Origin of the sequence: Stutzerimonas chloritidismutans, from assembly GCF_020783375.1 — a bacterium.
GTDB lineage: Bacteria > Pseudomonadota > Gammaproteobacteria > Pseudomonadales > Pseudomonadaceae > Stutzerimonas > Stutzerimonas kunmingensis.
This window is the reverse complement of sequence record NZ_CP086067.1, coordinates 1,474,210-1,586,624: the sequence shown is the minus strand read 5'-3', so window position 1 is coordinate 1,586,624 and position 112,415 is coordinate 1,474,210. Positions and strand designations below refer to the sequence as shown.

The following is a 112,415-nucleotide window of genomic DNA, read 5'->3' as shown; positions in this document are numbered from 1 at the left end:
AGCACAGTTCGACCAGCGCGACTGGCTTGAGGCTGAACGCATAGCCGTCGGCGGTATCCGAATCGGTGCCGTTGACCAGCACAGCATCCACGCTATTCAGGCGTTCGGCCGGTTCGCGCAAGGGGCCAGCCGGCAGGCAGCGCCTGTTGCCCAGACCGCGTGCCGCATCGATCAGTACGAGTTCGAGGTCCCTGGCCAGCCGATAGTGCTGCAGGCCATCGTCGGAAAGGATCAGGTCAAGCGATTCGGTCTCCAGCAGGCACCGTACCGCGCGTGATCGGTCGGGATCTATCATCAGCGGTACGCCGGTACGCTGCACGATCAACAGCGGCTCGTCGCCTGATTGCTCCGCCGAGTGTTCGGGTTGAACGCGCCAGGGCAGCGCCGACGGCTTGGCACCGTAGCCGCGGCTGACGACGCCGACGCGCAGCCCGCGGCTACGGCAATGCTCGATCAGCCAGAGAATCAGTGGAGTCTTGCCTGTTCCACCTACGGTGATGTTACCCACCACGATGACCGGCACTGGTGCGCGATAGGCAGCGCTTTCACCTTTGAGAAAGCGCCGTCGCTTTGCCTCGACCACGCGCCGATAGAGTAGCTCCAGCGGAGCCAGCACACATAGGGCCGGATGCCCCTGATACCAGGCGCGTTGCAGGCGATCGGCGAATGACATCAGGGAGAGGCCTGCGCCTCGACCGTGGTGATGCGCAGTTGGCCGAAGCCCAGCTTGCCGGCGGCATCCATCGCGGTGATCACCGCCTGATGCGGGGTCTTGCCATCGGCGCTGATGACCATCGGCAGCCGATTGTCGCCGCCTGATTCCTTGCTCAACGCCGCCATCAGCGAATTGAGGTCGCTCTTCAGTAGCGCTTTGCCGTTGAGCGAATAATTGCCGGCCACGTCGATCAGCACTTCCAGCTGGCGGACCTCGGCATCCTGCGGCGGTGTACCGCTGGCGGCTTCCGGAAGATCGACCTTGAGCTGCGTTTCACGGGTGAAGGTCGTGGTGACCACGAAGAACAACAGCAGAATGAACACCACGTCGATCAGCGGTGCCAGCCCAATCTCCACGTTCTCCCGGGGTTTGCGACGGAATTTCACGCCTTGTCCTCACCGAGATCGACATCGCGGTCGCCCTGCACCACTTCCACCAGCTTGATCGCTTCCTGCTCCATGCCAACGACCAGCTCGTCGACGCGGCGTTGCAGGAAACGATGGAAGAACAGCGCTGGGATACCGACCATCAGACCCGCCGCGGTGGTGATCAGCGCTTTGGCGATGCCGCCGGCGAGCAGGGGCGCATTGGCCATGCCCGAGTCCATGAAGGCACTGAAGATTTCGATCATGCCCAGCACCGTACCCAGCAGCCCGAGCAAGGGCGCGATGCCGGCAATGGTGCCCAGCGCGTTGAGGTAACGCTCGAGGTCGTGAACGACCCTGGCCGCGGCTTCCTCGATGCATTCCTTCATGATCTCGCGACCACGCTTGGAGTTGCTGAGGCCGGCGGCAAGAATCTCACCCAAAGGCGAATCCGCGCGCAGTTCCTTGAGCTTCTGGTTGCTGAGTTTCTTGTCCTTGATCCACTTCCACACCTGGCCAAGCAGATGCGGCGGCGTGACACGACTCGGGCGCAGCGTCCACAGGCGCTCAGCAACGATGCCGGCGGCGGCGATGGAACACAGGATGATTGGCAGCATTATCCAGCCGCCTGCTTTGACCAGCTCCCACACGAGATGAATCCCCCTCGAAAAAGTGGCGCCACTCTAGCATAGGGTCGAGGGGTCGCCGACGGCCGCCGTTCTCATTTTTCCCGCCAGAACCGACGTTCCGCACGCTGTATCTCCGCCACCGAGAAATCGCCGAGATCGATGCGGATCGCGCCGTGCAAGGCGGTGTCGTAAACGTCGACTGCGGACGCTTCGAGGCGAGCGGTCACAGTCGGATGAGGATGACCGAAAGCGTTGTGCAGGCTGCGCGAGATCAGCGCGGCGCTCGGTTCCACCGCTCGCAGGAATGGCTCCGACGATGAGCTGCGGCTGCCGTGATGAGGCAATAGCAACCACTGCGCCTTTAGGTCCTGTCCGCTGAGCAGCAACGCCTGCTCCGCGGCCTGATCGATATCGCCGGTAAGCAGCACCCGTTCGCCATTGGCCTCGACCAGCAGAACGCATGACGTCTGATTGCTTTCCCGGGCCGCCTGCCATTGCCAGAGACTGAAACGCACGCCGTTCCACCGCCACTCTGCACCGTTTTCACAGGGCTTGGCATTCAGATCGGTCGCATGTCGTTGCGGCTCCCCACTGACGGTCCGCACGACCGGAAGCAGTCGACGGATCGCCTGAGCGCCACCGGAATGATCGTTATCCGCATGGCTCAGCAGCAGTATGTCCAGCCTCTTCACGCCCAGGCTTCGCAGCGACGGGAACACGACACGCTCGCCGGTATCGAAATCACCCTGCCTCGGTCCCGCATCGTAGAGCAACGTGTGCTCCCGGGTCCGCACCAGTACCGAAAGCCCCTGCCCCACATCCAGCACCGAGACCTGCGCCCGTCCTTCGGCTACTTCGGAATACGGGGGATACACCAACGGCGCCAGGAGCACCAGTCCGAGCGCACGCACCGGCACACCTGACGGCAATAACATCAACAGCACACCCAGCCCAATCATCAGCAAGGCCCAGATGGGTATACCGACCGCCAGCCAGGCGGGTTGCCAGGTAGCCATGGCGGACAGCAGCTCGAACAGCAGGGCCAGCGAGGTGCCGACCAACCAGAGTAGCGTCTCGCCGATAGCGCCCAACGGCAGAAGCAACGTACCGAGCAGCGCGAAGGGAACGGTGAGGCTTACCCAGGGTACGGCAATCAGATTGGCCAAAGGCCCGCTGGCGCTGACCGGCAGTCCCAGCGTCAGTAACAGAGGCAGCAGGCCGAGGGAAGCTGCCCATTGGGCGCGCGTCAGCGTCGCCCACCACTTCCATCGGCCGAGCCGACCGGAGAACGCCAGCGCGAGCACCGCAACGGCCCCGAATGAGAGCCAAAACCCCGGCTGCAACGAGACCAGGGGATCGACCAGCAGGACACCATTCAGCGCCAGCAACAGCGGCTGCCAGACACCCAGATGACGAAAGCGCAAGCGCCAGAGCAGGACCACGGCGACCATGAGACACGCACGACGCACCGGCACATCGAACCCCGCAAGCCATCCATAGGAAAGCGCACCAGCGAGAGCCAACGCGCATGCGCATGGAAGCCAGGGCCAACGGCTGGGCCAGAAGCCCCATCGAGCTGCTAGCGCAACCAGTCCGTATAGCAAGCCAGCCAGCATGCCGATGTGCTGTCCGGATATGACCATCAGGTGCACCGTGCCGGTGTCCTGCAACACCTGCCAATCCTCACGACTCAGGCCGGAGTCATCACCGACCACCAGTGCCGCGATCGCGCCTTGTCGACCGGACGCGGAGACCTCCATCAGACGGAGCCTCAAGCGGTCGCGCCAACTATTCACGGAGTGCGGCGCGAAGAGGCGCTCTCCCGCCTTGACCGAACCGGTCGCGCCAATGCGACGCGCCAGCAACCAGGCTTCGTAGTCGAACGCATGCGGATTGACCAGGCCACGCGGACGTTTCAGTCGAGCCGCAAGCCGCCAGCGCTCGCCGGCCCGCACTTGCGGGCCGCCGTACCAGGACAGACGCACCTTTGACGGCAGCCCGGCATGCCTCGACTCGATATCCTCCAACTCGAAGCGCACGACATCGCCCGTGCTGGAGGGCAATCCACTGACCGTCCCCTGGATCCAGTATGTCCGGCCATCTTGCGAAACGGGCAGGCGATCATCAATAGCACTCTGGCACTGCCAGCATGCCCAGGCGAACCCGAGGAGAAGCAACCCAGACGACGCCCAGCGCCGACGCGAAAGCAGCAAGCCCCCCAGCACGCCAAGCACGCACAAGATCCAGACAGAGGGCAACGCCGGTAAGAAACGGGGCAAGACGAGGCCTGCCGCGAGCGCCAACATCCATGTGCGCATGCTTTTTCGACTCCTGGAATCCATTCCGGGACCGCTGTGGGCGGATGGTCAATTTGTCGCGGGCGTAGACCTAATGTCACAAAACTCCTGTCAGCGCCGCATCGCGATTCGAGGCATAATCGCCGGGCTGCAGCCTGCCAGAGAACCTTCATGCCGCGTCGCTTTTTCAAACGCTACATGCCGCACCCCGATCGCATCAAGACTAACAAGTCCCTGCGTTTTCTCGGCGCGCTGATTCACGATCCCAATCTCTGGCATCTCAATAGGCACTCGGTGGCGCGAGCCATGGCTATCGGCCTGTTTTGGGCGATGATTCCGATGCCCATGCAGATGCTCGCGGCGGCCGTCTGTGCACTTCCCGCGAGAGCCAATCTGCCCATCGCGGTAGGTTTGGTCTGGCTGACCAACCCGCTGACCATGCCTCCGGTGTTCTATTGCAATTACAAGGTCGGAACCTGGCTGCTGGATACACCGGCCTCTGACATGCCGGCAGAATTGAGCCTGGCCTGGGTAAGTCACATGCTGCAGCACAACTGGCAGCCGCTGTATCTGGGCTCGCTGGTTTCGGGCGTCGTTTTCGCCATTCTCGGCTACGTTCTAACTCAGGCTTACTGGCGCTGGTGGGTCGGGCGCAGCTGGCGCCGGCGGCAGAACGGCCGGCGCTAACGGCCATCACTCGTAGCGCAGTGCCTCGGCCGGCTGGGTCTGCGCGGCTCGCCATGCCGGATAGAGCGTAGCCAAGAAGCTCAAGGTCAGCGCCGCGACCGATACCAGCACGACGTCCTCCAGACGCAGCTCCGATGGCAGGGTGCTGATGAAGTAAACGTCGGAACTAAAGATATGCTGGCCTGACACTTTTTCCAGCCAGGCCACCAGAGCACTTACGTTCAGCGCACCGAGTACGCCCAGAATCACGCCTATCACGGTGCCACTGAAGCCAATGATGCTGCCCTGAACCATGAAGATCGACATGATCTGCCGTGGAGTCGCGCCAAGCGTGCGCAGAATCGCGATATCGGCTCGCTTGTCGGCAACGACCATGATCAGCGTCGCAATGATATTGAAGGCAGCCACCGCAACGATCAGCATCAACAACAGGCCAATCATGGTCTTTTCCATCTTCATCGCGCTGAATAGGCTGCCCTGCGTATAAGACCAGTCCTCCACGCGGTAGCCATCACCGAGCATTTCAGCCACCTGCGCTGCCACTTCCGGCGCCCGATACAGGTCGCTCAGCTTGAGCCGCACGCCCTGCACCTGCTGCGGCGCCCAACGATGGATCTGCGCAGCATCGGCGCGGTGGATCATCCCCAGGCTGCCGTCCAGATCGGCGCCCACCTTGAATACGCCAACCACATTCAGCCGCTGCATGCGAGGCGTGACTCCACCGGGCGAGGAGCTCACTTCCGGCACGATCAGTGTCAACTTGTCGCCCAGCTTCAGACCGAAGCGCCGGGCGGTCATCAAGCCGACGATGACGCCGAACTCACCTGGTTTCAGCGCATCCAGACTGCCTCCGACCAGGCGATCACCGACGATGGATACATCCGCCTCAGCCTGCGGATCGATACCGCTGATCTGTATCGGCTGCATGCTGCCCTTGAATGACAGCATGCCTTCGAGCTGGGTGACGGGTGCGCTGCCGACAATCTGAGGATGCGCCGACAGGCGCGACGCGACGGCCTGCCAGTCGTCCAATGGCTGATCACCAATGACGGTGGCGTGGGACACCATCCCGAGAATGCGCGAACTCATCTCGCGCTGAAATCCGTTCATCACGGACAGGACCATGATCATCGCCAACACGCCAAGTGCCAGGCCGATCAGCGAGGTCAGGGAGATGAACGAGATGAAATGGTTGCGCCGCTTGGCACGGGTGTAGCGGCTGCCGATAAAGACACTCAGAGGCCTGAACATCATTCGACCACCAGACGTCCGTCTTCCAACCGCAGAATCTGATCCATTTGCGCGGCAAGCTGACGGTCATGGGTAACCACCAGGAAGGCGGTCTGCAACGACTTGCTGAGCTCCAGCATGAGGTCCTGGATGCCTTGCGCCGTGTGATGGTCAAGATTTCCGGTAGGTTCGTCGAGCAGTACCAGCGCCGGCTCGTTCACCAGCGCCCGTGCAATCGCCACACGCTGGCGTTCACCGCCAGAGAGCTCCGCCGGCTTGTGCTCGAGGCGATGCCCGAGTCCGACACGCGTCAACAGCGCAGCGGCCTTCTGCCGCGCTTCCGGGATCGGCGTCCGCCCGATCAGCAACGGCATGCAGACGTTCTCCAGTGCAGTGAATTCGGCGAGCAGGTGATGGAACTGGTAAACGAAGCCCAGCGCGCGGTTACGCAATAACCCGCGATCCTTTTCGTTGAGCGCCGAAAGCTCCTCACCGGCCAGCCACACACTGCCCTCACTGGGCGTATCCAGCCCGCCAAGCAGGTTCAACAGGGTGCTCTTGCCCGAGCCGGAACTGCCGACGATGGCGACGCGCTGCCCCGGGAACAACTCGAGTTGCAGGCCGGACAGCACTTCCACCGACTCCGGACCCTGCTCGTAGCGTTTGCCAAGATTGCGGCAGCTCAGCACCGCGTGCTTTTGCGAAGAAAGCTCGTTCATAACCTGTTCACTCATAACGTAGCGCCTCTGCCGGCTGGGTGCGCGCAGCGCGCCAGGCCGGATACAGGGTCGCGAGGAAACTCAGGACCAGCGCGGCAACACAGACCTGGATGACGTCGGCCGTCATCAGCCGTGACGGCAGATAGTCGATGAAATAGACGTCGGCGCTGAGAAACTTGTGTCCGATCAGGCGTTCCAGCGCAGCGATCCAGCTGCTGACATTGACTGCCGCGAACATGCCCAGCAGCGCCCCGACCAAGGTGCCGACGACGCCGATCACCGTACCCTGGACCATGAATATCGCCATGATCTGTTTCGGCGTCGCGCCCAGCGTGCGAAGGATGGCGATGTCGCCGCGCTTGTCGGTTACTACCATCACCAGCGTCGAAATGATGTTGAACGCCGCCACCGCCACGATCAGCAGCAGCAACAGTCCGATCATGGCCTTCTCCATGCGAATCGCCTGGTACAGGTTGCCATGGGTGCGGGTCCAGTCACGGGAATAAAAATCGTCGCCGAGCTGGCCGGCCAGCTCCCAGGCAATGCGCGGCGCCTGGAACAGGTCGTCGAAACGCAGACGAACCCCCTGGACCTGGTCCGGCTTCCAGCGCTGCAGCCGTGCTATGTCAGCGATGTTCGCCAGCGCAACGTAGCCATCGATCTCGCCGGCTCCGACATGAAAGATTCCGGTCACGGTAAAACGCTTCATGCGCGGGAACATCCCAGCTGGAGTCACGATGACTTCGGGCGCCACGAAGGTGATCTTGTCCCCCACGCCGATACCGAGCTTGGTCGCAGCCTTGTCACCGATGACGATGCCGAACTCGCCTGCGGCAAGATCGTCCAGCGAACCTTCACGGAAAAACTGATCGATGATCGAAACCCGCCGTTCGGCCTCGGGGTCCACTGCGTTGATCAGGATTTTGGTCACCTGCCCCTGATGGGTCAGCAACCCCTGGCTTTGAATGAAAGGTGCCGTCGCCGCGACCTGGGGGTGCCCTTCGAGCCGCTTCCCAAGTGTCTGCCAGTCGCCGATTGGCGTCGGGCTTTCGATCGTCGCATGGGGCACCATGCCCAACACGCGGGTACGCATCTCGTGATCAAAGCCGTTCATCACGGAAAGCACGACGATCATCACCAGCACACCCAGAGCGAGCCCGATCATGGATGTCAGGGAGATGAAGGAGACGAAGAGGCTACGACGTCTGGCGCGGGTGTAACGCGCGCCGATAAAGACGGACAGCGGTCTGAACATAAGATCGACGGGTTCGCTGGCGGGGGAAAAAACAACATGCAGCTGACGTCACCGCGGGGCCTGATACACTCTGGCCATTACTGCATCCCGGGTATCGCCATGCCGACACAAGACACTGAAGAACGCCGTGAATACTACCGTATCGAGGATCGTGTGGCACTGGAAATCATCCCGGCCGGCCAAGGCCAGGAGGCCGACGCAGCGCCCCTACCGCCGCTTTTCAGCCTGCTCGGCGAGCTGCACCAACTTGATTTCGAAGCGCAGCATTTGTTGCGGCAGATTGCCGAGAGCAATCGCACGCTGGCCAATTACCTGAAGGTGCAGAACAAACGAATCGAACTCCTGGGCCAGGCACTGGCGCAGGATCTGCTGAAGGATCAGGGCGCACCGCAGCCGGTGATATTGTCCGAAGGCGGTATCAGCTTCGCCAGCGAGCAGCCCAAGGCTGAAGGAGAGGGGCTCACACTGAAGCTGATTCTGCTGCCCCAGGGGCTTGGCCTTGTGCTGGCCGCGCGGGTCATCTACTGCACGCCGATGGATGACGGGCGTTACGATATCGGCACAGAGTTCGAAGCGTTGACTGATGCACAGCGACAGTTGCTCGCACGACATATCCTGCAGAAACAGGCGCTGGAGCGGCGCCTGGCCCTGGAAAGCCTGCAAGGAGATTGACCGATGCGCCGCCTGGCGACTCTGCTGCTCGTACTGACATTCAGTCCACCCCTGTTCGCCGAAGACATTCGGATACCTGTTGGCCAACAAGGCCTGCCGGAAATGACCATGCCTAGTCGTGGCGACTCGAAGAACCAGGTTCTGGACCGCTTCGGCCTGGCCGATGAAGAGCGACCCGCCGTCGGCCAGCCGCCGATCACCCGCTGGGATTACCGGGAGTTTTCCGTGTACTTCGAAGGCGACCGGGTGATCAACAGCGTGCGCCATCATCAACGCCCATCACCCCCTAAGGAAGACTTGCAACCGTGACACTCATCTACGGCCATCGCGGCGCCAAGGGCGAAGCGCCAGAAAACACCCTGGTGAGCTTCGAGCAATGCCTCCAGCACGGCGTGCGCCGCTGCGAGCTGGATCTGCATCTTTCCCGCGACGGCGAATTGATGGTCATCCACGACCCGACACTCAAGCGCACCACCGGTCGCCGGGGAAAAGTCGTGCAACATGATGCCGACGAGCTTGCGAACTACGACGCCCGGGAAGGCGGGCCTGGCTGGAAGACACCCTGCCCTATTCCGAGGCTGAGCGAGCTGTTCGAAAAATGCGATTTCGAGCACTGGCAGCTTGAGGTCAAGAGTGCTTCACGGGTGCGCGCCGCGCGTACGGTCATGGCGATCAAGGAGCTGGCCGAACAGCATCGGTTGCTCGATCGCATCACCGTCACGTCGAGCTCTCGTGAAGTCCTGCGTGCGCTGAACCGGCTAGCGCCGGAGATATCACGCGGGCTGGTAGCCGAGTACAACTGGCTAGACCCACTGAAGGTCGCCCGTCAATATGGCTGCAGCCTGCTGGCATTGAAGTGGACGCTGTGCACCCCGGAGCGTCTGGAAAAAGCGCGTAAACAGGGCCTGCATGTATCGGTGTGGACAGTCAATGAACCAGCCCTGATGCGCCGCCTGGCCGACTTCGGCGTCGACAGCCTGATCACCGACTACCCCGGCCTGGCTGTCAGTACGCTATCGCGATCCTGACAGCCAACACACCGCGGCACGATCCGGCAGCGCAGGCCGCTGCCGGATTCACCCTCACCTGATCAGAAGCTCTCCCGGTTAGGCCAATGCCAATCACGGGAGTCGCCGCCCTCTCCAGCCGCCTCAGGCCAGCGGCCGGAGCTGCTCAAAAAAGCCGGTTGAGCCCGTCGAACGCAGCGACGCGGTAGGCTTCGGCCATTGTCGGGTAGTTGAAGGTGGTGTTGACGAAGTACTTGATGCTGTTCGCCGGCCCCTTCTGGTTCATGATCGCCTGGCCAATGTGCACGATCTCCGAAGCCTGATAACCGAAGCAGTGCACACCGAGCACTTCCAGCGTTTCGCGGTGGAAGAGAATCTTCAGCATGCCCACTGGCTCGAACGAAATCTGCGCCCGCGCCATGCTTTTGAAGAACGCCTTGCCGACTTCATAGGGAATCTTCGCCTGGGTCAGTTCGCGCTCATTCTTGCCGATCGAGCTGATCTCGGGAATGGTGTAGATACCGGTCGGTACGTCATCGACGAAACGCCAGGAGTCATTCTCGACGATGCTGCCCGCTGCCGAACGGCCTTGGTCATAAGCGGCACTGGCCAGCGACGGCCAACCGATCACATCGCCGGCAGCGTAGATATTGCCGATCTCGGTGCGGTAGTGCTCATCAACCTGGACCTGACCACGACTGTTGGCCTTGAGCCCGATGTTCTCCAGCCCGAGCTTGTCGGTATTGCCGGTACGTCCGTTGCTCCAGAGGAATGCGTCTGCCTTGATCTTCTTGCCCGACTTGAGATGCAGGATGACGCCGTTCTCCAGCCCCTCGACCCGCTCGTATTCTTCGTTGTGGCGAATCAGCACGTTGTTGTTGCGCAGGTGATAGCTGAGCGCATCGGAAATCTCGTCATCGAGGAAGCTGAGCAGCTGCTCGCGGTTGTCGATCAGGTCGACCAGCACGCCCAGACCGCTGAAGATTGATGCATATTCGCAACCGATGACGCCGGCCCCGTAGATGATCATCCGGCGCGGCGTGTGACTGAGAGTAAGAATGGTGTCGCTGTCGTAGATGCGCGGGTGATTGAAGTCGATATCAGCCGGTCGATACGGGCGCGAGCCGGTGGCGATGACGAACTGGCTGGCAACCAGCTTTTCCACCATGCCATTGAGGCAGACCACTTCGACGCTCTGCTCATCGGAGAAGCTGGCAGTCCCGAAGAAGGTATCGATGCGGTTACGTGCGTAGTAACTCGTGCGGGAAGTGACCTGCTTACTGATGACCTTCTCGGCACTCTTCAGCACGTCCGGAAAGGAGAACCAGCGTGGTTCGCCGATCTGGCGGAACAGCGGGTTGGTGTTGTACTGCATGATCTGCCGTACCGAATGGCGCAAGGCCTTGGACGGAATGGTGCCCAGGTGTGTGCAGTTGCCTCCAACCAGCGGACGGTTATCTACCACGGCGACCTTGCGTCCCGCCTTGACGGCATTTATTGCCGCGCCCTCCCCGGCCGGACCGGAACCCAATACCACCAAATCGTAGTTATAGACCGCCATATACACTCCTGAAAACGCAGCGGGAGACGCCGCTGCTGTCAACGAATTCGCCGATGTCCAAGGACGCAAACCAGCCACTTCTTTCAAGCTCTGCGCGCGCCGCGCCCATCAGGAGCCCGGTCAGGCAAGCCCGCTCAGGGCTGCCTGGACGCGCAAAGGTTCACATCAACGCTTGGTGGCGTCGTAGGCGAGATCGGCGTTACCCGCGTTCTTCGCCTCGTTCACTTCTTCGCACTTCTCGCGGCTACCGCCACAGATGGAGCACTCCTTCTCGATGCCCAGATTGGCGATACCCCCGCAGGAACCCGCGATGGGCTTGCGGCCCATGATCACGCCGATGGCCATGCCGAATACCACAAGCAGCATCACCAGAAAAACCAGTAACCAAGTCATTGCTCTACTCCCGCACCGAACAGCTCGTCAAAAGCCTTGGTGCTCGTTGTTACGAAGCCTTGCCCCTCGCGCACGACGAAGAACGCGGCGATCGCATTACGCTCTGCCAGTGCCAGCCCCCGCTCGGGGCCGAGCACCATCAACGCGGTAGACAACCCGTCAGCACGCAAAGTCGATTTATCGATGACCGTCACCGCAGCGAGGTGATGCTCGATCGGTCTGCCGCTTTGCGGGTCCAGGGTATGTGAATAACGCCGGCCGTCCTGCTCGAAATAGTTTCGATAGTCGCCGGAGGTGGATACGCCCAGACCATCGAGTTCGACGATCTTCTGCGCAACCCGCTGGTCATCCCTGGGCGCTTCAATGGCTATGCGCCACGGTGAATCATCGGGCTTGCGGCCCTCAGCCTTGAGCTCGCCAGTGATCTCAACGAGGTAACTCTCTACGCCGAGCGCCTTCAGACGATCGACAACGCGATCAACCGCATAGCCGGCAGCGATGCTGTTGAAGTCCAGCTGCAGCGCCACCGTCTTGCACAACTGATCGCCATCGATACGTAGATGCCGATGGCCGGTCAACGCCCGCGCCGCCTCGATATCCGCCGCGGATGGAACCTGTTCGGCACGACCTTGCGGACCGAAGCCCCAAAGGTTCAGCAATGGCTCGAGTGTAAGATCGAACGCGCCATCGCTGTCGGCCGATAGCTGATCGCCCGCTGCGACCAATTCGCGCACCGTATCCGGCATCGGCTCGCAGCTACCAGCCGGCAGCGCATTGAAGCGCTCGACGTCGGAATCGCTACGGTAGGTCGACAGCTGTTTATCAATGTCGCCGAGAATGGCCTCGACTTCACCGTGCAGCTCCTCCCTGGAGGGGACGTCGCCGCTGCTTACGTACTTGACGGTATAGGTGCTGCCCATCGTTGGGCCGCTGATGACCTCGACCCTGTCCTGAAACAGACAGCCCGTCAGGGCTGCCGCGAGAGCGACAGCGATGACGGGCCGGAGGTACACGACAGCATGGAGAGCCTGCAGTGACGCTCGGGTCATGCTAGCCGCCGAAGTCGTCGAGCAGAATATTCTCCGGCTCGACGCCGAGGTCGGTGAGCATCTTGATCACCGATGCGTTCATCATGGGCGGGCCGCACATGTAGAACTCGCAATCTTCCGGAGCCGGATGATCCTTCAGATAGTTCTCGTACAGCACGTTGTGGATAAAGCCGGTCGGGCCATCCCAGTTATCTTCCGGCAGCGGATCGGACAGGGCCAGATGCCATTGGAAGTTCGGATTCTCCGCCTGCAACTGGTCGTACTCTTCCACGTAGAAGGCCTCGCGCATGGAGCGCGCGCCATACCAGAAGCTCATCTTGCGCTTGGACTTGAGACGCTTGAGCTGGTCGAAGATGTGCGAGCGCATCGGTGCCATCCCCGCACCACCGCCGATGAAGACCATCTCGGCGTCGGTGTCCTTGGCGAAGAACTCGCCGAACGGTCCGTAAACGGTGATCTTGTCGCCCGGCTTCAGGCTGAAGACATAGGATGACATCTTGCCCGGCGGAATGTCGTCACGGCCTGGCGGCGGTGAGGCGATACGGATGTTGAACTTCACCAGGCCACGCTCTTCCGGATAGTTCGCCATGGAGTAGGCGCGAATGACGGTCTCGTCGCACTTCGACACGTACTTCCACTGGTCGAACTTGTCCCAGTCGCCGCGATACTCTTCCTGAATGTCGAAGTCCCGGTAACGCACTTCATGCGGCGGGCACTCGAGCTGCACATAACCACCAGCGCGGAAGTCGACGTTCTCGCCCTCCGGCAGCTTGAGTGTCAGTTCCTTGATGAAGGTCGCGACGTTGGGGTTGGACTCGACGGTGCATTCCCACTTCTTCACGCCGAAGACTTCTTCCGGAACTTCGATCTTCATGTCCGCCTTAACCGGAGTCTGGCAGGACAGGCGCCAGCCCTCGCCCGCCTCGCGACGGGTGAAGTGCGACTCCTCGGTGGGCAGCATCTCGCCACCACCACTCTCGACGATGCACTTGCACTGCGCGCAGGTACCACCGCCGCCACAGGCCGACGAGAGGAAGATGTTGTTGGCAGCCAGGGTCTGCAGCAGCTTGCCGCCGGCGGGGACGGTAATGGTCCGTTCGCCATTGATTTCGATGGACACATCGCCGCTGGATACCAGCTTGGCGCGCGCAGCCAGGATGATCACCACCAGCGCAAGCACGATGGCGGTGAACATACCGATGGCGAGGAAAATTTCGTAACTCATCAGTTCGTTCCGTCCTTACAGCTGTACGCCAGAGAAAGACATGAAGCCCAGCGACATCAGTCCGATGGTGATGAAGGTAATACCCAGACCCTGCAACCCATCCGGAACATCGCTGTACTTCAGCTTCTCGCGAATACCGGCCAGCAAAGCGATGGCCAGCGCCCAGGACAGGCCGGAGCCCATGCCATACACCACGCTCTCGCCCAGGTTGTAGTCGCGCTCGACCATGAACAGCGTGCCACCCATGATGGCGCAGTTCACGGTGATCAGCGGCAGGAATACACCCAACGCGTTGTAGAGGCTCGGTACGTACTTATCGAGGGTCATCTCGAGGATCTGCACGATCGCCGCGATCACGCCGATGTAGCTCAGCAGACCGAGGAAGCTGAGGTCCACTTCAGGCAGTCCGGCCCAAGACAACGCACCGGCCTTCAGCAGGTAGGTGTAGATCAGGTTGTTGGCAGGCACGGTGATGGCCTGCACCACGATGACCGCGATGCCCAGGCCGATGGCGGTTTCCACCTTCTTGGAAATCGCGATGAAGGTACACATGCCAAGGAAGAACGCCAGGGCCATGTTCTCGATGAACACGGCACGGACGAACAGGCTGATGTAATGCTCCATTAGTAAGCCTCCTTGTTCGAGACTTGCGGCGCCATCTTGAAGGCAGGCTTTTCGACCTGCTCCTTCTTCCAGGCACGAATGCCCCAGATGAACAGACCGATCAGGAAGAATGCCGAAGGCGGCAGCAGCATCATGCCGTTGGGCTGATACCAACCGCCGTCGTTGACGACGGGCAGAATGGTGTAACCCATCAGTTTGCCAGCACCAGTCAGCTCGCGAATGAAGCCGAGTGCAATCAGCATGGCGCTATAGCCCAAACCGTTGCCGATACCGTCGAAGAACGACAGCATTGGCGGGTTCTGCATGGCAAACGCTTCCGCACGCCCCATCACGATGCAGTTGGTGATGATCAGACCGACGAACACCGAGAGCTGCTTGGACAGCGAGAACGCGTAGGCCTTGAGCACCTGATCCACCAGGATCACCAGCGAGGCGATGATCACCATCTGCACGATCATGCGGATCGAGTTGGGGATCTGGCTGCGGATCATCGAGATGAACAGGTTGGAAAACGCCACCACCAGGGTCAGCGCGACAGACATCACCAGCGCTGTGTTCAGGTTGGAGGTGACGGCCAGCGCCGAGCAGATTCCGAGAATCTGCAGGCCGATGGGGTTGTTATTGAAGATCGGATTGAGCAGAACTTCTTTGACAGTGGGTTGCGACATGATCAAGCCTCCCCAGCGCGCAGATTAGCGATAAATGGACCGAAGCCGTTCTCGCCCAACCAGAAGTGCAACAGCGAGTTGACGCCGTTGCTGGTCAGGGTGGCACCGGCCAGGGCATCGACCTGGTGGTCGGCTTTCGGGCTCTGAGGGTCGACACCGCCCTTGACGATCTGCACCGCCAGTTTGCCGTTGTCGTCGTACAGTTCCTTGCCGGGCCACATGCCGCGCCACTTCGGATTGTCGACCTCACCGCCAAGGCCCGGGGTTTCACCGTGCTGGTAGAAGCCGAAGCCGGCAACGGTATTCAGGTCACCCTCGACTGCCATGAAGCCATAGAGCGTCGACCAGAGACCGTAGCCACGAACCGGCAGGATCAGCGTATCGATCTCGCCCTCGCCCTGCCCTTCGACGATATAAACGGTGCTGTAACGCTCGCGACGCTTGATCGAGGCAATATCCTGCTCCCCAGGCAGCGCCTGGGACAGCGCAGGGTCCTTGGCAGCGGCGAGCGGATCGAAGGTCTTGGCTTCGAATTCATCGCTGAACTTGCCGGTTTCCAGATCGACCAGACGGGCGACGATGCGCTCGTTGAACAACTGCTTGACCTGATTACCGGACATGCCCGCCTCGCCCAGACCGGCGATCGCCAGGATGCTGCGCTGCTTGTCCAGCAGACGGTTTTCCTGCTGAGTCGGGCGAAGCGCCACGGCGGCGCCAGCCACGAAGATGGAGCACACCAGGCAGACCAACAGGGCTACCGTCAGCGTGCGAACGGTGGATTCTTTCTGACTAGACATTACGTGCCAGCCTCCGCTTGATATTGGCCTGAATGACGAAATGGTCAATCAGCGGCGCACACAGGTTGGCGAACAGGATCGCCAGCATCATGCCTTCCGGGAAGGCGGGGTTGACCACGCGGATCAGCACGACCATCACACCGATCAGGATGCCGAACACCCACTTGCCGGTATTGGTCATGGAGGCCGACACCGGGTCGGTCGCCATGAAGATCATGCCGAAGGCGAAGCCACCGACGACCATGTGCCAGTACCAGGGCATGCCGAACAGCGGGTTGGTGTCGGAACCGATCAGGTTGAACAGGAAGCTCAGACCGATCATGCCGAGCATCACACCGGAAACGATGCGCCAGGAGGCAATCTTGCTACCGATCAGGATCACGCCGCCGATGAAGATCGCCAGCGTGCTGGTTTCACCGATCGAGCCATGAATGGTACCGACGAAGGCGTCCATCCAGGTGATGCCGTTGTCGATCACGTTTTCGATACCGCCGACGAAGCCGAGGCTCAGCGCAGTTGCGCCCGCATAGCCATCGACCGCAGTCCAGACGCCGTCACCGGACATCTGGGCCGGGTAGGCGAAGAACAGGAACGCCCGCGCAGTAAGCGCCGGGTTCAGGAAGTTCTTGCCGGTCCCACCGAAGATTTCCTTGCCGATTACCACGCCGAAGCTGATACCCAGCGCGACCTGCCACAGCGGAATGCTCGGCGGCAGGATCAGGGCAAACAGCACGGACGTAACGAAGAAGCCCTCGTTGACCTCGTGCTTGCGGATCGAAGCGAACAGCACTTCCCAGAACCCACCGACGATGAAGGTCACCGCGTAGATCGGAAGGAAGTAGGCTGCGCCCTGGATGAAGTTATCCCAGAGACTGTTCGGATCGAAGCCCGCCAGTGCGCCGATCAGACCGAAGCGCCAGCCTTCCTGAGCTGCGAGCAGATCAGGGCTCTGCGCGAAGATCAGGTTGGCCTGGTAGCCGGTGTTCCACATGCCGAAGAACATCGCCGGGAAGGTACACATCCAGACGGTGATCATCATGCGCTTGAGGTCGATGCCGTCGCGCACGTGGGCCGTGGTCTTGGTGACGCTGCCGGGACGATAGAGGAAGGTGTCGGCCGCTTCGTAAAGCGCGTACCACTTCTCGTACTTGCCGCCTTTTTCGAAATGATGCTCGATCTTGTCGAGGAATGCGCGAATGCCCATGCCTTAACCCTCCTTCTCGATGCGGGTCAGATTGTCCCGCAGGATCGGGCCGTATTCGTATTTCCCGGCACAGACATAGCTGCACAGCGCCAGATCTTCTTCATCCAGCTCCAGGCAACCGAGTTTCTGCGCCACTTCGGTGTCACCCACGATCAGTGCACGCAGCAACTGGGTCGGCAGGACGTCCAGCGGCATGACCTCTTCGTAGTTACCTACCGGCACCATCGCCCGTGGGCTGCCGTTGGTGGAGGTAGAGAAGGCAAACTTCTTGCCGGCCATCAGCTTGGAGATATAGATATTGAGGATCGAATGCTTTTCGACGCCCGGGCGCATGTAATGGAGCATCTCGCGCTCCTTGCCCTCACGCAGGCAGGAAACCTGCTGGTGGTAGCGACCAAGGTAGGCGAACGCACCATGGGCGGTACGACCACCCAGCAGCGAGCCGGAAACGACGCGATTGGCTCCGGGTTGCAGCTCACCGGCGGTCAGTTCGTCGAGGTTGGCACCTAGACGGGCACGTACCAGACGTGGCTGCTCGACCACCGGGCCAGCCAGGGCGACAACGCGCTCCACCGACAAACGCCCACTGGTGAACAGCTTGCCCACGGCAATCACGTCCTGATAACCGATGGTCCAGACGCTTTTGCTGGCACTTACCGGGTCGAGGAAATGGATGTGGGTACCAGCCAGCCCGGCAGGATGCGGACCGTTGAAGCTTTCGACCTGAACCTTGGCCAGGGACTCGCCTGGCAACGAGGCATTTGGCGCCTTGCACAGGAACACCTTGGCCAGATTAGTCAGGACCTTGAGTCCGGCTTCAAAGGCTTCAGGCTGTTCAGCGATGATGATCGCCGGATCGGCTGCCAGCGGATGCGTGTCGATCGCGGTCACGAAAATCGAGGCAGGCGTGGCATCGACGGCCGGCACCTTGCTGAACGGGCGCGTGCGCAGCGCGGTCCACAGGCCTGACTGCTGCAGGTTTTCACGCACCTGCTCGCAGCTCAGACCATCCAGCTGGGCTGGCGAATAGCTCGTGAAGGTGACCTCTTCATCGCCCTCGAGGTCGATGACCACCGATTGCAGCACGCGCTTTTCGCCGCGGTGAACTGCACTGACGACACCGGCGCCGGGCGCGGTGTAATGCACGCCTTCGGACTTCTTGTCGGAAAAAAGGATCTGCCCCAGCTTAACCCGATCACCGACCTGAACAGCCATGGTTGGCTTCATGGTCGGATAGTCGAAGCCGACGACGGCGACGCTGCGCACGGGCCTGCCGGCCTCGATACGCTGCGCCGGCGCGCCGGCTATGGGCAAATCAAGCCCTCGTTTTATATTGATCATCGGTTTGCCTAACCACTGATTTTAGAAAGCTTTTTTTGCAGGCCCAGCGGCATGGCGCAAAGTAGGATTGCGCCGCGCGCGCCAATACGTTATTGACGCGACACCATGTCGCGGACCCAGGTAAAAAATCCGCCCGATTATAGAGGTCGCAGACCTTGACTGACCACCCAAGCATTGCGGATTTTTGACTCGAAACAAGAGAAGCAAAATTAGCGGCGCACGAAATCGAGCCGACCGCTCGGCCGCTCAACCCCGGCAGCTCGCGCTATTACTACCGCCCAGAAAAGCGAAACGGGAGCCTAGGCTCCCGTTTCGATTTCACCGTCCGCAGCGTTTAGCGCGGGAAGGCTGGCGGGTTAACCCCTGCCATGTCTTCCATCACCCGCACGACCTGACAGCTGTAGCCGAACTCGTTGTCGTACCAGACGTAAAGCACGACACGGTTGTCGTTGCAAATGGTCGCTTCGGCATCCACCACGCCAGCATGGCGCGATCCGACGAAATCAGTGGATACAACTTCCTGAGAATTGACGAAGTCGATCTGTTTCTGCAGATCCGAGTGCATGGCCATCTGGCGCAGGTACTCGTTGATCTCTTCGCGACTGGTGGCCTTCTCCAGGTTCAGGTTGAGAATTGCCATGGACACGTTCGGCGTCGGGACGCGGATCGCGTTGCCAGTCAGCTTGCCTTTGAGCACCGGCAGCGCCTTGGCTGCAGCGGTGGCGGCACCCGTTTCGGTGATCACCATGTTCAGCGCAGCGCTGCGACCACGACGACTGCCCTTGTGGAAGTTGTCGATCAGGTTCTGGTCGTTGGTGTACGAATGCACCGTTTCCACGTGACCGTTGACGATGCCGTACTGATCGTTCACCGCCTTGAGCACCGGCACGATGGCGTTGGTGGTGCAGGATGCGGCGGAGATGATCTTGTCATCGGTGGTGATATCGCCATGGTTGATGCCATGCACGATGTTCTTCAGCTCACCCTTGCCCGGCGCGGTCAATACGACGCGAGCAACACCCGGGCACTTGAGGTGCTGACCCAGGCCTTCGGCGTCACGCCACTTGCCAGTGTTGTCGACAAGCAGCGCGTTCTCGATGCCGTACTGGGTGTAATCCACCGAGGACGGATCGTTGGAGTAGATCACCTGAATCAGGTTGCCGTTGGCGGTGATGGTGCTGTTCTCTTCGTCGATGGTGATGGTGCCATCGAAAGGACCATGCACCGAGTCGCGACGCAGCAGGCTGGCACGCTTGACCAGATCGTTGTCCGCGCCCTTGCGCACGACGATGGCGCGCAGGCGCAGGCCGTCGCCACCACCGGTTTTCTCGATCAGGATACGCGCCAGCAGACGGCCGATACGGCCGAAACCGTAGAGAACCACGTCAGTGCCTTTGTGACCAGCTGCGGCGTGACGCTTGTCGGCCACCTCAGCCAGCTCTTCACGGACGAACTGCTCGAGATTGCGACCGTTGCCCGCTTCCTTGTACTTGGCGACCAGCTTGCCCAAGTCCACCGAAGCGGCGCCCAGGTTCATTTCGCTCATCGTCTTGAGGATCTGGAAGGTGTCGTGCACCGACAGCTCGGTTTCGTCGGCGATGCGGTGACGGGCGAAACGGTGTGCCTTGAGGATGGCGATCACCGAACGATTGATCAGGCCACGGCCGTAGATCGAAGTCACCACGTTGTTGTTGCGATACAGCTGACCAATCAGCGGAATCATCGCTTCGGCGAGCGCTTCGCGGTCAATCCATTCACCAAGACACTGGTCGGGCTTCTGAGTCACGGGCAGTTCCTTCCAACATGTAGGGGCTGAGAAAAGGGGCTACATTATGACGGCGCACCCTAGCGCCGGCAATCTGCAGCGGACGAAACACTGACAGCCAAGCGCCTCGATAGTTACAATCCCGGCGGCCTATTTTTTGATCGGAGCCACGCCCACTCGTGTCCGTCTTGCGCCTTCCCCCCCTGCCTGCCGCCAGCGGCAAGCAACATTGGGGCAATCTTCCAGGAGCTGCGCTAAGCCTGGCGATTGCCGAAGCAGCCAGCAACGCCAAGCGCTTCACGCTCCTGCTCACTGCCGACAGCCAAAGCGCCGAGCGCCTGCAGGAAGAACTCGCCTTCTTCGCGCCACAACTGGCGGTATTGCATTTTCCTGACTGGGAAACGCTGCCCTACGACATCTTCTCGCCGCACCAGGACATCGTCTCCCAGCGCATTGCCGCCCTCTACCAGCTACCGGAGCTGAGCCACGGCGTGCTGGTAGTGCCGATCACTACCGCCCTACACAGGCTGGCGCCAAAGCGCTTCCTGCTGGGTTCGAGCCTGGTGCTGGACGTCGGGCAGAAGCTGGATGTGGAGCAGATGCGCCTGCGCCTGGAAGCAGCCGGCTATCGCTGCGTGGACACCGTGTACGAGCACGGCGAGTTCGCCGTGCGCGGCGCGTTGATCGACCTGTTCCCCATGGGCAGCCCCCTGCCCTACCGCATCGACCTGTTCGATGACGAGATCGAGACACTGCGCACCTTCGATCCGGAGAACCAGCGCTCGATCGACAAGGTCGAGTCGATCCGCCTGTTGCCAGCACGCGAGTTCCCCCTGAAGAAGGAGGCAGTCACCGGCTTCCGCGCGCGTTTCCGCGAGCGTTTCGACGTCGACTTCCGCCGCTGCCCGATCTACCAGGATCTCTCTACCGGCATCACCCCAGCGGGCATCGAGTATTACCTACCGCTGTTCTACGAAGAAACCGCGACGCTTTTCGACTACCTGCCTGAAGACAGCCAGGTGTTCTCCCTGCCCGGCATCGAGCAGGCCGCCGAGCAGTTCTGGAGCGACGTTCGCAATCGCTACGAAGAACGCCGCGTCGACCCCGAGCGACCGCTGCTGCCGCCGGCCGAACTGTTCATGCCGGTGGAAGACTGCTTCGCTCGGCTCAAGCTCTGGCCACGTGTGGTCGCCAGCCAACAGGATGTCGAGCCTGGCATCGGCCGAGAACGCTTCACCGCGCAGGCCCTGCCGGAACTGGCAATCGAGGCCAAGGCGAGCGAACCGCTGGGCAAGCTGCGACGCTTCCTCGACGAATATGCCGGGCGTGTGCTGTTTACTGCCGAATCAGCCGGCCGCCGCGAAGTATTGCTGGAGCTGCTCGCCCGTCTGAAGCTGCGCCCGCAAGAAGTCGAAGGCTGGGAGGAATTCCTCGCCAGCCAGGAGCGCCTGGCGATCACCATCGCCCCGCTCGACGAAGGCCTGCAACTGGACGACGTCGCACTGGTCGCGGAAAGCCCGCTGTTCGGTCAGCGCGTCATGCAGCGCCGGCGACGCGAGAAGAGTCGCGACGGTGGCGAGAACGTCATCAAGAACCTCACCGAGCTGCGCGAAGGCTCGCCGGTGGTGCACATCGATCACGGTGTCGGTCGCTACCAGGGCCTGGTCACCCTGGAGATCGAAGGCCAGGCGCAGGAATTCCTGCTGCTGCAGTACGCCGAGGACGCCAAGCTCTACGTACCGGTCGCCAGCCTGCACCTGATCGCCCGCTATACAGGCAGCGACGACGCGCTCGCGCCACTGCACCGGCTCGGCTCGGAAACCTGGCAGAAAGCCAAGCGTAAGGCGGCCGAGCAGGTCCGCGATGTCGCGGCCGAGCTGCTGGATATTTACGCCCGCCGCGCCGCACGCGAGGGTTATGCCTTCAAGGACCCGCAGGTCGACTACGAAACGTTCGCCGCAGGCTTTCCGTTCGAAGAGACGCCCGATCAGCAGGCCGCCATCGACGCGGTACGCGAGGACCTGCTGTCGGCCAAGCCGATGGATCGCCTGGTCTGTGGTGACGTCGGCTTTGGCAAGACCGAGGTCGCCATGCGTGCCGCCTTCATCGCCGTCCATGGCGGCCGGCAGGTTGGCGTACTGGTGCCGACCACCCTGCTCGCTCAGCAGCACTACAACAGCTTCCGCGACCGCTTCGCCGACTGGCCGGTGCGGGTCGAGGTGATGAGCCGCTTCAAATCCGCCAAGGAAGTGCAGAGCGCCATCGCCGAACTGGCCGAGGGCAAGATCGACATTCTCATCGGCACCCACAAGCTGCTGCAGGATGACGTCAAGTTCAGCAACCTGGGCCTGGTCATCATCGACGAGGAACACCGTTTCGGCGTGCGCCAGAAGGAACAGCTCAAGGCATTGCGCAGCGAAGTGGACATTCTCACGCTGACCGCCACGCCGATTCCACGCACGCTGAACATGTCCATCGCCGGCATGCGCGACCTGTCGATCATCGCCACGCCGCCGGCGCGCCGGCTGTCGGTTCGCACCTTCGTCATGGAACAGCAGAACACCGTGATCAAGGAGGCGCTGCTGCGCGAGCTGTTGCGCGGCGGCCAGGTCTATTACCTGCACAACGATGTGAAGACCATCGAGAAATGCGCCGCCGACCTTCAGGCACTGGTGCCGGAGGCACGCGTCGCGATCGGCCACGGGCAAATGCGCGAGCGTGACCTCGAACAGGTCATGAGCGACTTCTACCACAAGCGTTTCAACGTGCTGGTGGCCTCGACCATTATCGAAACCGGCATCGACGTGCCGAGCGCCAACACCATCATCATCGAGCGCGCCGACAAGTTCGGCCTGGCGCAGCTGCACCAGCTGCGTGGCCGGGTAGGCCGCAGCCATCACCAGGCCTATGCCTATCTGCTGACCCCGACCCGCAAGGCAATGACCGATGACGCGCAGAAGCGCCTGGAGGCCATCGCCAATGCCCAGGACCTCGGTGCAGGCTTTGTCCTCGCCACCCACGACCTGGAAATCCGCGGCGCCGGCGAGCTGCTCGGCGAGGGTCAGAGCGGGCAGATCCAAGCGGTTGGCTTCACCCTTTATATGGAAATGCTCGAGCGCGCGGTCAAGGCGATCCGCAAAGGCGAGCAGCCGAATCTGGAGCAGCCGCTCGGCGGCGGGCCGGAAATCAACCTGCGCCTGGCAGCCCTGATCCCGGAAGACTACCTGCCGGATGTGCATGCCCGCCTGATCCTCTACAAGCGCATTGCCAATGCGGCCGACGAAGACGGGCTGAAAGAACTGCAGGTGGAGATGATCGACCGCTTCGGCCTGCTACCGGAACCGACGAAGAACCTGGTGCGCCTGACACTGCTCAAGCTGCAGGCGGAAAAGCTTGGCATTACCAAGATCGACGCAGGCCCGCAGGGTGGGCGCATCGAGTTCTCGGCCGACACCTCGGTCGACCCGATGGTGCTGATCAAGCTGATCCAGAGTCAGCCGAATCGCTACAAGTTCGAAGGCGCCACGCTGTTCAAATTCCAGGTGCCGATGGAACGCCCGGAGGAACGCTTCAATACGCTGGAAGCGCTGCTCGAGCGGCTGGCGCCCAATGAGCAAGGATCGTAGATGCCACTTCGCTATCTGGTCTTGCTGCTGACGCTACTGGCGCCTCAGGCTCACGCCGAGGCGCTATATCGCGTCGAGCTGATCCTGTTTCGCCACGCCCCGCCACTGGAAGCCAGCCAGCACGCGCCCTACGACTGGGCCGATAGTGCGCAGGTGCTGGACAGGCGCGCCGAACGCCAGCCAGCCCTCGAGCACGTTGCCGCCAGGCTTACGCCGGACCAGGGCTACCAGGTACTGTTGCAACGCGCCTGGCAGCAAGCAGTCAGCGAAGATGCGCCGACCATTGCACTGCACCAGGGGCAACGCCATTTCGAGCACTACCCGATTCAGGGTCTGCTGAGGGTCAGACCCGGGCGCTATATGCAGACCGACATGACCTTCTGGGTGAACCGCTTCGGCGAGTACGGCCAACTGCTCGCCAGCGAGCGCCTGACGCAGCGGGTTCGCCTGATCCCTGGCCGGCTGACCTACATCGACCATGACAGCCTCGGGCTGCTGATCGAAATGAAGCCACTATGAGCACTTCGCACCGATATCCGGCCCACAGTCGGCTGACCTGCCTTGCCGCATCCCGACACAGAGGGCCTGGCAGATGAGCCCTCCGCTGGCGCCTCGCGACGAACGGCTGATCGACGATCTGCCGCCCGTACCGCTGCTCAGTCTCGGCAGTCATCTGGCAATCAACTACCAGCCGGGCAACCAGCGCATGGTCAGCGACCATCAGCATCGCGCCGGCCTGTCGTTTCTCTACGGGGAGGCGTGTATCCATGGCAAACGCGACGGCGAACGTGTCCGTCATCTGGTCGGCAACGAGCTGCAGCTGATCGCACGCCACCCCCAGGCCGAACAGGCACTGCGCAGACAACTTGAACAGCTGGGCTTCCGACCGGCGCTGCGCCAGAGCCTGGCTCTGCCGAAGGAGTCGGCGGAGATGTTCCAGCTGCCCGGCGAAGATGCCTGGCTCAGGTTCGTTCAGGAGCAACTGCCCGAACTGCGCCGACAAGGCTGGCAGATCGATATCCATCCCGGCTTCGCCTACGACCTGACCGCCATCGACAGCTGGTACGCGCAGATCGACGAGTCAGCTGATGACGACTGGTTCGATCTCGATCTAGGCATCATCGTCAACGGGCAGCGCATCGGCATGCTGCCGGTCCTGTTGCGGCTGATCCGCCAGAACCCTCAATTGCTCAGCCCTCGCGCCATCGCGCTGCGTAGCGATGAGGAGCAGCTGCGCGTGCAACTGGACCGGCCGGGACAACACGACAAGCAGGCGCTGCACGTGACGCTGCCGCTGGGGCGCATCAAGCCGATTCTGGCGACCCTCGGTGAGCTCTACATGCGCGAACAGATGGATGGGCCATCGCTGCGTATGAGCAAGGCCGACGGCGCGCGCCTGGCCGGGCTCGACAGCCTGGCACCGCAATGGAAAGGCGGTGAACGACTGCGTGAGTTCGCCGGGCGCCTGAGCAAACCTGATATCAAGGCCTGCCCGACCCCAACCGGGCTCGCGGGCAAACTGCGGCCCTACCAGCAGCAGGGCCTGGTCTGGATGCAGACGCTGCGCGAGCTGGGCGCGGGCGGCATCCTCGGCGACGACATGGGCCTGGGCAAGACGCTGCAGAGCCTTGCCCACATCCTCGCCGAAAAGCAGGCAGGACGGCTCGATCGTCCGGCGCTGGTGGTGATGCCGACCAGCCTGATTCCCAACTGGCAGGACGAGGCCAGCCGTTTCGCCCCGCAGCTACGGGTATTGACGCTCAAGGGCAGCACCCGGCAGAAACACTTCGGCGAACTTGGCGAGCACGATCTACTGCTGACCAGCTATGCGCTGCTGACGCGCGACATAGCCGCACTGCGTGAGCAGCCGCTGCACCTACTCATTCTCGACGAGGCGCAGCACATCAAGAACCCGACCGGCAAAGCGGCCCAGGCCGTACGCGAAATGCAGACCCGGCAGCGCCTGTGCCTGACCGGCACACCGCTGGAGAATCACCTCGGCGAGCTCTGGTCGCTATTCCACTTCCTCATGCCCGGGTGGCTTGGAGACGCCAAAAGCTTCACCCAGGAGTACCGCAATCCGATCGAAAAACACGGCGACGATGCACGACTGGCGCACCTGCGCGCCCGCATTCGGCCGTTCCTGTTGCGGCGCACCAAGGAACAGGTAGCCACTGAGCTGCCGGCCAAGAACGAGTTCGTCCACTGGGTCGAACTGAATGACGTCCAGCGCGAGGTCTACGAGACCTTGCGGCTGGCAATGGATCGCAAGGTGCGCGACGAGATCGAGCGCAAGGGACTCGCGCGCAGCCAGATGGTCATCCTCGAGGCGCTGCTCAAGCTGCGTCAGGTCTGCTGCGACCTGCGCCTGCTGAAGGGTGAGTCGGCACGAGCCGCACGCGGCAGCAGCTCCGGCAAGCTCGACAGCCTGCTGGAGATGCTCGACGAGCTGATGAGCGAAGGCCGGCGGGTGCTGCTGTTTTCCCAGTTCACCTCGATGCTGGCGTTGATCGAGCAGGCGCTACACAAGCGCGGCATCGAGTACGTCAAGCTGACGGGTGAGACCGATGATCGACGCACGCCGGTCGAGCGCTTCCAGGCCGGCGAAGTGCCGCTGTTCCTGATCAGCCTGAAGGCCGGTGGCACCGGGCTCAACCTGACGGCGGCGGATACGGTGATCCACTACGATCCCTGGTGGAATCCCGCTGCGGAGAACCAGGCGACCGACCGCGCCTATCGCATCGGCCAGGACAAGCCGGTCTTCGTCTATCGTCTTATTAGCCGCGGCACCGTCGAGGAGCGCATCCGCGAGTTGCAGGCGCGCAAGGCCGAACTGGCGGCCGGTGTACTCGAAGGTGCAGTCGACGGCAGCTTGCAGCTTGGCGAACGCGACATCGACGCCCTGTTCGCACCGCTACCCTGACGCTATGGCGGCATGCAAACTTGTGACACCGGCGAGTGCAGCAGTTTGCGCTTTGCCAGATCATCGCCACCTCGCTTACGTTTCCGTCCCGAGGCGCCCCGCCGCCTCCACGATCACTGGCATCGGTTACAAAAGGAACCGCACCATGAGTCTCTACGAGATCGCCTTTTCCGGCCAACTGCTCCCGGGCGCCAAGCTCGAGCAGGTCGAGGCCAACCTGACCAAGCTGTTCCAGGCCGACGCCCAGCGTATCGCGCTGCTGTTCTCCGGCCGGCGCATCGTGATCAAGCAGAATCTGGACTTCGCCGCGGCCGAAAAATATCGCCAGGCGATGGAGCGTGCCGGCGCGCAGGTAGAACTCAAACCGCTGCCCGTCGATGTGGAGGAAATCGAACTGGCGCCGCCTCCGGCATCGACGGCGACCAGCGCGGCCAGCACCGAGAGCAGCGCAGGAAAAACGAGCGACGCCCCGGCCACACTCAAGGTGACGCCGCGTGACGAATACATGGCAGCCTTCGCCGACGTCGAGGCACCGGACTTCGGTATTGCGCCGATCGGCGTCGACCTGCAGGACGCCCGGCCCGAGCCAGAGGCGCCGCGCGTGGACCTTTCTCAGTTCAGCCTTGCCCCGGTGGGCAGCGACATGGGCGAAAAGCCTCGCGACACCACCGCCGTGGTGCCGGATATCTCGCATCTGAAGCTGCAGGACTGACGGGCACACGTTCGGCAGTGAGCGCCGCAGAGACTCCTCAGGCGCTCAGCTTCAGACCAACCAGCCCAGCCAGCAACAGCAGCACGCTCACCAGCCGCGCGGGCGAGGCGCTTTCGCCGAAGATGAGAATGCCCAGCAGCACGGTACCCAATGCGCCGATACCGACCCAGATGCCGTAGGCGGTACCCACCGGCAGAACCTGCATGGCACGCGCGAGCAGGAAAAAGCTGCCAGCCATGGCCGCTATGGTGAGCACGCTGGGTAGCGGGCGGGTGAAGCCTTCGGAAGCCTTGAGGCCAATGGCCCAACCCACTTCCAGAAGGCCGGCTACGATCAGCATGATCCAGGCCGAATGCATGACGATGACTCCATCAACTGCAGGGCCGTCCCCGCACGATTCGACATGCCAGCGGGTCGTCCCGCGGCGGACGCGACCCTAGCACAGCGGCGCACTGTTTTGGACCACTCGCAGCGCCCCTTGATCGCTGGCGTGTAGCGGCCTGCCCACGAAAGCGCGCGCACGATCAATCATTGATGTGGTGTTTTGAATCGAGGGATCTGTCGAATGTGATCTCTTCGCGAATGCCAAGCGGTGGATGGGTGAAGCGTCATCCACCCTACAAACCTCGCGTAGGGTTGGAAAACTGCGAAGCATTTTCCACCTTGGATGGCGGACAGATGAGCCCCTGCCTACGCCACCTCATGCCCGCGGGCCGCTTCGCTCAGGTAGAACCAGGCGGGACGGCCCAGCTCCAATTCGACGCCCTGCAGCGCCTCCTCGATCCGTTCCCAGCGCAGGCTGCCGAGGATCGGCAACGGGCGGCCGGGCAATTCCCGAAGCCAGGCCAGCGCCACCTGATTGGCCGTTGCGCCCCGATCCGCGGCGACTTCTTCGAGCGCACTGCGCAGGCGCTCGCCGAAACGCCCACCGGCCATCGGCGACCAGGCCAGCACTTGCAGACCCGCGGCCTGCAAGGCATGCAAACCGCCGTCCCATACCCCTTGCTGGGCCTGCAGCGAGAGTTCGATCTGGTTGCAGCGCAGCGGCACGCGTTGCGCCAATGCCTGGCAATGCAACACCCCGGAGTTTGACAGCCCTACCCAGCCGACCTTGCCGCTGGCGATCAGGTCGTTCAGCGTGTCCGCCACCTCGTCGACCTGCAACAGCGGGTCCGGCCGGTGCAACAGAAAACCGTCTAGCCGCTCGACACCCAGCCGCGTCAGGCTGCCGTCCACCGCCTGGCGCAGATAGCGGGCGCTGGAGTCGTAGTGCTTGACCCGCCAGCGCGAACAATCCTGCCCGGCCGGTACGATGTCGGCCTTGCCGATGATCTGCAGGCGCTGACGCAGCCCCGGCGCCTGACGCAGGGCCGCGCCGAAGTGCGCCTCGCAGCGCCCGCCAGCATAGATATCGGCATGGTCGAAACCGTTCAGCCCGCGCTCGACGCAGCGTTCGATGAACGCCAGCAGTGCCTGGGGTTCACCCAGCTCGGGGTATTCCAGCAGGCGCATCATGCCCAGCAACAGCGGCTGGGCGAGCACGGGCGAGGCCATGGCAAGGCTCCGTCAGAAGATGTAATCGGTGGTCAGGAAGCCCGAGCGACGCTCCCGGATGATGCTGTCGACCAGCTGCTTGTTGGCCTCGTTGAAACGGGTCGCCACAAGGGTGCGGATGGAGAACACCCGCAGCGCATCGTGTACCGACAGCGTTCCCTCGGCCGAATTCTTGCGGCCGTTGAACGGATAGCTATCCGGCCCGCGCTGGCACTGGGCATTGATGTTGATGCGACCGACCTGGTTGACGAAGGCATCGACCAGCTCGCCGACCTGCGCCGGATCGTTGCCGAAGATCGACAGCTGCTGGCCGTAGTCGGAGGCAGTCACATAGTCGATTACTTCCTGCAGGTCGCGGTACGGCACTACGGGCACCAGCGGGCCGAACTGCTCTTCGTGATAGACACGCATGGACGAATCAACCGGGCTCAGCACCGCCGGATGAAAGAAGGTCTGGTGCGACTCGCCGCCGCCGGCATTGACCACTCGCGCGCCCTTGGCCACGGCGTCTTCGAGCACCGCATGCAGATAATCGGTCTTGCCCGGCTCGGGCAGCGGCGTCAGCGCGACGCCGGGCTCCCAGGGCATGCCCGGCTTGAGCGCGTTGACGCGAGCGGCGAAGCGTTCGAGGAAACCATCGAGCACCGCCTCGTGCACGAAGAGAATCTTCAATGCCGTGCAGCGCTGGCCGTTGAACGACAGCGCGCCGGTCACGGCCTCTTCCACCGCGTTGTCCAGATCGACCTGCGGCAGGACGATGCCCGGGTTCTTCGCATCCAGCCCCAGCGCAGCACGCAGGCGGTGCGGACGCGGGTGCAGTTTCTTCAAGTCGGCGGCGCCCTTGTGCGTGCCGATAAAGGCGAACACGTCGATCTTGCCGCTGGCCATCAGTGCGCTGACCGTCTCGCGGCCGCGACCGTAGATGACGTTGATGACCCCGGCCGGGAAGCTGTCGCGGAAGGCTTCGAGCAGCGGATGTACCAGCAGCACGCCGAACTTGGCCGGCTTGAACACCACCGTGTTGCCCATGATCAGCGCCGGGATCAGCGTGGTGAAGGTTTCGTTCAGCGGGTAGTTGTACGGTCCCATGCACAGCGCCACGCCCATCGGCACCCGACGGATCTGCCCCAAAGTACCCTGCTCCAGTTCGAAGCGGCTGGAGCTACGGTCCAGCTCCTTCAGTGCGTGGATGGTGTCGACGATGTAATCGCAGGTGCGATCGAACTCCTTTTCGGAATCCTTGAGGTTCTTGCCGATCTCCCACATCAGCAGCTTGACCACCGCGTCGCGCTGTTCGCGCATGCGCGCCAGAAAGCTCTCGACATGGGCAATGCGCTCGGCCACGCGCATGGTCGGCCAGGCACCGCGACCGTAGTCATAGGCGGCGACAGCGGCGTCCAACGCGCGCAGCGCGGCGTCGGCATCCAGCAGCGGCGTACTGCCAAGAACTACCTGGCGCTCGCTGCCGTCCGCCTCACGCAGGAACACCGGGCTGCGTACCTCGGCCAAAGGACCGTCCCAGTTCATCAGCTCGCCATCGACCAGATAATCGCGCTGCGTAACCGGTGCATCCGGACGATAGGCCTCGGGAATCTCATCCAGACGGGGGAAAAGCTCGGAAAGCGGGCGCGCGTTGCTCATGCAACCTCCAGGTAGCGAGAAGATGGGGAAGATGCGGCGGACCTTCGCTCGCCGCGAGGGGATGGGACGATTACAGCTCGCGCTGTTCGGCACGCTCGGCGCGCAGGTCGAAGTCGCGCGGCAGTTCGGCCGCCGGCGCGCTGTCCAGCGCCTGCAGGGTCTGGCGCGTGGCGCTTTCGATGGCGGCCCAATCGCCGGCACGCACGGCCTTGGCATCGACCATCCAGGTACCGCCGACACACATCACATTGGCCAGACTCAGGTAATCCCGCGCATTGCGCGCATTGACGCCACCGGTCGGGCAGAAGCGGATGTCACCGAACGGCCCGCCCAGCGCCTTGAGTGCTGCCACGCCGCCGCAGATCTCGGCGGGGAACAGCTTGAAGCGGCGATAGCCCATGGCGTAGCCGAGCATGATTTCCGAGGCGCTGGCGACGCCCGGCAGCAGCGGCAGCGGCCCTTGCAACGCGGCCTCGAGCAGCGCCGGCGTGCTGCCGGGAGAGACGATGAACTGTGCACCGGCGGCCTCGGCCTGCTCCAGCATGTTGGCGTCGAGCACGGTGCCGGCGCCGACGATCAGCTCCGGGCGCTGCTCGCGCAGCAGGCGAATGGCGCCCAGGCCCAGCGCCGAACGCAGGGTGATCTCGAGCACGCGCAGGCCACCGGCGGCCAGAGCATCGGCCAGCGGCAGGATGTCCGCCTCACGCTCGATGGTGATCACCGGCAGGATGCGCGCAGCGCTGCACCACTTGTCGATCAGGGCGATCTTGTCGTTCATGGCGTCAACGCTGGTTTGGATAGATGTCATGGAAGATTCCTTGCGGCCTCAGGGGCACCAGTAGATTTCGAGGGGACGGGCGAGGAAGGCGCGAATCGGCATCGCTTCATAGGGCTCGCCAGCCAGGGCCTGATTGAGCGTGGCCAGTTTGCCGCGACCATGCAGTGCGAGCAGCGTCAGCCGCGCGCTGGCCAGCAACGCCAGGGTCATGCTCAGGCGCTGGCGCGGCACAGTCGGCGCCTGCATCGGCAGGCAACGCCGCGTGCCACGCGGGTCGAGCGCCTGCTGCAGATTCGGGCTGTCCGGGAACAGCGAGGCGGTGTGGCCGTCTTCGCCCATGCCCAGCACCAGCACGTCGATGGGCGGCAGTTCAGCCAATGCGCTATCGGCACGTTCAGCGGCCTGCTCGAGGCTTGCCGCGCTCTGGTACAGGCCGACCAGGCGCGCAGCGGCGGCCGGCCCCTGCAGCAGGTGGCGACGCAGCAGGCCTTCATTGCTGTCGGGATGACTGACCGGCACCCAGCGCTCGTCGGCGAGGCTGACGGTGACCTTGGCCCAATCCAGTTCCTGCTGCGCGAGGCGCTCGAAGAAGGCGATCGGGCTGCGGCCGCCGGAAAGCACCAGCGTCACCGCGCCACGTTCGGCAATCGCGCTGCGCAGCGCGTTGCTCACGGTCAGCGCCAGTTCGCCGGCCAGCTGCTCGGCGTCACCAAGGCTGAAACCCAGGGTCTGCACCGGCAGATCGAGATTAGAGATCGTCATACCAACTCCTGCCATCACGGCTGATCAGGGCAATCGAAGCAGCCGGTCCCCAGCTGCCTGCTGCGTAAGGTTTGGGTGGGGCGCCGACGCGCTGCCAGCCGTCGATCAGCTGGTCGCACCACTTCCAGGCGTATTCGATTTCGTCCTTGCGCACGAAGAGGTTCTGGTTGCCCTTCATCACTTCCAGCAACAGCCGCTCGTAGGCGTCGGGGATGCGGGGGCTCTTGTAGGTTTCCGAGAAATTCAGCTGCAGCGGGCCGCTGCGCAGCTGCATGCCCTTGTCCAGGCCCTGGTCCTTGGTCATCACCAGCAGCGAGATGCCCTCCTGCGGCTGCAGGCGGATGATCAGCTTGTTGCCGATCAGCTGGCGCTGCTCCGGGGCAAAGATGTAGTGCGGCGGAGCCTTGAAGTGGATAACGATCTGCGACAGCTTCTGCGGCATGCGCTTGCCTGTACGCAGGTAGAACGGCACGCCGGCCCAGCGCCAGTTACAGATTTCCGCCCGCAGCGCGACGAAGGTTTCGGTGTCGCTCTGGGTGTTGGAGTTTTCTTCCTCCAGATAGCCCGGTACGTGGCGGCCGAGGATGCTGCCGGCGACGTACTGGCCGCGCACCAGCTGCTGACCGAGCTGCTCCGGCGCAATCGGCGCCAGCGCCTTGAGCACCTTGACCTTCTCGTCGCGGATGCTGTCGGCCGAGAGGTCGCTGGGCGGGTCCATGGCGATCAGGCAGAGCAGCTGCAACAGGTGGTTCTGGATCATGTCGCGCAGCTGGCCGGCCTGGTCGAAGTAGCCCCAGCGGCCTTCGATGCCGACGGTTTCGGCAACGGTGATCTCCACGTGGGAGATGTGATTCTGGTTCCACTGGGTTTCGAACAGGCTGTTGGCGAAACGCAGGGCGATCAGGTTCTGCACCGTGTCCTTGCCCAGGTAATGGTCGATGCGATAGGTGCGGTCTTCCGGGAAGAAGCGCGCCACCGCGTCGTTCACTTCGCGGGACGACTCCAGGTCGTGGCCGATGGGCTTTTCCAGCACTACGCGGGTGCGCTCGGCCAGGCCCGCCTCGGCCAGCCCGGCGCAGATCGCACCGTAGACAGATGCCGGCGTGGCAAAGAAGGCGACGATGCTATCCGCGTTGCCGGCCTTGTCCGCCAGCGCAGCAAAATCCTCGGCGCGGCGGAAATCCATGCTCAGGTAGTCCAGGCGCGCCATGAAGCGCTGAAGCACGGCTTCATCGAGGTCGCGTTCGCCGACGTGGCGGCGCAGATGTTCTTCGATCAACGCCAGATGGCTTGCCGCCTCGCCGCTCTCGCGAGCCAGCGCGAGCAGGCGCGTTTCGGTTGGCAGCAGACCGGCGCGATCGAGCTGATAGAGCGCGGGAAACAGCTTGCGCAGGGCCAGATCACCGAGGGCGCCGAACAGCGCCAGGGTGCAGGGTTCGACAGATAGTGGCGTCATGATGTTTGTTCTTCTACTAAAACTGCACTATGAATACACGGCGATGCCCTGTTATTCAAGTTCAATGTAGTAATAAAAACAACATTTGCCGCAAATTTAGATACCTGTGGCCGCTCCGCACCGCCCTCAGTAGGATAGGCCACCCCATTGGCAAGCCGCATCAGGACCGACATGGACCGCGTACACAACCTGCTCGAGCAGATTCAGCGCCGCATCGAAGACCTCAACAAGGCCGAGCGCAAGGTCGCCGAGGTGATCCTGCGCAACCCGCAGCAGGCCACCCGCTTCAGCATCGCCACCCTGGCGCAGACCGCGCAGGTCAGCGAGCCGACAGTGAATCGCTTCTGTCGCTCGTTCGGCGTCAGCGGCTACCCGGAACTGAAGATGCAACTGGCGCAGAGCCTGGCCAGCGGCGCCGCCTATGTCAGCCAGGCGGTGGAGCCCGACGACGGCCCGGCGGAATACACGCGCAAGATTTTCGGCTCGGCCATCGCCTCGCTGGATAGCGCCTGCCAGAGCCTCGATCCGCAGCTGGTCAGCCGAGCCGTCGACCTAATGATCCAGGCCCGGCAGATCCACTTTTTCGGCCTCGGCGCCTCGGCCTCGGTGGCGCTGGATGCGCAGCACAAGTTCTTCCGCTTCAACCTGGCAGTAACCGCGCATTCGGACGTGCTGATGCAGCGCATGCTGGCCTCGGTGGCGCATACCGGCGAGCTGTTCGTGATCATTTCCTACACCGGGCGCACCCGCGAACTGGTGGAGGTGGCACGTATCGCGCGACAGAACGGCGCCTCGGTACTCGGCCTGACCGCCGCCGGCTCGCCACTGGCGCAGGCCAGCACGCTGAGCCTGAACATTCCGCTGCCCGAGGACACCGACATCTACATGCCGATGACCTCACGCATCATCCAGCTCACCGTACTCGACGTGCTCGCCACCGGCATGACCCTGCGCCGCGGCGTGGATTTCCAGCCGCACCTGCGCAAGGTAAAGGAAAGCCTCAATGCCAGCCGCTACCCGGCGGATGAAGAGCCGAGCTAAGGCAACCGCGCCGGCGCGAGACGCCGGATGTTGCTATAACAACATCCGGCCGCCACATATCCGAAAAATCGCCCGATCAGCATGCCAGCGCCTGCTCCAACGCTACCCCAGCGCCCTCCAGCCCCGGATAGTCAGCGGTGACCAGCCACACCGGCACATCGCCGAGATAGCCGCTCATGGAACCCTTGCTGGCGAAGCCGCGGGCGAAACCACTAGCCGCGAAGAAATCGGCGAAACGCGGCACCACACCACCGACGATATACACCCCACCGCGCGCACCGAGCGTGAGCACGTTGTTGCCGGCGACCCGCCCGAGCCACACGCAGAACTGCTCCAGGGTCGCCACCGCGACATGATCACCAGCGAGCGCAGCCGCCGTGACCTCAGCCGGCGACGCCAGTCGCGGCATCAAACCGGCCAGGGCACAGACCGCACGATAGAGCAGCAACAGGCCACCGCCACTGAGCACGTCTTCCGCGCGCACATGGCCAAGCTGGGCGAACAGCATCTGCCACAGCGCCGCCTCGTGCGCATCCGCCACGGGCAGATCGACGTGTCCGCCCTCCCCCGGCAGCGCGCGCCAGCTGCCACCACCCAAGGGCAGCAACGCGGCGACGCCAAGCCCGGTGCCCGGCCCGATAACCAACGCCGGCGCATCCAGCTCGGCCTCGCCAGCACAGATCATGCGCCGCCCCGTCTCGCTTACCCGCGTCATGCCCAGCGCCATCGCGGCGAAGTCATTGATCAGCAGCAGCTCGTCCAGCTGCAGGGCACCGCAGAAGTCGCGCCGCGTCAGCCGCCAGTGATTGTTGGTGAACGTGAACTGCTCACCCTTGACCGGCCCGGCACAGGCCAGGCACATGGCGCGAATGCTGCCCGGCGCCAGGCCGAGCGTTGACAGGTAATGTTCGACTGCCTGCTCCGGGGTTTCGAAGTCCGCCGCAGCCAGCACTTGCACCGCCTCCAACTGCGAGCCGCGCCACAGCGCGAAACGCGCATTGGTGCCGCCTATATCTCCGACCAGCGCCAGCCTCATCGCAGCGTCTCCAGCCCCGCAGTGAACACGCTGGCGCCCTGCTCGGCGGAGCTGAACGCCGAGCGCATAAAGCCGAACAGCTCGCGCCCGCAGCCCTGCACCTGCGCTGCAGGGGCAGCTGCTGGGGAACGATCGGCCAGCTCGGCAGCATCTACCAGCACCTCGAGCACGCCGGCCTGCCCATCCACGCGCAGCAGATCGCCGTCACGCACACGCGCCAGCGGGCCGCCATCGATTGCCTCGGGACATACATGGATCGCGGCCGGCACCTTGCCCGACGCACCGGACATGCGCCCGTCGGTGACCAGCGCGACCTTGAAACCGCGGTCCTGCAGCAGACCGAGATAGGGCGTCAGCTTGTGCAACTCGGGCATGCCGTTGGCACGCGGCCCCTGGAAGCGCACCACTGCAACGACGTCGCGCTCCAGCTCGCCCGCCTTGAACGCCTCGACCAGCTCCAGCTGATCGGCAAAGACCCGCGCCGGCGCTTCCACGACGCGATGCTCGGGCGCCACGGCGGACACCTTCATCACGCCACGACCGAGATTGCCGCTCATCACCCGCAGCCCGCCTTCGGCCGAGAACGGCCGCGCGACCGGCCGCAGGATGCTTTCATCCAGGCTCGCCGCAGCGCCTTCACGCCAAGTCAGCCGACCGTCCTCGAGGAAGGGCTCCTGGGTGTAGCGATTGAGGCCGCGACCCATCACGGTATGCACATCCTCGTGCAGCAGGCCGGCCGCGAGCAGCTCGCGCACCAGCAGCGCGACGCCGCCCGCGGCATGGAAGTGATTGATGTCGGCTGAACCATTGGGATAGACCCGCGCCAGCGTCGGCACCACTGCGGAAAGGTCGGCCATGTCCTGCCAGGTCAGCTGGATGCCCGCCGCCTGGGCGATGGCCGGCATGTGCAGGGTGTGATTGGTCGAGCCGCCGGTGGCATGCAGCGCAACGATGGCGTTGACCAATACGCGCTCGTCGACGAGCTCACCGAGCGGCGTGAAGCTGCCGCCCTGTGGCGTCAGTCGAGTGACCTGCCGCGCGGCCTCGGCGGTCAGCGCATCGCGCAATGGCGTGCCCGGGTTGACGAAGGAAGAGCCCGGCAAGTGCAGGCCCATGACCTCCATCAGCATCTGGTTGGTGTTGGCGGTGCCGTAGAAGGTACAGGTACCGGGACTGTGATAGGCCTGCATTTCCGCCGCCAGCAGCTCATCGCGACCTGCCTTGCCTTCGGCATAGCGCTGGCGCACCGCGGCCTTGTCCTTGTTGGCCAGGCCGGACGGCATCGGCCCGGCCGGCACGAACACAGCGGGCAGATGCCCGAAGCGCAGCGCACCGATCAGCAACCCGGGAACGATCTTGTCGCAGATGCCGAGCAGCAGCGCCCCATCGAACAGGTTGTGCGACAGCGCCACCGCGGTGCTCATGGCGATCACCTCGCGACTGGCGATGGCCAGCTCCATGCCCGGCTCGCCCTGGGTGACGCCGTCACACATCGCCGGCACACCGCCCGCCACCTGCCCCACCGAGCCGATATCGCGCAGCGCGTGGCGCAGGCGCTCGGGGTAGTCCTCATAGGGCTGATGCGCCGAGAGCATGTCGTTGTAGGCCGTGACGATGGCGATGTTGGCTGCATCCGGCAGCCGCAGGCGCTGCTTGTCCTGCGCGCCGCAACCGGCAACGCCATGGGCGAAGTTCGCGCATTGCGCGCCGTTGCGGGCAGGCCCAGCACTGGCAGCGCCGCGAACCATGGCGAGATAGGCTTCGCGCGTAGGCCGGCTACGCTCGATCAGGCGCTGGGTGACTTCGACCACTACGGGATGCATGAAAAACCTCCTGATTTGTAGTTTTTATAAACAATCAGGCGGCATCATAACGACGAGCGGGACGATTTCGAAGAAATATGTTTATTAAAACAACAAACTTACACCCTCAACGACGTAGGAGTTCTAGCTGACGACGTAGCTGGGCGGCTTGCGCCTTTTCCGCCCGCAGCCCGGAAGTCAACTCAGCCTTGTCCTGCTCCAGGCGCACGATCACCTGACCAAGGCCATCCAGCAGTTCGCGCAGCACTTCCAGTTCTCGGCATTGGCTCTGCCGGCCCATCCATAGCAGCCAGAGCAGTACCAGTAGCACCATCACGCCGCACAGCGAGGTGCCGATCAGCAGCCAGGCGAGGCTCATTGCACTCATCGTTTCGCTCCTTTGCTTGCGGCGCAATGCCGCTTCCAGAGGCTCAACGATATGTAGCTTATGACGACAGGTCGATAATGTTTACTTGCACAGGTAAACATTTGCAGCAGGTCATTGCCGCCATCTGCTAGTGAAGGACGGCTATGGACCACGCAGGCCGCCCGGCGATGTGCCAGCATGACGCAGCGCCACTGCGACCACCTGTCGTGATTCCTTACGGGTCGACAGAGGATTACTCGCCGACGTCCACCGGTCGCCGCACATCGTCGTCATGGCCAGGGTCGCGATGTTCCAGCTGCAGGAACAATGCGGCAGCGAGCATCGCCATACCGCCGACGCAGAGAAACGTCAGCTGAAATGCCCGCAGCACCTCGCTGCCCTGCGCGTCGTCCACGGTGAAGCCTCCCAGCAGCGCACCGGCGGTGGCGACGCCAAGGCTCATTGATAGCTGCACCACCACCGACAGCAGGCTATTGCCGCTACTGGCGTCGGCATGGCTAAGGCCGACCAGGGTGACGGTGTTCATCGCGGTGAACTGCATCGAGTTGACCATGCCGATCAGGCCCAGATGCACCAGCAGCAGCCACGTCGGCGTTTGTCCATCGATGGTCGCCAGGCTGGCGATCAGGCAGCCGAGCAGCAGCGTGTTGCCGATCAGCAGACGGCGATAACCGAGACGATCGATGATCGGCTTGGCCAGGGATTTGACCGCCATCGCACCCAAGGCCAGCGGAATCATGCTCATCCCGGCCTGCGCCGGCGAATAGCCAAGCGCCACCTGCAGCAGCAATGGCAGCAGGAACGGCAGCGCGCCACCACCCAGCCGGGCAAACAGGTTGCCGAAGATGCCCACCGCAAAGCTGCGCGTATGGAACAGCTTGGGGCTGAACAGCGGCGCATCGATGCGCCCGGCGCGCAGCCAGTAGGCCGCCATGCACGCTGCGCCGCCGAACAGCAGCAGCATCACGCGGGCATGCGACATGTGCATCTGGCCGAGCCCCTCCAGCGCGATGGTGACCAGCACCATCGCTGCGCCGAACAGCAGGAAGCCGAGCGTATCGAAGCGCACCCGCTCGGGCCCTTTGAGATCGGGCATGAAGCGCAGCGCGGCGATGCAGCCAATCACGCCCACCGGCAGATTGATCAGGAAGATCCAGTGCCAGGAGGCGTACTCCACCAGCCAGCCACCCAGGGTTGGCCCGAGCAACGGGCCGACCAGTCCTGGCAGCGCGATAAAGGCCATGATCCGCACGAAGTCGCTGCGCGGAAATGCCCGCAGCACCACCAGCCGCCCCACCGGCAGCATCAGCGCTCCGCCCAGCGCCTGCAGCACGCGGGAAGCCACCAGCTGGTTGAAGCTGGTCGACAACGCGCACAACAGCGAGCCCACGGAAAACAGCACGATGGCGGTCACGAAGATGCGCCGGCTACCGAAGCGGTCAGCAATCCAGCCGGATGCCGGAATCAGCAACGCCACCGTGAGCATGTAGGCGATCACAACGCCCTGCATACGCAGCGGGTTTTCCGCCAGATCGCGCGCCATGGCCGGCAGCGCGGTATTGAGAATGGTGCCGTCCAGCGTCTGCATGAAGAAGGCGATGGCCACCAGCCACGGAAGAATCCGCGCGGTACGGGCGTCGAGTGAGACGGGCGGTTGCATGAAGTCCCCGGATACGAAAGGTGCACCATCTTAGAGGATTCGTTCGGCGCCGGTTCGGGTCGCTGCACCCTGCACACCCACACCAAGTGCCACTGTGACGACCTGTCGCAGTTAGCCTGCAGCGCCCGCAAACAGCCGTCTGCAGCGGCATACAGCTTTGCATTCAGACACCGGTAACAAAATATTTCTTGGGAAATTGACGCGAATCATTATCATTCGGAAGCGCAAGTGCAATCTTCGCTCCGTCCTTTTCTGTTTCCGGAGAATTCCCAATGCGCATCCCCGCCACACTGGCCATCACCACCCTGCTGCTCACCCCGCTCGCCCAGGCGAAGGAATACCCCATCGGCGAACCGCAGCAGTGCGGCGGCATGGAGGTCGGCGCGGTGTACCTGCAGCCGGTCGAAATGGACCCACCGGGCATGATGCGTGCCGCGGCCGAGTCCGACGTGCATCTCGAGGCCGATATCAGCGCCACCGAAGACAACCGCAACGGCTGGCAGGAAGGCAGCTTCGTGCCATATCTGAGCATCCACTACACGCTGCGCAAGAAGGGTTCCGACGAAGTCGTCGAAGGCGATTTCCATCCGATGGTGGCAAACGACGGCCCGCACTACGGTGACAACGTCAAGCTGCTCGGCCCAGGCAAGTACCAGTTGACCTACAAGATCCTGCCGCCAGGCTCGGGGCACAACATGTTCGGTCGCCACACCGACAAGGAAACCGGCGTCGCCCCCTGGTTCGAAGGCTGCGAGCTGACGTACGAGTTCACCTACGCCGGCATCGGCAAGAAAGGGGGCTACTGATGCGTCGCGCCGGGCAATCGCTGCTCGGCGTGCTGCCGCTACTGGTCGGGCTCGCGAGCCCGGCGCAGGCCGCGCTGCCGACGTACGAGCTGACCATACGTGACGGCCACTTCGAGCCAGCGACCATCGAAGTCCCTGCCCGCCAGCGCTTCAAGATCATCGTGCACAACGCCGGCAGCGGGCCGACCGAGTTCGAGAGCACCCCGCTACGCGTCGAGAAGGTGCTGTCACCCGGGGTGACCTCCTTCGTCGTGATCCACCCGCTGAAGCCGGGCCGCTATCCATTCTTCGACGAATTCCATATGGATCTTCCCGAAGGCGAGATCGTCGCCAAGTAGTTGCTTTTCTGAGGAGAGTCCCATGGGCCAATCCATGTTCATCGTCTGGCGCGAAAGCGTCGAGGCCCTGCTGGTCATCGGCATCCTGCATGCCTGGCTGCGCCAGCAACCAGGCGCGGGCAATGCGCTGCGCATGCTCTGGGCCGGTGTCGCCGCCGGTCTCGGTCTGGCCGCTGCGCTGGGCTGGGGCGTATTGCAGGCCGGCGACTGGCTGGCGGGCAGCGGTGGCGAATGGTTCCAGTGCGCGATGCTGCTGGTAGCCAGCCTGCTGATCCTGCACATGGTCGGCTGGATGCATCAGCATGGCCGCACGTTGAAGAGCAGCCTGCAGAACAGCGCTGCGGAAAAGCTCAGCCAGGGCAGCGGCATCGGCCTGCTGCTGCTGGCCATGCTCGCCGTGGGCCGTGAAGGCAGCGAGACGGTGGTGTTCCTCTACGGCATCGGTAACCAGCAGGCGGGTATGGACCTCACCCGCTTCGTCATCGGCGGTGTACTCGGTTTCGTCCTCGCAGTGCTCAGTTATGCAGCCCTGCAGGCCGGCAGCCGCTACTTCAGCTGGCGGCGTTTCTTCCAGGTCAGCGAAGTGATGTTGCTGCTGCTCGGCGGCGCATTGCTGATGGCCGCGCTGGATCGCTTCAGCGGCCAGCTGATGGGTATGGACGTACCGGAAGTGCTGTACACGGTGTTCGGCGATCCGCTCTGGGATACCTCGTCCCTGCTGGATGATGGCGGCGCGCTCGGCGGCACCCTGGCCGGCCTCACCGGCTATCGCGCCATGCCTTCGCTGGCCGCCGCGGTAGTTCTGGGCCTTTACTGGCTCGCCGCGTGGACATGGCTCAAACCGCGGGCACAGGTGCAGCTCGCTGCGAGGCCAGCATGATCACCCAGGCGCCGTGGCTGGCGCGACTCGGTGACCTGCTGCGCCAGCATGCGAAAGCCATTCGCACGCTGCAATGGCTGGTGGTGGGGTTCTACCTGACGCTACTGGTGATCCCCGCCTTTCTTGATCTGCCGCCGGCCCAGGCCGGCATGCTCGATAACCTGACGGTACTGGCGCAGTTCATCTTCTGGGGCCTGTGGTGGCCCTTCGTGCTGCTGTCGATGATCTTCTTCGGTCGCCTGTGGTGCGGCGTGCTCTGCCCCGAAGGCTCGCTCAGCGAATGGATCAGCTGGCGCGGGCTGAACAAACGCACCCCGCGCTGGGTGCGCTGGAGCGGCTGGCCGACCATCGCCTTCATCCTCACCACCGTCTACGGCCAGCTGATCAGCGTCTATGACTATGCCCAGGCGGCACTGCTGATCCTCGGCGGCTCCACTGTCGCGGCGATGCTGGTGGGCTTTCTCTACGGCCGCGGCAAGCGGGTCTGGTGCCGCCATCTGTGCCCGGTCAGCGGCGTGTTCGCCCTGCTCGCCCGCTTGGCGCCGGTGCACTACAAGGTCGACGAACAGCGCTGGCTGGAAAATCGCGAACCGCACCTGCCGACACCCAACTGCGCCCCACTGATCGACATCCGTCGCATGCAGGGCAATGCCGATTGCCATGCCTGCGGCCGCTGCAGCAGCCAGCGCGGTGCAGTGCAGCTGAGCGCCCGTTCGCCCAATTCTGAAATCCTCATCGTCGGCGGTCAGCAGCAAAGCGATCACTGGGACAGCACCCTGTTGCTGTTCGGCATGATCGGTCTGGCCATGGGCGCCTTCCAGTGGACGGTCAGTCCCTGGTTCATCACCCTCAAGCAGGCCGCGGCGGAATGGCTGGTGGATCGCGACATCTTCTGGCCGCTGGAAGCCAACGCGCCCTGGTGGCTGCTGACCCATTATCCGCAGGCCAACGATGCCTTCACCTGGCTCGATGGCGCCGTGATCCTCACCTACATCTTCGGTGCCTCGTTGCTCGTTGGCGGCGCGCTGTGGCTGCTGCTGCGTGCGGCCGTGCGGGTGATGCGCCGTGGCGACAATGTGTTCCAGCACCTCGCATTGGCACTGGTGCCGCTGGGTGGCGCCGGGCTGTTTCTCGGCCTGTCCGCCACCACGGTCAAGCTGCTGCGCTACGAGGGCTTCCTGCTGGCCTGGGCGCAACCGGCTCGCGCCGCGCTGCTGATCGGCGCCGTGGCGTGGAGTCTGTACCTGGCCTGGAACGTGATCAGCCGTCACGGCGGCAACGGCCTGCGCCGGCTGCTGGCGTTCGCCTGCGTCAACGCCGGTTGCGCGCTGGTGGGCTATGGCTGGTGGCTGCAGTTCTGGGGCTGGAGCTGAGGTCGATGAGGCATTGAGTGGGCCGCCCGCTGCGGCCCACATACACCTAACCTCGCAAAACGAACGAAGGGAACAGCTGGTCCAGCCGTTCCCACAGGCGCTGCTGATCGTAGGGTGCGCGGCTCTCGGCGAGGCTGTCGTCGAGCATGCGCGCGGTGCGCACGCACTGCACGGCGAAGCGTTCGACACCCAGCCGGCGCAGGCGCTGAGCCATGTCCCACAGCATGTCGGCGTCGAACAGTTGCCAGTGCACGGTGGTCCGGCACTCATGCTCGACGCCGCTTTCCAGCAGGTGTTCGAGACTCTTCCAGTTGGCCTTGCCGCTGCCATCCACGCCGGTGATCGCGCTGCTGTGCTCGGGTAGCGCCTTGATGTCGAAACCGACCCAATCCACCAGCGGCAGGATGTTGGCGAACAGCTTCGGCTTGATGCCGGCGCTGTGCAGGCCGACCTTGTAGCCCAGCGCCCGCACCTGGGCGATGGCCTCGGGCAGCGCGGTCTGCAGGGTCGGCTCGCCACCGCTGAACACCACCGCCTCGAGCAGGCCGACGCGCTGTTCGAGAAAGGCGAGAATCTCCGGCCAGGGCTTTTCCTCACTGCCACAGGCGGGGATCAGCTGCGGGTTGTGGCAGTAGCGGCAGCGCCAGCCGCAACCCTGGCAGAACAGCACGCAGGCCAGATGGTCTGGGAAATCCAGCGTGGTCAGGGGGACCAGCCCCCCGACGCGAAGTGCTGCGGTCACCGCGCCGCTGCTTCAGTGAAATGCAGGCGCTCGCGATGCTCGGACTGCTTGCCCGGATTGAATGCGGTAACCGGGCGGTGATAGCCCATCACGCGGGTCCAGACTTCGCAACGTTGGCGCTGGTCCTGGGGCAGTTGGCTGGCTGGGTTCATGGTGACGCTCCTTTTGCTTAGGGTTGATTATGCGGCGCCGCACCTCTTGGAGCGGCGTGACACGGGATCGCAGCTCAGACCGCCACGGCCGCTTCGGCTTGCTGCTTGTGCAGCAGCGCCTCATCGCACTTCGGGCAGAACTCGTGCTCGCCAGCGAGATAACCGTGCACCGGGCAGATCGAGAAGGTGGGCGTTACCGTCAGGTACGGCAGGCGGTAGCGCGACAACGCATTGCGTACCAGCTTCTTGCAGGCCTCGGCCGAGGAAATCTGCTCGGCCATGTACAGGTGCAGCACAGTGCCGCCGGTGTACTTGCACTGCAGCTCGTCCTGCAGCTCCAGGGCCTCGAAGGGGTCGTCGGTGAAGCCGACCGGCAGTTGCGAGGAGTTGGTGTAGTACGGCGCCTCGGCCGAACCCGCCTGGAGGATGTCGGGGAAGCGCTTGCGGTCTTCCTTGGCGAAACGATAGGTGGTGCCTTCGGCCGGCGTCGCCTCGAGGTTGTAGAGGTGCCCGGTGTCTTCCTGGAACTGCACCAGCCGCGCCCGCACGTGGTCGAGCACCTCGATCGCCAGCGCGCGACCGGCAGCGGTCTGCAGCCCCTCGGTGTCGTCGGTGAAATTGCGCACCATCTCGTGCAGACCGTTCACCCCGATGGTGGAGAAGTGATTGCGCAGTGTGCCCAGATAACGCTTGGTGTAGGGGTAGAGCCCGGCATCCATATGGTGCTGGATGACCTTGCGCTTGACCTCCAGACTCTGCCGCGCCATGTCCAGCAGCGCATCCAGCTGCTCGAGCAGCGCCGCCTTGTCACCGCGCAAGAGATAGCCCAGGCGTGCACAGTTCACCGTCACCACGCCCAGCGAACCGGTCTGCTCGGCAGAGCCGAACAGCCCACCACCGCGCTTGAGCAGCTCGCGCACGTCCAGCTGCAGGCGGCAGCACATCGAACGCACCTGGTTCGGCTGCATGTCCGAATTGAGGAAGTTCTGGAAGTACGGCAGCCCGTAGCGCGCGGTCATCTCGAACAGGCGCTCGGCGTTCTCGCTGTCCCAGGGAAAATCGTGGGTGATGTTGTAGGTCGGGATCGGGAAGGTGAAAACCCGGCCGAGGCCGTCACCGGCCTGCATCACTTCTATATAGGCACGGTTGATCAGCTCCATCTCGGCCTGCAGCTCGCCGTAGGCGAAGGGCATCTCCTCGCCGCCGATGTAGGGGATCTGTTCGCGCAGGTCTTCAGGGCAGACCCAGTCGAAGGTCAGGTTGGTGAACGGGGTCTGCGTGCCCCAGCGCGACGGCACGTTTAGGTTGTAGATGAACTCCTGAATGGCCTGGCGGATTTCGGCGAAGCCAAGGTTGTCCTTGCGCACGAACGGTGCGAGGTAGGTATCGAAGCTGCTGAACGCCTGCGCGCCGGCCCACTCGTTCTGCAGCGTGCCGAGAAAATTGACCATCTGCCCCAGCGCGCTGGACAGATGCTTGGGCGGGCCGGCCTCAACCCGCCCCGGAATCCCGTTGAAGCCCTCATTGAGCAGGGTCCGCAGTGACCAGCCAGCGCAATAGCCGGCGAGCATGTCCAGGTCATGGATATGCAGATCGCCTTCGCGATGCGCCGTGCCGATCTCCGGGCTGTAGACCTCGTCCAGCCAGTAGTTGGCGGTGACCTTGCCAGACACGTTGAGGATCAGCCCGCCGAGTGAGTAGCCCTGGTTGGCGTTGGCGCGCACCCGCCAGTCTTCGCGGGAGAGGTATTCGTTCATCGAGGCGGCGACGTCGACCACCACCTTGCGATCTCGGCGCAGACGCGCATGGCGTTCGCGGTAGACGATGTAGGCCCTGGCGGTATCGAAGTAGCCGGCTGCCATCAGGGCACGCTCGACGCCGTCCTGCACCTGCTCCACCTCCACCGCCGTGCGATGGGCCAGTTGCTGACGAACGGCCTCGGCCAATGCCTGTGCCATTGCCAACTCGAACTCGCCGGTCGCCGCGCCTGCCGCCGCGATGGCGCGCTCGATCTTGTCCACTTCGAACGCCGCCAGTCGGCCATCGCGCTTGCGCAGTGAAACCGGTTTCGCCACCTCTGCCTGCCTGGGCATCAACGCCTCCATAACCATATGTAGTGAATTTATTCGCCGAAAACACAATATGGTGTGACTTTAGAGGTGGAACCTCATTACCGAATTGATCATCGTCAAGCACAGGCAAGTGATCGCCGGACGGCGCCGACGGCTCATGGCCGACACTCTTGTCCGTGATCAAGGAAGCGGCGGACACCGGGCTCCTAGGATGCAGGCTGATAAACCCGGTTCAGTCCGGGGGAGGACACATGCTCACTGAAAAAACCCTGGTCGCGGAATTGCGCCGCCACCATCTGTTCAGCCGACTGCCCGAGGCGGCGTTACAGGAGGTGTGCACCTCTGCCAACCTGAAGCGCCTGCCTGCGGGGGCCTCGCTGTTTCATCAGGGCGACAAAGCCGATCGCTTCTATTTCCTCTTCAGCGGCCAGATCAAGCTGCACCGCGTAGTCTGCGACGGGCAAGAGAAGCTGGTGGAAGTGATGCGTGCCGGTGAATCGTTTGCCGAAGCGCTGTTGTTCAAGGGCACGCCGAGCTATCCGGTCAGCGCCACCGCGCTAAAGGCCAGCCTGGTGGCGAGCCTGCACGGGCCGCATTACCGGCGCATTCTCGAGCAGCACCCGGATATCTGCCTGGACATCCTCGCCACCCTGAGCATTCGGCTGCACCAGCGTATGACCGAGATCGACACCCTCACCCTGGCCAACGCCAGCCATCGAGTGGTGCGCTTTCTCGCGCAATCGCAGCAGGACGACAGCGGCGTGGTGGTGCTCGATGTGCCGAAACGCTTGATCGCGTCGAAACTGGGCATTCAGCCGGAAACCTTCTCGCGCATCCTGCATCGGCTGATCGACGCCGGGACCATATCGGTCCAGCGGCGACGCATCGAGATTCTCGACAACCGCAAGCTCGCCGCCTATGACGAGTGACCTGCGGCAGAACGCCCCAGTGATCTTGATTGCTGTCAAAGCCAGTCGACGGCGCGCCTTGGAAAATGACCCGCGTCACGCCACCGTCAGGAAAACGCGATGATCACCACAACGCCTGCGCCCCTGGTCTATTCATGCTCCGGTTGCTCGAATGTCGCGCAGCTGGCCAACACCCTGGCGGTGCGCCTCGATCGCGCCGGGCTGGCGGAAATGTCCTGCATCGCCGGCGTCGGCGGGCGCGTTGCAGCGCTGGTGAAGAAAGCCAACTCCGGCCGCCCCATTCTCGCCATCGACGGCTGCCCGATGCATTGCGCCCGAGCCTGCCTCGCGCAGCACGGCGTGACACCCGACGTGCACATCACCCTCAGCAGCTACGGCTTGCGCAAGCGCTATCGGGAAGACTGCAGCGAGGAGGAGATCAGCGCGCTGTTCGATGACATGAAAGACATTATCGCTAGTGACCGGATGCAGCTGCGCACGGCCTGAAACCCACGGACTGAGCGTGTCGCTGGAATCGCAGAACAGTTCGTTCCAGCGGGTAGCGCGCCCTGCCGTCCCCCGCACTGTTGCGCCGCGCCGGGGTCGGTGCCAATACCTCGGCCCGCCTCCGGACGCTATCCAAAGCAGGCTCGCTGCTACAGCGAATCGTCGGGGCGGTCCGCCAGCCTGAGCCTTGCGGGCGCAGGCAGTTTGCGACGGCTGCGGGCGGAACAATCGGTCAGGCTCTGGCCGCCTGTGCCCGGCCGGCCGCCGCTACCTCCTCACCGGCACCCTGCAGCAGTTTCCACAGCCAGCTCGGCAGCGTGTCGGGGTCGAGACTGTCGATCAGATTCTTGATCGCCAGGCCCAGCTCGGTATCACCCTCGATAACCAGCCGGCGGCGGAAGAACAGCGTATCCGGGTCTTCCTGACGGCTGGCCAACAGCAGGAATTCGCGCCAGTTGCCGCGAATGGTCACCTCCACCGGTGCCTGCGCCGCAATGCGCAGCTGCTCGCGCTCGCAGGTCAGGCACCAGGCAAGGCCGAGGTCGGCGACTTCGAGCTTCATCCAGTGGCCGTCAAGCACATCGAAGGCGCCGTCGCTCAGTGCTTCGGCGAATACCTGATTGAGGCTGCGCTCCAGCGCCAGGCGCTGGAGCAGGAATGGCGTCTTGGCCGCAAGCGGCAACAGCCGCCCGCCGAGATTCACCAGATGGGCACGTGGATTCAGCATAATCCGGCCTCCTCGGCGCGTAGCATGCCCGGCTGGCCATGCCAATACCCATTGCAACCGTCCACCGCCAGCGGCGGCAGCGCGCCCTTGCGCACCGCATCGAAGGCAGCGATCACCTCGTCCATACCGGCAGCACGCGGGCTCAGGCGCAGCAGATCGGCACCGCTGTCGACCAGGCCCGCGTAGTCGGCGAGCAGGTTGCTGACCGCTGCGGACATGGTCTGGATACCGTTGATGGTGAACAGCGCCTCACCCTCCTGGCTCAGCAGCGGAATGCCCTCGGGATAGTTCTGGCAGCAGAACTGGCAGTCGTCCTTCGGCCGGTTCTCGGCACGGGCGGTGAAGCAGCGCGCCGAATAGGCGAGCGGCAGATGACCGTAGGCGAATATCTCGATTTCCGGCAGCGCCACGCCCAGCTCCTGCAGTTGCGCGCGGGCACTCTTGATCAGCTTGCCGGAGGCTTCCACCGGCGGCACCCAGCGGGTCATGCCGCTGGCCACCAGCTCGGCCAGGGCGTGGCCGTTGTAGAGATTCAGCGCCGGGCCGCCGACGAAGGGCAACTTGCGCTCGGACATCAACTGCACCGCGCCCATGTCATTGGCTTCCACCAGCAGCTCGCCGTTGTCACACAGGCGGCGCAGGCTGGATAGCTCGGAAGCGGCTTCGACCAGGGTCAGGCCGGACAAGACCAGTTGCGCCGAGGAGGCTTCAGCCAGATCACGGGCCAGACCAAGCCAGTCATCGAGCATCAGCGCGCGGCGCTTGGAGCAAACGGTTTCGCCGAGGTAGATAACATCCAGCGGCTGGCTGGCCATGTTGGCGTAGAAGTCCAGCGTCTGCTGGCGATCCCAGTAGAACAGCACCGGGCCCAGAGAAAGTTTCATGGGTGACTCCTCGTTCATTGCCAGGCCCGGTGATAGGCACCCAGGGTGGTTTGCAAGCCTTCGGACAGGCCATCCAGCACCTGCCGCCAGCCGGGTTCGACCGCGTAGCGCTGCGGCGCCTTGAGATAGCTGTCCAGCGCCGCGCGCCAGACCCGAGTGACCTGCTCGACATAGGCCGGGCTGCGCTGGCGGCCCTCGATCTTCATCGCGGTGACGCCGATGGCGGAAAGCTCGGGGATCAGATCCAGGGTGTTCAGGCTGGTGGGTTCTTCCAGCGCGTGGAAGCGCTGACCATTGACCATGAAGCGCCCTTTGCACAGCGTCGGGTAACCAGCCGATTCGCCTTCGGCGTAGCGGTCGATCAGTACGTTGTTGAGGCGCGAGGTCAGCCCTTCCGGCTCCTCGCTCCAGCGCACCGCCTTGGCCGGCGAGCAGACGCCACAGAGATTGGGTGATTCGCCGGTAAGGTACGAAGACAGATGGCAACGACCCTCGGCCATGATGCACAGGCTGCCAAAGGCGAACACTTCGATCGGCACCGGGCTGCTCGCCGCGACCTGCTTGACCTGCTTGAGCGAAAGCACCCGCGGCAGCACAGCGCGGCTGATTCCGTAGCGCTGCTGATAGAAGCCCAGCGCGGCGGCATTGGTAGCCGACCCCTGCACCGACAGATGCAGATTGAGTTTGGGATGGCGCTTGCTGGCATAGCCGAGCACGCCGGGGTCGGCCGCGATCAGCGCATCCACGCCCATGTCGGCGGCCTGATCCACGGCGCGCTGCCAGCGATTCCAGCCGTCCGGCTGGGCATAGGTGTTGACGGCGATATACAGCTGCCGGCCCTTCTCGCGGATCAGCTGCAGACCCTTGTCGAGCTGCTTTTCATCGAGATTGAGGCCGGCGAAATGGCGGGCGTTGGTGTCGTCGCGAAATCCGACATAAATGGCATCGGCGCCCTGCTGGACGGCGGCCTTGAGCGCGGGCAGGCTTCCTGCCGGGCAGACCAGGTGCATGACAACTCCTAGACATTCGGGTACATGCGCGCCACGCACCGATGGCGTAGCGGTCGTTCGGCTGAACGGAAAACAGCCGGCAGTCTAGGCAGCTGACCATTGGCCAGCATTGATAGGGGTCAAGTTTGCTCGGACGTCGCGACTGCGACGAAATGCAGCGGAAGGTGCGCGCCAGCCGTGCCATGGCTGGCGAGCAATTGCCTCAAATGCCCTCGTCGCCCTCGAATTCCTCGGTGGCACGGGCGACCATCTGCCGCCATGCGCCGGACTCCTCACCAAGCAGGCGTATGGCCTTCAGGCTCGCAGCGAAGGCGTCGCGATAGTGCAGCGGATTGTTTTCGCTGGCGGCGCGCTCGGCGAAGGCCTGCGCCTCGCTCAAAAGTGCTTCGAATTCGTTCTGGTCCAGTGCCATGGAGCTCTCCTCGGTTGTGATATGAGGTTAGACCATGGCAGGTCGTCTGCGACTCTCGCCGGCCGACGGGCGCTACTTGAGCTTCAGCCGTCGCGCCAGCTTGTGCAGGTTGCTCGGGTCGACATCCAGCAGGCGGGCGGCCTGCGCCCAGTTCTCGCCGCTGGCCTCCAGCGCCCGGACGATGGCCTGGCGCTGGGCAGCATCGACGGTGTAGCGCAGCGGCAGCACCTCGTCGGCGACTACCGGCTCATCGACCACCTGCGCCGAGACCACACCGACGGCATGGCTGTCCAGGTCCAGCAGATCGGGCTCCAGCGTCAGGATCTCGCTGCGCGACGCGCCACGGCTGAGCAGGCGCAGCGCCGCGCGGCTGACCACATGCTCCAGCTCGCGCACGTTGCCCGGCCAGGAATAGGCCAGCAGAGCGCGCTCGGCGGCCGGCGACAGTCGCATGCTGCGCAGCCCCAGCCGCGCGCGATTGAGTTCGAGGAAGTGCCCGGCGAGGATCAGCACGTCGTTGCCACGCTCGCGCAAGGGTGGAATCGGCGCCGGATAGACCGACAGCCGGTGATAGAGATCGGCGCGGAAATGCCCGTCACGCACGCTTTCGCGCAGGTTGCGGTTGGTCGCGGCGATGATGCGCACATCGACCTGGCGCGGCTTGTCCGCACCGAGGCGCTGAATCTCGCCATTCTGCAAGGTGCGCAGCAGCTTGGCCTGCACCGTCAGCGGCAGCTCGCCAACCTCGTCGAGCAGCAGCGTGCCGCCATTGGCAGCGTCGAAACGACCGGGCCGATCGGTGGTGGCACCGGAAAACGCGCCTTTGACGTGGCCGAACAGTTCGCTCTCGGCCAGGGATTCGGGCAATGCCGCGCAGTTGACGTGCACCAGCGGCTTGTTGCGCCGCCGCGAATGCCGATGCAGCCAGCGCGCGAACAGCTCCTTGCCGACACCGGTCTCGCCCAGCAGCAGCACTGGCAATTCGGAATCAGCCACCACCTGCAATTCGCGCAGCAGTTCGCGGATCACATCGCTCTGACCGAGAATTTCGCCATCGCCATGATCGAGTGCGGCTTCCATCACGTCGCTACGCGCCAGGCGCAGACCGCGATTCTCATGCTCCAGCCGGGTAACCCGCACCGCGGCCTCGATCACCAGGGTGTAGCGCTGCAGGTCGCAGCGGGCGTCATCGCCAAAGGTGCCGGCATGCAGCGCATCCAGCGTCAGCGCCCCCCACAGTTTGCCTTCGACGTAGAGGCTGACGCCCATGCAGTCATGCACCGGCAACGGCTCGCCAATGTGCTCGTCGAGCAAACCGTCATAGGGGTCCGGCAGGCGGCTGTCGGGCTCGAACCAGGTCGGCTCGCGCTGGGAGAGAATCGCCGCCAGACGCGGATGCTGCGCCACGACGAAGCGCCGGCCCAGCGCCTCCTGCACCAGCCCTACTGCCGCCAGCGGGCGCAGGCTGTCCTCGTCGAGGCGCAGCAGCACGACGGCACCGCAGCGAAAGTGCTGGTGCAGGGTGTGCACCAGACGTTGCAGGCGCACCGCGTTGGGCAATTCGGTGGTCAGGTCGGCAAGCAATGCGTCAGCCATCATGGTGCTGGATACCCTCATGGTTTTTAGAACCATAACCGCTTCGGGTAATTTCCACCAGCAGCGTGTCGCAGTCGCCAGTTTCCGCGGTGTCGGCGCCTGGCACGGCTGTTGCGATGGACTGGCCATATCCATCAGGACCACTGCCATGACCACCGACCTAATCGACCAGACCCTCGGCAATCTCGCATGTTCGGTGCCGGGTGCCACCCGGGTATTCCGCCAGTTCCGCCTGGACTTCTGCTGCGGTGGCGACCTGCCGCTGCGCGAGGCCGCGGCGCGAATCGATGTCGATCCGCACATCATCGCTGGCGCACTGCTCGCCCTCGAGCCGGAAGAGTCCGAGAAGGACTGGCGCGCCGAGCCCGCTGGCCAGCTGATCGAATACATCCTGGCGCGCTTTCATGAGCGGCATCGCGACCAGTTCCCGGAGCTGATTCGCCTGGCCAGCCGGGTCGAGCAGGTCCATGGCAGCCGCCCCGAATGCCCCAACGGTCTCGCCGAACACCTGTGGCACATGCAGCAGGAGCTGGAAAGCCACATGCTGAAGGAGGAACAGATTCTCTTCCCGATGCTGCAGCGCGGCATGCGCTTCCCGCAGGCGCAGGGGCCGATCTCGGTAATGCGCTACGAGCATCAGGAGCACGGCAATGCGCTGGAGCAGCTGGCGACGCTGACCAACGACATCACCCCACCGGCCAACGCATGCAATACCTGGCGCGCGTTGTATCGCGGGCTGGAGGAGATGCGCAGCGACCTGATGCAGCACATCCACCTGGAGAACAACGTGCTGTTCCGTAACGCGGAAATGATCGCGCCGACAGCGAGCGACGAAGGCGTACAACGTATCGAGGTGGCTCAGTCATGAAACAGTATCTGCAACCTATCGCCTGGGGCGTGGCAATGGCCTCGGTCGTCGCGCTGGCCAGCAGCTTCGCCCTGAGCATGGCCGTCGGCACGGCGCAGGCGGCCACTGCACACGATCACAGCCACCCAACACCCGTCGCCGCCCAAGCTACGCCAGGCGAGCGCTGGGCCACCGACGCCGCTCTGCGCGAAGGCATGACCCGTATCCACGAAGCCGTACAACGCAGCATGCCAAGTGCCCCCGGCCAGCCGGTCAGTGACGAGTCGGCGGCCGCGCTGCAACGCGACATCGAAGCGGCGACCAGCTATCTCATCGCCAACTGCAAGTTGCCGGAAGCCGCTGACAATGCGCTGCATGGCCTGTTGATCGACCTGCTCAAGGGCGCCGAGGCGCTGTCCGATGCCGAGCAGCGTGAACAGGGCCTGCAGCGCATTTTCGACGCACTGGAACGTTATCCGCAGCTGTTTGCCGAGCCGGTATGGCGTGACGGATTCGTCGCTCATCTGCACTGATCGCCGACGCGGTACCGAGCCGCGTATGGCCAGATCATGACCGTCATCAACTTCTAACCTGCGTCATCGCCCATCACATGCGCTAGGCTGAAGGCCGACGTTTGTTGTTGTTCAATTGAAACAGGACGCCTTGCATGGTGCTTCACCGCGTACACCACCAGATTCTCCGCAGCCACCACCTGTTCGAACCGCTGAATGAAGAGCAGATGGAAGAACTGCTCAATGCCAGCCAACTGCTCAACCTCGACAAGGGTGACAACCTGTTCCACCAGGGCGAGCCGGCACACAACTTCTACTTCGTCATCTCCGGTGCGGTTAAGGTCTACCGCCTGACGCCCGACGGCCAGGAGAAGGTCTTCGAGGTCATCGGCAACCGCCAGACCTTTGCCGAAGCCATGATGCTGATGGACACGCCCAACTACGTGGCCTCGGCCCAGGCGGTCTGCCCGTCGCAGGTCTACCGGTTCTCCAACGCGGCCTACATGCGCCTGCTGGAAGCCAACCAGCGCCTCACCTTCGCCCTGCTCGGCAAGCTCTGCGTGCGCCTGCACCAGCGCATCAACGAGATCGAAACGCTGTCGCTGAAGAACGCCACCCACCGCGTGGTGCGCTATCTGCTGACGCAATTGGCGCGAGTGAAGGACGGCAGCAACAGCTTCGAGCTACCGATGGCCAAGCAGCTGGTGGCCGGGCACCTGTCGATCCAGCCGGAGACGTTTTCGCGGATCATTCGGCGACTGATCGACGAGAGCATCATCACCCAGGAAGGCCGGCAGATCGCTATCCTCGATCGCCAGCGGCTCGAGCAGTTCGAGTGAGTTGATCGTCGTCAAAGCCTGCGATTTTTCCGCCGTGTCAGGCTTCAACGACCGAGAGGAGCGCCGCCATGCCCAGATGCCTGTACTGCCAGCAGGACAACCCGCCGAAGCAAGCCGAATGCAGCAACTGCGGCATGCCGCTGCCGGAGCACGCCGACAGTGCCCCGGAGCGCCGGCAGCGGCGCTTCCTGTGGTTCTGCATCGGTCTCAGCGTCTTCTGCGCGGTGATGATCGTCTGGCTGCCACGCCATCTGTTCTGATGGCGCCCCACCCAATGATGTCTACAGCGGATAGTCGCTTCGCAGTGAAACGCCGCCCCGTGCTGAAGCGGATGTGCCGCGAAACAGCTCAGCGACCAGCCTTCCCTTGCCCACAGCAATCCTTCAGCGTGGCCCCATGATCTGCGCCAGCGCATCCAGCTGCGGTGCACCCTGGTGCTGCTGCAGACGGTCGTTGTCGTCGAGATAGAAGATTGCCGGAGTCGCCTGGGCGCCCAGTTCGCTCATCAGCATCAGGTTGTTGGTGAGCTGTTCTTCCAGTTCTGCCGGGATCTTATCCAGCGCCTTGAGCTTGCTCGCCTTGCCGGCCGCCTCGTGCTCGTTGAGCGCTGCCTGAGGATCCTTGGCGCTGAGCAGCGCGGCGGATTTGCCCGCGCTGTCGGCGCGCAGCATGCCGACCATGATGTGCCGCAACTGCACCTTGCCGGACTCGACCCAGGGCCGTGCCTGCTTCCAGAACATGTTGCAGTACGGACAGTTCGGGTCGCTGAACATGTAGATGATTCGCGGCGCGTCGGCCTTGCCGTCGGCGATCCAGGTGCTGTTCTCCATGCGCGTCCACATTTCCTTGCCCAGCGGTTCGTAGACCAGCTTCTCCAGGTGCACGCGGGTCAGGTCCTCGCCTTTTGCATCGAGCAGACTACCGATCAGCACGTGCTCGCCATCAGGGGTGAGATACAGCGCCATGCCCTGCCCGTTGTAACGCGCGGCATAGCCCTTGAGCCCGCCGGGTGCCGCGAAACTGCCGACGACCTCGGCGCCACGCGCCTCGACGGCCTTGATCGCCTCCGGCAATTCCTCGGCCTGCGCCATGGGCAGGGCCAGTAGGCTGACGCCGGCCAGCAGGTAGGGTAACGGCTTGAATCGAATCACTGCTCAGCTTCCTCTTTCAGTTTTTCCAGCGCGCGCGCCAGACTGGCGTGCGAGAGTTCGCCGAGATGGCTGCTGACCTGGCGGCCATCGGCGTTGTAGAACAGCGTGGTCGGCAGCGCCGTGGAGCCCACGTGCTGCCCGAGGCGCCCGCCACTGTCGAGCAGGACGTTATCGAGACTCAGCCCTGCGGTTTCCAGGAAGCGGTTGATCTCCCCCTCCCCCTCGCCCTGATTGACGAAGAGAAACAGGGTGTCGCCTTCCCGTGCCTGAGCGTCGGCGAGTACCGGCATCTCGCGTCGGCACGGCGGGCACCAGGTCGCCCAGAGATTGATCACCAGTGGCTGACCTGAATAATCCTCCAGCGCCACCGGCCGCCCCTGGTTGTCGCGCAGGGCCATTTCCGGCAACCGCGTGCCTTGCTCGAAGGAATGCCAGGCCAGGTTACTGAAGCCCCAGCTGAGGATTCCCACCGTCAGCGCGATGCCCAGCGGCTTGCGCAGTTCGCGGTCGCGCCAGCCCCACCAGATGCCCAACGCCAACGCGGCGACCAGCCCGGGCCAGGCGATGAAGCCACCGTCGCGGATATCGATGACGCTCAGCCAGTCCTCCTGGTAGTACGCCCAGTACATCGCCACGAAGGCCAGGCGAGCCACGAACAACGCCACCAGCAGCAGGCGAAACAGCTGCCGCTCCGGGTTGCGCTCGCTGCGCCGGCCAACCCACCAGCCGGTCAGGGTCGCCAGCAACAGGCTGCCCAGCAGCAATACATGGGGCACCGCCAGGGCCAGCGGCCCGATATTCACAGTCAGCATCAACCTCGCTCCCGGGTCTGGTTCCAGTTCTGCAGAAAGCCCCCGGCACCGACCTCGCCGGTGATACGGCGTTCGCGGCGCTCGACGCCATCCGGGCCGATCCACAGCAGCGTCGGCGGGCCGAGCACCTGGTAACGGTCCAGCAATTCGCGGCTGGCGGCATCGCTGCGGGTCACGTCGGGGCGCAGCACGCGCACGCCGTCCAGGCTCGCCTGCACCTCGGCATTGCCGAAGACCTCCTTCTCCATGACCTTACAGGAGACGCACCAGTCGGCGTAGTAATCGATCAGCACCCACTGGCCCTGCGCTTTGGCCGCTGCCAGCTCACGATCCAGCACGGACGGATCGCTGAAACCGAGCGCGTGAGCTTCGGCGGAGATGGCACCCGTTCCACCGCCGGCATAGATCGCCAGCGGCCGACGTGGATCGTCCGCTCCGCCGGCGGCACCGAGCAGCATCGCTGCGCCCCACAGCCCCAGCAGAATGCCGCTGGCGTGACAGAGCACGCGCTGACGTTGCACTGCCTGCGCCACATGCAGCAAGGCGGTGGCGAGCACCACCAACAACGCCCCCCACAGGCCCAGCCACAGCCAGTCGGCCAGCAACGGACGCGCAACGAACAGCGCTGCCGCGAGGAAGAGAAAGCCGAACACCACCTTGACCCGATCCATCCAGGCGCCCGGCTTGGGCAGAAAACGCTGGCCGACCGTCACCAGCAACAGCAACGGCGTGCCGATGCCCAGGCCCAGCGCAAAGAGCACCAGGCCACCCTGCAGCGCACTGCCGCTCTGTGCGATGAACAGCAGCGCGGCGGCCAGTGGCGCGGTCATGCAGGGGCCGACCAGCAGGCCGGAGAGCACGCCCAGCGCACCGGCCCCGGCGAGGCTGCCCCCGCGCTGGCGATCACCGACACGCTGCAGGCGATCACGCAGCGCCACCGGCAATTGCAGCTCGAACAAACCGAACATCGGCAGCGCCAGCAACACGAACAGCACGGCGAAACTGGTCAGCAGCCACGGCTGCTGCAGCGCCGCCTGCAGGTTGGCGCCGAGCAGCGCCGCCAGTACACCGAGCCCGGCGTAGACCAGCGCCATGCTGACTACGTAGGTCGCCGCCAGGGCAAAACCACGGCGCGAGGTGGCACCGCTGCCGACCACGATGCCCGCCAGGATCGGCAGCATCGGCAGCGAACAGGGGGTGAAGGCCAGCAGCAAGCCGAGGCCGAAGAAGACCAGCAGGCTCCAGGCCAGCGCCTGACTTTCGAGGCCGCTGACCAGCGCCTGATCTTCGGCCAGCCCAGGCGCTGCCGCCGTGCCGTTGCCAGTCAACGACACCTCGCGGGTCTGCGGCGGATAGCAGAGCCCGGCATCGGCGCAGCCCTGCCAGCCGAGACGCACACTGTTCTCCGCGCCCGGCGGGATCAGCAGTTCGAGGCTGTCGCGGTAGATCTGCGAGTCGCCGAAGAACTCGTCGCTGTAGGGCTCGCCCTCGGGCAGCGGCGGCTGGCGCTCCGGCGGCAGGCCGTCGAACTGCAGGCGCTGCTGATAGAGGTAATAGCCCGGTGCGATCCGCCAGTGCAGCAGCGTCGCGCCGTTCTCCTGCGGGCTGACCGTCAGCGCGAACGCCTCTTCCACCGGCAGGAAATCCCCCTGCGAGCCGCCGCCGAACAGCCCACCAGCCGGCAGCGCCAGGCCGGGCGCCAACAGAAACAGCAGAAGCACCAATGTACGCATGAGAGTCCTGGCCGAGAAATGACTGCCGCGCAGCATGCCGTGACGGGATTAACGCGCGATTAACGCCACGGCATGGGCTGCATAACGTTGCCTTAATCGCTAAGGTCCATCCTTGAGCTTTTTCTGCGGACCCTCCCATGCACGTGCTGCTTGCCGAAGACGACGCGCTGATCGCCAGCGGTATCGTCGCCGGGCTCAATGCCCAGGGCCTGATTGTCGACCACGCCGCGACTGCGGCGGATGCCGAAGCCCTGCTGCGTGCGGCGCACTTCGATGTGCTGATCCTCGACCTCGGCCTGCCCGACGAAGACGGCATCGCCCTGCTGCGACGCCTGCGCCAACAGGGCCTGGAACTACCGGTGCTGGTGCTCACCGCGCGCGATGCGGTCAGCGACCGGGTCACCGGCCTGCAGGCGGGTGCCGACGACTACCTGCTCAAGCCGTTCGACCTGCGCGAGCTGGCCGCGCGCCTGCACACGCTGATGCGGCGCATGTCCGGCCGCAGCGTCAACCTCATCGAACATGGCCGGTTGAGCTACGACCCGAGCCGCTGCGAAGCACGCCTGGACGGCCGCCTCGTCGACCTGTCGCGCCGCGAACAGGCACTGCTGCAGGCGCTGCTCAACAACCAGGGCCGGGTGCTCAGCAGCGAGCAGCTCAAGGACGCGGTCTACGGTTTTGCCGACGACGTCGAGAGCAACGCGCTGAACGTGCATATCCACCATCTGCGCCGCAAGCTCGGCAGCGGCATCGTCGAAACCGTCCGAGGCCTCGGCTATCGCCTCGGCCTCGCAAGCGACGAGGACGCGCCATGAGCCTGCGTCTGCGCCTGACCCTGATGCTCGGCTCGGCCTTCGTGCTGCTCTGGGCATTGGCTGCGACCTGGATGCTGGTCGATCTGCGCAGCCAGATGATGCTCTCGCTCGATCAGCGCCTGGCGGCCTCGGCGCGCATGGTCGCCGGTCTGCTGGTGCAGTTGCCGCAGCCGGTGCCCGGCGACGGCCCGCCGCAGCGTCTGAGCGCCGAGCAACTGGGCATCCCAAACGGCCTGGCCTGCCAGGTCAGCTCGCTGCGTGGCGAGGTGCTGGCGCGTAGCCACAGTGCGCCAGACCAGCAGCTGGACGCCGAGCAGAACGGCTTTCGCGACCAGCTGATCGACGGCGTGCCCTGGCGCAGCTTCACCCTGGTGCAAGGCGAGCTGCGCATCACCACGGCCGACCGTCTGGACGAGCGTGCCGCGCTGAAACGCTCGGTGTTGCTGGCGGCGGCGCTGCCGGTGGCGGTCGCCCTGCTCGGCAGCCTGGGTCTGCTCTGGCTTGGCCTGGGCCGAGGGCTGGCGCCCGTGCGGCAGATTCGCGAGGCACTGACTCGACGCAGCGCCGACTCCCTCGAACCCTTGCCGGTCGAAGGCCTGCCGCCGGAGCTGCTGCCGCTGGTGCAGACGCAGAACCAGCTGTTCCAGCGCATCGCCCAGGCCATCGAACGCGAACGCCGGCTGACCGGCGACGCCGCCCACGAACTGCGCAGCCCGCTGACGGCGATCAAGACCCACCTGCAGGTAGCACGCATGACCGAAGGCGCCACCGCCGAACAGGCGCTGGCGAACGCCGAGGCCGGCGCCGACCGCCTGCAACGCACGCTCGAGCAGTTGCTGTTGCTGGCCCGGGTAGAAGGCAGTCTGGATTTCGACGATGGCCTGCAGTGCACGGCCGCCGAGGTCGCGCGACTGGCGATTCAGGACGCCAGTGGCGGTGACGGCGCGCCAATCCTGTTGCAGGTCCCGGCGGACCTGCCCGACACGCCGCTGGCCATGCCGCCGGTGCTGGCCATCGCCGCGCTGCGCAACCTGCTGGAGAATGCCCAGCGCCACACCGCGCCGGGCAGCGCCGTCACGCTGACCCTGCAGCCTGAAGCCGAGCGAGTACGCTTCGAAGTACGCGACCAGGGCCCGGGCATCGCCGCCGAGCATCTCGAGCACCTGACCCGCCGCTTCTGGCGACACGCCGCCAGCAGTGGCAGCGGCCTGGGCCTGGCCATTGTCCAGGCGATCGCGCAACGCTGCGACTGCACCCTCACCTTCGACAGCCAGGCCGGCGGCCTGCGCGTATCACTGACGGTGCCGCTGCAGCGCTGAGCACGCGCTTAGCCAGGGAATTCCAGGCGGAAGGTCGTCCAGCCCTGCGCGGAGCTGCAGTGGATTCGGCCCTGATGGGCCTGGACGATGGAGCGGGTGATCGCCAGGCCCAGGCCGGCATTGCTCGGGCTGCCTTCGCGGCGCGCCGGGTCGACCCGGTAGAAGCGGTCGAACAGTCGCTCCAGATGCTCAGGCGCGATGGTCGCGCCAGGATTGCTCACCTCAAGCGTCACGTGACCTGCGCCTCGCTCGATGGTCACACGGATCAGCTCGCCGTCGGGGGTGTAGCGCAGCGCATTGGACAGCAGGTTCGACAGCGCCCGGCGCAGCATCAACAGATCGCCCTGAATGGTGCCGGCACCGGAAAGCTCGAAGCGCACCCCGCGCTCGTCCGCCGAGAGCTGGTAATAGTCCAGCAGCTGCGCGCACAACGCCTCCAGCGCGACGGGCTTGGCGTCCGGCACGATCAGCCCGTTATCTGCCTTGGCGAGGAACAGCATGTCGTCGATCATCCGCGACATGCGCTGCAACTCCTCCAGATTCGAATGCAGGTTGTCCTGGTACTGATCCAGCGTGCGCGCGCGGGTCAGCGCCACCTCGGTGTGGGTCATCAGGTTGCTCAGCGGCGTGCGCAGCTCGTGGGCGATGTCGGCGGAGAAGTTCGACAACCGCACGAAGGCGTCCTCCAGTCGCGCCAGCATGGCGTTGAACGCCTGCACCAGCTGCTGCAGCTCGGCCGGTGTCGACTCGTCGGGGATGCGCTCGCGCAGCGACTTGGCCGAGACGGAGGCGGCCACCTGGGTCACCTCGCGCAAGGGTCGCAAGCCGCTGCGCACCAGCAGCCAGCCGAGCAGCCCGCTGAGCAAGGCGCAGAGCACCAGCGCCGACCATAGCCAGCCGCTGAACGTATGGAAGAAAGCCTTGTGCGCGGTGACATCGAGCAGGATCAGCAAGGTCAGCCGCTGCGCGCCGATCGCGACATGCCCGGCCTCGCCACGCCAGACGTGGCCGTCTAGTGTCAGCTCTCCCGCTTCCCGGCCGATCAGCTCGAGTAGCGGCGGTTCCGCTTCGTCAACGCCCGGCTGAGGAAACAGCTGTGCACCGCGTTCATCGAAAATGAAACCGCGCATCTCGCTGTGCCCGCCGAGCAGCGCCTGCAGCTGTGGGCGAACGCGCTCGAAGTTCTGCAGGTCGTCCAGCTCCCCTAGCAGGCGTCGGCTTGCCTCGAGCTTTTCGTGCAGCGTATGGCGGTCCAGTTCGTCGAAGTGATGCTCACTGAGCTGGCTGAAGAAATAGCCGGCCGCCGCCAGCACGCCGGTCACCGCGAGCATGAACATCAGGCTCAGCCGCGCGGTCAGCGACAGCCGCTTCATGGCGCGTCCGGCTCGTCGAGCATGTAACCCATGCCCCGTGCGGTGTGGATCAGCTTGGGCTCGAAGCCATCGTCGATCTTCACCCGCAAGCGACGGATCGCCACCTCGATGACATTGGTGTCGCTGTCGAAATTCATGTCCCAGACCTGGGAAGCGATCAGCGACTTGGGCAGCACCTCGCCGCGCCGGCGCAGGAGCAGTTCCAGCAGTGCGAATTCCTTGGCAGTCAGGTCGATACGCTGGCCAGCCCGCACCGCGCGGCGCTTGAGCAGATCGACCTCCAGATCCGCGATCTTCAACTGGGTCTGCAAGGCCGCCGCGCTGCCTCGTCGCAGCAGGGTGCGCACGCGCGCCAGCAGTTCGGAGAACGCGAACGGCTTGACCAGATAATCGTCGGCGCCCAGCTCCAGCCCCTTGACGCGATCCTCGACGCGATCGCGCGCGGTCAGAAACAGCACCGGCACCTCGTTGCCCGACGCCCGCACCAGGCGCAACACTTCCCAGCCATCCAGGCCCGGCATCATCACGTCGAGAATCAGCAGGTCATAGGGCGTACTCAGCACATGCTGCAGCGCGTCGGTGCCGCTGGTGACGCGGTCGACGGTGAAGCCGGCCTCGCTCAGGCCCTGCTGTAGATACATGCCGGTTTTCGGTTCGTCTTCGGCGACCAGCAATTTCATGGCGGCGAGTTCCTTCGGTGGCGACGCCGCAAGTGTGGCAGCGCCCGCAGCTGGGACGCCACGAAGCTGACAAAAAAGTAATCTTCCGATCAGCCTCTTGTCAGGCCGCCGGAGTTAGCGTGGTACTCAGAAAAATGAGGCTTGACCTTGCCATCGCGTCAAGGTTGAGCATCAAGCCAGTGCTACCAAAACTGGCTAACCGAGGACCATCCCATGACCAGCATTCAACTCAAGGTATCCGGCATGACCTGCGGCGCGTGCGTCCGGCATGTAACCGCGGCACTACAGCCCTTGGCGGGTGTCGAGCGCGTCGAGGTCGATCTGGCCGCCGGGCTCGCCCGGATAGACGGCACGGCCGATAGCGCGGAGCTGATCGCCGCACTCGACGAAGCCGGTTACCCTGCCGAGGTCACCACCGACTCGCCTGCCCCGACGCCCCGCAAAACCGGATGCGGTTGCGGCTGCAACTGAACATCGCTCTGGAGAAGCCCATGAAACTCTACCTCACCGCACTCGCCGCTCTGCTGATGTCCGGCATGGCCCACGCCGCGGATGTCATCGATGTGCACCGCGATGCCAACTGCGGCTGCTGCAAGGACTGGATCAAGTACCTGGAGGCCAACGGTTTCGAGGTGCGCGATCACGTCGAAAGCAATATGTCGGCGGTCAAGCAGAAGCTGGGTGTCGCGCCTCGCCTGGGCTCATGCCACACCGGTGTGATTGACGGCAAGTTCGTCGAAGGCCACGTTCCGGTTGCGGCGATTCATGAGCTGCAGAAGCGCGACGATCTCGCCGGTGTTGCCGTACCGGGCATGCCGGCGGGCTCGCCGGGCATGGATTATGGCCAGCCGCACCAGCAGTACCAGGTGATCGGCCTGACCACCAAGGGCCGCGATCTGGTGCTCGGCGACTATCTTGGCGCGCAGCCGGTTCGCTAAGCCGCGCTGCCATCAGGACACGCGATGCCGTTCGGCATCTCCGGCAGGGCCAGCCCGATTGGGGCTGGCCACGCTGCCAGCTGACAAAATCGTAATTTTCGCTTCAGGTCGCTGACAGATGCACCGCGCTATGGTGCTTGTCACAAGCGTTGCAACGTCGCGCCTGCGCGGCGGCAAACCAACAATTCGATCGACCGAACAGGACCCGCATGCAATTGACCAGTTCTCGGCGCACCTTCGTCAAAAGCCTGGCTGCCGGCGGCGCCGTCGCTGGCCTCGGGCTGTGGCAACAGCCCGTCTGGGCGCTGACCAGCGCGGGGCAGCCGACGGTGCTCAGCGGCACCGAGTTCGAACTCACCATTGATTCCATGACGGTGGATTTTACCGGCAAGCGCCGCACTGCCATGGCCATCAACGGCAGCATTCCCGGTCCGCTGCTGCGCTGGCGCGAGGGCGACACAGTGACCCTGCGCGTGCGCAACCGGCTGCCCCACGACACCTCCATCCATTGGCACGGCATCCTGCTGCCGGCCAACATGGACGGCGTACCCGGCTTCAGCTTCGCCGGCATCGCGCCGGATGGCATGTACGAATACCGCTTCAAGGTCGTCCAGAGCGGCACCTACTGGTACCACAGCCACTCCGGTTTTCAGGAACAGCTGGGCGTCTATGGCGCGCTGATCATCGATCCCAAGGAGCCGGAGCCTTTCAGCTACGATCGCGACTATGTGGTGTTCCTCTCCGACTGGACCGACGAAAGCCCGGCACGGGTGCTGGCCAAGCTGAAGAAGCGCTCGGACTACTACAACCGGGGCCGCCGCACGCTTGGCGACTTCATCGACGATGTCGCCGACAACGGCTGGAGTGACACCGTCAGCGAGCGCTGGGCCTGGGCGAAGATGAACATGTCGCCGACCGATCTCGCCGACATCAGCGGTGCCACCTACACCTACCTGCTCAACGGCCAGGCGCCGGACGGCAACTGGACCGGCCTCTTCCAGCCAGGCGAGCGCATCCGCCTGCGCCTGATCAACGGCTCGGCGATGAGTTATTTCGACTTCCGCATCCCCGGTCTCAAGCTCACCGTGGTCGCCGCCGACGGGCAGAACGTCAAACCGGTGCAGGTGGACGAAGTGCGCCTGGCGGTGGCGGAAACCCTCGATGTGATCGTCGAGCCGGACGGCAGCCAGAACGCCTACACCCTGTTCGCCCAGCCCATGGACCGCAGCGGCTATGCCCGCGGCACCCTGGCCGTGCGCGATGGCCTGCAGGCGCCGGTGCCCAAGCCCGATCCGCGCCCCGAACTGACTATGGAGGACATGGGCCACGGCGATCATTCAGCCCATGGTCAGGCTGCTGCGCCTGCGCCGAGCGACGATCCTCACGCCGGGCATGGCGACATGAATCACGGCGCGATGAATCAGAATGAGACGAATGGCCAGATGGACCACGCCACCATGGGCCACGGCTCGTCCGGCGGCGGCATGCAGACGCATCCGGCCAGCGAAACCGACAACCCGCTGGTGGACATGCAGACCATGATGCCGGTGCCCAAGCTGGACGATCCCGGCATCGGCCTGCGCGATAACGGCCGGCGCGTGCTGACCTATGCCGACCTGCACAGCACCTTCGCCGATCCGGACGGCCGTGAGCCGACGCGCACCATCGAACTGCACCTGACCGGCCATATGGAACGCTTCGCCTGGTCGTTCGACGGCATCCCCTTCGCCGACGCCGAGCCAATCCGCCTCAAGTACGGCGAGCGGGTGCGCTTCGTCCTGGTCAACGACACCATGATGCACCACCCCATCCACCTGCACGGGCTGTGGAGCGATCTGGAGGACGAACACGGCAATTTCCAGGTACGCAAGCACACCATCGACATGCCACCGGGTTCGAAACGCAGCTATCGCGTCACCGCCGACGCCCTCGGTCGCTGGGCCTATCACTGCCACATGCTGATGCACATGGACCTCGGGATGTTCCGCGAAGTCCGCGTAGAAGAATGACGGAGAAAACCATGAAAACAATCAAGCGCACCGCCCTGCTCGCCTTCGGCCTGGCCGCAACGTTCGGCCTCAACACTGCCTACGCGCAGAGTGAGCACGATGGTCATCATCCCGCCAACGCGCCAGCCGAACAGGCCGCGCCGCAGGCCAGCCAGCCCAAGCCCGGACAAAAGCAGGGCGACATGATGCAGGGCATGGACCACGACAAGATGCAGGACATGCACGACCAGCATATGGGTTCCGACCACATGAATCACGGCAGCATGGGCAACGGAAAGATGCAGAAGGACCTGCCAAAGGGCCCCGAACAAGGCAAGCCGCATGATCATTAAGACACTGCCGGTCGCCATCGCCCTCGCACTGGCTGCGACGGCGAGCCAGGCGCAGCAGGCCATGGATCATTCCGGACACGCCGGGCACGCTGCGCCAGCGGACCAGCGCCAGGTGGATCCTGGGCAGATGGATCACAGCCAGATGAACCATGAGCCCATGAACCAAGGCGGCATGGATCATCGCGATCACAGCAGCATGGATCACAGTTCAATGGCTCACCCACCGGTCACCGGCGTTGGCACTGGACAGGAGCCGCGCACGCCAATCCCTACGATCAGCGATGCTGACCGCGCCGCGGCATTTCCCGACCTGCCGCCTCATTCTATGCACCAGGGCGGCAGCAATTTTCTGTTCCTTGCCGATCAGCTGGAATGGCAGGACGCAGATGAAGGCAGCACGCTGGCCTGGGACATTTCCGGCTGGTATGGCGGCGACATCGACCGCCTCGCCTTCCGCTCCGAGGGTGAGCGCACCAATGGCCGCACCGAGGAGGCCGAACTTCAGCTGCTCTGGAGCCACACCATCGGCCCCTGGTGGGAAACCGTCGCCGGCGTGCGCCAGGACTTCAAGCCTGGTTCGCCACAGACCTGGGCCGCCTTTGGCGTGCAGGGCATGCCGCTGTTCGGTCTGGAAACCGAAGCCACGGCTTTCCTTGGCGAGGGCGGCCAGAGCGCGCTGCGCCTGGAGGCTGAATACGACATCCTGCTGACCCAGCGCTGGGTGCTGCAACCCACCGCGGAGGTGAACCTGCACGGGCGCAACGACGAGGCGCGCGGCGTCGGCTCCGGTCTCAGCGACGCCAGTGTCGGTCTGCGCCTGCGTTACGAGATAAGTCGTCAGTTCGCGCCTTATGTCGGCGTCAGCTGGGGCCGTGCCTACGGCAATACCGCTGACCTGCTGCGTGCCGATGACGAAGACGTCAGCGAGGCGAAGCTGGTAGCCGGTATTCGCTTCTGGTTCTGAGGCCCCACGTATGAAGACTGTCGTGGCGACACTGGCACTGAGCACCCTGCTGGTTGCAATCGGCGGCGCGCTGGTGGTGTATTCCGGCATCATCGATGTCGGCGCGGACGCCCCGCACAGCGCGCCACTGCAAGCCGTGCTGGAGACCACCCGTGAACGCGCCGTGGCCGTGCGCGCCCGCGACCTCGAAGTGCCGACGCTGGGGTCTGCGGAGCAGATTCGTTCCGGGGCGGGCAACTACGCGGCCATGTGCGTCGGTTGCCACCTGGCGCCCGGCGTCGAGCCGACCGAACTGAGCCAGGGCCTCTACCCCGCGCCCCCAACGCTTGCCGAGGACTCCCGCGACAACGACCCGGCCGCGACTTTCTGGGTCATCAAGCATGGACTCAAGTCCACCGGCATGCCGGCGTGGGGCAAGTTCATGGACGACCGCTACATCTGGTCGCTGGTCGCCTTCGTCGAACAACTGCCCTCACTCACCCCGCTGGAATACCAGACGCTGGTGGACTCTAGTGACGGCCACCAGCATGGTGGCGGTGAATCGGACATGCACGATCACAGCGGCCAGCATCCCGCTCCTGCCGCCGATCAGCAGCCGGCAGGCGCAGACCATCATCAGGGCGCACACGACGGCCATGCGCCGGCGCAATCAGAAGCAGTACCGGAAGCCGACGTACACCACCACCCGGACGGCAGCCGCCACGTGCATTGATGCGCTGCGCCATGAACGGCGCAATCGTCCTTCAAGCTGTTCGCTTCAGCGCTTCGCCTCGATCTGTCCGACTCGCTCCAGCCAACCCGACTCCAGGCGTGGCTGGTCGGTGTCCATGTTCCGCGCCTCCATCGCCTCGCGGTGACGATCAATCTCGGCAACCGAATCGCTGAGGCCGCTGGAGTTGCCATCGAGCCGATGCATCTGCGTCAGCCCCAGGTGATAGAAGCGCAGCAGGTTCATCGCATCCGGATCGCCCGCACTTACGCCTGCCTTGACCTGGTGCATCATATTGGTCACACGCATCAGGCTGCGCTTGAGCTGCCAGCCGTACACCGCCGCCGCCATCCACGGCTGCTGCCAGTACAGCCACCTGACGATTCCGATCGTCAGCGCCAGCCCGACGGCCACCCCAACGATATTCAGCCGCAGGTTGTCGCCACCAGGCTCACCGAACAGCGCCACGGCCAGGGTCGACAAGCCCATGGCGAGGACGGCAAAGGTCGCGGCGACGATCAGCGTGCTGCGCCGGGTCTGCTGGCGATAGGTTTCGGGGCTGAGCTGAACGATCTCGAATAGCACCACGGGGCGATGTCCTTGGCTGAGGCGGAAGATGAGCGGTGGCCATTATCACCTCAATCGGCGAGCGATGACTGACGCAGCGCAGTTTCTTCCGGGACCCGGCTATGCTGGAGCCGCCCCCAACTGGAGAACCCCATGCGCCGCCTTGCCACGCCCGCCGATCAGCAACGGGTCTATGACATCTACATGCACCCGGACGTGGTGCCCTACCTGGGCTTCGATCCCATGCCGCGCGAGCACTTCGGCAAGGTTTTCGAGCCGCTGTTCGAAAGCGCCGGCTTCTATGTCTTCGAAGACGACGGCATGGTGCAGGGCTTCTACAAGGTGCAGCGCCATCTGGGCCGTGCCGCCCATGTGGCCTACCTCGGCACCCTGGCCGTCGCGCCCGAGGTCAGGGGCAGCGGCCTGGCGCAGCGGATGATGCAGGAAGCCGTCGACAAGCTGGCCGCCAGCGGCATTCGTCGTGTGGAATTGACGGTGGAGGCGGACAACCCGCGGGCGATTGCTTTCTACGAGCGCTTCGGTTTCGGCTACGAAGGCACGCAGCGCGCCGCCTACAAGCGCAGCAGCGACGACGGCTTCGTCGACGAACTGATGTATGGACTGTTGCTGGGACCAGGGCTGGTCCCAGCGTAGGTACTGCGTCGTTCGTCAGCCCTTGAGCTTGCTGGTGATCTTCGCCACGTGCTCGCCCTGGTAGCGCGCGATGGACAGTTCCTTCTCCGAAGGCTGACGCGAGCCGTCGCCACCGGCGATGGTTGTGGCGCCATAGGGCGTGCCACCGTTGGTTTCGGAGATGTCGAAGAACTCGCTGATGCCATAACCGGTCGGCACGATGACCATGCCGTGGTGCGCCAGGGTGGTCCAGGTCGAGGTGATGGTCATCTCCTGACCGCCGCCGGTGCCGGTCGAGGCGAACACGCTGGCGACCTTGCCGTGCAGCGCGCCCTTGGCCCAAAGGCCGCCGGTGCGGTCGAGGAAGTTGCGCATCTGCCCGGACATGTTGCCGAAGCGGGTCGGGGTGCCAAAGATGATTCCGTCGTAGTCCGGCAGCTCGTTCGGATCGGCGATATCGGCTGGCTGATCGACCTTGCCGCCGGCGTTGCGGAAGGCGTCTTCCGGCATGGTTTCCGGCACGCGCTTGATCGTCACCTCCACGCCCGGCACGCGGCGCGCGCCTTCGGCGACGGCATTGGCCATCGTTTCGATATGGCCGTACATGGAGTGATAGAGCACGAGAATCTTCGCCATCTTGCTTTCCTCTTTCGGTGGGTGAGTCTGAATAAAGTTGTGGATGGGATAGCGCGCCAGACGGGTCGTTCCGACAGCAGGCGTCAGAGCGACTCGACCAGGACAACTTCGCTGTCTGCCACGGCCCTGATGCTCAGCCGTGTCTCATCACGCACGGCCACGCCATCGCCGGCGGCGACCGCAAGGCCGTTGATCTCGATCTGGCCGCTGGCCGGCACCAGATACACCCGGTGCCCGGCGCCAATTTCGTAGTCGGCGCTCTGCCCTGCTGCAAGCGTAGCCGCTGCCAGCCTGGCTTCAGCACGAATCGGCAGCGCCTCGTCATCGCCGGACAGGCCACTGGCGAGCGTGACGAAGGCGCCGGCACGCTCCCCGGTGGGGAACTGGCGAGTGCCCCAGGCCGGCGGCAGTCCGGTCTGCTGCGGGTGAATCCATATCTGGAAAATGCGCGCTTCCACATCCTCCAGGTTGTACTCGCTGTGCACGATGCCGGTGCCGGCGCTCATCACCTGCACATCGCCAGCGACGGTACGGCCGCGGTTGCCGAGGCTGTCTTCATGGGTGATGGCGCCCTGGCGGACGTAGGTGATGATTTCCATGTCCCGGTGCGAGTGCGGTTCGAAGCCCGATTGCGGTGCGATGCTGTCGTCGTTCCATACGCGCAGGCGGCCCCAGCGCATGCGCTCGACGTCGTGATAACCAGCAAAGGAAAAGTGGTGACGCGCGTTCAGCCAGCCGTGCTGCGCATGGCCAAGCTGGGCATATGGACGTAGTTCGATCATCTCGTTCTCCGCAGATCGGGGCACCGGGACGAATCCGGCCAATGAGGGAGATGATCCATTCAATCAGATCAATATTGTTTGCAATTTTCAGCCAATAACCATCGATGAAATCGATACGTATGCAGACGAACTGGCTTCGGCGATCTGGCGTAGCGACCAGTCTCTTGCCCGTAGCGCATTTACCTGCCACAAAGCGCTCCCCTCTTTCAGCTTTCAGGAAGCGCATGAATGAACGATGAATTGCTGGTCGAAGACATTCAGCTCGGCGATGGCAAAGCGGTGGTCAAGGGTGCGCTGATCACCACCCAATACCGCGGCACGCTGAGCGACGGCACGCTGTTCGACAGCTCCTACGAGCGCGGCAAACCCTTCCAATGCGTGATCGGCACCGGTCGGGTGATCAAGGGTTGGGACATCGGGCTGATGGGCATGCGGGTCGGCGGCAAGCGCCGGCTGTTCGTGCCGGCGCAGCTGGGCTATGGCGAGCGCCAGGTCGGCGCGCATATTCCGCCCAATTCGGATCTGCACTTCGAGATCGAGCTACTCGAAGTGCTGACCCGAGACGACTGATCAGCCTCTCTGACGACCCCTGCGGACCGCCAGAAAGTCGCGCGTATCAGGCCTCGCTGGCGAGGTCCGGACGCGCCACACCGTGGGGATACTGCTCCCGATAGCGCGCCAACCAGACGGCCCCGGCCGGATCTTCCCAGGCGTGACGGTGCAACAGCGCCATGCCATCCGGATCGTTCAGCAGGCGCCAGCGCGCCGCCTCGGCATCCGCGCCGTCCGGGCCGACCTCCAGCACCTGACCGAGGCGCTGCTCGCGCAAACGCTCGGCGCCGGTGACCACCCTGGCATGCCGGGCGCGCGCCATGGCACAGACCAGCGCGTTGTACAGCGGATCGACCACCGCCACGAGGAAGCCATGGCGCAAGGCAACCGCCTGGTTCTGCTGCTGGTACAGGTCGGTATTGGCCAGCTCGGTGGGCGGTGCGTATTCCTCCGGGATCAGGAACAGCTTGCTGCGCCGCGCAGCCAGGCCTAGACCGGTTCGGCTGGTGATCACCGAGACCGGCGCCGACAGGATCAGCGACACCACGATCGGCGCCAGCCACCAGAGAAAGGCTGCATCCAGCCAGGCGACCAAGGCCGTCCAGAGCACACCGATGACAATCTGCGAGCCGTGCCGGCGCAGCGCTTCGCCCCAGGGGGTGGCGTCGTCGCCGCGCTGCGGCGATTTCCACTGCACCGACCAGCCGAGGAACGCGGCGGTGACGAACACGCTGTGAAAGAGCATGCGCACCGGCGCCAGCAGCACCGAGAACAGCGTTTCGATCAGCATCGACAGCACCACCCGCAGCCGCCCGCCGTAAGCCTGGGCGCCCTGGATGCAGACCAGCAGCACACTGAGCAGCTTGGGCAGGAACAACAGCGTCATGGTCGCCGAGAACAGCGCGATGGCTTCCTGCGGGTGCCAGCGCGGCCACAGCGGGTAGAGCTGGTTCGGCTGCAGGAAGTACTCCGGCTCCATCAGCGTATGGATCGCCAGCAGGCCGGTGGACAGCAGCAGGAAGAGGAACCACAGCGGCGCCGACAGGTAGGACATCACCCCGGTAAGGAACACCAGGCGATGCACCGTGTGTACACCGCGCACCATGAACAGACGGAAGTTCATCAGGTTGCCATGGCACCAGCGACGATCGCGCTTGAGTTCGTCGAGCAGGTTCGGCGGCAGCTCCTCGTAACTGCCCGGCAGGTCGTAGGCGATCCACACGCCCCAGCCGGCACGGCGCATCAGCGCGGCTTCGACGAAGTCGTGGGAGAGGATCGCCCCGGCGAACGAGCCGGTGCCGGGCAACGGCGCCAACGCGCAGTGGTCGATGAACGGCTTCACGCGAATGATCGCGTTGTGGCCCCAGTAGTGCGATTCACCCAGCTGCCAGAAGTTGAGCCCGGCGGTGAACAGCGGGCCGTAGACCCGCGTGGCGAACTGCTGCAGCCGCGCATAGAGCGTGTCCATGCCCGACGCCTTGGGCGCGGTCTGGATGATGCCGGCGTTGGGGTTGGCCTCCATCAGTCGGACCAGGCTGGTCAGACATTCGCCACTCATCACGCTGTCGGCGTCCAGCACCACCATGTAGCGGTAGCTGCTGCCCCAGCGACGACAGAAGTCATCGATGTTGCCGCTCTTGCGCTTCACCCGACGACGGCGGCGACGGTAGAAGATGTGGCCGAAGCCATCCACCGCGCGGCACAACTCGACCCAGGCCTTCTGCTCGGCAACACAGGTGTCCGGGTCGTTGCTGTCGCTGAGCACGAAGATGTCGAAATGCTCGAGTTCACCGGTTGCCTTGAGCGACTCGTAAGTCGCGCGCAGGCCGGCGAACACACGCGGCACGTCCTCGTTGGCAATCGGCATCACCAGCGCCGTACGCGCCTCGGCCGGTATCGGTTCGGTGCCGGGGCTGCTGGCCGAGATGCTGTAACGGTCCTTGCCGCGAAGTAGCTGGAAGAAGCCCATCAGCGCGGTCCAGAAGCCCACCGAGACCCAGCAGAACAGCAGTGCGAAGAGCAGCAGGATGCTCGTCTGCACCACATAGGGAAGGATCTGCCGGGCCGATTCGGACAGCGGCTGGACGAACACTTCCTGCATGTCGACCAGGAACCAGCCCTGATACGGCAGCACCGCCTTCATCTGCCAGGTGGCGAATGCCGTCTGCCCGAGCATCAGCAACAGCAGCGCCGCACGGCGCAGGGCCGCGACCCGACGCCAGCGCGCCTCGTCGAGCGGCTGCGGACTGGGCTCGAAGTGACGCCGCGGCGGCGTGCGACCCAGCATCCGGCGCCAGCCACGGCGCAGGATATTGGTATGCCAGGGCTCCGGCACCATGCGCGTGCGCACGATCGGCGGGGTCGACTGCACATAGGCGCGCCCCTGGTGATCCTCGGCGATCACGCCGGCGCGGTCGAACAGATCGCCCCAGCCCAGCCGCAGTCGCGCAATCACCGAATCGAGCAGACGCCGCGACGGGCTGCGCTGCGCGCTGGTCTCGGCAGACAGTTCATCATGCAGCGCGAACAGGCCGCCCCGCTCGGCCGCCTGCCGGTATCTGGCCGGGTCCTCGGTTTCGTTCAACGCCAGGCCGTCGCAATAGCTTTGCGTCAGGCCATTCACTGCATGCTGCTCATTCATGGGGAGGAATCTGGTAGGTCCAGGTTTCGGAAAGGGTCTTGTCGCCGTCGACCAGCGCTGCACGCATCTCGACCGGGCGCGCCGGGTCGCGCACCTTCACGCGCAGCGTCAGGCGCCAGCCCTTGGTGACGGTGTTGTAGCGCAGGTTGTTTTCCACCAGCTCGGCATTGTCATCGACGCTGACGCGCGTGCTGACCGGCGCATCCTCGGCGAGCTTCTCCAGCACCGGCCCGACGAAGTCCACGACCAGCGCCGTGCTGCCGTCAGGCTGGCGGATCAGGTTGGCCTGCTTGACGTCGCCGGTGGAGATACGGGTCTGCTGCACCCACGCCAGCTCAGGATCGTGCAGGCTCGGTTCGTCCATGGAGAAGTGCAGGCGGTATTCCAGATCCAGCGACTGGCCGGGCTCCGGCTGCTTTTCCGGCGACCAGAAGGCGACGATGTTGTCATTGGTCTCGTCAGGCGTCGGGATCTCGACCAGCTCGACATGGCCCTTGCCCCAGTCGCCACGGGTTTCCACCCAGCCGCTCGGGCGCAGCTCGTAGCGGTCGTCCAGGTCTTCGTACCGGTTGAAGTCGCGGGTCCGCTGCATCAGCCCGAAGCCGCGCGGGTTCTCCACGCTGAACGCACTCACGGCCAGCCGCTTCGGATTGTTCAGCGGGCGCCAGATCCATTCGCCACTGCCGGCATGGATCGCCAGACCCTCGGAGTCATGCAGCTGCGGACGGAAGTTGGTGACATTGCTCGGCTGGTTGGCGCCGAACAGGAACATGCTGGTCAGCGGCGCAATCCCGAGCTTGCCGACCTGCTCGCGGAGAAACACCTTGGCCTGCACGTCCAGCGTGCTGTCCTTGCCCGGCGTCAGCACCATGCGATAGGCGCCGGTGGCGCGCGGCGAATCGAGCAGCGCGTAGATCACCAGGTTGCGCCGATCAGCCTGCGGCCGCTCGACCCAGAATTCGCGGAACCGCGGGAACTCCTCGCCCACTGGCAGTGCCGTGTCGACCGCCAGCCCGCGCGCGGAGAGCCCGTACCACTGGCCCTTGCCGATGATGCGGAAGTAGCTGGCGCCGAGCAGGGTCATCACCTCGTCCTGCTTGTCCTTCTTGTTCAGCGGATAGAGCACCTTGAAGCCGGCGAAGCCCAGCCCCTCCAGCGAGGCCGGGTCGATGTCGACACCGCCGAACTCGAACATCGACGGGTCGTAGCGAATCTCGCGCACTTTCGTCGCGGTGATTTCATTGATGCGCACCGGCGTGTCGAAGTGCATGCCCTGGTGATAGAACTGCAGATGGAACGGGGTTTCGACGTCCTTCCAGTAGGCATGCTCCGGGTTGAAGCGCACGCGCTGGTAGTCGGCGAATGCCATCTTGCGGAATTCGTCGGGCAGGTTGCTCACCGGCTCCTCGTAACCGCTGGCAGCCAGTTCCTGAGCCCGCTTGGCCACATCGTCGAGGCTGAACGCCAACGCATTGCCGGCCATCAGCATGCACAGGCCACCCGCCAGACCGGCCAGCATGCGCGCCGGCTGATTCCCCGTGTTCCATTGAAAAATGCGTAACACACCGCCTCCGAATTACACGTTTGTGCAGAGTTCGCTCTGCTTCGCTGTTTCTGATCGCCTACAACCCACGTATTCCGCCGCTTTGCTCTACAGCGCGGCTGCGGTCGTGGGCTGGATGCAGATCGCCATACAGAAAAAAGTCTTACAACAACTCGAATCGCACGCTTTGCACCGACCGCGAGTCGAGCCCCAACTGGACTTCGAACTCGCCGGGCTCGGCCACGTAGTTGAGTCGCGCGTCAGGAAACTTCAGATCGTCCTCGCCCAGTTCAAAGCGCACTACCCGCGACTCGCCTGGCTCTAACATGAGCTTTTCGAAGCGCTTGAGTTCCTTGATCGGACGTACGCTAGAGCCGACCAGATCCTGCAGATACAGCTGCACTACCGTCGCGCCGGCGCGTGCGCCAGTGTTCTTTACCGTTACGCTGACCTCCAGAATCTGGCCGCGTTTCAGCTGATGTCGTGAAAGCTGCGGCTTCGCCAGCTCGAACTCGGTGTAGCTCAGGCCATAACCGAACGGGTACAGCGCACCGTTGGGTTCTTCGAAATACTGCGAGGTGTAGTTGCCAGGGCGACCCTCGACGTAGGGTCGGCCGAGTCGCGGGTGGTTGTAGTAGGTCGGAATCTGGCCAACCGAGCGCGGAAAGGAGATCGGCAGTTTGCCGGACGGGTTGTGCGCACCGAGCAGCACCTCGGCAATCGCGTGCCCGCCCTCGGTGCCGGCGAACCAGGTTTCCAGCACGGCATCCGCGTTGTCCTTGACCCAGCCCAGTTGCAGCGGCCGGCCATTCATCAAAACCACCACCAGCGGTTTGCCGGTGGCAGCCAGCGCTTCGAGCAGTGCCTGCTGGCTGGCCGGCAGCGTGAGACTGGTACGGCTAGAGGATTCGTGGGACATGCCACGTGACTCGCCCACCGCAGCAACGATCACGTCAGCCTCGCGCGCGGCACGCACGGCCTCGTCGATCATCGCCTGCGGCGGGCGCGGGTCCTGCGTCACTTCCGGGCGATCCCAGTTGAGAAAGTTCAGGTACTCGATCAGTCGCGGATCGTCTGTGACGTTCGCGCCACGGGCATGGATGACCCGGCCGGAATCGCCCATTGCTGCCTCGAGTCCCTGACGCAGCGTCACCGTCTGTGCCGCCACACCGGCCGCCGACCAGCTGCCGAGCATGTCAACGTGGGAATCGGCCAGCGGGCCGACCAGCGCGATGGTCGCGTCCTTGCCCAGTGGCAGCGTCTGCTGACGGTTCTCCAGCAGGACCAGCGAGTCGCGCGCCACTTGCCTTGCCGCCTGGCGATGCAGGCGGCTTTCGGCATTGACCTCGACGGGATCGTCCGCCGCCTTGCCGATACGCCGATAAGGATCATGGAACAGGCCGAGGTCGTACTTGGCACCGAGCACACGCCCCACGGCCTGGTCGATCAGCTCTATCGGCACCTCACCGCGCTCGACCAGCCCCGGCAGTTCCTGCAGATAAAGCGAGTCATGCATGCTCAGATCGATACCCGCCTCGATCGCCAGGCGCGCAGCCTCGCGCCCGTCGCGAGCCACGCCGTGGCGCAGCAGTTCGTCAATGGCGCCGTGGTCGCTGATGTTCAGCCCACGGAAGCCCCAGTCGTCGCGCAGCAGGTCGCGCAACAGCCAGCGGTTGGCGCTGGCCGGCATGCCGTTGACGGTGTTCAGCGCGATCATCACGCCGCCTGCGCCGGCGTCCACCGCGGCACGGTATGGCGGCAGATAATCCTGATGCATACGCTGCGGGCTCATGTCGACCACGTTGTAGTCGCGGCCCCCTTCCACCGCGCCGTACAGGGCGAAGTGCTTGACGCTGGCCATCACGCTGTCCACGGCGCTCAGGCGCTCACCCTGATAGGCATGCACCAGCGTGCCGGCGATCTGCGAGACCAGGTAGGGATCTTCGCCGAAGCCTTCGGAGGTTCGGCCCCAGCGCGGATCACGGGTGATGTCGACCATCGGCGCAAAAGTCAGGTCCAGGCCGTCGGCGCTGGCCTCTATGGCCGACACGCGGCCGCTCAGGGCGATGGCCTCGAGATCCCAGCTCGACGCCAGCGCCAGGCTGATCGGGAAGATGGTGCGGTGGCCGTGAATGACGTCGTAGGCGAAAAAGATCGGAACGCCCAGGCGACTGCGCAGCGCAGCATCCTGCATGGGGCGGTTGTCGGCGCGGGTGACCGAATTGAAGGTGGCGCCAATGCGTCCGGCAGCGATCTCCTCGACGATCCGCTCGCGCGGCATGTCGCCACCGATGCTGATCAGGCGCAACTGGCCGATCTTCTCCGCCAGGGTCATGCGCTCGAGCAGGGTTTCGATCAGCGCCTGCCGGTCATCCAGCGGCAACGCGGGCTGTGCCGCACAGGGGAACGAGCCCATCGCGCTGGCAAGCAGGACAAACGGCAACAGCCTTTTCATCATCACGTTCCGCAACCCCATTCGTTGAACCGATCAGCCACACACAGACACACCCATCGCGCCGCCTGTGAAAGCCGATCGCAATGGGTTGAAGACTATTTTTAAAGTTCGATGGTGCCGTCGAGATAAAGCACGGCCTGCCCGGCCACCATCACACGATCCGCCTCGACCCGGCAGTGCAGGATGCCGCTACGTTTCGAAGCCTGCAGCGCCACCAGTTCGTTGCGCCCAAGCCGCGCGGCCCAGTAGGGAGCGAGCCCGGCATGGATGGAGCCGGTAACCGGGTCCTCGTCGCCGCCGTTGGCTGGCCAGAAGTAGCGCGAGACGAAATCCTGCTCGCTGCCTGCGGCGGTCACCACCACGTCCAGTGGGGCCAGCGTACGCAGCGCATCCAGATCGGGAGCCAGCGCCCTGACCTCGCGCTCGTCACGGTAGACGGCGAACCACGCCTGCGAGCTGCGCAGCACCGCTTCCGGCTCGCACCCAAGCCCCTGCAACAATGCCGCCGGCGGTTCGGCAACTGGTTCCGGCGCGCGGTTGGGAAAGCTCATTTCCAGCATGCCATCAGCCCGTCGCTGCACCGCCAGGTCACCCACGGCGGCAGCGCGGAAGGTCAGCGGTGCCTGAGCCAGGCCCGCTTCCAGCAGCACAAAGGCGCTGGCCAGCGTGGCATGGCCGCAGAAGTCGATTTCAGTCAGTGGCGAAAACCAGCGAATGTGAAACGCCCCGTCCGCTTCGCGTACGAAAAAGGCCGTTTCAGAAAGGTTGTTTTCGGCGGCGATGGCTTGCATCAGCTCGTCCGACAGCCAGGTTTGCAGGGGTATCACTGCCGCGGGATTGCCCCTGAAGCGCTCGGCAGTGAAGGCATCTACCTGGAACATCCGCAATTTCATGTTTGCACCCTGTGCACGGTCAAGCGACCGCCGCCTACTCTAACCGGGCTGACGGGGTGCTAGCCAGTGGTGCGTGAAGGCTGAAGGGCCCGGAATCCGTCCGGTTCACCTACTTGCGGCAGCGCCGCGCATCAGCCCAGGGCAAAGGGCAGCAGCAGCGCGATCAGGATGCCCAGCAGACTCATGCCCAGCGCGGCGAAAGCGCCGCATTCGTCACCCTCTTCCAACGCCCTCGCCGTACCGATGGCATGCGCGTTGATGCCATAGCTGAGGCCCCGCGCGGCGGGATGCTCGACACCGGCCCAGCGCAGCAACAGCGGCCCCAACGCGGTGCCGATAACGCCGGTGAGCATGACGAACACCGCCGCCAGCGAGGCCAGCCCGCCGAGCTGCTCGGCCACCAGCATGGCGATGGGCATGGTCGCCGACTTCGGCGCCAGGCTCATCAGCACCGGCAGCTGCGCGCCCAGCGCCCAGGCGATCACCAGCGTCAGCACCACGCTGAGCACGCCGCCCACAGCCAGGGTAATGACGATCGGCCAGAACAATTGCTGAATCCGCTTGAGGTGACGATGCAGCGGCACCGCCAGCGCCACGGTTGCAGGCCCCAGCAACATGGCGATCAACGCGGCGCCCTCGCGGTAGCGCGCGTAGTCCAAATCCACCAGGGTGAGCGTGCCGACTACCAGCAGCATGCCGATCATCACCGGCTGCAGAACCAACCAGCCGCTACGCCGATAGAGCATCAGCGCGAGTTGGAAAGCGATCAGCGTCAGCGCCACGGCGAAGAGCGGGTGCACCACAACGGCCGCCCAGGCCGTGCGCCAGTCGAGAACCGTCATGCCTGATCCTCCCGCTTGAGGTCGAGCCGGCGAATCAGTCGCTGCATCAGCCAGCCGCAGAACGGCACGGTGATCAGCAACGACAGCACCAGCCCGGCGGCGATGGCAGGCAGGTCATCCAGCAGCGCGGCGCCGCTGGTCATGATTCCGGCGGCGGGCACGATGAGCAGCAGCGGCAGGTATTGCAGCAGCAGCGCCGCGGTCTTCTCCAGCGACTCGGGAATGCTGCGGCGCAGCAACAGGAGGCCGAACAGCAACAGCATGCCGATGATCGGCCCAGGCAATGCCGGCAGCAGCACCAGATTGATCAGGTTGCCGAACAGTTGCAGCAGCACCAGCCAGGTCAGGCCCTTGAGAATCATCGACGGTGCTCCATTGGCGGCAGGTCAGAAATCATGACGACAGCTCCTCAGTGCGTGGCAAAAGGTTTCGACTATGGCTTTGTTGGCAGCGGCGCAACAGATGCAGATTGGCACTAAAAAAGCAGATCAGCCGATCCCGAAACGTTCCACTGATACAGGTCAACCCATTGTCCGAAGACGTTGCAGGACAGGCAACCGATGCTCATCTGATCTGTATTTTGGCTGTTCATCTGAGTCTGTTATGCAGCACCACCGGCAGGGATCATCCGCTTCGCCTGAAATGCCTATGGGGCGAAGCCTAATGACCGACCGCATACCCGCGCAGATCATCGAAACCGTTGATCCCAGCCAACCGATCCGCCTGACGCCCGCGCAGAGCGGCGGGCCCATTCATACGCGCAGTTTCAGCGGCCGCTTCCGCAACCTGCGCCTGTTGGGTGGCGCGCTGCTGATGCTGCTCTACTTCGGCACCGTCTGGCTGAACTGGAACGGGCGCCAGGCGGTGCTGTGGGATCTGGACCGGCAGCAGTTCCATATCTTCGGCGCCACGTTCTGGCCGCAGGATTTCATCCTGCTCTCGGCGATTCTGATCATCGCCGCGTTCGGCCTGTTCTTCATCACCGTGCTGGCCGGGCGCATCTGGTGCGGCTACGCCTGCCCGCAGAGCACCTGGACCTGGATGTTCATGTGGGTGGAAAAGATCACCGAGGGTGATCGCCTGCAGCGCATCAAGCTCGACGCCGCGCCCTGGTCGCCCGCCAAACTGCTGCGCCGTGCCGCCAAGCACACGCTGTGGCTGGCCATCAGCCTGGCCACGGCGCTGGCCTTCGTCGGCTATTTCACCCCGGTACGCGAACTGGTGGCCGACCTCGCCCGCTTCGAGCTCGGCGCGACCACCGGTTTCTGGCTGCTGTTCTTCACTGCTGCGACCTACATCAACGCCGGCTGGCTGCGCGAACAGGTGTGCCTGCACATGTGCCCCTACTCGCGCTTCCAGAGCGTGATGTTCGACGCCGATACCCTACTCGTCTCCTACGACACAGCCCGTGGCGAGAACCGCGGCGCGCGACGCAAGGGCAGCGACCCGCGCGCGCAGGGCCTCGGTGACTGCGTCGACTGCACGCTGTGCGTGCAGGTCTGCCCCACCGGCATCGACATCCGCGACGGCCTGCAGCTGGACTGCATCAGCTGCGGTGCCTGCATCGACGTCTGCGACAGCGTCATGGACCGGATGGGCTACGACCGCGGCCTGCTGCGCTACACCTCCGAGCGCGCGCTCAAAGGCGGCGCTACCCGCCTCTTGCGGCCGCGCCTGATCGGATATGCCGTGGCGATGACGGCGATGATCGCCGCCTTCATCTGGGCACTGGACGCGCGGCCGCAGCTGCAGCTGGACGTCACCCGCGACCGCACCCTGTACCGCGAGAACATGCAGGGGCAGATCGAAAACATGTACCGCCTCAAGCTGATCAACAAGACCCAGCAACCGCGCCGCTACGCGCTCGGACTGGAAGGCGGGCCGTTCGCACTGCAGGGACCGCGGGAGATCGCCCTGGCCCCGGGCGAGATCGCCGACCTGCCGGTCAGCGTTGCGCTGCTCGACAACGCCCGCGACTTCAGCCGCGAGCTGCGCTTCGAGGTCAGCGACCTGGCCGAGCCGAGCAGCCGGGTGAGTACACCGAGCACCTTCGTCGCCCCCATCGCGGCGCTACGCCAGTAGACTGGCCATGCCCAACCGCCACGGCCCGGACACGATGAAGCGTTACGAGAAATTCGCCGACGAGATTGCCGAACTGATCCGCAGTGGCGTGCTCGCGCCGGGAGAAAAGGTGCCCTCGGTGCGCCACGCCAGCCGCACCTACGGCGTCAGCCCGTCCACCGTGTTCCAGGCCTACTACCTGCTGGAAGACCGCGGGCTGATCCAGGCGCGGGCGCGTTCGGGCTATTTCGTCCGCGAACATGCCAAGCGCCCGTTGCACGAACCGGACATCAGCCTGCGCCCGGCGGAAACCACCGATGTCGGCGTCAGCGAGCTGGTGTTCTCGGTGCTCGCCTCGCTGCGCGACCCGGCCACGGTGCCCTTCGGTTCTGCCTTTCCCAGTCCCGAGCTGTTTCCCCTGCAGCGCCTGGCGCGCTCGATGGCACAGAGCGTGCGCGACATGCCGGCACGCGAGGTGATTGCCGAGATGACCGCCGGCAACCCGGACCTGCGCCGGCAGATCGCCCTGCGCTACATGGTCAGCGGTGTGATGCTGCCGATGGACGAACTGGTGATCACCACCGGTGCGATGGAGGCTCTGAACCTCTGCCTGCAGGTGGTGACCGAACCGGGCGACCTGGTGGCCATCGAGGCGCCAGCGTTCTACGCCACGCTGCAGGTACTGGAACGGCTCAAGCTCAAGGCGGTGGAGATTCCGGTGCACCCGCGCGAAGGCATCGACCTCGACATCCTCGCCGATCGCCTCGCGCACTTGCCGATCAAGGCCTGCTGGTTCATGAGCAGCCTGCAGAACCCGCTGGGCGCGAGCATGGGCGAGGCGAAGAAGCAGCAGCTCTATGAGCTGTTGCAGCGCCATCAGGTGCCGCTGATCGAGGACGACGTCTACGCCGAGCTGTACTTCACCCGCGAGCCGCCCAAGCCGGTGAAAAGCCATGACCGCGAAGGTCTGGTGATGCACTGCGGCTCGTTCTCCAAGAGTCTCGCGCCCGGTTACCGCGTCGGCTGGGTTGCCGGCGGTCGCTATGCCGAGCAGATCGCCCGGCTCAAGCTGATGACCACCATCTCGCCGTCAGTGCCGGCGCAGGCCGCCATTGCCGATTACCTGCAGCACGGCGGCTACGACCGTCACTTGCGCAAGCTGCGCCATGCGCTGGAGATGCAGCAGGGCGCGATGCTCGCCTCCGCGGCCCGCCATTTCCCAGCGAGCACGCGAGTCACCCGGCCCAGCGGCGGCTACTTTCTGTGGTTCGAATTTCCCGAGCAGGTGGATTCGCTGCAGCTGCTGCAACTGGCGCTGGCCCAAGGCATCAGCCTGGCGCCAGGGCCGATCTTTTCGGCGACCCAGCGCTTTCGCAACTGCGCGCGGCTGAATCACGGCCATCCATGGGACGCCCGCAGCGAGCAGGCGATGGAGTTGCTGGGCAGGATGCTGAAGTCGTTCTGAGGCACGGTGCCGAGATGTTCAGTCGCAGTCTTGTGGCTGTCCGCCTCGGGCCTTCATCAAGTACATGCGTTCATCGGCCTGCTTGAGCAGCTGGGCCTCCACATCACCGTCCTCGGGATAGAGCGCGGTGCCAATGCTCAAGCCGATTGCGAGGCTGTGCTCGGCAATCTGCATCGGCTGCTCGAAGGCCGCGCGGATCTTGTCGACGACGCGGCGGGCATCCTCTGCCTCGGCGATGCTTTCCAGCAGCACCACGAACTCATCGCCACCCAGCCGCGCCACGGTATCGGTGTCGCGCACGCAGTGCGTGAGGCGATCGGCCACTGCGCGCAGCAGCTGGTCGCCACCGCTGTGTCCGTAGGTATCGTTGACCTGCTTGAAGCGATCCAGATCCACGTAGAGCAAGGCGACGCGTCCGCCATTGCGCCGCACCCGCGCCAAGGCCGTGTCCAGGCGATCGCGAAAACAGGCGCGATTCGGCAGGCCGGTGAGTTCGTCGTACTGCGCCATCCGGTGCAGGCGTGCATACAGCTGCTTGCGCTCGATTGCCGTGACCACCTGCACCGAGACGAACTGCAGCAGCTCCTGATCCTTCTCGGTGTAGGGCGCGGCCGTGCTCTTGAGCAACAGCACGCCGATCACCCCCTCGCTCGAACTGAGCGGCACCCCCAGCCACCAGGCATGGGTATCCCCATCACCGAGCGGAAGCGCCAGCGCTGGCATCGAGTCCGCATTGAAGCGCAACGGCTGCGCGCCATGCAGAACGGAGAAACACAGGGACGCCGCAGGTTCCGCTGGCAGCCCGGCCGAATCGAGCGCCAGCGCCTGGTAGGGATAACTCAGCTCGCCGCTGGCAGCATTGCGGATGGCCACGATGAAATCGTCCACCGGCAGGAGCTGGGCGATGGTCAGATGGATCTGCTGATACAGCGCTGCGAGGTCCTTGGCCCCGTGCGCCGCCTCGGAGATCGAATAGAGCGCCGCCTGCATCGCTTCGGACTGCTTGCGCTGGGTGATGTCGCGCGCCACGCCGATGCGCAGCTTGTTATCGGTCGACCAGCAGGCCGACCACATGATGTGCACCACACCGCCGTCCTTGCGCACGTAACGGTTCTCGAAGTGCAGCAGCGGCTGATCAGCCATGACTTCCTTGGCGGCGGCCAGCGTCCGGGCACGGTCTTCGGGATAGACCATCTCGATCATCCGCTTGCCGAGCATCTCCTGCGGGGTGTAGCCGAAGATGCGCTCGCAGGCGGCGCTGACGTAGACGAAGTTGCCCTGCGCATCGACCACGCAGATGGCATCCAGCAACAAATCGATGACACTCGCCAGAGGCGCGTAGCTATCCGTCTTCACAGCGGCAGACCTACTTCGGCCATTGGGCACGGGCCTGGCGATCGGGGCGGCGCCGTCGCGCGGCTGATCGCTCGTTCCCATGCCCTAAGCATCGCCCAAATCCGCAGCGGCCGCGCTGTTTTTTTATTGTCCGGCTCCCTCCACCCAGCGCGGATAGTAGCCGAGCGAAGCCTGGGTGTTGGCATCCTGCAGCGCGATAACGTCCTCTGGCACATCGCCGGCGTCCCGTTCCAGTCGGTCGCCGCGAAAGAAGAAGCGGCGGCCATCGGCAAGCGTGAGGAACAGACCGACCGCCCCATGGCCATCCAGCGGCACCAGCACGACCTGGCCATCGCCGAACAGATCCAGGCTGCGACGGTGCTCCCGATAGGGGCTCGCCTGGAACTCCAGCGACTGCCAGCGGACCGGGTGGCGAAACTGGCTGGGCAACACCGCTGGCGGCGTGGCAGCCTCCAGATAGCCCAGGCTATCCGCGCTGGCCAATACCGGTACCTCGGGATAGTCGACCAGCCCCGAAGCGTGCTCCCAGCGCACGCAACCCAGCACGATACGATCAATCGCCAGTCCGTCCCCCTCCAGCTGATCGCGCACCGGGCGCACGTCCGCGTAGCGCTTGATTCGCCAAGGCACCTCGGCGTCCAGCTGCGCGTCGATCTGTCGACCGAGCCCGGTTCCAAACAGCAAGCGGCTGCCGCGATGCTCGATCAGAATCGCGATGTGCTGCGTGGGCGGCGCCTCCTGCCAACCGTTCCGTCCCAGCAGGAAGTCGCCACTGTCGCTCTGCGCCGTCTTCACCAGGCTGAAGCGCAACCCTTGCGCAGCCGAAGCATCTTCGACGAAGCCAAACAGGGAGACTGCCAGCCCGATCACCAGCAGCAGCGATGTTCCGATCCGTCGGCCCAGGTGCCGGTCCAGCTCGCCGGGCATCCGACCATTCTGCACGTTCATGGCGTCACAACCCCGGCATGCCGACATAACCCGGCAGCGCGCGGACGCGGGCGAACCAGGCCTGCAGCGCCGGATAGGCAGCCAGATCGAGCCCGCCGTCTCCGCCCAGCGCGACGTTGGGGTAGACGGCGATGTCGGCGATGGTCGGTTCGCTGGTCTGCGCCAGCCAGGCGTGCTGCGCAAGGTGCCGCTCGAGCGTACGCAGGGCGCTGGCGGCACGTGCCTGCGCCAGCGGCTCGTCGATCGGCCGGCCGAAGAGCTTGCCCAGACGCACGGTGGCCGGGCCATGCTGCACCTCGTTGGCGGCAAAACTCAGCCAGTTGGCGATGTGGCCCTGGGTTTCGGCGTCCTGCGGATACCACTCATTGGCATAGCGCTGGGCCAGATAGACCAGGATTGCCTGGGAATCGCCAAGTCGAAAGTCGCCGTCCTCGAGCACCGGAATCTGTCCGCGCGGATTGATTTCACGGAACGCCGGCTGCTTGTGCTCGCCCGCAAGCAGATTCACCGGCACCAGCTCCACCGGCTGGCCGATCAGGCTGAGAAACAGACGAACCTTGTGGCAATTGCCGGATAGGGTCAGGTCGTAAAGCTTCATGGTGTTGCCCTCGTGATTGGCTGCGACTGGATAATAGACAGACCTGTCTGTACACTTCAAGCACCAACGCAAATCTACCCCAACTGGAGCAAGCCGCGAGCGCTCCCGCATAATGTCGAACCACAGGAGGTATCCATGGCATCGAACAAGCGCGACCAGTTGCTCAACACCGCAGAGAGTCTGTTCTATCGCGAGGGTTATCACGCCACCGGCATCGATCGCATCCTGGCCGAATCCGGCGTGGCCAAGATGACGCTGTACAAGCACTTCAAGTCCAAGGACGAGCTGATCCTGGCCGTGCTGGAAGCGCGCCACGAGCTGATGCTGACGCGCCTGCGCGAGCGTGCCACCAGACTGCCGCCGCGTGAGGCGCTACTGGGAATTTTCGATGGATTGCACGGAATGATTCACGGCAACGACGCCTTCTGCGGCTGCCTGTTCATCAACGCAGCGGCCGAATATCACGACCGCGACCACCCGATTCACCGCCGCTCCTCCGCCTACAAGGCAGAACTGCTGGCCTACCTTCGCGAGCTGCTGGAACGCCTGGATGCGCCACAGCCGATGCAGCTGGCGCGCCAACTGCAGTATCTGCTCGAAGGCGCGCTGAGCATGGCGCATATCGAAGGGCCGGGCGAGCAGGCGCGGGACGCGAAAGTCGCCGCCGAACGACTGCTCGAGGCCGCCGGCATCTAGGCGCGCCGCAGCGGGCGCGCCCTCTTGCCGTTCAGAGGGTGCCGGCTTCGTCTTCCCGGACCTTGAACCAGGCGGCATACAGGGCTGGCAGGAACAGCAGCGTCAGCGCCGTGGCGACGATCAGGCCACCCATGATCGCCACCGCCATTGGCCCGAAGAAGATACTGCGCGACAACGGAATCATTGCCAGCACCGATGCCAGCGCAGTCAGCACGATGGGCCGGAAGCGGCGCACCGTGGCATCGACGATGGCGGTGAAGCGCGCCTGACCGGCACCGATGTCCTGCTCGATCTGATCCACCAGAATCACCGAGTTACGCATGATCATCCCCGACAGCGCGATGGTGCCGAGCATCGCCACAAAGCCGAACGGCTGCCCGAACAGCAGCAGGAACAGTGCAACACCGATGATGCCCAGCGGCGCGGTGAGGAACACCATGGCCGAGCGCGAGAAACTCTTGAGCTGCGCCATCAACAGGGTCAGCACGACGATGACGAACAGCGGCATGCCGGCATTCACCGAACGCTGGCCGCGCTCGGAGTCCTCCACCGTTCCGCCGACCTCGAGCAGATAGCCGCCGGGCAACTGATCCCGGATGTCGGCCAGGGTCGGCTCGATCTCACGCACCAGTGCCGCCGGCTGCTGCTCTCCGTACACATCGGCGCGCACGGTGACCGTCGGCAGGCGGTTGCGGTGCCAGATCACGCCCTCCTCGAAGCCGTACTCAAGCGTCGCCACTTGCGACAGAGGCACGCTGCGCCCGCTCTCGGTTGGGATAGCCAGGCTCGGCAGCATCGACAGCTCAAGCCGCTCGCGCTCGGTGCCGCGCAGGAGGATCTCGATCAGCTCGTTGTCCTCGCGGAACTGGCTGACGCTGCTGCCGGTGAAGGTGCGCCGCAGGAAGCCGGACAGCTCGGCGGTGGTCACGCCCAACGCCCGGGCACGATCCTGATCGACGTTGAGCCGGACCATCTTGCTCGGCTCCTGCCAGTCCAGATGGACGTTGGCCACGTGCGGGTTCTCGTTGACCTTGGCAGCGACCTGACGAGCCAGCCCACGCACCACGTCGATATGCTCGCCGGTGACACGGAACTGCACCGGATAGCCCACCGGCGGGCCATTCTCCAGTCGCGTCACGCGACCACGCAGGCTCGGGAAGTCCTCGCGCATACGCTCGATCAGCCAACTGCGCAGAGCCTCGCGGGATTCGATGCTGTCGGCCAGCACGACGAACTGGGCGAAGCTGGTCGCCGGCAGCTGCTGATCCAGCGGCAGGTAGAAACGCGGCGAGCCGGTGCCGACGTAAGCCACGTAGTTGTCGATGCCGGCCCGTTCCTTGAGTAGCTGTTCCAGCCGCGCCACCTCCGCTTCGGTCGCCTTCAACGAGGCGCCTTCGGCCAGTTTGAGATCGACCATCAGCTCCAAACGGCCGGACGCGGGGAAGAACTGTTGCGGCACCAGGCGGAACAGCACCACCGCGGCGGCGAAGATCGCCAGGGTGAGCAGGATGACGGTCTTGCGCCGGCGCACGCAGAAGGTCACCACGCGACGCACTCGCTGGTAGAACGGCGTTGCGTAAGGATCGTGGCCTTCACTGCTCGCGCCGTGCTTGTGTGCCGATTTTTTGGCCAGGTCCGGCAGCAGCTTTTCGCCGATCAGCGGCACGAACATTACAGCGGCGATCCAGGACGCGATGAGCGAAATGGCGACCACCTGGAAGATCGAACGGGTGTATTCGCCGGTACTGGAATTGGCAGTGGCGATCGGCAGGAAACCCGCCGCGGTGATCAGCGTGCCGGTCAGCATCGGGAATGCCGTGCTGGTCCAGGCGAAGCTGGCGGCCTTGAGGCGGTCGTAGCCCTGCTCCATCTTGATCGCCATCATCTCCACCGCAATGATCGCGTCGTCCACCATCAGCCCGAGAGCCAGGACCAGGGCGCCAAGGGAGATCTTGTGCAGGCCGATGTCCAGATAGCTCATGGCGGCGAAAGTCATCGCCAGCACCAGCGGAATCGACAGCGCGACCACCAGCCCGGTACGCACGCCTAGCGAGAAGAAACTCACCAGCAATACGATCACCAGCGCTTCGATCAACACCTTGACGAACTCACCGACGCTGGTCTTCACCGCAGCGGGCTGATCCGAGACCTTGCGCAGCTGCATCCCCGCCGGCAGCTCCTGCTGCAGGCGGGCGAACTCCTGCTCCAGTGCCTCGCCCAGCACCAGGATGTCGCCACCGCTTTTCATCGAAACCGCCAGACCCAGGGCCGGCTCGCCCATGAAGCGCATGCGCGGCGCGGGCGGGTCGTTGAAGCCGCGATGCACCTCGGCGACATCGCCGATACGGAAGGTGCGGCCGGCAACGCGGATGGGGAAATCACGAATCTCCTTGACCGTCTCGAAACTACCGGTGACGCGCAGCTGCACCCGATCGCTGATCGTCTCGACGAAACCGGCTGCCGTTACCGCGTTCTGCGCCTCCAGCGCCTGGCGCACGGCTTCCAGCGGGACGCCGAGCGTGGCCAGTTTGACGTTGGAGAGCTCGATCCAGATCTTCTCGTCCTGCAGGCCGATCAGCTCGACCTTGCCGACGTTCTTCACCCGCTGCAGCTGCAGCTGGATGCGGTCGGCGTAGTCCTTGAGGATCGCGTAGTCGAAACCTTCGCCGGTCAGGGCGTAGATGTTGCCGAAGGTGGTGCCGAACTCGTCATTGAAGAAGGGCCCCTGTACACCCGGCGGAAAGGTGTGCTGGATGTCGCCGATCTTCTTGCGAATCTGGTACCAGAGGTCGGGAATGTCCTTCGAGCGCATCGAGTCGCGTGCCATGAAGGTGACATTGGATTCGCCCGGTCGGGAGAACGAGACGATGCGCTCGTACTCGCCGGTTTCCATCAGCTTCTTCTCGATGCGCTCGGTGACCTGGCGCGATACTTCCTCGGCGGTAGCGCCCGGCCATTGCGTCTGGATGACCATGGCCTTGAAGGTGAATGGCGGGTCCTCGCTCTGGCCGAGCTTGCTGTACGACAGCGCGCCGATGATCGCCAGCAGCAGCATCAGGTAGACGACGATCTGCCGGTTCTGCAGCGCCCAGGCGGAGAGATTGAAGCGCATCGCGATTACTCCTGGGCGGCCAGCTCGACGGGGCGATTGTGGCGATCCACCGGGCGAACCGGCTGGTTATCGCTGAGCATCTGCACCCCGGCCAGGACGATCCAGTCGTCGGCGTCGAGCCCTTCGAGGACTGGCACCAGCTGTTCGCCGAAGGGCCCGGTCCGAACCTCGACCCGCTCGACGGTGGAATCGGCTCTGAGCCGCCAGACATGCGCCCGGCCCTTTTCCGCACTCAGAGCTGACAGCGGCACCGCCAGCGACACTTCGCCATCGCGGCGAATGCTCACCAGCGCGCTCTGCCCCAGCTCGGCCGGCACCTCCTGCTCGCTGAAGGCAACGCGCGCGGAATAGGTCCGCGACTGCGCATCGGCGGCTGGCGAGAGTTCGCGGATCTTGCCGAGATAGTGGCGCCCCGGTTGCGACCAGAGTTCGACCTCGACTTCCTGGCCAACCCGGTAGCGCTCCAGCGACTGCTCCGGCAGATCGATGGCCACTTCCCGCTCGCCATCCGTTGCCAGTACGAACGCGGTCTGCCCCGCAGCGACCACCTGCCCCACCTCGACTCGGCGCTGCGCGATCAAGCCATCGCTGGTGGCGCGCAGTACCGCGTAATCGACCTGATTGCTGGCCACATCGAATTCGGCGCGCGCCTGCTGCAAACGAGCAGCCGCGGCGCGATAGGCGTTGTCGGCGTTATCGAACTGCGACTGACTGACCAGCTGGCGACCGAGCAGCGCCTTGTAGCGGTCATGTTCCGCTTTGGCAACGCGCAGATTGGCTTCTGCGGCCGCCACCTGCGCGCGCATGCCGTCCAGTTGCAGCCGCACGTCCTGCGGATCTAGACGTGCCAGGGGCTGGTCCTTGCGTACGCGGTCGCCCGCTTCGACCAGCCGCTCGACGACCTTGCCGCCGATGCGGAAGGCCAGCTCAGGCTCGTAGCGCGCGTGCACTTCGCCGGGATAGCTCTCGCGTGCTTCGCTGGCCGGCTGCGGCTGCACCACCATGACCGGACGAGGCAGTTGCTGCGGCGGCTCGCCATTGCCGCAGGCGACTAGAACAAGTGCACAACCGAACATAGAGGCAAGGGACAAGGCATGTCGGAACACGATGAAGTCTCTCTGTCGCGAAGCGGATTGGAATACTTATACTGCGCGGTATAGTAAAAATACCGTACCAGCCAGTCCACTATTAAAACGCCCATGACAGAAATCCATTCCGTATCGCCTGGCCCCGGTCGCCCGAAGGACCCCGCCAAGCGCGAGGCGATCCTCACTGCCGCGCAGGTGTTGTTCCTCGGCAACGGCTACGAAGGCAGCAGCATGGAGGCCATCGCCGCCGAAGCTGGCGTTTCCAAGCTCACGCTGTACAGCCATTTCAAGGACAAGGAAGCGCTATTCAGCGCAGCCGTGAAGACCACCTGCGAGACACGCTTGCCGAGGCGGCTGTTTCAGGTGGAGGAAGATTGCGATATCGAAGAGCTGCTGCTGGCGATTGGCGGCGCCTTCAATGAACTGGTCAACAGCCCCGAGTCCATCGGCCTGCATCGGGTGATGGTGGCAATGGCGACGCAGAATCCGGGGCTGGTGAAGATGTTCTTCGATGCCGGCCCGCAACAGCTACTGTGCGATCTGCAACAGCTGTTCAGCAGGGCCGACGCGCTGGGCTTGTTGGAGATCGACGACCCACTGCGCGCCGCCGAGCATTTCTGCTCGCTGATCAAGGGTGCCCAGCATTTCCGCCTGCTGGTCGGCTATGCCGAAGCGCCAACCGATGAGGAAGGCAACCTGCACGTGCGGGACGCGGTGAGTGTATTTCTGCGCGCCTACCGCCGCTGAACTGAGCAAGCGAAAGGTTCGCGGACTGCGGAATCAGCCCTGAAGCTTCTTCTTCGGATAGATATCGTAGCGGCTGGATTTTCCTTCCAGACTGTAGCCGGGCTTGGCGCCTTCGATTGCCGGCGCCTTGCGCGGACGCTTGACCACCACACGATGGCTGGCCAGCTCCAGTGCCGCGGCCAGCAGCGCCGGCGCGTCCATATCGTCGCCGACGAACGGCCGAAACAGGCGCATCTCCTTCTTCACCAGCGCACTCTTGTCGCGATGGGGAAACATCGGGTCGAGGTAGATGACCTGCGGCGCCTCGCCCTGCCACTGCGTCATCAGCTCGATGGCATTGCCCTTGAGCAGGGTCATCCGCGCGGCGATCGCCCCCACCTCGGCGTCCCCAGACGCGCGACCCAGACCATCCTCCAGCAGCGCGGCAATCAGCGGCTGGCGTTCGATCAGGCTCACTTCACAGCCCAGCGTCGCCAGCACAAAGGCATCGCGCCCGAGCCCCGCTGTAGCATCCAGCACCCGTGGCCGGATACCGGGCTGGATGCCCACGGCCTTGGCGATCATCTGCCCACTGCCACCACCGAACTGACGCCGGTGCGCTGCGGCCCCCTCGACGAAATCCACCCGTACCGGCCCCGGTGCCTGCGCCTCGAGCAACTGCAGCTGCAAGCCGTCCGCGCCAATCTGCAAAGCGAATTCGGCCGCGTCCTGAATTTCCGGCAAGTCGAGACGCTGCGCCCATTGATGGGCGGCAGCGGCGAACTGAGGAGTCAGCGGTTCGACTCGAACCACAGGGTTGCGTGCGGACATTGGGCATCCAGCGGTGATGGAAAGCCGCGCATTGTGCCAGAGCATTCCAGGCTGCGCGCGAGCGTTCAGCGGCACATGCCGAAGCCACCCATGTCGACGTGAAAGTGGTCGTGGTGGGCCGCGTTGTATTCCGGCCCGAGCGTCACGTTGAACGCATCGCAGGCCGCATCGCGAACCAGCCGCAGGAAACGCGCCTTGTCGCCCTCGCCCTGCCAGTCCCGAGCCACGGTGATGCGGGTGCCATCCTCAAGGTGAAAGCCCGCCATATCCAGCGCATTGGCGCTGGCGTGCTGGCTGCGGCGGTTGCTGCGGGCGATGTTGCGACAGGCAAAGCTGCCGAAGTGATCAATGCGCACCACCGGCTGCTCGAATACTGCCTGGGCCGCCGGCTGAAGCCCGTGCAGCTCGAACATCGCATAAGCCGCCGCCAGCGGACAGGTGGCGAGAAAAGGCCCGTTGAACCGCACGTCCGAGCCCTGCACCCGAACGCTGTTCTCGACCGGACAGCCGGGCTCCGGCGTGCTGTCCGGCACGGCTGAATAACGCAGCGGCGCCGTGGCGAGCGCCTGTTCGCAGAGCGTTCGGTCCTGCTGCAGGCGCCGTAGCTTGAGTGGCGTCAACAGGTTCGGCGGCTCACGGATGTCCAGCGGCGCCCAGGGGTTCCATCGCGGCGGGATGTCGATCAGGTCCTGCCGCACCGCCAGGGCGAAGCCGGCAAGCAGCAACAACAGGAGAAGAAAGAAACGGCCAAAGGTCATTCCTTATGGGCAACAGCCAACGCGCGAAGTTGAGAGGGATGTTTTACAAAACTGGTCGAGATCGCTGGCTCAATCCGTCAGCAAGGACATCTGCGGCGCAGGGTGCAATGCAGGCAGGGCCGGCAGGCCGGGCAAGCGCTCGCTCAGCAAACCGTGAAAACGCATCGCCAGCTCGGGCGCACGATGATTGTCGGGGGTATGCAGATAGACGTGCGGCGTCTTGCCGGCCTCGATCCAACCAGCCACCTTGTCCAGCCAGGGCGCCATGAATGCGTCGTTCGCCTCCAGCTCGGGGTGACCGACGAAGCGCACCTGCGGCGAATCGCTGAATGCCACCGGGCGTACCGGCAGACGCGGCTTCTTGCTCTGCGCATGCAACACGGCGGGGTCGCGAGAGTGGCAGCTGAACACCGCGCGGGTATCTAGGCAGATGCGCTCAATGCCGCGATCACGCAGCAATCGGTTCAACACGCGCTCGCCATCCCCTCGGTCGAGGAATCCGGGATGCCGCACCTCGATCGCCAGCGCTGCGTCGAAGCCATCGATGAACGCCGCAAGCTCGCTGAATCTGGATGGCCCAACGCTGGCGGGCAGTTGCAGCCAGAACGGCGTTACCCTTCGCCCCAATGGCAGCAACAGCCGCTGGAAGGCATGCGCCTGCTCCAGCGCCGCACGCAGATCGCCGGCCTGGCTGACATCGCGGGGAAATTTGGCACAGAAGCGGAAGCCCTCGGGCATCTCGCCGGCCCAGCGCTGGACCTTCTGCTCCGATGGCCAGGCGTACAGCGTGGTATTGCCCTCGACTGTATTGAACGTGGAACAGTAGGCGGCAAGGAAATCGGTAGCCGGCGTAGCCGTCGGGTACAACGAGCCGAGCCAGGCACTCTCGTTCCAAGAGGGACAACCGATGTAATAGGGAAGCTCTGGCAGATCGAACCGCCTCAGGCGTAGAGGTCGAGCCCGAGCACCTCTGCGCCGTCGAACTCGACGCTCATGCTGGCGGTGCTGGCGTAGCTGGCCAGCGCCTGGGCCACGCGACTGGTCAGTGGGCGCTCGGGCTGCGGCTCGTCATAGCGGAATGCGGAGTAGCGTTCGACCAGCGCGCTGGAATGGACCCGCTGCTGCGGACGATCGGCCTGGGGCTGGTAATCCTGACCGGAGCGGCTGTCGACCCCGCGCTGCGCCTGCGCGACCCGCTGCGTTTCCCCATAGCTATCCGCCGCCCTGCCGGTACGGGCAGAACGATCCGTTGAATAGGGAACGGGAAAGGAGCTTTCGACGCGCATCATTGGACTCGATCAGAGGCCCGGCGACTCTAACGGGCAGCCAGGAGTTTGGCAACGTTCCTCGTCATTTGATCCCTTTGGGCGTCGCAACATTGTCCCGCAGGTAGACCGGCTGGGCCTGATCGGCCTCCAGCGCCTCGCCTCGGCGCCAGGCGAAACTAGCCAGACTCAGCAGATCTTCGGCATGTGGCAGCATCCCGGCGTCGTGCGCACGTACGGCCGCGGTTATCCGCTCGGCGTAACCCCAGCCGGTACCGGCGCCGAACCAGTCCTCACCTGCATCGCGCGGCAGCACCGCCTGCTCGGGCGGCAGCACGGCCTCGCTGCCGACCAGCTGCATCTCCCCGGCCTGCTCGCGATAACAGCCCCAGTAGACTTCGTCCATGCGCGCATCGATGGCCGCCGCGACCTGCGCGGCGCCGTGCTCACGCCAGGCCCGTTGGGCAATGGTCGCGAGGGTCGAAACCGGCAGCACCGGCCGCTGCAACGCGAACGCCAGGCCCTGCACCACACCGATGGCAATCCGCACGCCGGTAAAGGCACCTGGCCCCCGCCCGAAAGCGATGGCATCCACCGCGGACAGCGCAACCCCGGCCTCGCCGAGCAGCGTCTGCACCATCGGCAGCAGCCGCTGGGCATGCAGGCGCGGAATCACCTCGTAGTGACTCAGCACCTTGCCGTCGTGCAACAGCGCGACTGAGCAGGCTTCGGTGGCAGTATCCAGGGCCAGCAGAGTGGTCATCGGGTCGGTCCGGTCGGTAAAAAGGCGCCGATTCTAACGTATTCGCGGAGCGGGTTCTTTCGCGCCTGCCCTGATCTCTGGGCAAAAAAATGCCCGTATCTTTCGATACGGGCATTTCTATCGCTCGTGCCAGGCAGCGTCGATCAGCTCAGTGCAGCGAACACCTTGGCCGTAATCTCGTCCACAGAACCGACACCTTCGATGCAGCTGTACTTCGGCGTGCCTTCCGCGGCTGCCAGGCTCTGGTAGAAGTCCACCAGCGGCTTGGTCTGCGCATGGTAGACGGACAGGCGATGACGCACGGTCTCTTCCTTGTCGTCTTCGCGCTGGATCAGCTCATCGCCGGTTTCGTCGTCCTTGCCAGCAACCTTCGGCGGGTTGTGCTCGGTGTGATAGACGCGGCCGGAAGCCGGATGCACACGGCGACCCGCGATGCGGCCGACGATCTCCTCGTCGTCCACGGCGATCTCGATAACGTTGTCGATGCGCACGCCTGCTTCCTTCAAAGCTTCGGCCTGCGGAATAGTGCGCGGGAAGCCGTCGAAGAGGAAGCCATTGGCGCAATCCGGCTGCGCGATGCGCTCTTTGACCAGATTGATGATCAGATCATCGGAAACCAGGCCACCGGCATCCATCACGCTCTTGGCCTTGAGGCCCAGCTCGGTGCCCGCCTTGACTGCGGCACGCAGCATGTCGCCCGTGGAGATCTGCGGAATACCGAATTTTTTGGTAATGAAGCCAGCCTGGGTACCTTTTCCGGCACCGGGCGCTCCCAGCAGAATCACACGCATGATGAGTCCTCGAGTTTCTTAGAAGGGGGCGATCCTGCCAGCGGGCCGGAGTGGCTCTTCGCTGACGAATCAAAAATTCTGGTTTGCCGCCATGCGACAAAAGGTTGAACACGATACACAGCGCACCGAGGCGGCACAAGCCGTCCCGAAAGCGTCTATCGACCCGCATAAATGTCGCGATTCGACGCGAGTTGCGCTCAACGACTACGCATCGCGCAGCCGTTGAGCGCCGGGAACCGCCACTTCAGCCCGTGTTGCGCAAGCCCGCCGCGATACCCGCCACACTGACCAGCAGCGCCTGCTCGAGCGGGCTGTCTGCCGGGTTCTGCTGCTGCCTTGAGCGAGCCAGCAGTTCTATCTGCAGCAGGTGCAACGGATCAAGATAGGTGTTGCGCAGACTGAACGCCTCCTGGGTCTTCGGGCTGTGGTCGAGCAGATCGGCCTGGCCGGTCACGCTCAGCACAGCGCCGACCACCTGCGACAATCGGTCACGCAAATCGCTACCAAGGGAAAGCAGTTCCGGCTGCACCAGGCGCTCATCGTAACGCCTTGCGATATCGGCATCGGCCTTGGCCAGCACCATTTCCAGCATGTCGATGCGCGTAGTGAAGAACGGCCATCGCGCACGCATTTCGGCCAGCCGCTCGCCCTCCCCGCGCGTCAGTGCGCTCTGCAGCGCCTGCTCCCACCCAAGCCAGGCGGGCAGCATCAGCCGCGTTTGCGTCCAGGCGAAAATCCAGGGAATCGCCCGCAGGCTTTCCACCCCACCCTCGCGACGTTTGGAGGGACGACTACCCAACGGCAAACGGCCCAGTTCCAGTTCGGGTGTAGCCTGGCGGAAGTAATCGACGAACAGCGGATGCTCGCGTACCACGCCACGATAGGCCGCCACCCCTTCGGCGGACAGGCGATCCATGGTCTCACGCCAGTCGGCCTCGGGCATCGGCGGCGGCAACAGAGTCGCCTCGAGCACCGCGGCGAGGTACAGATTGAGGTTCTGCTCGGCGATGTCCGGCAGCCCGAATTTGAAGCGAATCATTTCGCCCTGTTCGGTGGTACGGAAGCGCCCGACTACCGAGCCCGGCGGCTGCGACAGGATCGCCGCATGCGCCGGGCCACCGCCGCGCCCCACGGTGCCGCCGCGGCCATGGAACAGCAACAGTTCGACGTCGTGCTCCCGGCATACGTCCACTAGCCGTTCCTGAGCGCGGTACTGGGCCCAGGCGGCGGCAGTAGTGCCAGCATCCTTGGCCGAGTCGGAGTAGCCGATCATCACCTCCTGCGGGCCATGCAGACGCTGGCGATACCCGGGCAGCGCGAGCAGGCGGTCGATGATCGGAGCGGCGTTGTTCAGGTCATCCAGGGTTTCGAACAGCGGCACCACACGCATCGGTCGCTGCAGGCCGGCTTCCTTGAGCAGCAACTGCACGGCGAGTACATCGGAGGCCGCATGGGCCATGGAAATGACATAGGAGCCAAGTGACGCCGCTGGCGCCTCGGCGATCACCGCGCAGGTGGCGAGCACCTCGGCGGTATCGGCCGACGGATGATAATGCGCCGGCAGCAGCGGGCGGCGATTGCCCAGTTCAAGCTGCAGCCAGTCCAGTCGCCGCTGCTCGTCCCACGCCTGATAGTCGCCCAGCCCGAGGTAATCGGTGATTTCCGCCAGCGCTGCGGCATGCCGTGCCGCGTCCTGGCGAATGTCCAGCCGTACCAGGAACAGCCCGAACACCGCCAGTCGCCGCAGGCAGTCAAGCAGCGCGCCATCGGCGATCATGCCCATCCCGCGGGCATGCAACGAGCGGTAGCAGAGTTCCAGCGGCCGACGCAGCTCGGCGCAGTCCTGCAGCACTTCCGCCGGAGCCGGCTGGCCATGCTCGATGGCCGCTCGCGCCCACTCCCGGGTCGCCCGCAGCCGTTGACGCAGGGGCTTGAGCAGGACCCGGTATGGCTCGGCCGAATCACCGGTCAGGCGCAGCAGTTCCTCACTGGCTTCGCTCATCGACAATGCGGTGATCAACCCTTCGATCTCCCGCAGGTACAGATCGGCAGCCACCCAGCGCGCGGTCAGCAACACTTCGCGGGATACCATCGCGGTCACGTTCGGGTTGCCGTCGCGGTCGCCACCCATCCAGGAGGCGAAGCGGATCGGTGCGGCTTCCAGCGGCAGGTGCAGGCCGGTCGTCCGCCTGAGCGTCGCATCGGTCTGGCGCAATACATTGGGTACGGCCTTCCACAGCGAGTTCTCGATGGCGGCGAAGCCCCACCGCGCCTCTTCCACCGGCGTCGGTCGGTTGCGACGGATTTCCTCGGTGTGCCAGACCTCGGCGATCAGGCGCTGCAGCTGCAGCTCGATCTTCGCCTGCTCGGCGTCGGAGAGGTCGGTGTGGTCCCGTGCGGCCAGCTGTTCGGCGATGGCGTCGTACTTCTGGATCAACGTGCGCCGTGAAACTTCGGTGGGGTGCGCTGTCAGCACCAGCTCGATTTCCAGGCGGCTGACCTGCCGTGCAATGAACTCGTCGCCGTGTCCGGCGGCCTTGAGGCGTTCGATCAGATCGGCGAACACGCTGGTTTCGAACGGTACCGGCTCGCCTGCCGTACGGCGACGAACCTGATGGTACTGCTCGGCGATATTGGCCAGGTTGAGGAACTGGTTGAACGCCCGTGTCATCGGCAGCAGTTCATTCTCGTCAAGGCTGTCGAGCGTCTCGGACAGCAGTTGCGCACCCTCGGCCGAGCCTTTGCGTGCAGCCTTGGCACCCTTGCGGATGCGTTCGATCTTGTCGAAGAACTGGTCGCCATGCTGGGCGCGAATGGTGTTGCCGAGCAGTTCGCCAAGCAGGTGTACGTTGTCGCGCAGGCGCGCGTCGATGATTTTCGCCATGACCTTCTTGCTCCTCCTGGGCTGCCGCCTTCACATGAGCGACTCGCCGCTGCTTATCAGACGCGCCGCGGAGAAAACGATCCTGAACGGCTACGCTGAAATTACCTCCAACCAGAGTGCCCACAGCATCCGGTCATGACAAGGCGTCAACGCCGACGACCCTGTTGCGGACAGCACGATTGCACATGTCATCACCGCTCGTAAGCGCGGGCAAAGGAGTAATCATGAGAATTTCCGAGCTGGTCAGCCATTGGGAACGGGACGCCAAGGGTCACATGAGCCAGACAACCTACAGCATTCCGCTGGACGTCGAGAGCGCGGCGCGGCTCGCGGCGCTCGCCGAGATGTACCCCAAGCGCAGCACCGAAGCGCTGCTCGGCGAGCTGGTTGGTGCGGCCCTCGAAGCCGTCGAAACCAGCCTGCCGTATGAGCGCGGCACCCAGGTCATCGCCACTGACGAACAGGGCGACCCGGTCTACGAGGACGTCGGCCCCACCCCGCGCTTTCTCGAGCTCTCGCGCAAACACCTCAAGCGCATGCTCGACGAGGAAGCGTCTTCCACCCCGCCGGCCTGACCCGAAAGCGCACCCTGTACGCTCGGCGCCCGCTCAGGGCGCCATCACACAGGTCACCTTTGTTGCATACGCCCGCCCTGCCCGCGTAGGCCAGTCTCAACCCGTTAATACCGCGCTGGTAGCGGATTCCCCGATGACAACCGCTCTAGCCCGCCAACTTTCACTGAACGATTAGCGCCATTTGGCCTCACAAAAATATGTCCCGACATCGGTAGTGCCCTATTCAGCACACTGCCCGGCCAGGGACGGTAGCTATTCGTTGAGCAATTCGAACTGGAGACTGACCATGAACAAAGCTGTCGCAACCCACGCTTCGAGATTTCAGCTACCCAAGCTGGCGGCCATTGCACTTGGTGGCCTGCTGCTGACCGCATGCGCCGGCAACCCACCGACCGAGCAGTTCGCCGTGACTGAATCGGCCGTGCGCAGCGCCGTAAGCGCTGGTGGTACCGAGTACGCCGCAGTGGAAATGCGCGCCGCGCAGGAAAAGTGGAAAGAGGCCGAACTGGCCATGCAGAAAGAAAACTACGAACAAGCCCGCAAGCTGGCCGAACAGGCCGAATGGGATGCCCGCGTAGCCCAACGCAAGGCTGAAGCGGCGAAGGCTCAGAAGGCCGTCGAAGATGCGCAGCAGGGGATTCAGGAATTGCGCGAAGAAGGCATGCGCAACGTTCGCTGATTCCCTCGCCGCGCCCGCCATTCCGTTTATAGCCAATAGGATGAACTCGTCATGCACAAGCTCGTAACCCTACCTACCATGCTGGCCCTGAGCATCGGCCTGGTGGCCTGCGCCAACCAGCCCAATCAGAACCTTGAAGAGGCGCGCAGCAGCTTCTCCGCACTGCAGAGCGACGCCCGCTCCAGCAAGGTCGCAGCCCTGGAGACCCAGGACGCCAGCAACATGCTGGACAAGGCCAACAAGGCGTATCTGAACGATGCCGACGAAGAGACGGTGGACCAGCTGGCCTACCTGACCAAGCGCCGCATTGAACTGGCCGAACAGACGATCGCCCTGCGCGCAGCCGAAGATGAACTCGGGAAGGCCTCCGCGCAGCGCGCCGAAGCCCGCCTCGAAGCCCGGGACGCGCAGATCCGCAAGCTGCAGGAGGACATGCAGGCCAAGCAGACCGAGCGCGGCACCCTGGTGACCTTCGGTGACGTGCTGTTCGACCTGGACAAGGCCGAACTTAAACCGGCCGGTATGCGCGGCATCCAGAAGCTCGCTGAGTTCCTGAACGAGAATCCGGAGCGCAAGGTGGTAGTCGAGGGTTATACCGACAGCACCGGCTCCGACTCTTACAACCAGCAGCTTTCCGAGCGCCGCGCCCAATCCGTGCGCCGCGCATTGACCCACGCGGGCGTCGATCCACAGCGCATCCAGGCGGTGGGCTATGGCGAGCAATACCCGGTTGCGAGCAACGACTCGCCGTCCAGCCGCGCGATGAATCGCCGCGTCGAGGTGACTATCTCCAACGACAGCCAGCGCGTCGCGCCACGTTCGTCGATGGAGTGACCACGGACCGTGGGCATGGCGAGCTGATGCCCTGCCCCTTTAGCAGCCCGTCGCCCTGACGGGCTGTTTTATTTGCTCTCCTGCGGCGCATCCTGACCCATGCAGCGCACGGCGCGCTTCTTGCTGTCGACCAGCACGCCTGTCAGGCCCTTCTGTTCGGTATCGAACAGCACCAGCACACCATCGATGCACTGAGCCACCTGCGACGCCGGCTTCAGCGATACCCGGTAATCCTCGCCGGGAACGGTCTTGAGCATGGTGTAGTCAGCCAGCAGCAACGCATCCTCTGGCTTGGCGATATGCACGTAGCCGTAATAGGACAGCACCGCGACCGTGCCAAGCACGCTGCCGATGGCGGTCAGGATCAGGGGAATGGGATTGCGTTCGGACATGGACGGTCTCATCGAGGCAAAGAGGCGCATTGTGACAAATTCGAGAGTCGCCTGCGGCTCATTTACCGCCGGCGCGGGTTTCACCGCGGGCCTGTGAGGTCGCCTCGTAGACCCGCTCGGCCAGGCGCGAGAAGGGCAGGCTCTGGATCCAGACGCTGCCGGTGCCCTTGAGGGTGGTGAGCAGCAGCCCTTCGCCACCGAACAGCATGCTCCGGAGGCCGCCGGCAAGCTGGATGTCGTAGTCAATGCCCTGCGTGAAGGCCACCAGGCAGCCGGTATCCAGCCGCAGGGTTTCGTTGTTCAGCTCCTTGCGAATCACGGTGCCGCCGGCATGCACGAAGGCCAGCCCATCGCCTTCCAGGCGCTGCAGGATGAATCCCTCGCCACCGAAGAAGCCTGCGCCGATGCGCTTGCTGAAGCTTATGCCGATGCGCGTGCCATAAGCCGCGCAGAGAAAGGCATCCTTCTGACAAAACAGCTTGCCGCCCACGGCAGCAAGATCAATCGGTACCACTGTGCCCGGATAAGGCGCGGCGAAGGCCACGCGTGCCTTGGCCTTGCTTTCATTGGTGAAGTGAGTGAGGAACAGTGACTCGCCGGTGAACATGCGCTTGCCCGCGCCCCACAGCTTGCCGAGCACGCCGCTCGCCGAACCGTCACCCATGCGCGCTTCGAAACGCACGCCGTCGGTCATGTAGTTCATTGCTCCGGCTTCGGCGATCACCGTCTCGTCTGGATCGAGGATGATCTCCACGCTTTGCGCGGACTGACCGAGGATTTCGTATTCGAGTTCGTGGCTGGACACGGCGAGCTCCTGAAGCGATCGGGTTGCGGCGCTGCAAGGATCCGGCAGCGTCCCGCCGTTGCCTATTTGCGCCCGAGAATGCGCAGGATACGCAGGAACAGGTTGATGATGTCCATATAGAGCGCGGCTGCGCTGTCAATGGCATTGTCCAGCGTCTTGGGGATCTGATTCGCCCGGCCCCAGTCCACGCCGACATAGCCGCAGAAGATCAGCACGACGATCCAGTCGATCACGCCGTGATGAATGCCGAGGATGAACACCTCGACCAACTCGACGACGATCACCAGCAACAACGCCACTGTCAGCGCACCGGCGATGCTGGCGAAGAACTTCGGAAACAGCGTGCCGAGCAGCATCATGCCCAGGGTAACCAGCGCGGTGATGCGTATCGCCTCATGCACCAGAGAGGCGTCGTAGCGGCTCACCACCAGGTTGACGATGAGCCCGAACGGCACCACGACCAGGTTGTAGCCGAAAAAACTCACCCAGGGCTGGTTCGAACGATGAAACAGCCAGGCGCCGGTGAGGCAGCTGGCGAAGTAGCCGCCAAAGAACAGCCAGGGATGGATGCTGCGAATGGACTCGACCGGGATGTTGCCGACCATCCACCAGTTGACCCAGAAGCCCCAACAGAGCGTGAGGCCAATGACGAGGTTATACGCAGCGGGTGAGAGTGTGCGATCCATCGGGTTCGCACGCCGGGCGAAGACGGGGTTTTCCATATCGTTACGCTTCCTTGCGTGAGTGGTGTCGGATATTCGGGATCAGAGAATGTTCGCGTAGTCGGCTTCGATGCGATCCAGGCTCAGGTGATTTAGGAAGTTGGAGAAGCACATCCAGGCCGACAGCGCATTGAGGTCCTGAAATTGCTGCGGCAGATACTTGGGCGGGACGACCATGCCCTCGTCCACCAGCTGGCGCAGCGTGCGCATGTCCTCAAGCGTGGTCTTGCCGCAGAACAGCAGCGGGATCTGCTCCAGCCGGCCTTTGCGCACGGCTAGCTGGATGTAGTTGTAGATCATGATGAAGCCCTTCAGGTAGGACAGGTCCTTGGTGAAGGGCAAACCATCGGGGGTCGAGCCGCGGAACACCCGGCTGGCATTGCTGTAGCAGTCGTCGTCGCCATAGCCCTGCTCGCGGAAGAAGGCGAACACATCGAGGAAATCCGCGCCCTCCTCGGCCATGTGGATGGCGCGGGTGCGGTTGGTCAGCTTGCGCAGGCGCGTCGGGTAGGAGGCGAAGGCGATCACCTCCATCAGGATTGCCAGGCCTTCCTGGGTAACCGTTGAAGACGGCGGCCCCTTGGCGAGGAAGGTGCAGATCGGCTGGTTCTGCCCGTTGAGCGTGGTGCCGACGTGCACCAGGCCTTCGTGAACCTCCAGCGCGCGCACGTCACGCTCGTTGAACAGCGCGTCGCTGCGGATCTTGATGTAGTCGGCGCCCGCTGCCGCATCGGCGAGGATGCCGTCGGACTCGAAAACACGGATCACGCCCTCGCCTTCGCCGAACACCACATCCAGCCGCTTCTGCAGCAGCTCGACGGCCTGCGGCGCGGTGAGATTCTTCGGCTCGTCACGCAGGTCGCCACGGTCGGCGATGTTGTTCAGATAGTCGGAGAGCATGAGGCCGAGGTCGGCCAGGGTTGGATCGCCAGCATGGAAGGCGTCGGATGCCGCGCCGTAGAGCTCCTGGGAGATCATGCCGAAGTCCGGTGTGCCACGCGCCTCGAGCATGCGGATGACCATGCGGTATTCCTTGCACATGCGCCGCATGATCTGCCCGACTGGGTTGAACTGACCGAGCTGACGGGTGATGTCGCGCTCGATGTCCTGGAATTCCTGCTTCTTGGCGCTGGAATCGAAGGCCAGTGGCCGGCCCTCGTAGTAGCCGCGATCAATCTTCGGCAGCTCGCGGCCCTTGGCGGCGAAAAAACCCTGGCGGGTATTCTCGTCCCACTTCACCGCGTCCAGTACGCGCACTGGCGTCTGCGCCTCGACGATGCGGTCGGACAGCCCGCGCACGATGGTCTGATACTCGTCCAGGTTGTTACGGCTGTTCATCAGTCCCTCTTCACGGATGACCCGTACCCTTGAGGTTATACCCGCAGCGGCCGAGGCCGGCACACTGCGGGTCGGTCGACGCTCAGTGGATCAGAGTTCCGGACGCATGTGCGGGAAGAGGATCACGTCGCGGATCGAAGGCGAGTTGGTCAGCAGCATCACCAGGCGGTCGATACCGATACCCTCGCCGGCGGTCGGCGGCATGCCGTATTCCAGCGCACGAACGAAGTCGGCGTCGAAGTGCATGGCCTCGTCATCGCCGGCATCCTTGTCCGCTACCTGGGCGTGGAAGCGCTCGGCCTGATCCTCGGCATCGTTGAGCTCGGAATAGGCGTTGGCGATCTCGCGGCCACCGATAAACAGCTCGAAGCGATCTGTGACGTTGGGGTTGCGATCATTGCGTCGGGCCAGCGGCGAGACTTCGAACGGGTATTCAGTGATGAAGGTTGGCTGTTCCAGTTTGTGCTCGACCAGCTCCTCGAAAATCATCACCTGCAGCTTGCCCAGCCCTTCGTGGCCGAGCAGCTTGGCGCCGGCCTTCTTGGCGATGGCGCGAGCCTTCTCGACGTCGTTCAGGTCATCCGCGGAGATTTCCGGGTTGAACTTGAGGATCGAGTCGAACACCGACAGCCGCGCGAAGGGCTCGCCGAAGTGGAACACCTTGTCGCCGTAGGGCACGTCGGTGCTGCCAAGCACGGCCTGGGCCAGCTCGCGGAACAGCTCCTCGGTGAGATCCATATTGTCTTCGTAGTCGGCGTAAGCCTGGTAGAACTCGAGCATGGTGAACTCGGGGTTATGCCGGGTCGAGACGCCTTCGTTGCGGAAGTTGCGGTTGATCTCGAACACGCGCTCGAAGCCACCGACCACCAGACGCTTGAGGTAGAGCTCCGGCGCGATGCGCAGGAACATCGGCATGTCCAGCGCGTTGTGATGGGTCTCGAACGGTTTGGCCGCAGCGCCGCCGGGAATGGTCTGCAGCATCGGCGTTTCGACTTCGAGGAAGTCACGCTCGGCGAGGAACTTGCGGATATGCGAGATGACCTGGGAGCGCACGCGGAACGTTTCGCGCACCTCCTCGTTGACCATCAGGTCGACGTAGCGCTGGCGATAGCGCTGCTCGGTGTCGGTCAGGCCGTGGAACTTGTCCGGCAGCGGACGCAGCGACTTGGTCAGCAGGCGCACGCTGTTCATGTAGACGTACAGGTCGCCCTTGCCGGAGCGCGCCAGTGTGCCCTCGGCGGCAATGATGTCGCCCAGGTCGAAGTGCTTGACCGCCTCGACCTGCTCGGCCGGCAGCGTCTTGCGATCGACATAGACCTGGATGCGCCCGCTCATATCCTGCAGCACCATGAACGGCCCGCGGTTGAGCATGATGCGCCCGGCGACCTTGACCGGAATGGCGGCCGCCTCCAGCTCCTCCTTGGTCTTCTCGGCGTACTGTTTCTGCAGGTCGCCTGCATAGCGGTCGCGACGGAAGTCATTGGGGAAGGCATTGCCCTGCTCGCGCACGGCAGCAAGCTTTTCCTTGCGCTGGGCAATCAGCTTGTTTTCTTCCTCTTGGATGGCGTGCTGGTTCAGCGGTTGTTCGCTCATTGCGGGTCGTCCCGGTCAAATCGTTTCAATGGAGGTGCTTGCGGCTTGAGGCTTGCAGCTGCTCTCAGAGCCCCTGTTTCAGGCTGGCTTCGAGGTACCCGTCGAGGTCGCCGTCGAGCACCTTCTGGCAATCGCTGCGCTCCACACCGGTACGCAGATCCTTGATGCGCGAGTCGTCGAGCACGTAGGAACGGATCTGGTGCCCCCAGCCAATGTCCGACTTGCTGTCTTCCAGCGCCTGAGAGGCGGCGTTGCGCTTCTGCATTTCCAGTTCGTACAACTTGGCCCGCAGCATCTTCATGGCGGTGTCCTTGTTGGCGTGCTGGGAACGTTCGTTCTGGCAGGCCACCACGGTATTGGTCGGGACGTGGGTGATACGCACGGCCGAGTCGGTGGTGTTGACGTGCTGACCACCAGCACCGGAGGAACGGTAGGTGTCGATGCGCAGGTCGGCCGGGTTGATCTCGATCTCGACCCTGTCGTCGATCTCGGGCGAGACGAACACTGCCGAGAACGAGGTGTGGCGGCGCGCGCCGGAGTCGAACGGGCTCTTGCGAACCAGGCGGTGTACACCAATCTCGGTGCGCAACCAGCCAAAAGCATATTCACCCTTGATGTGCACCGTGGCACCCTTGATGCCGGCGACTTCGCCCTCGGACAGCTCGACGATCTCGGCAGTGAAACCGCGCTTGTCGGCCCAGCGCAGGTACATGCGCAGCAGGATGTTCGCCCAGTCCTGCGCCTCGGTGCCGCCGGAACCGGCCTGGATGTCCAGGTAGCAGTTATTCGGGTCCATCTCGTGGCTGAACATGCGGCGGAATTCGAGCTTTTCGAGGATTCCGCGCAGACGGTCCAGCTCGGCGGCCACATCATCAACGGCGCCTTGATCATCTTCTTCGACCGCCATGTCGAGCAGGTCGCGAGAGTCGGCAAGTCCGCCATCGAGGTCATCGATGGTTTCGACAATCTGCGCCAGGGTGGCGCGTTCACGGCCCAGGCTCTGGGCGTATTCGGGCTTGTTCCAGACGTTGGGGTCTTCGAGTTCGCGGTTTACTTCGACGAGACGATCATGCTTCTGATCGTAGTCAAAGATACCCCCGAATTGACAGGGTGCGCTCGGACAGGTCCTTGATGCTGTTGAGGATCGGGTTGATTTCCATAGGTAGGCAGCTCTCAATCGGACGGTGCAAAAGCCGGCGATTATAACTCAGCCAACCCGTGCTGACAGCCCGCCGGACGTGCCGGCGGACGGTCAGGAAACGGATTTGCCCTCATGACGGTCGATCAGGCACTCACACCGCGTACCTGGCTTTCCAGCTCGGCTTTGAGTTGCGGATCGAGCTGCAGGCAGCGGGCAAGTTCATCCAGATAGGCACGTTCCATGAAATGCTCCTCGTCGACCATCAGCACGCTGGCCAGGTACATCTCCGCAGCCATCTCCGGGGTACTGGCGGCACTGGCCACGTCAGCCGGGTCCAGCGGCTTGTTCAGCTCAGCTTCGAGCCAGTGCTGCAGATCAGCATCGGCCAGCTTGCCCAGCTCCGCCTCGATCAGCTGACGCTCTCGGGCATCGACATGGCCGTCGGCCTTGGCCGCTGCCACCAGTGCCTTGAGAATGCCCTGGCTGTGCACCTCGACCTCTGCCGGCGGCAGGCGATCGATGGTTTGTGGCGTCTGCTGCTGCGTCCCGCCCTGCTGTGCCTGCCAGTTGCTGTACGCCTTGTAGGCCAGCACGCCGAGTGCAGCCAGACCGCCGTAGGTCACCGCCTTGCCGCCCATCTTGCGTACCTTGCGGTTGCCCAGCAGCAACCCCATGGCACCGGCCGCCAGCGCGCCGCCACCGGCACCCGACAGGGCATTGCCGAGCGAACCGCCGCCAACGCCGGACAGCAGGTCGCTCAAACCGCCTTTGCCAGGTTTTCCGCCTGCACTGGATTGCTGCTTCTGCAGCAGGTCCTGACCGGACCTGAGCAGTTGATCGAGAAGGCCACTGGTTTTCATCGAAGTCCCCAAACGGATTGAATCAGGATTTGAACAGAAGTGCTCAGTCAAACGACTCGGGCACCTGGCGAATCGGCGTGTCGTGATGGGCGGCACGCACGTACTGCGCCGGCCAGGCCACGGAACTGTCACGCAGGTCCTCGGCGGCATGCAGCGGCCAGTACGGATCACGCAGCAGTTCGCGGGCGAGCAGAATCAGGTCGGCCTGGCCGGTGCGCAGGATGTGTTCGGCCTGCACCGCCTCGGTGATCATGCCGACCGTGCCGGTGGCGATACCCGCCTCCTTGCGCACGCGCTCGGCGAACTGGGTCTGGTAGCCCGGCCCGACTGGAATATCGGCGTTGGCAGCAGTGCCGCCGGATGACACGTCGATAAGGTCGACGCCAATTTCCCTGAGCCGCCGCGCGAGTTCGACGGTTTCGTCGGCATTCCAGCCATCATCGACCCAGTCGGTCGCCGAGAGGCGGACGAACAGCGGCAATTCCTCGGGCCAGACCTCGCGAACAGCCGCCGTAACCTCCAGGAGCAGGCGGATACGGTTATCGAACGAGCCGCCGTAACGATCCTGGCGCTGATTGGATAGCGGCGAAAGGAACTGATGCAGCAGGTAGCCATGGGCCGCATGCACCTCGGCGACCTTGAAGCCGGCTGCCAATGAGCGCTCGGCCGCCTCGACGAACGCCTGCACGACGCCCGCGATGCCGGCATCGTCCAGCGCCGTCGGCACGGCATGTTCAGGCGAGAAAGCAATGGTCGAAGGGCCGACCGGGGTCCAACCGCCAGCGGCGATGGGCACGCTGCCATGCTTGCCGAGCCAGGGCCGCCACGTACTCGCCTTGCGCCCGGCATGGGCCAGCTGCACGCCGGCGAACGCGCCCTGCGCCTCGATGAAGCGGGTGATACGGCGTAGCGGCTCGACATGCTCATCGGACCAGATGCCGAGGTCGTCCGGCGAAATACGCCCCTCAGGGCTGACCGCCGTCGCCTCGATGATCACCAGCCCGGCGCCACCGACGGCTCGACTGCCCAGATGCACCAGATGCCAGTCGTTCGCCATCCCGGCCTTCGCCGAGTACTGGCACATGGGCGATACGGCAATCCGGTTGGGCAGTTTGAGCTGGCGCAGGGTAAGCGGCTGGAAAAGCTGGGACATGTCGGCCTCTACTGTCGGTGATGCGGATTTGACACCCGTCAGTAGAGACCGTTTCGCCGCTCATGCCCAGCCCGACATCGGTGGAACTGTGAGCCTCAGGCGGCGCTGACCTGCACCGGCACACCGTTGAGCGCCGCGTTGCCGGAAACGTCCAGCTCACGCTCATCGGTCAGGTCATTGCTGCTAACGCCCGGCTGCTGCCGCGCGATATCCATTTGCACGCCAGGACGGGCGTGTCCCCAACCATGGGGCAGACTGACCACGCCGGGCATCATTTCCTCGCTGGCCAGCGCCTCCACCTCGACCACGCCGACCCGCGAATGCACGCGCACCCGCTGGCCATCCTGCAACGTCCGAGCAGCCATGTCCGTAGGGTGCATTAGCAGCTGATGACGCGGCTTGCCCTTCACCAAGCGCTGGTAGTTGTGCATCCAGGAATTGTTGCTGCGGACATGGCGACGGCCAATCAGCAACAGCTCGTCGACACCCGCCTGAGACTGCGTGGCGAAACGCTGCAGATCGTCCAGCATCAGCGCCGGCGCGGCCTGGATGCGCTTGTTCGGCGTTTTCAGGCGCCTCGCCAGGTTCGGCTTGAGCGGCCCGAGATCCAGCCCGTGGGGATAATCCTCCAGTGCTGCCAGGCTCAGCTTGCGCTCGGACTTGTCGCCGTATGGCCCGTGGCGCAGCGCCAGGTCCATCATCTGCTGCGGCGGCATGGTGGGCTTCAGCTCGACGCCCACCCGCCCCGCGTAGGCCTTAGCCAGCCCGATGAAGATTTCCCAGTCGTGCAACGCACCCTCGGGCTTGGGCAGCACCGGCTGGTTGAAGCGGGTGACGTTGCGCACGGCGAGCAGATTGAATGTCGCGTCGTAATGGTCGTGCTCCAGCGGCGCGGTCGGTGGCAGGATCACGTCGGCATAGCGAGTGGTTTCGTTGATGTAGAAGTCCACGCTGAGCATGAACTCCAGGCCATCCAGCGCCTGCTCCAGCTTGCGCCCGTTGGGCGTGGAGAGCACCGGGTTGCCGGCCACGGTGATCAGTGCACGCACCTGTCCCTCCCCAGGCTCGAGCATTTCCTCGGCCAGCGCCGCTACCGGCAGCTCGCCGCCGTACTCCGGCAACTGCGACACCCGGCTGCGCCAGGCGGCGAAGTGGCCGCCGGAGGTGGTTTCCACCAGATCCACCGCGGGCTCGGTGCACAGCGCGCCGCCGACCCGATCGAGATTGCCGGTGACCAGGTTGATCAGTTGTACCAGCCACTGGCAGAGCGTGCCGAAGGCCTGGGTCGAAACGCCCATGCGTCCGTAGCAGACCGCCTTGTCCGCCGCCGCGAAATCTCGCGCCAGCTGGCGGATCTGCTCAGCCGGAACACCGCAACGAGCGCTCATCGCTTCGGCGCTGAAGGCGACGATTGCCGTGCGCACTTCCTCGATGTTGTCCAGCGGAAGTTCGCTGGTACGCGTCAGGCCTTCCTCGAACAGGGTATTGAGCAGGCCGAACAGCAGCGCGGCGTCCTGTCCGGGGCGGACGAACAGGTGCTGGTCGGCGATCGCGGCGGTCTCGCTGCGCCGCGGGTCGACCACCACCAGCTTGCCGCCTCGGGCGCGGATTGCCTTCAGCCGCTTCTCCACGTCAGGAACGGTCATGATGCTGCCGTTGGAAGCCACCGGGTTGCCGCCGAGAATCAGCATGAAATCGGTGTGATCGATGTCCGGCACCGGCAGCAACAGGCCGTGGCCGTACATCAGATGGCTGGTCAGGTGATGCGGCAGCTGATCGACCGAGGTCGCGGAAAAGCGATTGCGCGTCTTCAGCAGCCCGAGGAAGTAGTTGCTGTGGGTCATCAGCCCGTAGTTGTGCACACTCGGGTTGCCCTGGTAGATGGCCACGGCATTGCCGCCGTGGCGCTCGCGGATCTCAGCGAGGCGCTCGGCGACCAGTTCATACGCCTCGTCCCAGCCGATCGCCTGCCACTCATCGCCGCAGCGGCGCATCGGGTGGCGCAGCCGGTCAGGGTCGTTCTGGATGTCCTGCAGCGCCACCGCTTTCGGACAGATATGGCCGCGACTGAAGCTGTCGAGGGGGTCGCCCTTGATCGAAAGGATGCGCTCGCCTTCGGTCTGGATGGTCAGGCCGCAGATGGCTTCGCACAGGTGACAGGCACGGTGATGGACGGTCGTGTCGCTCATTTCGGATTCCCGCATGGCGCTGTTGTTGTCCAGCCACTCTAGGCGCCATGGCCGCGGGCAACAATCAGACGTCTTGACGGGGAATGGCGCTGGATTCAGCCGGCCTATCGTCAGCCGGCATGCATCGATCAGCGCGGGGCAATATGCGCCACCATCAGCTGCACGCTTTCCTGGCCGCGGTACTCGTTGACGTCCAGCTTGTAGGCCAGTTCGGCCCAGCGCACCGTCGGATTCGGCCAGATTTCGCGGTCGATGTTGAAGGCAATGCCATCGAGGGTCAGCGATCCACATTCACTTTTCAGCACCAGCTTCAAATGGCGCTCGCCGACGATACGCTGCTGCACCAGCTGGAACACCCCATGAAACATCGGCTCGGGAAAGTGCTGGCCCCAGGGCCCGGCGTTGCGCAGCGCACGCGCCAGTTCCAGGTGGAACTCCTCGACGCTGAGCTGGCCGTCGGTGAGCAGCCGACCGGTGAGATCGTCCTCGCACAGCTGGCGGCGCACTTCGGCATCGAAGGCGGCGGCGAAGGCACCGAAGTTGGCTTGCGGCAGCGACAGCCCGGCCGCCATGGCGTGCCCGCCGAACTTGCTGATCAAGCCCGGATGCTTGGCGGCAACCGCATCCAGCGCATCGCGGATATGAAAGCCCGGCACCGAGCGCGCCGACCCCTTGAGCAGCCCGTCGCCAGCATCGGCGAAGGCGATGGTCGGGCGGTGGTAGCGCTCCTTCAGGCGCGAAGCCAAGATGCCGATCACACCCTGATGCCAGTCCGCCTCGAACAGGCACAGGCCGAACGGCAGATCCTCCAGCGGCAGGTCCTTGAGCTGCGCCAGCGCCTCGCGCTGCATGCCCTGCTCGATGCTCTTGCGGTCTTTATTCAACTCATCGAGCTGGACCGCCATGTCGCGCGCCAGTGCCTCGTCCTCGCAGAGCAGGCATTCGATGCCCAGCGACATGTCATCCAGCCGCCCGGCCGCGTTGAGCCGCGGGCCGAGAATGAAGCCCAGGTCGGTGGAGGTGATGCGCCGATGATCGCGCCCGGCCACCTCGAGGATCGCCCGCAGGCCCGCCCTCGCCCGCCCAGCGCGAATCCGCGCCAAGCCCTGATGGACCAGGATGCGATTGTTGGCATCCAGCGGTACCACGTCGGCGACACTGCCCAGCGCCACGAGATCCAATAGCTCAGCCAGGTTCGGCTCGGTCCAGCCCTGACGGGTGAACCAGTTCAGCTCACGCAGGCGAGCGCGTAATGCCAGCAGCACATAGAAGATGACCCCGACACCGGCGATGCACTTGCTGGGAAAGGCACACTCAGGCTGATTGGGGTTGACGATGGCATCAGCCGCCGGCAGTTCGTAGCCCGGCAGGTGATGGTCCGTGACCAGCACCTTGAGCCCTGCGGCCTTGGCCGCCGCCACGCCGTCGACACTGGAGATGCCGTTGTCCACCGTCACCAGCAGATCGGGCTCGCGCTGCAAGGCAACGGCAACGATTTCAGGCGTCAGACCGTACCCGTACTCGAAGCGATTGGGCACCAGGTAATCAACGTGGGCAGCGCCAAGCTGGCGCAAGCCAAGTACACCTACGGTGCTGGCCGTGGCGCCATCGGCATCGAAATCGCCGACGAACAGGATGCGCTGGCGCTTTTCCAGCGCCTCGACCAGCAGCTCCACCGCCGCATCGATGCCCTTGAGCTGCTTATAAGGAATCAACCGCGCCAGCCCCTTGTCCAGCTCCTCAGCGCAGGTCACGCCACGGGCCGCGTAGAGGCGCTGCAGCAGCGGCGGCAGCTCGCCAAGGTCGGGCAGCTGCTCGGGCAGGGGGCGGGGTTCGATACGCATGGAATTCCGGGCTCGGTGCAAGTCGTTTACAGGGAGGTGGCGGCGCGAGCGGCCTGGTCGTACAGCCCGGACATGGCACGCAGCATGCCGGCCAGGCGGTGGATCTCATCGGGATCGATATTCAGGTTCTCGAACGACGCGATCAGGCATTCGCGGCGGATGTCGGCGTATTCCTGGCAGAGCGCGCGGCCCTTTTCGGTGGTGCGATAGAACATTTCCTTGCCCTGCTTGGCACCTTCCACCAGGCCGAGTTTGCTCAGCTTCTTCAGCGCGTAGGTCACGGTGTGCGTGTCTTCCACGTTGAGCAGCAGGCAGATATCCGCCTGTCGCTTGGCGCGGCCGCGGCTGGCGAGGTTGTGCAGCACCATGACGTCCAGCGCGT

108 protein-coding genes (2 of these 108 only partly in view) are annotated in these 112,415 nt (G+C 64.2%); 36 read left to right on the top strand and 72 right to left on the bottom strand.

What is annotated here, in order from left to right; translation table 11 throughout:
- The 4 genes from lpxK to LLJ08_RS07390 all read right to left on the bottom strand — a co-directional run.
- Positions 1-673: the 5' portion of a tetraacyldisaccharide 4'-kinase gene (gene lpxK, locus LLJ08_RS07405; protein ID WP_228208586.1), read on the bottom strand. 332 nt of this gene lie to the left of the window's left edge; the window shows 673 of its 1,005 coding nt (coding positions 1-673); its start codon is at positions 671-673; its stop codon lies beyond the left edge, outside the window.
- Positions 673-1,101, bottom strand: a complete 429-nt coding sequence (locus LLJ08_RS07400; RefSeq protein ID WP_014820907.1) for an ExbD/TolR family protein — start codon at positions 1,099-1,101, stop codon at positions 673-675. The genes lpxK and LLJ08_RS07400 overlap by 1 nt, the downstream gene beginning before the upstream one ends.
- Positions 1,098-1,730 carry a MotA/TolQ/ExbB proton channel family protein gene (locus tag LLJ08_RS07395; protein WP_031298327.1) on the bottom strand — a complete coding sequence of 211 codons (633 nt, stop codon included), beginning with the start codon at positions 1,728-1,730 and terminating at the stop codon, positions 1,098-1,100. The genes LLJ08_RS07400 and LLJ08_RS07395 overlap by 4 nt, the downstream gene beginning before the upstream one ends.
- Before the next feature lie 71 nt (positions 1,731-1,801).
- Positions 1,802-4,027, bottom strand: coding sequence for a DNA internalization-related competence protein ComEC/Rec2 (locus LLJ08_RS07390; RefSeq protein WP_228208585.1), 2,226 nt, complete (start codon positions 4,025-4,027; stop codon positions 1,802-1,804).
- A gap of 150 nt (positions 4,028-4,177) precedes the next feature.
- Here LLJ08_RS07390 and LLJ08_RS07385 point away from each other — a divergent pair, with 150 nt between their 5' ends.
- Positions 4,178-4,693, top strand: coding sequence for a DUF2062 domain-containing protein (locus LLJ08_RS07385; protein WP_003299644.1), 516 nt, complete (start codon positions 4,178-4,180; stop codon positions 4,691-4,693).
- A 6-nt stretch (positions 4,694-4,699) separates the two neighbouring features.
- Here the strand turns inward: LLJ08_RS07385 and LLJ08_RS07380 are convergent, their stop codons facing one another.
- The 3 genes from LLJ08_RS07380 to LLJ08_RS07370 are packed head-to-tail and all read right to left on the bottom strand — an operon-like array spanning position 4,700 to position 7,897.
- On the bottom strand, positions 4,700-5,944 hold the full coding sequence (locus tag LLJ08_RS07380; RefSeq protein ID WP_031298331.1) for a lipoprotein-releasing ABC transporter permease subunit: 1,245 nt from the start codon (positions 5,942-5,944) through the stop codon (positions 4,700-4,702).
- The gene (gene lolD / locus LLJ08_RS07375; protein ID WP_003299646.1) at positions 5,944-6,642 is read right to left on the bottom strand and encodes a lipoprotein-releasing ABC transporter ATP-binding protein LolD; all 699 of its coding nucleotides are present in this window, start codon (positions 6,640-6,642) and stop codon (positions 5,944-5,946) included. The genes LLJ08_RS07380 and lolD overlap by 1 nt, the downstream gene beginning before the upstream one ends.
- Before the next feature lie 7 nt (positions 6,643-6,649).
- Entirely contained in the window at positions 6,650-7,897 is a 1,248-nt protein-coding gene (locus LLJ08_RS07370) for a lipoprotein-releasing ABC transporter permease subunit (protein ID WP_228208584.1), read from the bottom strand.
- A 36-nt stretch (positions 7,898-7,933) separates the two neighbouring features.
- Here LLJ08_RS07370 and LLJ08_RS07365 point away from each other — a divergent pair, with 36 nt between their 5' ends.
- From LLJ08_RS07365 to LLJ08_RS07355, 3 genes are read left to right on the top strand one after another with little or no spacing between them, the layout of a single operon-like run.
- Positions 7,934-8,569, top strand: coding sequence for a PilZ domain-containing protein (locus LLJ08_RS07365; protein ID WP_003299648.1), 636 nt, complete (start codon positions 7,934-7,936; stop codon positions 8,567-8,569).
- 3 nt (positions 8,570-8,572) lie between these two features.
- Positions 8,573-8,878, top strand: coding sequence for a phosphodiesterase (locus LLJ08_RS07360; RefSeq protein ID WP_228208583.1), 306 nt, complete (start codon positions 8,573-8,575; stop codon positions 8,876-8,878).
- On the top strand, positions 8,875-9,597 hold the full coding sequence (locus LLJ08_RS07355) for a glycerophosphodiester phosphodiesterase (protein ID WP_213573854.1): 723 nt from the start codon (positions 8,875-8,877) through the stop codon (positions 9,595-9,597). The genes LLJ08_RS07360 and LLJ08_RS07355 overlap by 4 nt, the downstream gene beginning before the upstream one ends.
- A gap of 145 nt (positions 9,598-9,742) precedes the next feature.
- Here LLJ08_RS07355 and sthA read toward each other — a convergent pair whose 3' ends face one another.
- From sthA to LLJ08_RS07305, 10 genes are all read right to left on the bottom strand, one after another.
- Positions 9,743-11,137 (bottom strand): Si-specific NAD(P)(+) transhydrogenase, encoded by a 1,395-nt coding sequence (gene sthA, locus LLJ08_RS07350; RefSeq protein WP_003299651.1) that lies wholly within the window; start codon positions 11,135-11,137, stop codon positions 9,743-9,745.
- A gap of 165 nt (positions 11,138-11,302) precedes the next feature.
- Entirely contained in the window at positions 11,303-11,530 is a 228-nt protein-coding gene (nqrM, locus tag LLJ08_RS07345) for a (Na+)-NQR maturation NqrM (protein ID WP_003283705.1), read from the bottom strand.
- The gene (locus LLJ08_RS07340; protein ID WP_041014590.1) at positions 11,527-12,450 is read right to left on the bottom strand and encodes an FAD:protein FMN transferase; all 924 of its coding nucleotides are present in this window, start codon (positions 12,448-12,450) and stop codon (positions 11,527-11,529) included. Before LLJ08_RS07340 ends, nqrM begins: the two co-directional genes overlap by 4 nt.
- A 130-nt stretch (positions 12,451-12,580) precedes the next feature.
- Positions 12,581-13,807 carry an NADH:ubiquinone reductase (Na(+)-transporting) subunit F gene (gene nqrF, locus LLJ08_RS07335; RefSeq protein ID WP_172602804.1) on the bottom strand — a complete coding sequence of 409 codons (1,227 nt, stop codon included), beginning with the start codon at positions 13,805-13,807 and terminating at the stop codon, positions 12,581-12,583.
- Between the two features lie 12 nt (positions 13,808-13,819).
- Complete coding sequence (gene nqrE, locus LLJ08_RS07330; RefSeq protein ID WP_014820916.1) at positions 13,820-14,428, bottom strand: NADH:ubiquinone reductase (Na(+)-transporting) subunit E; 609 nt, start codon at positions 14,426-14,428, stop codon at positions 13,820-13,822.
- Positions 14,428-15,102, bottom strand: coding sequence for an NADH:ubiquinone reductase (Na(+)-transporting) subunit D (locus LLJ08_RS07325; RefSeq protein ID WP_172602757.1), 675 nt, complete (start codon positions 15,100-15,102; stop codon positions 14,428-14,430). Before LLJ08_RS07325 ends, nqrE begins: the two co-directional genes overlap by 1 nt.
- The gene (locus tag LLJ08_RS07320; protein WP_014820917.1) at positions 15,099-15,893 is read right to left on the bottom strand and encodes a Na(+)-translocating NADH-quinone reductase subunit C; all 795 of its coding nucleotides are present in this window, start codon (positions 15,891-15,893) and stop codon (positions 15,099-15,101) included. Before LLJ08_RS07320 ends, LLJ08_RS07325 begins: the two co-directional genes overlap by 4 nt.
- Positions 15,886-17,097: an NADH:ubiquinone reductase (Na(+)-transporting) subunit B gene (locus tag LLJ08_RS07315; RefSeq protein WP_044316179.1), complete on the bottom strand. Its 1,212-nt coding sequence runs from the start codon at positions 17,095-17,097 to the stop codon at positions 15,886-15,888. Before LLJ08_RS07315 ends, LLJ08_RS07320 begins: the two co-directional genes overlap by 8 nt.
- Before the next feature lie 3 nt (positions 17,098-17,100).
- Positions 17,101-18,438 (bottom strand): Na(+)-translocating NADH-quinone reductase subunit A, encoded by a 1,338-nt coding sequence (locus LLJ08_RS07310; RefSeq protein WP_228208582.1) that lies wholly within the window; start codon positions 18,436-18,438, stop codon positions 17,101-17,103.
- A 334-nt stretch (positions 18,439-18,772) separates the two neighbouring features.
- Complete coding sequence (locus LLJ08_RS07305; RefSeq protein WP_045665460.1) at positions 18,773-20,224, bottom strand: glyceraldehyde-3-phosphate dehydrogenase; 1,452 nt, start codon at positions 20,222-20,224, stop codon at positions 18,773-18,775.
- Positions 20,225-20,382: 158 nt separating this feature from the next.
- Between LLJ08_RS07305 and mfd the strand changes: the two genes are divergently transcribed.
- From mfd to LLJ08_RS07285, 4 genes are all read left to right on the top strand, one after another.
- Positions 20,383-23,829 carry a transcription-repair coupling factor gene (gene mfd, locus LLJ08_RS07300; protein WP_003299660.1) on the top strand — a complete coding sequence of 1,149 codons (3,447 nt, stop codon included), beginning with the start codon at positions 20,383-20,385 and terminating at the stop codon, positions 23,827-23,829.
- Positions 23,830-24,348: a CsiV family protein gene (locus tag LLJ08_RS07295; RefSeq protein WP_213573860.1), complete on the top strand. Its 519-nt coding sequence runs from the start codon at positions 23,830-23,832 to the stop codon at positions 24,346-24,348.
- A 73-nt stretch (positions 24,349-24,421) separates the two neighbouring features.
- Positions 24,422-26,752, top strand: coding sequence for a DEAD/DEAH box helicase (locus LLJ08_RS07290; RefSeq protein ID WP_213573862.1), 2,331 nt, complete (start codon positions 24,422-24,424; stop codon positions 26,750-26,752).
- A 145-nt stretch (positions 26,753-26,897) separates the two neighbouring features.
- Positions 26,898-27,464: a hypothetical protein gene (locus LLJ08_RS07285; RefSeq protein WP_023446743.1), complete on the top strand. Its 567-nt coding sequence runs from the start codon at positions 26,898-26,900 to the stop codon at positions 27,462-27,464.
- Positions 27,465-27,501: 37 nt separating this feature from the next.
- Here LLJ08_RS07285 and sugE read toward each other — a convergent pair whose 3' ends face one another.
- The 6 genes from sugE to zwf all read right to left on the bottom strand — a co-directional run bounded on the left by sugE (position 27,502) and on the right by zwf (position 33,655).
- Complete coding sequence (sugE, locus tag LLJ08_RS07280) at positions 27,502-27,822, bottom strand: quaternary ammonium compound efflux SMR transporter SugE (protein WP_014820923.1); 321 nt, start codon at positions 27,820-27,822, stop codon at positions 27,502-27,504.
- A 332-nt stretch (positions 27,823-28,154) separates the two neighbouring features.
- Positions 28,155-29,018, bottom strand: coding sequence for an aldo/keto reductase (locus LLJ08_RS07275; protein WP_221103938.1), 864 nt, complete (start codon positions 29,016-29,018; stop codon positions 28,155-28,157).
- Positions 29,019-29,030: 12 nt separating this feature from the next.
- Positions 29,031-30,659: an NADP-dependent glyceraldehyde-3-phosphate dehydrogenase gene (locus LLJ08_RS07270; protein ID WP_228208581.1), complete on the bottom strand. Its 1,629-nt coding sequence runs from the start codon at positions 30,657-30,659 to the stop codon at positions 29,031-29,033.
- A 70-nt stretch (positions 30,660-30,729) separates the two neighbouring features.
- Positions 30,730-31,467: a bifunctional 4-hydroxy-2-oxoglutarate aldolase/2-dehydro-3-deoxy-phosphogluconate aldolase gene (locus tag LLJ08_RS07265; RefSeq protein ID WP_228208580.1), complete on the bottom strand. Its 738-nt coding sequence runs from the start codon at positions 31,465-31,467 to the stop codon at positions 30,730-30,732.
- An 18-nt stretch (positions 31,468-31,485) separates the two neighbouring features.
- On the bottom strand, positions 31,486-32,199 hold the full coding sequence (gene pgl, locus LLJ08_RS07260; protein ID WP_228208579.1) for a 6-phosphogluconolactonase: 714 nt from the start codon (positions 32,197-32,199) through the stop codon (positions 31,486-31,488).
- Positions 32,186-33,655 carry a glucose-6-phosphate dehydrogenase gene (zwf, locus tag LLJ08_RS07255; RefSeq protein ID WP_228208578.1) on the bottom strand — a complete coding sequence of 490 codons (1,470 nt, stop codon included), beginning with the start codon at positions 33,653-33,655 and terminating at the stop codon, positions 32,186-32,188. The genes pgl and zwf overlap by 14 nt, the downstream gene beginning before the upstream one ends.
- A 171-nt stretch (positions 33,656-33,826) precedes the next feature.
- Between zwf and LLJ08_RS07250 the strand changes: the two genes are divergently transcribed.
- Positions 33,827-34,696, top strand: a complete 870-nt coding sequence (locus LLJ08_RS07250) for a MurR/RpiR family transcriptional regulator (RefSeq protein WP_014820929.1) — start codon at positions 33,827-33,829, stop codon at positions 34,694-34,696.
- 76 nt (positions 34,697-34,772) lie between these two features.
- Here LLJ08_RS07250 and LLJ08_RS07245 read toward each other — a convergent pair whose 3' ends face one another.
- The 4 genes from LLJ08_RS07245 to mdtD all read right to left on the bottom strand — a co-directional run bounded on the left by LLJ08_RS07245 (position 34,773) and on the right by mdtD (position 39,582).
- On the bottom strand, positions 34,773-35,732 hold the full coding sequence (locus LLJ08_RS07245) for a glucokinase (protein WP_228208577.1): 960 nt from the start codon (positions 35,730-35,732) through the stop codon (positions 34,773-34,775).
- The gene (gene edd, locus LLJ08_RS07240; protein ID WP_228208576.1) at positions 35,729-37,555 is read right to left on the bottom strand and encodes a phosphogluconate dehydratase; all 1,827 of its coding nucleotides are present in this window, start codon (positions 37,553-37,555) and stop codon (positions 35,729-35,731) included. Before edd ends, LLJ08_RS07245 begins: the two co-directional genes overlap by 4 nt.
- Positions 37,556-37,661: 106 nt before the next feature.
- Complete coding sequence (locus LLJ08_RS07235) at positions 37,662-37,922, bottom strand: hypothetical protein (RefSeq protein WP_003299674.1); 261 nt, start codon at positions 37,920-37,922, stop codon at positions 37,662-37,664.
- A gap of 232 nt (positions 37,923-38,154) precedes the next feature.
- Complete coding sequence (gene mdtD / locus LLJ08_RS07230) at positions 38,155-39,582, bottom strand: multidrug transporter subunit MdtD (RefSeq protein ID WP_041014500.1); 1,428 nt, start codon at positions 39,580-39,582, stop codon at positions 38,155-38,157.
- Positions 39,583-39,854: 272 nt separating this feature from the next.
- On the opposite strand from mdtD, the gene LLJ08_RS07225 reads away from it, so the two are divergent.
- From LLJ08_RS07225 to LLJ08_RS07210, 4 genes are read left to right on the top strand one after another with little or no spacing between them, the layout of a single operon-like run.
- On the top strand, positions 39,855-40,388 hold the full coding sequence (locus LLJ08_RS07225; RefSeq protein ID WP_014820933.1) for an iron transporter: 534 nt from the start codon (positions 39,855-39,857) through the stop codon (positions 40,386-40,388).
- Complete coding sequence (locus LLJ08_RS07220; protein ID WP_003299677.1) at positions 40,388-40,726, top strand: cupredoxin domain-containing protein; 339 nt, start codon at positions 40,388-40,390, stop codon at positions 40,724-40,726. The genes LLJ08_RS07225 and LLJ08_RS07220 overlap by 1 nt, the downstream gene beginning before the upstream one ends.
- 22 nt (positions 40,727-40,748) lie before the next feature.
- Positions 40,749-41,606, top strand: a complete 858-nt coding sequence (locus LLJ08_RS07215; protein WP_228208575.1) for an FTR1 family iron permease — start codon at positions 40,749-40,751, stop codon at positions 41,604-41,606.
- Positions 41,603-42,979 (top strand): 4Fe-4S binding protein, encoded by a 1,377-nt coding sequence (locus LLJ08_RS07210; RefSeq protein ID WP_228208574.1) that lies wholly within the window; start codon positions 41,603-41,605, stop codon positions 42,977-42,979. The genes LLJ08_RS07215 and LLJ08_RS07210 overlap by 4 nt, the downstream gene beginning before the upstream one ends.
- Positions 42,980-43,025: 46 nt before the next feature.
- Here LLJ08_RS07210 and LLJ08_RS07205 read toward each other — a convergent pair whose 3' ends face one another.
- The 3 genes from LLJ08_RS07205 to LLJ08_RS07195 all read right to left on the bottom strand — a co-directional run bounded on the left by LLJ08_RS07205 (position 43,026) and on the right by LLJ08_RS07195 (position 45,966).
- Entirely contained in the window at positions 43,026-43,721 is a 696-nt protein-coding gene (locus LLJ08_RS07205; protein ID WP_042926192.1) for an anaerobic ribonucleoside-triphosphate reductase activating protein, read from the bottom strand.
- Entirely contained in the window at positions 43,718-43,873 is a 156-nt protein-coding gene (gene nrdD, locus LLJ08_RS07200) for an anaerobic ribonucleoside-triphosphate reductase (RefSeq protein WP_003279708.1), read from the bottom strand. The genes LLJ08_RS07205 and nrdD overlap by 4 nt, the downstream gene beginning before the upstream one ends.
- A gap of 74 nt (positions 43,874-43,947) precedes the next feature.
- Positions 43,948-45,966 (bottom strand): ribonucleoside triphosphate reductase, encoded by a 2,019-nt coding sequence (locus tag LLJ08_RS07195; RefSeq protein ID WP_228208573.1) that lies wholly within the window; start codon positions 45,964-45,966, stop codon positions 43,948-43,950.
- A 230-nt stretch (positions 45,967-46,196) separates the two neighbouring features.
- Between LLJ08_RS07195 and LLJ08_RS07190 the strand changes: the two genes are divergently transcribed.
- Positions 46,197-46,874, top strand: coding sequence for a Crp/Fnr family transcriptional regulator (locus LLJ08_RS07190; RefSeq protein ID WP_228208572.1), 678 nt, complete (start codon positions 46,197-46,199; stop codon positions 46,872-46,874).
- A 99-nt stretch (positions 46,875-46,973) separates the two neighbouring features.
- On the top strand, positions 46,974-47,360 hold the full coding sequence (locus tag LLJ08_RS07185; protein WP_003299688.1) for a putative zinc-binding protein: 387 nt from the start codon (positions 46,974-46,976) through the stop codon (positions 47,358-47,360).
- 232 nt (positions 47,361-47,592) lie between these two features.
- Here the strand turns inward: LLJ08_RS07185 and ubiT are convergent, their stop codons facing one another.
- The 5 genes from ubiT to norR all read right to left on the bottom strand — a co-directional run bounded on the left by ubiT (position 47,593) and on the right by norR (position 51,992).
- Positions 47,593-48,087, bottom strand: a complete 495-nt coding sequence (ubiT, locus tag LLJ08_RS07180) for a ubiquinone anaerobic biosynthesis accessory factor UbiT (protein ID WP_003279700.1) — start codon at positions 48,085-48,087, stop codon at positions 47,593-47,595.
- Positions 48,081-48,971, bottom strand: a complete 891-nt coding sequence (locus LLJ08_RS07175) for a U32 family peptidase (protein WP_003299692.1) — start codon at positions 48,969-48,971, stop codon at positions 48,081-48,083. Before LLJ08_RS07175 ends, ubiT begins: the two co-directional genes overlap by 7 nt.
- A gap of 14 nt (positions 48,972-48,985) precedes the next feature.
- The gene (ubiU, locus tag LLJ08_RS07170) at positions 48,986-49,981 is read right to left on the bottom strand and encodes a ubiquinone anaerobic biosynthesis protein UbiU (RefSeq protein ID WP_228208571.1); all 996 of its coding nucleotides are present in this window, start codon (positions 49,979-49,981) and stop codon (positions 48,986-48,988) included.
- A gap of 202 nt (positions 49,982-50,183) precedes the next feature.
- A complete protein-coding gene (locus LLJ08_RS07165) occupies positions 50,184-50,393 on the bottom strand; it encodes a hypothetical protein (protein WP_003299695.1) in 210 nt (69 codons plus the stop codon).
- Positions 50,394-50,465: 72 nt separating this feature from the next.
- Positions 50,466-51,992: a nitric oxide reductase transcriptional regulator NorR gene (gene norR / locus LLJ08_RS07160; protein ID WP_228208912.1), complete on the bottom strand. Its 1,527-nt coding sequence runs from the start codon at positions 51,990-51,992 to the stop codon at positions 50,466-50,468.
- A 145-nt stretch (positions 51,993-52,137) separates the two neighbouring features.
- On the opposite strand from norR, the gene ytfE reads away from it, so the two are divergent.
- From ytfE to LLJ08_RS07140, 4 genes are all read left to right on the top strand, one after another.
- Positions 52,138-52,857, top strand: coding sequence for an iron-sulfur cluster repair protein YtfE (gene ytfE, locus LLJ08_RS07155; RefSeq protein WP_228208570.1), 720 nt, complete (start codon positions 52,138-52,140; stop codon positions 52,855-52,857).
- Positions 52,854-53,369 (top strand): hypothetical protein, encoded by a 516-nt coding sequence (locus tag LLJ08_RS07150; protein ID WP_014820942.1) that lies wholly within the window; start codon positions 52,854-52,856, stop codon positions 53,367-53,369. The genes ytfE and LLJ08_RS07150 overlap by 4 nt, the downstream gene beginning before the upstream one ends.
- Before the next feature lie 134 nt (positions 53,370-53,503).
- Positions 53,504-54,187: a Crp/Fnr family transcriptional regulator gene (locus tag LLJ08_RS07145; RefSeq protein ID WP_003299699.1), complete on the top strand. Its 684-nt coding sequence runs from the start codon at positions 53,504-53,506 to the stop codon at positions 54,185-54,187.
- 68 nt (positions 54,188-54,255) lie between these two features.
- Positions 54,256-54,447, top strand: a complete 192-nt coding sequence (locus LLJ08_RS07140; protein WP_023446761.1) for a hypothetical protein — start codon at positions 54,256-54,258, stop codon at positions 54,445-54,447.
- Positions 54,448-54,570: 123 nt separating this feature from the next.
- On the opposite strand, the gene dsbG is transcribed toward LLJ08_RS07140, so the two are convergent.
- The 3 genes from dsbG to dsbD are packed head-to-tail and all read right to left on the bottom strand — an operon-like array spanning position 54,571 to position 57,883.
- Positions 54,571-55,338: a thiol:disulfide interchange protein DsbG gene (gene dsbG, locus LLJ08_RS07135; RefSeq protein WP_228208569.1), complete on the bottom strand. Its 768-nt coding sequence runs from the start codon at positions 55,336-55,338 to the stop codon at positions 54,571-54,573.
- Positions 55,335-56,150, bottom strand: coding sequence for a TlpA disulfide reductase family protein (locus LLJ08_RS07130; RefSeq protein WP_228208568.1), 816 nt, complete (start codon positions 56,148-56,150; stop codon positions 55,335-55,337). Before LLJ08_RS07130 ends, dsbG begins: the two co-directional genes overlap by 4 nt.
- Positions 56,150-57,883: a protein-disulfide reductase DsbD gene (gene dsbD, locus LLJ08_RS07125; RefSeq protein WP_228208567.1), complete on the bottom strand. Its 1,734-nt coding sequence runs from the start codon at positions 57,881-57,883 to the stop codon at positions 56,150-56,152. Before dsbD ends, LLJ08_RS07130 begins: the two co-directional genes overlap by 1 nt.
- Positions 57,884-58,020: 137 nt before the next feature.
- Here dsbD and LLJ08_RS07120 point away from each other — a divergent pair, with 137 nt between their 5' ends.
- Together LLJ08_RS07120 and LLJ08_RS07115 are read left to right on the top strand one after the other, a co-directional pair.
- A complete protein-coding gene (locus tag LLJ08_RS07120; RefSeq protein ID WP_228208566.1) occupies positions 58,021-58,698 on the top strand; it encodes a response regulator in 678 nt (225 codons plus the stop codon).
- Entirely contained in the window at positions 58,695-60,017 is a 1,323-nt protein-coding gene (locus LLJ08_RS07115; RefSeq protein WP_228208565.1) for a sensor histidine kinase, read from the top strand. The genes LLJ08_RS07120 and LLJ08_RS07115 overlap by 4 nt, the downstream gene beginning before the upstream one ends.
- A gap of 8 nt (positions 60,018-60,025) precedes the next feature.
- On the opposite strand, the gene LLJ08_RS07110 is transcribed toward LLJ08_RS07115, so the two are convergent.
- Together LLJ08_RS07110 and LLJ08_RS07105 are read right to left on the bottom strand one after the other, a co-directional pair.
- A complete protein-coding gene (locus LLJ08_RS07110) occupies positions 60,026-61,390 on the bottom strand; it encodes a heavy metal sensor histidine kinase (protein ID WP_228208564.1) in 1,365 nt (454 codons plus the stop codon).
- Positions 61,387-62,070: a heavy metal response regulator transcription factor gene (locus tag LLJ08_RS07105; RefSeq protein WP_228208563.1), complete on the bottom strand. Its 684-nt coding sequence runs from the start codon at positions 62,068-62,070 to the stop codon at positions 61,387-61,389. Before LLJ08_RS07105 ends, LLJ08_RS07110 begins: the two co-directional genes overlap by 4 nt.
- Positions 62,071-62,283: 213 nt before the next feature.
- Here LLJ08_RS07105 and LLJ08_RS07100 point away from each other — a divergent pair, with 213 nt between their 5' ends.
- The 6 genes from LLJ08_RS07100 (at position 62,284) to LLJ08_RS07075 (ending at position 67,025) form a co-directional block, all read left to right on the top strand.
- Entirely contained in the window at positions 62,284-62,541 is a 258-nt protein-coding gene (locus LLJ08_RS07100; protein ID WP_041014518.1) for a heavy-metal-associated domain-containing protein, read from the top strand.
- A gap of 20 nt (positions 62,542-62,561) precedes the next feature.
- Positions 62,562-63,008 carry a DUF411 domain-containing protein gene (locus LLJ08_RS07095; RefSeq protein WP_003293403.1) on the top strand — a complete coding sequence of 149 codons (447 nt, stop codon included), beginning with the start codon at positions 62,562-62,564 and terminating at the stop codon, positions 63,006-63,008.
- 209 nt (positions 63,009-63,217) lie between these two features.
- Positions 63,218-65,017, top strand: a complete 1,800-nt coding sequence (locus tag LLJ08_RS07090) for a copper resistance system multicopper oxidase (RefSeq protein WP_228208562.1) — start codon at positions 63,218-63,220, stop codon at positions 65,015-65,017.
- Between the two features lie 11 nt (positions 65,018-65,028).
- Positions 65,029-65,349 carry a hypothetical protein gene (locus LLJ08_RS07085; protein WP_228208561.1) on the top strand — a complete coding sequence of 107 codons (321 nt, stop codon included), beginning with the start codon at positions 65,029-65,031 and terminating at the stop codon, positions 65,347-65,349.
- Entirely contained in the window at positions 65,339-66,313 is a 975-nt protein-coding gene (locus tag LLJ08_RS07080) for a copper resistance protein B (protein WP_228208560.1), read from the top strand. Before LLJ08_RS07085 ends, LLJ08_RS07080 begins: the two co-directional genes overlap by 11 nt.
- A gap of 10 nt (positions 66,314-66,323) precedes the next feature.
- Complete coding sequence (locus LLJ08_RS07075; RefSeq protein ID WP_228208559.1) at positions 66,324-67,025, top strand: c-type cytochrome; 702 nt, start codon at positions 66,324-66,326, stop codon at positions 67,023-67,025.
- Between the two features lie 45 nt (positions 67,026-67,070).
- Here the strand turns inward: LLJ08_RS07075 and LLJ08_RS07070 are convergent, their stop codons facing one another.
- Complete coding sequence (locus tag LLJ08_RS07070; protein WP_228208558.1) at positions 67,071-67,610, bottom strand: DUF3087 domain-containing protein; 540 nt, start codon at positions 67,608-67,610, stop codon at positions 67,071-67,073.
- 132 nt (positions 67,611-67,742) lie between these two features.
- Between LLJ08_RS07070 and LLJ08_RS07065 the strand changes: the two genes are divergently transcribed.
- On the top strand, positions 67,743-68,243 hold the full coding sequence (locus tag LLJ08_RS07065) for a GNAT family N-acetyltransferase (RefSeq protein ID WP_228208557.1): 501 nt from the start codon (positions 67,743-67,745) through the stop codon (positions 68,241-68,243).
- 15 nt (positions 68,244-68,258) lie between these two features.
- Here LLJ08_RS07065 and wrbA read toward each other — a convergent pair whose 3' ends face one another.
- Complete coding sequence (gene wrbA / locus LLJ08_RS07060; RefSeq protein ID WP_228208556.1) at positions 68,259-68,858, bottom strand: NAD(P)H:quinone oxidoreductase; 600 nt, start codon at positions 68,856-68,858, stop codon at positions 68,259-68,261.
- A gap of 83 nt (positions 68,859-68,941) precedes the next feature.
- Positions 68,942-69,640 carry a pirin family protein gene (locus LLJ08_RS07055; protein WP_228208555.1) on the bottom strand — a complete coding sequence of 233 codons (699 nt, stop codon included), beginning with the start codon at positions 69,638-69,640 and terminating at the stop codon, positions 68,942-68,944.
- Positions 69,641-69,868: 228 nt separating this feature from the next.
- Here LLJ08_RS07055 and LLJ08_RS07050 point away from each other — a divergent pair, with 228 nt between their 5' ends.
- Positions 69,869-70,210 (top strand): FKBP-type peptidyl-prolyl cis-trans isomerase, encoded by a 342-nt coding sequence (locus LLJ08_RS07050; protein ID WP_014820962.1) that lies wholly within the window; start codon positions 69,869-69,871, stop codon positions 70,208-70,210.
- A 46-nt stretch (positions 70,211-70,256) separates the two neighbouring features.
- Here LLJ08_RS07050 and mdoH read toward each other — a convergent pair whose 3' ends face one another.
- The 6 genes from mdoH to LLJ08_RS07020 all read right to left on the bottom strand — a co-directional run bounded on the left by mdoH (position 70,257) and on the right by LLJ08_RS07020 (position 78,928).
- Positions 70,257-72,833: a glucans biosynthesis glucosyltransferase MdoH gene (mdoH, locus tag LLJ08_RS07045; RefSeq protein ID WP_228208554.1), complete on the bottom strand. Its 2,577-nt coding sequence runs from the start codon at positions 72,831-72,833 to the stop codon at positions 70,257-70,259.
- The gene (locus tag LLJ08_RS07040) at positions 72,826-74,352 is read right to left on the bottom strand and encodes a glucan biosynthesis protein G (RefSeq protein ID WP_228208911.1); all 1,527 of its coding nucleotides are present in this window, start codon (positions 74,350-74,352) and stop codon (positions 72,826-72,828) included. The genes mdoH and LLJ08_RS07040 overlap by 8 nt, the downstream gene beginning before the upstream one ends.
- A gap of 187 nt (positions 74,353-74,539) precedes the next feature.
- Positions 74,540-76,831: a beta-glucosidase BglX gene (gene bglX, locus LLJ08_RS07035; protein WP_228208553.1), complete on the bottom strand. Its 2,292-nt coding sequence runs from the start codon at positions 76,829-76,831 to the stop codon at positions 74,540-74,542.
- Positions 76,832-76,932: 101 nt separating this feature from the next.
- Complete coding sequence (locus LLJ08_RS07030; protein WP_104097203.1) at positions 76,933-77,712, bottom strand: PhzF family phenazine biosynthesis protein; 780 nt, start codon at positions 77,710-77,712, stop codon at positions 76,933-76,935.
- 143 nt (positions 77,713-77,855) lie between these two features.
- The gene (locus LLJ08_RS07025) at positions 77,856-78,566 is read right to left on the bottom strand and encodes an LrgB family protein (RefSeq protein WP_041014529.1); all 711 of its coding nucleotides are present in this window, start codon (positions 78,564-78,566) and stop codon (positions 77,856-77,858) included.
- Complete coding sequence (locus LLJ08_RS07020) at positions 78,563-78,928, bottom strand: CidA/LrgA family protein (protein WP_023446782.1); 366 nt, start codon at positions 78,926-78,928, stop codon at positions 78,563-78,565. Before LLJ08_RS07020 ends, LLJ08_RS07025 begins: the two co-directional genes overlap by 4 nt.
- 301 nt (positions 78,929-79,229) lie before the next feature.
- On the opposite strand from LLJ08_RS07020, the gene ccoG reads away from it, so the two are divergent.
- Positions 79,230-80,648: a cytochrome c oxidase accessory protein CcoG gene (gene ccoG / locus LLJ08_RS07015; protein ID WP_014820969.1), complete on the top strand. Its 1,419-nt coding sequence runs from the start codon at positions 79,230-79,232 to the stop codon at positions 80,646-80,648.
- A 34-nt stretch (positions 80,649-80,682) separates the two neighbouring features.
- Complete coding sequence (gene mapR / locus LLJ08_RS07010) at positions 80,683-82,092, top strand: GntR family transcriptional regulator MpaR (protein ID WP_003300787.1); 1,410 nt, start codon at positions 80,683-80,685, stop codon at positions 82,090-82,092.
- Between the two features lie 18 nt (positions 82,093-82,110).
- On the opposite strand, the gene LLJ08_RS07005 is transcribed toward mapR, so the two are convergent.
- The 3 genes from LLJ08_RS07005 to LLJ08_RS06995 all read right to left on the bottom strand — a co-directional run bounded on the left by LLJ08_RS07005 (position 82,111) and on the right by LLJ08_RS06995 (position 84,994).
- On the bottom strand, positions 82,111-83,448 hold the full coding sequence (locus tag LLJ08_RS07005; RefSeq protein ID WP_228208552.1) for a sensor domain-containing protein: 1,338 nt from the start codon (positions 83,446-83,448) through the stop codon (positions 82,111-82,113).
- A gap of 123 nt (positions 83,449-83,571) precedes the next feature.
- Positions 83,572-84,375 carry an MBL fold metallo-hydrolase gene (locus tag LLJ08_RS07000; protein ID WP_228208910.1) on the bottom strand — a complete coding sequence of 268 codons (804 nt, stop codon included), beginning with the start codon at positions 84,373-84,375 and terminating at the stop codon, positions 83,572-83,574.
- A 25-nt stretch (positions 84,376-84,400) separates the two neighbouring features.
- The gene (locus tag LLJ08_RS06995) at positions 84,401-84,994 is read right to left on the bottom strand and encodes a glutathione S-transferase family protein (protein ID WP_044314380.1); all 594 of its coding nucleotides are present in this window, start codon (positions 84,992-84,994) and stop codon (positions 84,401-84,403) included.
- Positions 84,995-85,129: 135 nt separating this feature from the next.
- Here LLJ08_RS06995 and LLJ08_RS06990 point away from each other — a divergent pair, with 135 nt between their 5' ends.
- The gene (locus LLJ08_RS06990) at positions 85,130-85,690 is read left to right on the top strand and encodes a TetR/AcrR family transcriptional regulator (RefSeq protein WP_104097200.1); all 561 of its coding nucleotides are present in this window, start codon (positions 85,130-85,132) and stop codon (positions 85,688-85,690) included.
- A 31-nt stretch (positions 85,691-85,721) separates the two neighbouring features.
- Here the strand turns inward: LLJ08_RS06990 and LLJ08_RS06985 are convergent, their stop codons facing one another.
- Together LLJ08_RS06985 and LLJ08_RS06980 are read right to left on the bottom strand one after the other, a co-directional pair.
- The gene (locus tag LLJ08_RS06985) at positions 85,722-88,802 is read right to left on the bottom strand and encodes an efflux RND transporter permease subunit (RefSeq protein ID WP_228208551.1); all 3,081 of its coding nucleotides are present in this window, start codon (positions 88,800-88,802) and stop codon (positions 85,722-85,724) included.
- Positions 88,803-88,807: 5 nt separating this feature from the next.
- Positions 88,808-89,908, bottom strand: a complete 1,101-nt coding sequence (locus LLJ08_RS06980) for an efflux RND transporter periplasmic adaptor subunit (protein ID WP_125896979.1) — start codon at positions 89,906-89,908, stop codon at positions 88,808-88,810.
- Between the two features lie 93 nt (positions 89,909-90,001).
- Between LLJ08_RS06980 and LLJ08_RS06975 the strand changes: the two genes are divergently transcribed.
- Entirely contained in the window at positions 90,002-90,637 is a 636-nt protein-coding gene (locus tag LLJ08_RS06975; RefSeq protein ID WP_044315248.1) for a TetR/AcrR family transcriptional regulator, read from the top strand.
- Positions 90,638-90,670: 33 nt separating this feature from the next.
- Here LLJ08_RS06975 and LLJ08_RS06970 read toward each other — a convergent pair whose 3' ends face one another.
- The 7 genes from LLJ08_RS06970 to ppc all read right to left on the bottom strand — a co-directional run bounded on the left by LLJ08_RS06970 (position 90,671) and on the right by ppc (position 97,908).
- Positions 90,671-91,447 carry a class I SAM-dependent methyltransferase gene (locus tag LLJ08_RS06970; protein ID WP_228208550.1) on the bottom strand — a complete coding sequence of 259 codons (777 nt, stop codon included), beginning with the start codon at positions 91,445-91,447 and terminating at the stop codon, positions 90,671-90,673.
- Positions 91,448-91,512: 65 nt separating this feature from the next.
- The gene (locus tag LLJ08_RS06965; RefSeq protein WP_228208549.1) at positions 91,513-92,205 is read right to left on the bottom strand and encodes an extensin-like domain-containing protein; all 693 of its coding nucleotides are present in this window, start codon (positions 92,203-92,205) and stop codon (positions 91,513-91,515) included.
- Positions 92,206-92,274: 69 nt separating this feature from the next.
- A complete protein-coding gene (locus LLJ08_RS06960) occupies positions 92,275-93,072 on the bottom strand; it encodes a DUF72 domain-containing protein (protein ID WP_228208548.1) in 798 nt (265 codons plus the stop codon).
- Between the two features lie 74 nt (positions 93,073-93,146).
- Positions 93,147-93,491: a hypothetical protein gene (locus LLJ08_RS06955; RefSeq protein WP_228208547.1), complete on the bottom strand. Its 345-nt coding sequence runs from the start codon at positions 93,489-93,491 to the stop codon at positions 93,147-93,149.
- 64 nt (positions 93,492-93,555) lie between these two features.
- Complete coding sequence (gene tsaB / locus LLJ08_RS06950; RefSeq protein ID WP_014820982.1) at positions 93,556-94,233, bottom strand: tRNA (adenosine(37)-N6)-threonylcarbamoyltransferase complex dimerization subunit type 1 TsaB; 678 nt, start codon at positions 94,231-94,233, stop codon at positions 93,556-93,558.
- Positions 94,234-94,376: 143 nt separating this feature from the next.
- Positions 94,377-95,024, bottom strand: coding sequence for an adenylate kinase (gene adk / locus LLJ08_RS06945; RefSeq protein ID WP_041014541.1), 648 nt, complete (start codon positions 95,022-95,024; stop codon positions 94,377-94,379).
- Between the two features lie 244 nt (positions 95,025-95,268).
- A complete protein-coding gene (gene ppc, locus LLJ08_RS06940) occupies positions 95,269-97,908 on the bottom strand; it encodes a phosphoenolpyruvate carboxylase (RefSeq protein WP_014820984.1) in 2,640 nt (879 codons plus the stop codon).
- Between the two features lie 224 nt (positions 97,909-98,132).
- On the opposite strand from ppc, the gene LLJ08_RS06935 reads away from it, so the two are divergent.
- From LLJ08_RS06935 to lptF, 3 genes are all read left to right on the top strand, one after another.
- Positions 98,133-98,483: a hypothetical protein gene (locus LLJ08_RS06935; RefSeq protein ID WP_014820985.1), complete on the top strand. Its 351-nt coding sequence runs from the start codon at positions 98,133-98,135 to the stop codon at positions 98,481-98,483.
- Positions 98,484-98,769: 286 nt separating this feature from the next.
- Positions 98,770-99,162, top strand: coding sequence for a DUF4398 domain-containing protein (locus LLJ08_RS06930; RefSeq protein ID WP_014820986.1), 393 nt, complete (start codon positions 98,770-98,772; stop codon positions 99,160-99,162).
- A 51-nt stretch (positions 99,163-99,213) separates the two neighbouring features.
- Complete coding sequence (gene lptF / locus LLJ08_RS06925) at positions 99,214-99,996, top strand: lipotoxin F family OmpA-related lipoprotein LptF (protein WP_045667020.1); 783 nt, start codon at positions 99,214-99,216, stop codon at positions 99,994-99,996.
- A gap of 68 nt (positions 99,997-100,064) precedes the next feature.
- On the opposite strand, the gene LLJ08_RS06920 is transcribed toward lptF, so the two are convergent.
- The 11 genes from LLJ08_RS06920 to LLJ08_RS06870 form a co-directional block, all read right to left on the bottom strand.
- Positions 100,065-100,388 (bottom strand): PA3694 family proteiin, encoded by a 324-nt coding sequence (locus tag LLJ08_RS06920; protein ID WP_045667019.1) that lies wholly within the window; start codon positions 100,386-100,388, stop codon positions 100,065-100,067.
- A 58-nt stretch (positions 100,389-100,446) separates the two neighbouring features.
- Positions 100,447-101,193 (bottom strand): TIGR00266 family protein, encoded by a 747-nt coding sequence (locus LLJ08_RS06915; protein WP_042926247.1) that lies wholly within the window; start codon positions 101,191-101,193, stop codon positions 100,447-100,449.
- A 62-nt stretch (positions 101,194-101,255) separates the two neighbouring features.
- On the bottom strand, positions 101,256-101,915 hold the full coding sequence (locus LLJ08_RS06910) for a Bax inhibitor-1 family protein (protein ID WP_045667018.1): 660 nt from the start codon (positions 101,913-101,915) through the stop codon (positions 101,256-101,258).
- 42 nt (positions 101,916-101,957) lie between these two features.
- Positions 101,958-103,253: a flavohemoglobin expression-modulating QEGLA motif protein gene (locus tag LLJ08_RS06905; RefSeq protein WP_003283839.1), complete on the bottom strand. Its 1,296-nt coding sequence runs from the start codon at positions 103,251-103,253 to the stop codon at positions 101,958-101,960.
- A gap of 90 nt (positions 103,254-103,343) precedes the next feature.
- Positions 103,344-104,846 carry a lysine--tRNA ligase gene (gene lysS, locus LLJ08_RS06900; RefSeq protein ID WP_045666686.1) on the bottom strand — a complete coding sequence of 501 codons (1,503 nt, stop codon included), beginning with the start codon at positions 104,844-104,846 and terminating at the stop codon, positions 103,344-103,346.
- 64 nt (positions 104,847-104,910) lie between these two features.
- A protein-coding gene (gene prfB / locus LLJ08_RS06895; RefSeq protein ID WP_096780450.1) for a peptide chain release factor 2 occupies positions 104,911-106,006 on the bottom strand; the annotation gives its coding sequence in 2 pieces (ribosomal slippage) (positions 104,911-105,933 and positions 105,935-106,006; 1,095 coding nt in all).
- Positions 106,007-106,130: 124 nt separating this feature from the next.
- The gene (locus LLJ08_RS06890) at positions 106,131-106,847 is read right to left on the bottom strand and encodes a tellurite resistance TerB family protein (protein ID WP_042926252.1); all 717 of its coding nucleotides are present in this window, start codon (positions 106,845-106,847) and stop codon (positions 106,131-106,133) included.
- 43 nt (positions 106,848-106,890) lie between these two features.
- Positions 106,891-108,000 carry an NADH:flavin oxidoreductase/NADH oxidase gene (locus LLJ08_RS06885; protein WP_228208546.1) on the bottom strand — a complete coding sequence of 370 codons (1,110 nt, stop codon included), beginning with the start codon at positions 107,998-108,000 and terminating at the stop codon, positions 106,891-106,893.
- Between the two features lie 95 nt (positions 108,001-108,095).
- The gene (locus LLJ08_RS06880; RefSeq protein WP_228208545.1) at positions 108,096-110,189 is read right to left on the bottom strand and encodes a molybdopterin oxidoreductase family protein; all 2,094 of its coding nucleotides are present in this window, start codon (positions 110,187-110,189) and stop codon (positions 108,096-108,098) included.
- 128 nt (positions 110,190-110,317) lie between these two features.
- Complete coding sequence (gene recJ / locus LLJ08_RS06875) at positions 110,318-112,033, bottom strand: single-stranded-DNA-specific exonuclease RecJ (protein ID WP_228208544.1); 1,716 nt, start codon at positions 112,031-112,033, stop codon at positions 110,318-110,320.
- A gap of 26 nt (positions 112,034-112,059) precedes the next feature.
- On the bottom strand, positions 112,060-112,415 hold the 3' portion of the coding sequence (locus LLJ08_RS06870) for a winged helix DNA-binding protein (RefSeq protein ID WP_046618750.1). Its footprint extends 172 nt past the window's final position; only the last 356 of its 528 coding nucleotides appear in the window; its start codon lies off the right edge, out of view; the stop codon is at positions 112,060-112,062.

Bases quoted from the DNA above. Each gene is read 5' to 3' on its own strand.
- adk (WP_041014541.1), bottom strand. From the start codon at position 95,024: ATGCGTGTGATTCTGCTGGGAGCGCCCGGTGCCGGAAAAGGTACCCAG.
- LLJ08_RS07175 (WP_003299692.1), bottom strand. From the start codon at position 48,971: ATGAAACTTTCTCTGGGCCCGGTGCTGTTCTACTGGGATCGCCAGCAG.
- norR (WP_228208912.1), bottom strand. From the start codon at position 51,992: ATGATGGCTGACGCATTGCTTGCCGACCTGACCACCGAATTGCCCAAC.
- LLJ08_RS07285 (WP_023446743.1), top strand. From the start codon at position 26,898: ATGAGTCTCTACGAGATCGCCTTTTCCGGCCAACTGCTCCCGGGCGCC.
- ubiT (WP_003279700.1), bottom strand. From the start codon at position 48,087: ATGCTGAATCCACGTGCCCATCTGGTGAATCTCGGCGGGCGGCTGTTG.
- LLJ08_RS07365 (WP_003299648.1), top strand. From the start codon at position 7,934: ATGCAGCTGACGTCACCGCGGGGCCTGATACACTCTGGCCATTACTGC.
- ubiU (WP_228208571.1), bottom strand. From the start codon at position 49,981: ATGCACCTGGTCTGCCCGGCAGGAAGCCTGCCCGCGCTCAAGGCCGCC.
- LLJ08_RS07105 (WP_228208563.1), bottom strand. From the start codon at position 62,070: ATGAAATTGCTGGTCGCCGAAGACGAACCGAAAACCGGCATGTATCTA.
- recJ (WP_228208544.1), bottom strand. From the start codon at position 112,033: ATGCGTATCGAACCCCGCCCCCTGCCCGAGCAGCTGCCCGACCTTGGC.
- LLJ08_RS07195 (WP_228208573.1), bottom strand. From the start codon at position 45,966: ATGCCCAGGCAGGCAGAGGTGGCGAAACCGGTTTCACTGCGCAAGCGC.
- LLJ08_RS06885 (WP_228208546.1), bottom strand. From the start codon at position 108,000: ATGTCCCAGCTTTTCCAGCCGCTTACCCTGCGCCAGCTCAAACTGCCC.
- LLJ08_RS06970 (WP_228208550.1), bottom strand. From the start codon at position 91,447: ATGTCCGCACGCAACCCTGTGGTTCGAGTCGAACCGCTGACTCCTCAG.
- wrbA (WP_228208556.1), bottom strand. From the start codon at position 68,858: ATGGCGAAGATTCTCGTGCTCTATCACTCCATGTACGGCCATATCGAA.
- LLJ08_RS07270 (WP_228208581.1), bottom strand. From the start codon at position 30,659: ATGAGCAACGCGCGCCCGCTTTCCGAGCTTTTCCCCCGTCTGGATGAG.
- LLJ08_RS07080 (WP_228208560.1), top strand. From the start codon at position 65,339: ATGATCATTAAGACACTGCCGGTCGCCATCGCCCTCGCACTGGCTGCG.
- LLJ08_RS07115 (WP_228208565.1), top strand. From the start codon at position 58,695: ATGAGCCTGCGTCTGCGCCTGACCCTGATGCTCGGCTCGGCCTTCGTG.
- LLJ08_RS07130 (WP_228208568.1), bottom strand. From the start codon at position 56,150: ATGCTGACTGTGAATATCGGGCCGCTGGCCCTGGCGGTGCCCCATGTA.
- LLJ08_RS07320 (WP_014820917.1), bottom strand. From the start codon at position 15,893: ATGTCTAGTCAGAAAGAATCCACCGTTCGCACGCTGACGGTAGCCCTG.
- mdtD (WP_041014500.1), bottom strand. From the start codon at position 39,582: ATGCAACCGCCCGTCTCACTCGACGCCCGTACCGCGCGGATTCTTCCG.
- ppc (WP_014820984.1), bottom strand. From the start codon at position 97,908: ATGGCGAAAATCATCGACGCGCGCCTGCGCGACAACGTACACCTGCTT.
- mdoH (WP_228208554.1), bottom strand. From the start codon at position 72,833: ATGAATGAGCAGCATGCAGTGAATGGCCTGACGCAAAGCTATTGCGAC.
- LLJ08_RS06995 (WP_044314380.1), bottom strand. From the start codon at position 84,994: ATGAAGCTTTACGACCTGACCCTATCCGGCAATTGCCACAAGGTTCGT.
- bglX (WP_228208553.1), bottom strand. From the start codon at position 76,831: ATGAAAAGGCTGTTGCCGTTTGTCCTGCTTGCCAGCGCGATGGGCTCG.
- LLJ08_RS07310 (WP_228208582.1), bottom strand. From the start codon at position 18,438: ATGATCAATATAAAACGAGGGCTTGATTTGCCCATAGCCGGCGCGCCG.
- LLJ08_RS06990 (WP_104097200.1), top strand. From the start codon at position 85,130: ATGGCATCGAACAAGCGCGACCAGTTGCTCAACACCGCAGAGAGTCTG.
- LLJ08_RS07215 (WP_228208575.1), top strand. From the start codon at position 40,749: ATGGGCCAATCCATGTTCATCGTCTGGCGCGAAAGCGTCGAGGCCCTG.
- LLJ08_RS06975 (WP_044315248.1), top strand. From the start codon at position 90,002: ATGACAGAAATCCATTCCGTATCGCCTGGCCCCGGTCGCCCGAAGGAC.
- mapR (WP_003300787.1), top strand. From the start codon at position 80,683: ATGAAGCGTTACGAGAAATTCGCCGACGAGATTGCCGAACTGATCCGC.
- LLJ08_RS07145 (WP_003299699.1), top strand. From the start codon at position 53,504: ATGGTGCTTCACCGCGTACACCACCAGATTCTCCGCAGCCACCACCTG.
- LLJ08_RS07085 (WP_228208561.1), top strand. From the start codon at position 65,029: ATGAAAACAATCAAGCGCACCGCCCTGCTCGCCTTCGGCCTGGCCGCA.
- pgl (WP_228208579.1), bottom strand. From the start codon at position 32,199: ATGACGATCTCTAATCTCGATCTGCCGGTGCAGACCCTGGGTTTCAGC.
- LLJ08_RS07380 (WP_031298331.1), bottom strand. From the start codon at position 5,944: ATGTTCAGGCCTCTGAGTGTCTTTATCGGCAGCCGCTACACCCGTGCC.
- LLJ08_RS07245 (WP_228208577.1), bottom strand. From the start codon at position 35,732: ATGAGGCTGGCGCTGGTCGGAGATATAGGCGGCACCAATGCGCGTTTC.
- nqrM (WP_003283705.1), bottom strand. From the start codon at position 11,530: ATGACTTGGTTACTGGTTTTTCTGGTGATGCTGCTTGTGGTATTCGGC.
- LLJ08_RS06930 (WP_014820986.1), top strand. From the start codon at position 98,770: ATGAACAAAGCTGTCGCAACCCACGCTTCGAGATTTCAGCTACCCAAG.
- LLJ08_RS07290 (WP_213573862.1), top strand. From the start codon at position 24,422: ATGAGCCCTCCGCTGGCGCCTCGCGACGAACGGCTGATCGACGATCTG.
- sthA (WP_003299651.1), bottom strand. From the start codon at position 11,137: ATGGCGGTCTATAACTACGATTTGGTGGTATTGGGTTCCGGTCCGGCC.
- LLJ08_RS06910 (WP_045667018.1), bottom strand. From the start codon at position 101,915: ATGGAAAACCCCGTCTTCGCCCGGCGTGCGAACCCGATGGATCGCACA.
- LLJ08_RS07185 (WP_003299688.1), top strand. From the start codon at position 46,974: ATGATCACCACAACGCCTGCGCCCCTGGTCTATTCATGCTCCGGTTGC.
- LLJ08_RS07095 (WP_003293403.1), top strand. From the start codon at position 62,562: ATGAAACTCTACCTCACCGCACTCGCCGCTCTGCTGATGTCCGGCATG.
- ytfE (WP_228208570.1), top strand. From the start codon at position 52,138: ATGACCACCGACCTAATCGACCAGACCCTCGGCAATCTCGCATGTTCG.
- LLJ08_RS07165 (WP_003299695.1), bottom strand. From the start codon at position 50,393: ATGGCACTGGACCAGAACGAATTCGAAGCACTTTTGAGCGAGGCGCAG.
- LLJ08_RS07360 (WP_228208583.1), top strand. From the start codon at position 8,573: ATGCGCCGCCTGGCGACTCTGCTGCTCGTACTGACATTCAGTCCACCC.
- LLJ08_RS07065 (WP_228208557.1), top strand. From the start codon at position 67,743: ATGCGCCGCCTTGCCACGCCCGCCGATCAGCAACGGGTCTATGACATC.
- lolD (WP_003299646.1), bottom strand. From the start codon at position 6,642: ATGAACGAGCTTTCTTCGCAAAAGCACGCGGTGCTGAGCTGCCGCAAT.
- LLJ08_RS07110 (WP_228208564.1), bottom strand. From the start codon at position 61,390: ATGAAGCGGCTGTCGCTGACCGCGCGGCTGAGCCTGATGTTCATGCTC.
- LLJ08_RS07275 (WP_221103938.1), bottom strand. From the start codon at position 29,018: ATGGCCTCGCCCGTGCTCGCCCAGCCGCTGTTGCTGGGCATGATGCGC.
- LLJ08_RS07235 (WP_003299674.1), bottom strand. From the start codon at position 37,922: ATGAGTGCAATGAGCCTCGCCTGGCTGCTGATCGGCACCTCGCTGTGC.
- LLJ08_RS07025 (WP_041014529.1), bottom strand. From the start codon at position 78,566: ATGACGGTTCTCGACTGGCGCACGGCCTGGGCGGCCGTTGTGGTGCAC.
- LLJ08_RS07315 (WP_044316179.1), bottom strand. From the start codon at position 17,097: ATGGGCATTCGCGCATTCCTCGACAAGATCGAGCATCATTTCGAAAAA.
- LLJ08_RS06920 (WP_045667019.1), bottom strand. From the start codon at position 100,388: ATGTCCGAACGCAATCCCATTCCCCTGATCCTGACCGCCATCGGCAGC.
- sugE (WP_014820923.1), bottom strand. From the start codon at position 27,822: ATGCATTCGGCCTGGATCATGCTGATCGTAGCCGGCCTTCTGGAAGTG.
- LLJ08_RS07370 (WP_228208584.1), bottom strand. From the start codon at position 7,897: ATGTTCAGACCGCTGTCCGTCTTTATCGGCGCGCGTTACACCCGCGCC.
- LLJ08_RS06905 (WP_003283839.1), bottom strand. From the start codon at position 103,253: ATGAACAGCCGTAACAACCTGGACGAGTATCAGACCATCGTGCGCGGG.
- lysS (WP_045666686.1), bottom strand. From the start codon at position 104,846: ATGAGCGAACAACCGCTGAACCAGCACGCCATCCAAGAGGAAGAAAAC.
- LLJ08_RS07265 (WP_228208580.1), bottom strand. From the start codon at position 31,467: ATGACATCTATCCAAACCAGCGTTGACGCCATGAACGACAAGATCGCC.
- LLJ08_RS07140 (WP_023446761.1), top strand. From the start codon at position 54,256: ATGCCCAGATGCCTGTACTGCCAGCAGGACAACCCGCCGAAGCAAGCC.
- LLJ08_RS07190 (WP_228208572.1), top strand. From the start codon at position 46,197: ATGCTCACTGAAAAAACCCTGGTCGCGGAATTGCGCCGCCACCATCTG.
- LLJ08_RS07225 (WP_014820933.1), top strand. From the start codon at position 39,855: ATGCGCATCCCCGCCACACTGGCCATCACCACCCTGCTGCTCACCCCG.
- LLJ08_RS07120 (WP_228208566.1), top strand. From the start codon at position 58,021: ATGCACGTGCTGCTTGCCGAAGACGACGCGCTGATCGCCAGCGGTATC.
- LLJ08_RS07020 (WP_023446782.1), bottom strand. From the start codon at position 78,928: ATGATTCTCAAGGGCCTGACCTGGCTGGTGCTGCTGCAACTGTTCGGC.
- LLJ08_RS07150 (WP_014820942.1), top strand. From the start codon at position 52,854: ATGAAACAGTATCTGCAACCTATCGCCTGGGGCGTGGCAATGGCCTCG.
- ccoG (WP_014820969.1), top strand. From the start codon at position 79,230: ATGACCGACCGCATACCCGCGCAGATCATCGAAACCGTTGATCCCAGC.
- LLJ08_RS06890 (WP_042926252.1), bottom strand. From the start codon at position 106,847: ATGAAAACCAGTGGCCTTCTCGATCAACTGCTCAGGTCCGGTCAGGAC.
- LLJ08_RS07340 (WP_041014590.1), bottom strand. From the start codon at position 12,450: ATGGGCAGCACCTATACCGTCAAGTACGTAAGCAGCGGCGACGTCCCC.
- tsaB (WP_014820982.1), bottom strand. From the start codon at position 94,233: ATGACCACTCTGCTGGCCCTGGATACTGCCACCGAAGCCTGCTCAGTC.
- LLJ08_RS07390 (WP_228208585.1), bottom strand. From the start codon at position 4,027: ATGCGCACATGGATGTTGGCGCTCGCGGCAGGCCTCGTCTTGCCCCGT.
- nrdD (WP_003279708.1), bottom strand. From the start codon at position 43,873: ATGAACCCAGCCAGCCAACTGCCCCAGGACCAGCGCCAACGTTGCGAA.
- LLJ08_RS07030 (WP_104097203.1), bottom strand. From the start codon at position 77,712: ATGTTCCAGGTAGATGCCTTCACTGCCGAGCGCTTCAGGGGCAATCCC.
- LLJ08_RS07100 (WP_041014518.1), top strand. From the start codon at position 62,284: ATGACCAGCATTCAACTCAAGGTATCCGGCATGACCTGCGGCGCGTGC.
- LLJ08_RS06965 (WP_228208549.1), bottom strand. From the start codon at position 92,205: ATGACCTTTGGCCGTTTCTTTCTTCTCCTGTTGTTGCTGCTTGCCGGC.
- LLJ08_RS06955 (WP_228208547.1), bottom strand. From the start codon at position 93,491: ATGCGCGTCGAAAGCTCCTTTCCCGTTCCCTATTCAACGGATCGTTCT.
- LLJ08_RS07385 (WP_003299644.1), top strand. From the start codon at position 4,178: ATGCCGCGTCGCTTTTTCAAACGCTACATGCCGCACCCCGATCGCATC.
- LLJ08_RS06985 (WP_228208551.1), bottom strand. From the start codon at position 88,802: ATGCGCTTCAATCTCTCCGCCTGGGCGCTGCAGAACCGGCAGATCGTC.
- LLJ08_RS07090 (WP_228208562.1), top strand. From the start codon at position 63,218: ATGCAATTGACCAGTTCTCGGCGCACCTTCGTCAAAAGCCTGGCTGCC.
- LLJ08_RS07220 (WP_003299677.1), top strand. From the start codon at position 40,388: ATGCGTCGCGCCGGGCAATCGCTGCTCGGCGTGCTGCCGCTACTGGTC.
- zwf (WP_228208578.1), bottom strand. From the start codon at position 33,655: ATGACGCCACTATCTGTCGAACCCTGCACCCTGGCGCTGTTCGGCGCC.
- dsbD (WP_228208567.1), bottom strand. From the start codon at position 57,883: ATGCGTACATTGGTGCTTCTGCTGTTTCTGTTGGCGCCCGGCCTGGCG.
- lptF (WP_045667020.1), top strand. From the start codon at position 99,214: ATGCACAAGCTCGTAACCCTACCTACCATGCTGGCCCTGAGCATCGGC.
- edd (WP_228208576.1), bottom strand. From the start codon at position 37,555: ATGCATCCCGTAGTGGTCGAAGTCACCCAGCGCCTGATCGAGCGTAGC.
- LLJ08_RS07250 (WP_014820929.1), top strand. From the start codon at position 33,827: ATGGACCGCGTACACAACCTGCTCGAGCAGATTCAGCGCCGCATCGAA.
- LLJ08_RS07295 (WP_213573860.1), top strand. From the start codon at position 23,830: ATGCCACTTCGCTATCTGGTCTTGCTGCTGACGCTACTGGCGCCTCAG.
- LLJ08_RS06880 (WP_228208545.1), bottom strand. From the start codon at position 110,189: ATGAGCGACACGACCGTCCATCACCGTGCCTGTCACCTGTGCGAAGCC.
- nqrE (WP_014820916.1), bottom strand. From the start codon at position 14,428: ATGGAGCATTACATCAGCCTGTTCGTCCGTGCCGTGTTCATCGAGAAC.
- LLJ08_RS07040 (WP_228208911.1), bottom strand. From the start codon at position 74,352: ATGCTGGCCGGTCTGGCGGGTGGCCTGTGCATGCTGATGGCCGGCAAT.
- LLJ08_RS07075 (WP_228208559.1), top strand. From the start codon at position 66,324: ATGAAGACTGTCGTGGCGACACTGGCACTGAGCACCCTGCTGGTTGCA.
- LLJ08_RS07210 (WP_228208574.1), top strand. From the start codon at position 41,603: ATGATCACCCAGGCGCCGTGGCTGGCGCGACTCGGTGACCTGCTGCGC.
- LLJ08_RS07000 (WP_228208910.1), bottom strand. From the start codon at position 84,375: ATGCCCGGCGAGCTGGACCGGCACCTGGGCCGACGGATCGGAACATCG.
- LLJ08_RS07050 (WP_014820962.1), top strand. From the start codon at position 69,869: ATGAACGATGAATTGCTGGTCGAAGACATTCAGCTCGGCGATGGCAAA.
- LLJ08_RS07055 (WP_228208555.1), bottom strand. From the start codon at position 69,640: ATGATCGAACTACGTCCATATGCCCAGCTTGGCCATGCGCAGCACGGC.
- LLJ08_RS06935 (WP_014820985.1), top strand. From the start codon at position 98,133: ATGAGAATTTCCGAGCTGGTCAGCCATTGGGAACGGGACGCCAAGGGT.